Source organism: Haloarcula argentinensis DSM 12282, from assembly GCA_000336895.1.
In the GTDB taxonomy this organism is placed as follows: Archaea; Halobacteriota; Halobacteria; order Halobacteriales; family Haloarculaceae; genus Haloarcula; species Haloarcula argentinensis.
The window spans coordinates 173,015-285,900 of the sequence record AOLX01000005.1; the positions used below are offsets into that span (position 1 = coordinate 173,015).

The following is a 112,886-nucleotide window of genomic DNA, read 5'->3' on the forward strand; positions in this document are numbered from 1 at the left end:
ACCCGGTTCGGACCCGGACAGCAAGCACAGCAATGCTCGCGGCAAACATCGACCACACGAGCCATGTGAGTGCGACGGGCACGAGCGGCGAGTCGGCCGTCGTGTCCGGGAGTGATCCAACCGTCTTTGCTGAGTTGTGTCCTGACATCGTTGTTCGTGACCAATCACGGAATGTGATTGACCGGTTCTGGTTGTCTTCACCTCTAGTGCGAACGGACTGGTTATTAAATCCTTCTATACTACCAATTTGTTCCCGAAATAGTAGATTATAGAACGTTATGTTTCTTCGCTGTCGCTCCGTGGGAACTTACTTTCAGAGTGATTCGCGGGGGCTTCGTGGCCTCTATCGGCAAAATCCATCGACAGCGGGTCCTTGATCACACGCACACACAGTGGGATATCAGAGAGTCGTCGCGTGTTGAGCGGGGGCGATATTACCAGCCCGTTCGATGAAGTCGCTCGAAAATCAGATCGGTATGGAAACCGAGGCAGTCACTTCGACGACTTGGCCGGCCGTGTCGTCCCTGGGAACGCAGGTGTCCGGGACACGATCCTGCGACAGCAGCCCGTCCTCAGCTAACTCTCGTTCCCGGAATCGAACTTACCGAAAGGCGTCGTCTCGTGGCTCCGGACGAGTACTTCGTCGGCCACCGTCAAGCCCATATCGAGAAGTGCCTGCGCGACGGGGGTGATATCGCTATCCGATTCACCGACAGCCGTCACGAGGAGGTTTTCCTCGCCGGTGACCAGTTCCTGAACCGATACCACACCGTCGATATCGAGGATTTCGGGGATCAAATCGCCTCGCTCGGGGATCGATGCAGTGCAGTAGAGCAACATTCGGAGCGGGTAGCCCGCCTGCTGATAGTCGACATCAGCACTGTAGCCTTTGATGACCTCGCTAGACTCGAGATGATTGATGCGCTTGCGGACGGTACTGTCGGACGTATCGGTTCGCTCTGCAATGTCCCCGGACGACATGTTTCGAGCATCCTCCTGTAATGCGTACAGAATTGCCCTGTCCACGTCGTCGATTTCCTCGTCAGCCATACTAGTGTGTCCACAGCAAGGACACTTTACTGTTGTACGTTCCCCCGATACCCCTATTGTGGCTGTTCCAACGGCGAGAATGGGGCGGTCGCTCTTGACACGGCTATCAATCGATGGCTCAGAACTGATGGCTCAGAACCGATTCGAGAGGACGGCACAGGGGTCGTTTTGTCTATGAGCAGGTCTGCAATGAAAGCCGAGCAAGCGACCAGCAATTGAGATATCCGGCCGAAATCTGTACAAGGGTTGGTTTTCAGGCGCGCCTAAATTCCGAAGCAGTTATATATTTTTAGGCTGGCCTAACATTTATGTCGAGAGATGACACGAGCCACGAGGCCCCGACAAGACGTGACTACGTGAAGTATAGCGGCGTGGTGGTGGGTGGCGGCTTACTAGCGGGCTGTGGAGACCAGTCCGGTTCAGAATCAGTTCCGACCCAGACGGGCACAGGAGGGCGATCAGCCTCAAAGGCTGAACCGACGGCTGCTGGCGACGGATACGCGGTTACAATGTCGCCCATGGGAACTGTCGAGTTCGAAGCGGTTCCCCAGGATGTATTCACGATACTGGGTCACCACGTGGACATGCTGGTCGCACTCGGTCGAGGCGACGCGATCAACGCGATGCACGCGCCCGAATACCACCAATCGCTGTATCGGAAGTTCTTCCACCGACTTGAGGGAGTCTCGATCGACTGGGAGGGGCTGTACTCTTCGTGGCCACCGTCAAAGGAGAAACTGTACGAACTCGATAGCGATATCCATATAGCGGACCCAGCGAAGGTTGCCACAGCCGAGGGATGGGACGACAGTAGCCTCCAGGAGATACGCTCGAACATTGGCCCGTGGTTCGGGAACACGCTCAGCGGCACTCACCAGAAACCGCCAGCAGGCTGGGCCGATGCGTACGAATACCAGACGCTCTGGGAAATCTTCGGAAAGATCGCGCAGGTGTTTCGCGAGTGCGACCGATACGAGACACTCACATCAATTCGCGAATCGATGATGCAGACTATCAGGGCGGGCCTTCCGTCGGAACGTGAGCGGCCGAGCGCGGCCTTGGTCCTGTTCTCCACATCCGACGAGAGAATCTGGGGGTATAAAATGAACCACCCGGGATACTACGCTGCCCACACTCGCCCGCTGGGTGCTACCGATGCACTAGCTGATGCTGTCGGTGACGGGTATGGTGACGACGGACGGAACATCACGCTCGACACCGAACTGCTTCTCGAAGCCGATCCGGACGTGCTGCTCGTTCTCGGGCCGATGGCGGGGTCGCACAATCTCGCCGAGATACGGTCGCAATTGGAAAACGACGAGGTGACGAGAGAGATCACCGCTGTGCAAGAGGGACGGATATATGCACAAGGTGCCCGTCGGCAGGGTCCAATCCTGAACCTGTTCCAGACGGAGATGACCGCGAAACAACTGTACCCCGACCAGTTCGGCGAGTGGCCGGGGTATGTCGACGGGGATCCGTACCCCGAAATCCCCGTCGAGGAACAGCTGTTCGATCGCCGGCGGGTCGCTGACATAATCACAGGTGAGGAACAGTGACTGACGCCGATAGATCAACGCTTGAACGGCCGACACGCAGAGATTATATCAAGGGTGGCGGGCTGATTGTGGGCGGCAGTTTGCTCGCCGGGTGTTCGAGCAATTCCGCCACGGACTCTACCGCGACTGAGTCAACAGAGACCACAACGCCGACTGAGATTAACTCATACACCGTCACCATGGAGCCGGTGGGCGACGTTACGTTCCAGACGGTTCCCGAGCGATGGCTTCCCTACGGTGGTGCCTACGCTGATATGGGCGTGGCCCTCGGGCAGGCCGATGGCCTCACAGGTATCGGCGGAGCGGACCGCTACTACACGTACGTCTACGATGAGCTTCCCGGTGTTTCCGTCGACCAAGAGACGATTGACGCGAACCCGGAGGTCCGGACGAAAGAGGAGTTTTACGAACTCGACAGCGACGTGCACCTCTACGACCCACAGATGCTCGTCAACTGGTTCGACTGGTCACAGTCGGACGTCGACGAGATCGCCGAGAACGTCGCTCCGCTCGTCGGGAATCTGATCTTCCGGCGCTCCGATGAATGGCACGACTACCGGTATTACACGCTGTATCAAGCCTTCGAGAAGGTCGCGGAGGTCTTCCAAGAACAGGCCCGGTACGAGGCGTTCAAACAGTTACACGACGAATACATCGCGGACCTGCAGAGTCAGCTCCCGCCAACTGAGGAGCGTCCGAACGTCCTTCTTACGTTCGAGGGCACCGACGAACCGGAGTCGTTCTCGCCCTATCGCCTGAACGACAAGGGTACGAGCAAGAAACAGTGGCGTGACCTCGGCGTTACTGATGCGCTTGCCGGCACCGACATTGAGAACCTCAGTACGACCAACCGGGGCGAGTACGACTATGAAACCCTTCTAGCGGTCGATCCAGACGTTATCCTCGTCCGCGGCCACGAGCGAAAATCTGCGACCGAGTTCCGGGAGACCGTCCTGCAGTTCATGCAGGACCACACCGTCGGCAGTCAACTGACCGCGGTACAGAACGGACGCGTGTATCGCGGTGGCTACCTCCGCCAGGGTCCGATTCACAATTTCTTTTTGACCGAACGGGCGGCTCAGCAGCTGTATCCCGATATCTTCGGCGACGTGACCTCCGACACCGAACTCTTCGACCGACAGCAAATTGCCAATATCGTCACGGGTGATTTCGAGTGACTGATCGAGACGGAGCGTCGTTCGAACGACCGACGCGGAGAGAAATTGTCAAAGGGAGCGGGGCACTCGCTCTCGGTGGATTACTCGCCGGATGTTCGGGCGACAGCAATCAGGGATCTTCGGAGATTGGGACCGGCGACAGTACCACAGATACCGGAGCGGGCCGTACTGAGACCGGTCCAGCGACTTCCGACGGGTCGTATTCAGTGACGATGGAGCCAGTCGGCACCGTCGAATTCGAAACGGTACCCGAGACGATTGCCCCGTTTACCGCGGACTACATCGATATGCTGGTCGCGCTCGGTCACGGCGACGCAGTACAGTCGATTTGGTACCGTGGACGGTACAAAACGCTGCACTACGCGGAACTTGATGGGGTATCCATCGATCTTGACGGGCTCACACAGCTCTGGAACGACGGCGTCTCGAAAGAACCGTTCTACGAGATGGACGCGGACCTGCACCTCATCGATCCCAACGCGCTTATCGACTGGCTTGGGGCGTGGAATCAGTCGGACCTCACAGAGATTCGGGAGAACGTCGCACCGTTTCTCGGGAACCTCATCTTCCGACAGACTGACGAATGGCACGACTACCAGTACTACAGTCTTTACGAGGCCTTCGAGAAGGTGGCTGAAATGGTTCAGGAACGGGCGCGCTTCGAGGCGATCCGCTCGATACATGACGAGCTAGTCGAAACGGTGCAGACTCGGCTCCCAGCACCGGAGCAGCGACCGAACGCCGCGCTCATGTTCGCCGGCGAGGAACCGGAAGCGTTCACGCCGTATCGGATCAGCGGGAATGGAGCCAACAAGGAGCACTTCCAAACGCTCGGAATTTCCGACACGTTCTCGGACACCGGAATCGAGGGGTACTCCGGCTCTGAATCACTCGATTACGAGACGTTGCTGGAGATAGATCCGGACTCACTCCTTCTGCGATACCATCGCGAAGGGAAGACCCGTGAGGAGTTCGAGAACTCAGTACTCGCCTATATGAAAGACCACGAAGTGGGCAGTCGGTTGCGGGCCGTCCAGAATGACAGGGTGTTTCGCGGCGGCCCGATCTACACCGGCCCGCTGCATAACCTATTCATGATCGAACGGTACGCGAAGCGGTACTTCCCCGAGGAGTTCACAGAGGCGCACCTGTTCGACCGGGAGCACCTCGCGACAATTATCAACGACGGTAGAGACGAATAGCGGCACCGTTTTCTGGCACAACCTGCCACAGGTATCTCTCAGTGACTCCGCTGTCGTGCGAAAAGACTTGGAAAGACTTTTACACAGATTCGAGTCAATTTTACATAGATGTCCACAGCCACCATACGAAACGTCCTCCGCGGTGACGGCGACCGGTTCGTCTACGTCGTCTCCGCGTTAGCCGCGCTGAACGGACTGCTGTTCGGGTTCGACACCGGGATCATCTCGGGCGCGTTCCTGTTCATCCAGGACTCGTTCGTCATGTCGCCGCTGGTCGAGGGGATCATCGTCAGTGGCGCGATGGCCGGGGCCGCAGCCGGTGCGGCCGTTGGCGGCCAGTTGGCCGACCGCCTCGGTCGCCGTCGCCTCATCCTCATCGCGGCTATCGTGTTCTTTGTCGGATCGTTCACGATGGCCGTCGCGCCGACCGTCCCCGTCCTCGTCGCTGGTCGGCTTATCGACGGCGTCGCTATCGGCTTCGCGTCGATTGTCGGCCCACTGTACATCTCAGAGATCGCGCCGCCGCACATTCGCGGCGGGCTTACCTCGCTCAATCAGCTCATGGTGACCACCGGAATCCTGCTCTCGTATTTCGTCAACTACGCGTTCGCCGACGCGGGTGCGTGGCGCTGGATGCTCGGTGCCGGGATGGTCCCGGCCGTCGTGCTTGCTATTGGTATTCTGAAAATGCCCGAGAGCCCACGCTGGCTGTTCGAACACGGGCGGAACGACGAGGCCAGAGCCGTCCTCAAGCGGACGCGATCCAGTGGCGTCGAGCAGGAGCTCGACGAGATCGAGGAGACCGTTGAGACACAGTCCGAAACCGGCGTCCGGGATCTGCTGGCTCCGTGGCTCCGCCCAGCGCTCGTGGTCGGGCTCGGACTCGCCGTGTTCCAGCAGATCACCGGTATCAACGCGGTCATCTACTACGCCCCGACAATTCTCGAGTCCACTGGCCTCGGAAGTGTGGCCTCGATCCTTGCAACAGTCGGTATCGGGACAATTAACGTCGTGATGACGGTCGTGGCGATCATGCTCGTCGACCGCGTCGGTCGACGCCGACTCCTGCTTGTCGGTGTCGGTGGAATGGTTGCAACCCTCGCCGTCCTCGGTACTGTTTTCTACCTCCCCGGCCTCGGCGGGGGCCTCGGCATCATCGCCACGATCAGTCTGATGCTGTTCGTGTCCTTCTTCGCGATCGGTCTCGGCCCGGTCTTCTGGCTCCTGATATCAGAGATATACCCGCTTTCCGTTCGTGGCTCGGCGATGGGTGTCGTCACTGTCGCCAACTGGGGTGCGAATCTCCTCGTGTCGCTGACGTTCCCCGTTCTGACTGACGGCGTCGGAACCTCTGCGACGTTCTGGCTGTTCGGCCTCTGTAGCCTCGTAGGGCTGTTGTTTGTCTACCGCTACGTCCCCGAAACCAAGGGTCGGACGCTGGAGGCAATCGAAGACGACCTCCGGCAGAACATCTCGTTGGCTGACTGAGCCGGCCATCGGAACGACTGGCGAATCCACCGCTCTTGCTGTTTACACTCCGAGACGGTCTAACGCACTATCGAGTCTCGGGAGTCCGTCTTCGCCGAAAAACCGGACGTTCTCAAGCGCGTGGAAAGCGACATACACGTCCCGCCGTTCCCCGAAGTACCCCTCAGGGATATCGCGGTGACGACGGTATTCATCGAAAAATGCGTCACCGATCGAGTCCAGTCGGTCGGCGTACGCAAGGTCAACTTCAGCGTGGCCGAAATATATCGCTGGATCGAGGACGGCCCGAACGGTTCCGTCAGCCACAACAGCGTTTCCGGGGTGGATATCGCCGTGCAGCAACGACGGCGTGGTCGGTTCGACGAGACGAGTATCAAGCGTTTCCGCCAGTCGCTGTACTCGATCGAACTCGGTGGCTGGCAAGGTTCCATCGTTCCGTGCAGCCGTTGCGAACGGGAGTAGCCGCCGTTCGCGGAAGAAGTCGATCCACGACTCAGTCCACGGGTTCGACTGACTGAACGGCCCCGAGAGGGTATCGAACGGAAAACCGAACGCGTCGGCCGAGATGTCGTGGAGAGCCGCGACGTGTCGCGCGAGGTTGCGTTCGGCCCGCTCGTCGAATCGGCCGTCTCCTCGGATGAACGACAGCACGAGCAGTTCCGGTTCGATGTGGAGGACGTCCGGAACGGGGAGGGGCGTGTCACGGTCGAGATACTGAAGCATTGCCGCCTCGATTCCGAGCGGTGAGTCGTCGACTTTCACCGCCACGTCAGGGTGGTCGCGAAACGACACACAGTAGACCGACCCGACTTCCCCGCCGTCGAGTGTCACTGCGCTTTGAGCATCGGCGTCCAGTACGCTCGAAACCCGCTGTAGCGCTGTTGCCGGCATCTGTTCCGCGCCCGTCCCCTCGTTCATATTCGGCGTACGAGAGGAGGTCCAATAGATCTGTTTGTCTGCTGCCTCGACAGCGAAAACAAAGCGATTCTGAATGTAAACTCCCGGGAACAGCAGTGCTCGAAGCAACTAGTGACGCTACACGGACCGGTCAGTGCTGTCACCGAACTGCACGACGAGTCGTTCCGTGGCGAGGGCATACACTGTCATCTCCGTTCCCTTCTCCGAGTACCACGTTTCGGCGGGTTCGATAAGGTCAGCGTCACAGAGACGGTCGAGGTGATAGGAGACGCTCTGGAGCGAGCGGTCCACTGCGTCGGCGATATCCGATGCGGTCCGCGGTTCGTTCCTGACCGCCCCCAGTATCTCCTGGGCGGCCTCTGACGAGAGAATCTGAAGGACGTCAGTCGGTTCGGTACCGTTGACTACGACGTTCGTCTGTTCACGGGGTGCATAGTCAACCGGCGGGTGATGGGGGAAGACGCTTGCCATGGGTTGTAGGGAGGTCGCTTCTGTTTGTTCGGCTCAATCCGAACAAACCAATCAAACAATTTAATACTTACGGAAGCAATAGCCGGGAATATGACACAGCAGGACACGCGGCAAACAGGGCAGCCAGTTCGGATGCATGAGTGATGATGACAGCGCGGTTGCACGCGAGCGCGTCATCGAATCGATGGAGCAATCGGCCGAGGTGTACGGCCTCAGCCGAAGTGCTGGGCGCATCTACGGCGTGCTGTACTTCGCATCGGGGACCCTCTCCATCCCAGAGCTCGTCGAAGAAACTGGCTACGCGAAATCAACGGTGAGTAACGTCACGCGGACGCTATCGCGAATCGGACTCATCCACCGCAGGTCGTCTACAGGCGGCGGCAGACGCGTCCAGTTCGAGGCCGAACGCGAGGTCTGGTTCATCCTGCAGGACGTGTTCCAGCAATACATCCAGCGGGAAGTCCAGACGACGCTCCGGACCATCCGCCGAGCGGAAGAGCAAGTGCCGGCAGATGCTCGCGAGCAAGAGCCCATTCAGAACCTCCGCGAGACGTACGAAGACCTAGAAGAGATCGTACAGCTCGCGTCGGAGTACTCGGCTGCCGAACTCCGCGAGGCGCTTGAGACCTACGAACAGTAGTCAATGCGTTACCAGTAGACGGTGTAGGTACACGCATCGTCCCCGTTCCGCCGACACGTGTCGCCTGTCTCCTCGATAAAGACGAACGCGTCAACCGGTGCGTACTGTTGGGCGACCCCACGGATGAGGCCACGGTCGAACGGGCACGGATACGGGTTTTCACACACCACCTCGCCGGTCCGTTCGTCAACAGATTCGAAGCGGTACTGCCCGATGTCCCCGCCACGGTGATTGCGCTGGTAGGCCTTGTCTATCGACTGGAGCCCCTCCGGAACAGTCTCAAAATCGTTCGGCCAGTCCGCGACGCTCGGGATCTGTTCGCCCAGCCGGTCGAGGACGTGCGGTTGCAGGTCATCGGCAATCGTCTCGAACGCGTTCAGCCAGGCCTGCTGTGGGTACCACTCGTCAGCCGCCGGTTCGGTGATCCCCTCCGCAGCGAGCGCTGCTAGCGCCCGTTCCCGGTACTCGTCTGAGAACTTCCCCATCGCCACCTCGACTATCGTGAGTACCGTTTGCCCGTTGATTTCGACGGCCGGGTCAAACGCGTCGTAGGATGCCATTCTGTCCAAGCGTTCGCAGGGAGAGAAATAAAAACCGTCCATACACACGGGAGACGTGACACTTTCAGCCCGTGGAGGGTGAAGCCGACATCAGTGTTCTACTTTACTGCCTGCAGCCTCAGTCTCTATAGCGCTTAGTCTTCATTCTTGTACGGTTCGCCGAGGGCTGACGCCCCCGTACAAATCGTACACAGGAGCCCTTCGCTACGACGAGTCTTGTGACTGTCCGCTACGCTTCAGTACGGTCGTCGGTGACCCACGACGGCCGACTCACTGTCGTCTCGCCCGATTCGAACTCGAAGGAGAGATCGTATGTTTTCGGCGCATCTCCTGTCAGCCTAACCAGAGCGAGTTCTGCATACGTCCCTGCAGACTTCGTCAGGCCCCACGTAACTGTCGCAGAGCGAACGTCAGTCGTGTCACCGACGGTCCGGACCTGCCCCGTAGCCCCGGTGACGTGGTACGTTTCACTCCCCTCGTACCAGCCGTTTTGCGGCTTGTAGACGGTCGCGGCCTGAGCAGTGTCGGCTTCCCGTTCGTATGCGACGAGGTACAGGCTCCTGACGACGACCGACGCCGCTCCCGAGACCTCGTCGGCCAGATCGGTTGCGTCCTGCTTGACAATGAATGTGACAGCGTCGTCAGTCCGACTTTCTCGGAGGAGTTCCCGATCAGTATCACTCTGAATCTGGTCTCGCTGGCGGTCGTTACTACCGTCGTCCGCAACGATGATACGACTGTAGACCGGATCACCCGGCGCCGCCTGATACTGTTCAGTTTGGACAGCACCCTCGTCAATGAACAGGTAGCGGCCGCCATCAGCAGTCACAGCGCCCTCGAATTCGAGCGCTGTCTCACTATCTGCGACAATCGCTCCCGACGCCCGGTATTCGTCGGATTCCGGCACCGTGAATCGCTCGTCGACCGGGTTCTTCGAGTGGGGGTCGACAGTGGTGAACGGATACACAGCGGCGAAGACGAGCGCGAGACAGCATAGCGCCAGCACGCCGTTCAGTACCCTCGCAGTCCGACGGTCCATATCCCAGTCCCAATACTGACAAACAAAAGCCATTCGGAAACCGTGATGCGATCACTGGTGTTCGTTCGGATTATCGCAGCCGGGTGTATGCTACCCAGACGACGACAAGTCCCCCGACGATGATGACGAAGTCGATGGCGAGGTCGAAGAGGACGAACTCGAGCGGCAGCAGGTCGGCGTTCCGGGTAGCGAACAGACCGAGGACCAGAGCCAGTCCGACGAGCAGGACCGTCGGAACCCACACCTGTCGGCGGGAGAAGCTGACTGCGCCGACAACCGCAAGGCACAGTCCGACAAAGCCAGCGAACAACAGAAACTGTATCAGGAACGCGACGCCCAGACCGCCCCTGCTAACGACATCGAGTTGATAGTACTCCCCCTGGTACTGGATGTAGTAGATGCCCTCGTTGAGCGACGGTGCATCGGAGCCGCTCTCGAACTCCGGCGGTGAGTCACCATAGATTGCGACCTCGTGGTCGGAGTCAGCAAGTGTCTGCGATACCACGTCCTGAGCCTGTGGAGACAGCGACTCGAAGTCGTGGACGACGGGACCAGTGCCGAAGAGGAGGTTCTCACAGCCCCTGTCGCCAGTCACAGTCCCCCCGTCGTCCCTGGGGCTGCGGTCTGCATCAATACAGTAATACGTTCCATCGACCGCAACGATGGTCGGGCCGGAATCGGGACGGAACTCCGTGGCTGCGTCCAGTTCCGCCCCGGAAACTGCGGCTTCACCGGAGGTATTGTGTGCTGTCCTGACCAACACCTGACCACCATCTGAGAGTTCCCCGTACCGGTAGATATCGCGGTCAGGTTCGGAGATGGAGTACGTGTGCTGAGTCCGGGAGTAATCATAGATCTGGCCGCTAGCGAACAACACGATGCCGATGCCGGCCAGTATCAACAAGAGAGCCGGGACCTGATCGCGGGTAGGACGGGCAGGGACCATAGAGGTCGATTCTATATCGCTTTGTAAGTGCTTTGTCGCGCCGGTACGCAATGACCACCCTCACTCAATCGGCGTAGCCGGTTTTCCACCTCGGTCGCAGGCTACTTCTTCGGAAGGGTCGCGATGAACTCGTTCGGACCGATGCGGTCGACAGTGTAGCCCTCGGCGTCGAACGATTGTCGCTCCGCAGCCATCTGGTGATAGAGCGGCGTCGGTTCGTGGTCGTTGACTATCGTCAGTGCCTCTCCGCTGTCCAGTTCCTCGAACGCATCGAAGATCTTCGGGTGTCGCTTCGGCGGTGGAATCTCTCGAAGATCGAGTTGCTGTTCTGCCATGCGATCTATCGATCGCTAGCTACCGTGGAGAGCCTTTGTGCGAATATATTCAGGGCAGGACAGCGATAGCGATACTACGGGGCCCGTATTCGGTCACGTCGACCACGTTACTGATACATTTCGGTGGGTTGTGTTCTGTTCGTCGTCACAGACGACTGTCGTTGCAGTTCACGCCTGGTGGTACCGCGTCGACCACTTCGGTAACGACCGACGGTAAAGGCCGACACCGACAGCGCCCAAGACGCCACCAGACACACCGAGCGCAGCAAGCAGGGTCCCGGACAGCGGCGAGATGGCGAACCCGGCGATGAGGATCGGAACCAGTGGGAGGACCATTGCCGCGCCGAAAACAGCGAACAGGGCCGTATCGAAGAGGAACTCGTTCGGAGAGAGGCCGGTGAGATACACGGTGGTGCCGAAGATGTAGCAGGCGACGCCGACGAGTAGGACGGCCCCGACAACAGCATCGGCGAACGACCCGCCACGCCAGACGAGTGCGAGTGCGTAGAACGCGAGTCCGACCAGCGGGCCGAGCAGGAGGAACGCCCGGAACTTCCCCGCGAAAACGGCTTTCACAGAGAGTGGGTGGGCGAAATACAGGCTCACGTCGTCAGATTGGGTGAGCCAGTTGTAGGTCGTAAATCCCGAGAGCCCGAGAATCGCACCGAATGAGATACCAGTCGACGGCTGCACACCCGTGATCTGGCCGGCGAAATCGACCAGCGCGGCGGTGACACCGAACAGCACCGCCGCCGAGAAGAGGACTTTCCCGAACCCGCCTGCGCTCCGGTGGATGTCGAGCAGGCTCTTCGTCGCAACCGGGTCACCGATCCGTCGCCACCAGCGGCGAAAAGCCGGTTCGACCGTTCGGACGGGGCGGGGCGCGGTCGCATCAAAAGTAGTTGCACCCAGCAGAAAGACGCCGACGATACAGGTAACTGTCGTGCCGACCCGGAGGGGCGTCTGGGCGAGAAACAGGCCGTACGGGGTGTAGGAGACGAGATCAATACCGCTTGCCAGTGCTGCACCGACTGCAACAAGCGGGGCCGCAAGTAGCGCCAGTCCGGGAGCGCCACCGCCAGCGAGACCGAGGGCCGCAATCGTCGTTCCCATCCCGAGGACGAACGTCAGTGCCAGGGTCGTCCACAGAAGGGAGACAGTCTCAGCGATGAGGAGGGGCCCGGCGGCTCCTCGGACTGCAAGTACCGTTCCCAGAGAGATAGGCAGCAGAAACAGCACTGCGTAATAGACACTGTCCTTGACGACGAACAGTCCCAGCAGCGTGTTCTGCGATAGCGGGAGTGTGCGAGCAGAGAACACCAGCAGTGTCACATCACCGAGGAGGTTCCGGAGAGCATCCCGTCCCACAAAGCCGATCGACCCCGTGTGGAGCCCGAAGACGAACACCAGTGCGTGGAGACCGGCGAATACGGTTTTCGGCTCGGTCCCGGTAACAGCAAGAAGTTTGGCTGCACCACCAACGAGCAGACAAATGAATACCGGAAACAGGGAGAAGTGACTGCCGCGGAAGAGCCGGCTGTGGAGTCGCCACTCCTCACGGAGCATCTCGACGAACACCCTGCACGCCCGTCCGTCACTCATGTGTCAGCGGTTTAGCTCCCTGATCCACTGTTGCGTCGACGTTGTCCAGAAACACGTCGAGGAGCGTTACATCCGCATCGAGTTCCGCCGGCCGGACGTCGGCGACGAGGTCGCCGCCGTACATGATGCCGACCCGCGAACAGAGTTCGGCAGCGACATCTACGTCGTGCGTCGTGACGACGATCGTGTTGCCGGCGTCCCGGTACGAGCGTAGGAAACGCTTGACCCGCTCCTGCACGATCGGGTCGAGATTCGCCAGCGGTTCGTCGATGAACACGACAGCAGGCTCGTGGAAGAACGCGCCAGCGATCATCACTTTCTGCTGTTGGCCCCGCGAGAGGTCCGAGGACAGTGTGTCGAGCTTCTCGGTAAAGCTGAGTCGGTCGGCCCACGCCTCGGTCTGCGCTGTCACCGCGTCGTCGGGCATATCTCGGATCGCACCGACGAAGTCGAAGTACTCGCGTGGTGTCATGAAACTCGGCGGTGACTCCTTTTCGGGGAGAATCCCCGCTCGTTCGCGGACCGCTGTGGGCTGGGTTGCCGGATTGGCACCGAGTACCGCTGCCTGTCCACTATCCGGGCTGAGTTGCCCGGTGAGTATCTCCATCGTCGTGGTCTTGCCGGCCCCGTTCGGCCCAAGCAGTCCGAAGAACTCACCATCGTCGATGTTGAGCGAGAGGTCCGCTATCGCGGTCACGTCACCATACGACTTCCGGAGCGACTCGATCTCGATTGCTGTCACGGCGTTCTGCCTCCCATCGTGGTTCTGTCGGTATAAGTTGTTATACTAGATACGAACATTCCAGATAGTCCAAGAGTCGTTTCGTGGATTGTCCACTGCAACACGGCAAAAAGTTGAACAAGCACCTGTTTGGCTGGCTTTGCGGTCGCGACGACCTGAGCGACCGGATGGGAATGACATGCCTGCCGCCCGGCGCCCACACCGACGCCCCCGAAACTTGAATACGGCCGGCATAACGGACACGATATGTATTGAGCGGTATACTTGTCAGATATGTATCGGCCGAAGTGTCATCTGCTGTTCGTGTTTGTATAATCGTTGTTTGAGTAATCGATATCTCTTAACACATGACAGGATAGACAGATTATATGGCCCCGCATCGACTCCACCACCTTGCCCTCCTCTGTCTGGTCTGTGCGTCGCTCCTCTGTACCGCCATACCCGCTGGCGCAGCGCCGCCGCCGCGGCCGCTGTGTGACGCCTGCGGTGACACGTTTGAATCGACAGCTGAGTCCCACGGTGTATCGGTCACTGTCACCCACAGCAACGCAACCGTCGCCGTCAACAATAACGGAAGCGCGACGTGGGTCGTCCACAATCGTCTGTCTAATTCAGAGGGGGTTGCACGCCTTCGGGCAAACGAGAGCCTCCGGACTGCCATCGCCGACAGAGCGATGTGGGACACCGAACTCCTGAGCGCGAACGTTTCCGGCGATGGCGTCATAACGCTGCGCTACCGCGAGGTTGACTTCGCCGAGCGGTCCGTCGGCGGAACGGTCCGGACTGGCGAGTTCACTGAAGCCTATGGCTATCGAAACCTCGATGGCCTGGGTGCTGACCGGCTTGTCGTCGTGGCTCCCGACGGAATGCGGGTCGGGAGGTCCATCGACGGTGCAACCGTCTCAGACGACGGACAGCGGATGACGCTGACCGAACTCAACGACGGGCGTATCGTGACGTTCGTCCCCCGTGATACGGCCGCTGGGCCGCTGTTGAGTCTACTCGCAGTCGGAACACTTCTCGGTCCCGTGATGGCGATGAAGGCGCTCGCATACATTACCCTCCCCGCAGCGGTGTTTACACTCTTGATCGGCGCTGCTGCCGGGGGCGTCGCCTGGCTCGATTGGGATATGGAACGAGCCCGGGACTCCGCGGGCATCGTTTTCGCGGTCGTCGGCGCGCTGGCGGCTGCCCTGTCGATTCTCGGAGCGACGGGCGTTATACGGCTGGGTGGCATAGCGGCGCCACTGTTCGGCGGTGGCACTGCACTGTTCGTCTGTGGAATCGCACTTTCACAGCGGCGTGTCCGTGAGCGGACAAGCTATCGGACGGTCGTTGGCGGCGCAGTAGTCGGCGCAGGCATTGCGCTGGGAGCGACGATAGTGGCGGCGCCAATGGTCGTCACTACCGAGACCACACTCCCAGTGTCGGCACTGTTAGTCCTTGGACCCGCGTTTGTGCTTTTCCCGGCCGGGTACGCAGTCGGTCACGGGAACCGTCGGTTAGCGATGAAGACGGCCGCCATCGGGTTCGTGCTGTCGATGCTGCCGGTCCTCCCGGTACTGCCTGCGCCGTTTGGGCTGGGCGTGCTATTCATACCCATGGCCACGGCCAGCGCTGCCGCTGTTGCGATCGCCGGCCTGCCCATCTTCCTTGCCGGCGTCTCACTCGGCGCCCCTTCATCTGGTCGCTGATCAGTATAGACCTGTGCTATCTCATGCCATGTCTCCTGATAATTACCCGAAGATAACATCGATGTCACCTGATTGTACTTATGTTGCCAGTAGTACATAAGTGTGGGAACCGAACGACGATATATAATGTCGCAGGCGAATATCGGCCACAATCTTGACGACGAGGTTGCTGAACACCGTGACCCGGTCCACAACGTCGACCCGCTCTTTGTCAATCGCTGGTCACCGCGTGCGATGACTGGTGACTCGCTCGCTGACGATGACCTCCATTCGTTGTTTGAAGCCGCACGCTGGGCCCCGTCCGCGTTCAACAATCAGCACTGGCGGTTTGTCTACGCCACCCGCGAAGACGACGAATGGGACGCCTTCCTCGGTCTGTTGAACGAAGCCAACCGCTCCTGGGCACGCGACGCCGGCGCACTCATCGCCGTCTTCTCGAAGGTTACCCTCGACCACAACGATGAACCCGCCGTGACGCGCTCTTTCGATACCGGCGCTGCGTGGCAGAATCTCGCTCTCGAAGGTGCTCGGCGTGACCTAGCTGTTCATCCGATGGCAGGCTTCGACTGGGACCGAATTCACGACACTCTGGGCGTCCCCGAAGATGAATTCGACGCCGAGGCGATGGTCGCCGTCGGTGAGCGCGCCGACCCCGAGACGCTACCTGACGACCTCAAAGAGCGAGAAGAGCCGAGTGATCGGAAGCCACTGGACGAGATCGTCTTCAACGGCCGGTTTGAGTGAGCGGCTAGCTTCGTTCTGAACGCCGTCTAGGTCGCAACGAACGTAGGTACCACTTAGGTACCGCCGGTCGGGACGGCATGTTACCACTCCGGAACAGAGCGCCGGAGCGAGTCGTGTCCTCCGTGCTTCGATACTGTATTATTAAGCGGCTGAACTGTGTCCAGGTAGTTCCTGTCTCCAAGTAGCTACGCTTATAAGTGTGGCCACGAGAGGTATCGTATAGGCGGCCACAGCGGTGGGGTTGCCTCCCGTACCCATCCCGAACACGGAAGATAAGCCCACCAGCGTTCCGGGGAGTACTGGAGTGCGCGAGCCTCTGGGAAACGCGGTTCGCCGCCACCATTCATACCTATTCCTACGCGTCGATGAGCGACGCGACCCACTGTAGCTTGCGTCGGTACCACGCACACCCAGACAGCGTCACCGTTCTGTACCGAAGTGTTCGTAGCCACATCGTTGATCTGTCGCTGTCGACGCTGGGAGAACGAACAGGCAGCGTTCGCGGGGAATCATCCGCCGCTCGATTACAATTACACAACGCCCAGTTCGAACACCGCGAGGTAGATCTGGCCACCACCAGCTAAGATCATCGCGACGGCTGCGATCTGGTGTATCCGTTGCAGGTACGTGCCGAAGTTTTGCCAGATGCCGATGCCAACGTCCGCGAGAAGTGTCACACCGACAAGCGGGAGCGCTACCCCGAGCGCGTACACTGTCAGGACGAGAACGCTTGTGTGGACTGGCAGTGCAAGCGCCTGAGTGACGACGCCGAAGAACAGCGGCACGACACAGCCCGCTGCGGCAACCGCATACACAGCACCGAACACGCCGAACCCGGCTACCGACGCCGGTCGCTGTGGCAGCGGGACGCGAAGTTCTGGCTCGCGGTTCAGGAGCATCAGGGCACCGAATACGACCAGAGCGAGCCCGATGACTGGTTCGAGCATCGGGAGGGCGTTCTTTAGTGGCTGCCCGAGTGCGAGGACGAGTAGGGCGACGAGAGTGAGCGCGACAAGCGCTCCGCCAGCAGCGGCAGTGGCCGGTGGCAGCATCCCGACATTCTCGTCGCTTTCACGCAGGTAATATCCGATGTACCCCGGGAGAAGCGGGAACGCACACGGAGCGAAAAACGTCGTGATGCCAGCGCCCGCAGCGAACACGAGTGTCCCGAGGACGGCAACGCCAGCCATCTTACACCAGCGCGTCGAGTTCGTCTCGAAGCGTTTCGTCTTCGGCAAGCCCGCTGTGGCCGAACTGGACAGTCCCGCTCTCGTCGGCAATCGCGATGTACGGAAGTCCGTCGGCTCCGAACGCCGCCAGCAACTCGCTACCGGGGTCAAGGCCGACAGTCCAAGCACCGCCATTGCGGTTCCACCACTCGCTGATGTCAGCCCTCGTCAGTGTCTCGCTGGGCCGCTCGTTCGTCACTGAGACGAACGACACGTTAGTGTACTCAGCCCGAATCGTGTCGAGTATCTCAAGCTGGTCGTCACAGGGCGCACACCACGTGGCGAACAGGTCGACGACCGTGACAGTGCCCGGCGTCGGCACGGCTGTCTCGCCTGCCGACGAGCCGCGTGCATCAAGCGTCTCAACACGAATCGGAAGCTGGTCTGTGTCTCGGGGCTGGATACCCGACAGCCCGTTCTGGGTAACCCAGAGACTCCCACCGGTGAGACCGAGCCCGGCCATCGCCGCAACGACCTGTCGGCGGTTCACGCGTTTCTCACCGTCTTCAGGTCAGCAATGATGGTTTCCTCGTCCGGCGACTTCGAGCGGTAGGCACGCTCGACAAACCCATCAGCGTTGACCAGTAGCGTCAGTGCTGTGTGCGTGAACATGTACATATCCATGTCTTCAGGGTCAGTTCGCTGGAACATTACCCCGAACTGGTCCTGTATGACAGCCTTGGCTCGCTGCTTCGACGCTGGTCGAAGGAACTGCCAGTTCTCGCTATCGGCGTCGACGTTCATCTCGTCGGCATACGCCCCAAGCCGGTCAGCGGTATCACGGCCGGGGTCGAAGGTCATCGGGAAAAACGTGACCGCATCAGCGTAACCGTTGTTCTGTGCGTGGCTCTGAATGTTCCGCTGGGTCGAGATGAGGACAGGACACACAGTCTGGCAGTGGCTGTAGAAGAACGTGAGGAGGGCCGGCGTTTCGATATCGTGCAACCGAACCTCGCGTGATTCGGTCGGCGTGGAGACGCTCACGTCCGGAATCTGCTCGCCCCATGCGGGATACGGAACGTCGCTGCTCTCGAACTCCCGGTCGGGCTCTTCGAGGACAACATCGGGATTCGAATCGCCGAAGCGACCACCACCGAGACACCCGGCAACTCCAACAATTGTTCCAACCGTACCGGTCGATTTGAGAACCGTCCGTCTGCGCATACACGGTGCTTGTGCCCTCGAATATTTGGAGAATCTGGTGTGACTCTCGTAAACCGCCGTTCGGCTGCTTTCGTATTATCTCTGGCTGTGAGTGTGTATCAATGTTGCAGAGCTCCCAGTTTGGGACTGCTTTCACGACCCAGCTGAGTTCCGATGATTCTGCGTGCTCGATCGGCCCGTACACCAGCAATATGATGCATGGTAGACCATAGCAAAATCGGCTATAATCGGCGATTCTCCACATCAATCATAAACAAAACTGATCGGACACCAAATTGAATTATCTTGTCGCTCACGTACACTTATATGCCCCATCTATGCCTATATGTGGTTATCTGACCGAAACACCCATCTGAATACTGTTTGCTATCGTCTGAAACTGTAATTTCTAAACGTCAACCGTCCGAACACTTATGTGTAATCTATCCGATACTGTAGTTGTAATGCCAGAAACGAAGTTCGAGGTAGATGTCGACAGTGCGCCAGACGAACAGCCGGGTGCGAACCCGTTCAATCGGTGGCACCCGGACATCCCGGCGGTTGTCGAAGCAGACCCTGGCGACAGCATGCGACTGGAGGCTCTCGACTGGACCGGGGGACAGATAACCGATAACGACAACGCCAACGAGGTCCGCGACGTGGATCTCTCGCAAGTACATTATCTCGCAGGGCCCGTTCACGTCAACGGTGCCGAGCCGGGTGACCTGCTGAAAGTCGAGTTCCACGACATGGGGCCGCTCAACGACCGCTCCGAGTTCGGGTTCACTGGCACGTTCTCCCAGCAAAACGGCGGCGGCTTTTTGACCGACCACTTCCCCAAGGCAGCGAAATCCATCTGGGATATCGACGGCTACACGGTCTCCTCGCGCCACATTCCCGATGTCGAGTACGAGGGGAAGATCCATCCTGGCCTCGCAGGGTGTGCGCCCAGCGAAGAACTGCTAGAAACATGGAACGAACGCGAACAGGAACTCATCGACAAACACGCCGAGGACCCCGAGTCGATACCGAACCATCCGACCGGGAAGGAAGAGCCAGTCGTGGCGAACCCGCCGACACCGGACGGCGCGCTCATGGGCGAGATGGACCCCGACGAGGCCGAGGAGGCAGCAGAGGTCGCGGCCCGGACCGTTCCACCCCGGGAACACGGCGGGAACCACGATATCAAGGACCTCTCCATCGGATCGACGGTGTACTTCCCGGTGTACGTCGAGGGGGCGAAGTTCGGCATCGGTGACTTCCACGCCTCGCAGGGCGACGGCGAGATATCCTTCTGTGGCGCTATTGAGATGGCCGCCTACGTCGATCTCGAATTCGACCTCGTGAAAGACGGGATGGAGAAATTCGGCGTCGACCACCCGATCTTCGAGCCGGGTCACCGCGGACCGAACTTCGAAGACTACGTCACCTTCTGTGGCTACTCCGTCACTGAGGACGGCGAGCAGAAGTATATCGACTCCCACACCGCGTATCGGCGGGCCTGTCTCCAGGCTATCGATTATCTCAAGCAGTTCGGCTACACCGGCCAGCAGGCGCTGCACATCCTCGGCACCGTCCCGGTCGAAGGGCGACAGAGCGGCGTCGTGGACGTGCCAAACGCCTGTTCGACGCTGGCTCTCCCGACTGGCGCGTTCGACTTCAACGCGTCTCCAGAGGGGATCGAGCACAACAGCACCGACCGCGGTAATGTCTGTCTCACTGACGACCCGCTGTAATGAGGGCTAGAGACAACACGGGCTGTCGACACTAATGTTGGGAGAGACGACTGAAGATGACGGCAGTGCCGAGCCGAACACCACACACACCGCCGCAGGGGAACTCGCCGACGCAATCCGAACGACACTCGGGCCCAACGGGCTGGACAAGATGGTTGTCGGCGAGAACGGAACGGTCATCGTCACCAACGACGGGTCGAGTATCATCGAGTGGATGGATATCACGCATCCAGTCGGTCGGCTAGTCGAGCAAGCCGCGGCTGCACAGGACAGCGCCGTCGGGGACGGGACGACGACGGCCGTCGTGCTGGTCGGGGCACTGCTCGAGGAAGCCGCGGCGCTTCGTTCGGACGGGCTCCATCCGACGACAATCATCGACGGCTACGTCAGGGCTGCCGAAGCTGCCCTTGACCAGCTTGAGCAGTACGAACGTGGCCTGCACAGCCGAAACGACGACCGGCTGACACAGATTGCGAAGACTGCCGTCACGGGCCGATGGGACGACGCTTCGACCGATCGGTTCGCCGAACTGACCCTCAGTGCGCTGCAGGCTGTCGAGTTCGACACATCGAGGCTTACGCTCAAGTCCTACCCCGGCGGCGAACTTCGTGACTCCGTCTGTCTCGACGGGGTGGTAGTCGATCTGGAAACATCTTCGACATCCCTCGAAGCGCTCAGTCACCCAAGCATCCAAACGCACGACAAGCCGGCTATCGCGATGGTCGACGCCGAAATCGGCATCGAGGAACCGAACCATGTCGAATCGGTGGAGCTACAAGACGCGACACAGCGGAACGCGTTTCAGGCCCACGAACAGGACCGGAAAGCGGAGCTGGTAGAGCAAGTGGTGCAGTCAGATGCGACCGTCCTGTTCTGCCAGAAAGCCATCGACGAAGCGGTCAGAACCGCGCTCGCTCAACGAGGTGTACTCCCTGTCGAGCGGACTCGGCGGGACGAGTTCGATGTCATTGCCCGGGCGACAGGGAGCACGCCAGTGATGGCCGTTGACGACCTGACTGTCGATGACACCGGCACTGTCGAATCGGTCACACAGCGTACGGTCGGGACGACACAGACGCTCACGATGCAGGGCTGCCCCGAGGAACAACGAGCAACACTGCTGCTCCGTGGCGGCACGCCACATGTTGCGGAAGAGGTCCGTCGCATCGTAGCGGATTGTATCGACGTTACTCGTGTCATCCTCGACGACGGCACGTTCCTGCCGGGCGGCGGTGCGGTGCCGACCGCACTGGCGATGGACATCGCCGCTCTCTCCTGTGGGATACCGGACCGGACACAGATCGTGTTCGATGGGTTCGGGACCGCGTTGGAAGCCATCCCCCGGACACTGGCCACGAACGCGGGTACGGACCCACTGAACACGCTGACAACTATAAAACAGCGGCACGACGCTGGTTCAGAGACAGTCGGTGTCGGCCCCGATGGCCATCCCCGCGATATGATTGCGGCGGGTGTTCTGGAACCAGCCACAGTATTCAGGAGTGCTCTGCAACGGGCAGTCGCTGTTGTGACACAGATCGTTCGGATTGACGACATCGTGCAGATTAGTGCAGGTGAGCGCAGAACTGACGCTAGACACGACCACGCCCACGCGGCAACGGGCGGCTATCCGTGGGCGGTGGGGCACTGAGGGCATGACAAGAGAGTAAGCACCGGCAGCTATCCAGCCGACCGAATGCAGAATCAGGGAGAGTTACTCGTCCTCTTCAGCGCGTTCACGTTGCACCACGAACACCGGCCCGAGGAACCGGTTCGCGACCTGATCAGCTGGCATCCCGAACACGAACGTCGACAGCGACGGGTCGGTTTCACCCATCACAACCGTGTCAAACGCATCAGCAACGTCGACAATTGCGTCAAGGGGATTCTGGTCGCGGTCGATCCGCGTCTCGATAGTCGACGGGTCCATACCGAACTCCGCCAACCGGTCCGCCATTCCGCCAAGCAGTGTCTGGATATCGTCGTCCGTTGTGTCTTCGTCCGCAACGTGATATAACGTCACGTCGGCGTCCATGTCCCCGAACACATTGGCGACGACACGGGCGAGACGGTCAACGCCGATAGCCCCACGGACTGGGACCAGTACATCCTCGACCGGGCCTGTAGCGTTCGGAACGAGAACAGCCATGCAGTCGTGCTCGGCAATCATGCGATCGATGGTCTTCTGGCCGTCGTGTGTGAACACGAGTCGCCGCTCGACGGTTGCCCCGGCGTCCTCGAACATCTCCTCGTACTCATCGAGCCGTTCCGTGGCCCGGTCCTCAAACTGCATCCGGGCCTGTCCGGGCGCAGTCTGCTCCGGGATGACGTGATACCCCAGCAGGACAACGTGCGCATGGGCGAGCAGTTCTGGGACACCCTCCGGGACCGATTCTCCCTCGAGAACGCGGATCGGAACGAGTATCGATAGACGGTCGGTCATATTCAGATATCCCCCTTGAGTATCACGTCCCCAGCGTAATAACGGTACCAGAGGTACGAGGCGAGCATGACTACGATGCCAATGCCGATTGACGCAGGCTGCATGAAGGCGATCAATCCGAAACTCGCAAGCGCACCCACGGCCGGGACCACCGGATAGCCCGGCACTCGGTAGCTGGGCGAGTACCACTCCGGGTTCCGACGCCGCAACACGAGCAGGGCGATACACATCAGCCCGTACATAATCAGATGGAGAAAGGAGGCGACTTCGGCCAGAAGTTCGACCCGACCAGTCGCGACGAGGACGAGGATCGGGCCGCCAGCAGAGAGCAATGCGATATGTGGCGTGCCGTACCGGAGGTTGACCTCGCTCGCCTTTCTGGGAAGTAAGGCATCGCGGCTCAGCGCATATACCGCCCGCGAGGCACTGAGGATCGACGCGTTCGCGCTGGAAAACGTCGCCAACAGACCGGCACCCAGAATCGCGACTGCCCCGGGCAACCCAAGGAAGTCACGGGCAACTTCGACCATCGCTGTCTCCCCGAATTCCCCCAGACGGTCAGCGCCGAACGCGCTGGTCGCGACGAAAATCGTGACAACGTAGAACACAGTTACGATCAGGACCGACCCTACCATCGCCAGTGGGAGATTCCGCCCCGGCTGTTTGATTTCGCCCGCGACAGTGGCGACCTGGGCGAACCCCAGATACGACGTGAACACGAGCGCAGCGGTCGTCAACACCGGGAAGTACCCTCTGGAGAAGAACTGCTCCGGAACGGTGCCGCCACCGAACACGCCCACGGCGTCGAGGACACCGTAGGAGAGAAATACCGTAAGTACCACGAGGAGGACCCCCACCACCACGTTCTGAATCTTCGCGGTGTTTTCTGTGCCACCGATACTCAATGCAGTCAGTGCAGCCCCGAACAGCAACCCGATGCCGATAACCGGACTGAACGGGAGCGCGACGTTGAGCTCGGCGAACACAGCGCTCGCGTAGTGACCAAGGCCGACCAGATAGAACGCCGAGGCGAACATCAGTCCGAGCCACAGCCCGAGACCCACGATTGCGCCGTATGCCGTCCCCATTCCGCGCGAGATGAAGTAGTACCCGCCACCGCTTCGTGGCATCGCCGTGGCGAGTTCAGAGGTGGGAAGCGCCACGAGTAACGCGATCAGCCCGCCGATTGCGAACGAGAGTGTGGCTGCGAGCCCAGCGTTGGCAGCCGCCAGCCCCGGAAAGACGAAGATTCCGGCCCCGATCATCGTCCCGATCCCGATTGCCAGCCCGCCGACCAGCCCGATAGTCCGTTCTAGTTCAACGTCGTCGTCGTGGACGACTGCGTCGTCGGTGACGGCTGCCGGCTCCTCAGCAGGTGCCTCACCGGCGATGTTCTCGCCCACTGCGTCGACATCGACAGGCTGGTCAACCATATGCTAGAAATTGTATCACCTACCCGATAAAACCGCCGACGAAATGCGTGCCGACTCCGCAGGCCACAGCGCGAGTGAACTGGATGAACAGGCCGGCGACATAAGCGTAGCGCCACATAGGGAACCATCTCTGTGGGCTTACGAAACCCCGCTTGCGGCTCCGGAAGCCAGTGAGGTGGCCACACACTACCGTTTGGCCAGCCGAAACAACTCTATGTCTCGGTCACCTGCTATGGGTACTGTGCCTTTCAGTCATCGGGCCCGAGCGCTCACGGTTCCCGACGACATTCGAGACGCGATAGCGGCGCATATAGCAGCAACTCATCCCCACGAGGCCGGGGGATACCTCGCGTGTACGCTACAGGATGACCAGTTGTATGCGACCGATCACGTGCCGCTTGAAAATGTTTCACCGAGGCCGCGGCGTCGGTTCGCTGCCACGGCAACCGATCAGGTTCCGCCGGAGCCTCGCGTGTTCTATCACTCACACACGTCGGCGTCGACGCCGTCCGGTCTGACGGGCACCGACCGACGGAACATCCGTGACCGGTTCGCGCTCGTCGTGTTTGCCCCACACGGGGAGCCCTACAGTTACCGGCTGTTCCGACTGGGGTTATTTAATTGGCAAGAGGTCCCAGTGATGGGAGAAACATCCCACGAAGAGCCGGCCAGACTGCCACGGCTCATCTGAGATAACTGGTCTGAGTGCGTCAACTCGGGGCTGGTGTGGGGTGGTCGACAGTGAAATCGGAAGCGCTGGCGGTAAAGCGGTATCTACTCAGTCTTCCTCGCCGCCGGCCACGATGTTGGGGTTGCTCTGTTTCTCGACGCTGTATATTGGGTAGTCGTCCTTGGTGACGAAAGCGATGACGAGGAATGCCACGAGTCCCACCGCGGCGGCGATGAACGTCGGCAGGCCGTCGAAAGCGGCAGTGAAGATGTCGTTAGGGATGTACAGGAGCGTGTTCTCGTAGGCGTAGGTCGTCGGTACCATCACAAAGAGCACGAGACGGGTGGCGGAGCCGGCGATCATCGAGCCCAGTGCTGCTGGCGTGGTCGCGATATCGGACCAGTACAGCCCCATCACCAGCGGGACGAACGCGCCCGCCAGCATGATATCGAACGCCAGCACGAGCAACATTCCAGTCGCGGAGACCCGTATCGCGAGGAACACGCCAAGTAGCGTTATCGGGACCGACATCAGACGCGTGACGGTGAGCAGCTTGTCACTCTCCGAACCGAAGAAGCCCTCGTCGACGCCGCCGTCCGCGGCGGCTGCCGGGCTGGCGGTACTCTCCTCGTCGACGCGGATATTACCAATGTTCCGGGCAATGACTGCCGACGTTCCCAGAATCGCCCCGTCGCTCGTCGAGAACGAGGCAGCAACGATACCTGCGAGGACGAGTGCGGCCAGCCACGGTGGGACAGCATTTTGCAGGAGCGTGTACAGCACGGCTTGGTTCCCGGCCTCGACACCGAGGGAGGCGAGAATCGGGTTCGCCGACAGCGCGACAACCGAGAACGGGACACCGATGATCAGCGTACCAGCGGCCCCGATGAAGCAGGCTTTCTGTGCAGTCTCAGGGCTGTCAGCCGCAAACACCCGCTCCATGAAGTCGATGGCGACAATGTCACCGAGGCCGAGGGCGACGATGGTGGCAAGGTTGATGTACGCCCCTTGACTCGGGTCGGTGAGCTGCCCGAGGTTCGTTGGCCCCATCCCGGATGGAATCGTGATGCCGTAGTTCGTCGTGACGTAGACGATGAGCGCGATGGAGCCGATGAACGCGACGCCCGCCTGTAACACGTCCGTGTAGGCGACCGAGAACAGTCCGCCTGCGACGGTGTACGCGAGCACGAGTCCGGCGATGATGAACACACCCAGCTGGAAGCTCGTCCCAACGAAAATCTGGAAGAGGTACCCACCGGCAACGAGGTTCCCCGCAAGCAGGAACGCATAGGCGACGGACATGATGATGCTTGCGACGATCTCGGCGGTCCGACCGTACTTCCGGCGGTAGAAGTCCGGCAGGGTCGTGAGGTTGAGTCGGTTCATCGGCTTCGCAAAGAACAGTCCGGTGAGGAACAGACAGAGCGCCAACCCGACAGGCAGTGCCGCGCCGGCCCAGAAGCCAAAGCCTGCTGCGAGGTCGGTGTTGCCAAGCGTCGCGTTCGAGTCAAGCGACTGTGCCATCAGCGTCGCTGCAGCTAACGGGAGAATGAGTCCCCGGCCGGCGACGATGTAGTTGATGCTGTCGCCGTTAACTTTCTTCGCGACGTAGAACCCGATGGCCATCATCGTCACGATGGTGGCGGCGAGCCCGTAGAGGATGACGCTCACGGCGAACCACCACTGTTGACGATTGAACAACTATCGTCGCCTCTGTAGCCCGATTCCACAGTTTTACGCCCAGATTGGTTCCGGGCCGGACGGTATCCAGTCACATCAGTTTCGTTTTGAGCACTACATAAAGCGATTATGACAGTATTGTTTACACAGTAGAGTTATCCCGCAACGAGCATGGACTGTAGGAGTATGTTAGTGGACACATGTACGGTGTGTAACTCCTAAGACTGTTTTAATACCTTAACTGAGTGAGTACTTATACATTGTTCAGTTTCTTGCGCATGCGAAGAATTTGTTTCAACCGGAAGTAGAAAATGCGTCCTAATTAGATAAAACATAGAGGAATTGATGGACGTTTCGAAAATTCATAGGAGTGGTGCGCGGTGACGCCCGATCCGATTCGAATGAAACGGAAAGTCCAGCAGCTGGGCTCGTCCACGCTGGCGGTGACAGTGCCCGTCGACTGGGCACGGCAACACGACATCTCGAAGGGTGACGAGGTCATTGTCCAGCGCGACGAAAATGGTGGGTCGCTGCTCGTCGTCCCCGAACAGCCCACTATCGAGGACGTGGAGGCGACCATCGACGCCGACGCGCTGACCCCTGACGCGCTGGAGCGGGCCATCATCACGCAGTACGTTCTTGGTCGACAGCTCATCAGAGTCGAGGCGACGGCACCGCTGGGGACTGAACACCGCACCGCCGTCATGAATGCCGAGCGCCGACTAATGGGGCTAGGTATTGTTGAACAGGCCGAAACAACGGTGACAGTGCGATGCTCGGTCGCGCCCGAGGACTTCGACCTCCCGACGCTGCTGGGCCGACTTAGTCGCACCGAGGCGGTGATACGTGGGGACGCGATTTCCGCGCTCATCGAGGGTGACACGGCCCTCATCGAGACGGTGGAGAGCCGCCAGGCCCAGGTCGAGAAGCTGTTTTACCTGTTCCTGCGTCTGGTGTTTACTATCTACCGGAACCCGCGACTGAACCAGACTGTCGGGCTGGAGACAGGCTTTCCACTGATCGGGTACCGCTCGGTCGCACAGGACGTGGTGTTGATGGCCGACACGGCCATCGAGATCGCGGGGCTGGCGAGCGACTCGGCGACGCCCGACCAACGGACCGCCTCGAAGCTCACCGAACTCGGGGACGCGCTCGATGACGCCGCAAGCGCGACCCGGTCGGCAGTGACGACCCCCGACTACGACGCGACCGAAGACGCCCGCGCCGCGTTCGACCTGGTCGATGACAGGATCGCCGAACTGAACGCCCACCTCGAAGCCGAACGTCCCGAACCGTTGCTGGCGCTCCAGCGCGCTGTGGTCCTGCTCGAACGTAGCGCCAGACACGCCCGCGACAGCCTTTCGGTTGCGACACATCTGGCCTTCCGGAACGACCCCTCGCTAGTCACCGGGGAGTAACTCCTGACCGAGAGGGTCGAACCAGCATTAAATTCCTTAAGGAAACTCGAACGGTACATGTCCACTCGTGGTCATAGGAGTGGGTTTTACACATCCGAAGGAACGCTTATCCGTAGTTCGCAATCATCTACTTTTGTCGATAACCACGCCGGGTTCAGCCAGTTCGAGCCCGGGAAACCACCATATCATGACTGATCGAAACGGCGATGACATCTACGGGGAAAAGCACAAAGAAGCGAACGAACCCATTTTCAGCGGCATCCCGACGTTCCTCAAACTCCCAGAGGTCGAACGCGACGCGCTCGATGAAGAGGATGTCGACATCGGTATTCTCGGTGCGCCGCTGGATACGGCGACGACTATCCGTCCGGGCACCCGCTACGGCCCGCGTGCGGTCCGGGCTGCCTCGACGGTCCCCTCGCCCCCTTACGAGCACTTCAACATCGAGACTGGTATCGACCCCTTTGACACGTTTAGCGTGGCCGACACCGGCGATGCAGCCGTCTCGCCTGGGGACACCCGTCAGAGCCAGCTGAACATCGAGGACGCGGTCTACGAGATCAGCGAGCAGGCCACGCCCATTGTCATCGGCGGTGACCACTCTATTTCCTACCCAGACATCAAGGGCTGGGCCGAGGCGAACGACTACGACGACATCGGCCTCATCCACTTCGACTGTCACGCAGACACGGGCGACGAGGGCCTGACCGGCTTCGAGTACGACCACGGAGCGTGGGTCAAGAGGGTCTTCGACGACGGCCTCATGGCCGGGGAGAACTACACGCTCATCGGTCCGCGTGGGTTCTGGCCCGGTCCGGACACCTACGAGGAGATGCGAGAGGCCGACATGAAGTGGTACACCTCCATGGATGTCGGCGGGATGGACCTCGACGATATCGTCGCCGACGCGGTCCAGCGAGCTACTGACGGGACCGACGCAGTGTGGGTCTCTTTCGACGTGGACGTGATGGAGCCGGCCTACGCACCCGGCACCGGCGAACCCGAACCCGGCGGCCTCGTTCCGCGGGAAGCCATCTACATGGTCCGCGAGGTTGTGAAGGCCCTCGATCCCGAGGACTTCGGCTTCGACGTGGTCGAAGTCTCCCCGGCCTACGACACCAGCGACAGTAGTTCCTACAACGGCGGCGTCACCAGCGGGCTGGCCAACCGTCTCATCATCGAGGTCATGGGGAGCATGGCACTCGCAGAAAAGGGACTGGAATCAGGGGACCCGATCAAGCCCAAGGAACCGCTCGGTCCCACGGAGGAAGCCGAGACGCCGGCCGACGACTGACCACCGCCGCGGTATACGGCTCAATCGCTGTTGTTGTACTCCGTTGGTGGAATGTACTTGGGGGGTGGTGTGTCGGCCAGTAGACGCTGGCTCGGATGACGCGAAAAGGGGTCACAGGATAGCCATCAGCAATTGATAGACCCTCTGTACGCTCGGTGTGGAGAGGGTCACCATTTTGGCCGCCGTTCGGGTTTTTTTGATGGAGCTCTAACCAGTAGTATGGCGTCGGTTCTCACCTCGCTGGGGCGGTCTCGGCGTGATGAAGGCGATGACGGAGCGTTCTACGATAGCCCGCGGTTCGTGACACACGCCGACGATGGCTTCATAGAGAAGTTGACAATCATCTACGCGTCGGTACTCTCCCCCGGCGACCGCATCTTCGACTGTATGAGCAGTTGGGTCTCACACCTGCCGGACGAGGACTACGGTCGGACTGTCGGTCACGGCCTCAACGAAGCTGAGCTTACAGCCAACGACGCACTCGACGAATGGTTCGTGCAGGACCTCAACCATGAGCAGTCCCTGCCGCTCGATGACGACGCGTTCGACGCAGTGTTGTGCGCGCTCTCGGTCCAGTACCTCCAGTATCCGGGTGCTGTGTTCAGTGAGTTCGACCGAATTCTGGCACCGCAGGGCCGTGTCGTCATCAGCTTCACCAACCGGATGTTTCCCACGAAAGCGGTCCGGGCGTGGCGCGTTGCTGACATGGACGAGCGCACAACGCTGGTCGAGGCGTACTGTGATGCGGGCGGGCTGACAGTAACGGAGACAATTACAGCGCAACCAGAAAACGACCCACTCGTGGCCGTTATCGCGCAACAAGAGTAAACAGACAGCGACCGACGGGGAAGCGACCACTGGAGTGGCGTTCGCTGTGCGGACGTTGACGTTTGATTCGTCTGGTGTCGGCCGTGCGACACCATTTGTGTCTCCAGAACATACTGTTTAGTATGGCACCAGAACATCACGACGCCACAGAGACGCCAGCCACTGAGCCGAATCCTGCGGCGCTCTCGCTTGTCGGCGGATTCGTCGGAACGGTGAGTGGGCTAAAGCGCGGCGGGATCCCCGGCGCTATGATCGGCGGACTCATCGGTGGGACCACTGGATACGTCGCTGGTGCTGCAGCAAAGGACGCAGCGACCGGCCACGAGACGCACAGCGATGAGCCGATTACGATTGAGACATCAGACGCGGAGCACGAGGATGATGACACCGAGAGTGGGTCAGACGAAGACGTAGCAGAAAACGAGCATGAAGACGCGTCAGCCGACCCTGACAGTGATACTGGGACTGACAGCGAAGACAACGGTGGTAGCGATGGCGGGCACAGCGACACTGATGAATCAGACGCCTGAGACACACTGAATCGTACCCATATCGCGCCTAGAGAGTTCGGCACGCGAAACCCCCGATCAGCAGTCCTGCGAACTCCCTCGACAGTTAGTTGTCAGTCTGTACAGACGATTGCACGTCGCCGAGTGGCACATCGATTCCCAGCAGGTCGGCACTTTGCCGCCAGAGCCGGCGTGCAGCCGCCTGGTCCCGAGCAGCGTTTGAGGGTGTCGCCGGGCGCTGGCCGGCGAAGTACCGTCCGGAGATATTGCCGGTCCGGCGGGACACGGCGAGATGGAGGATTTCGGCTGCGCCGTCTTCGACAGACGTGACTCCCGGTACAGCATCGAAGAGTTTGACGAACTGTGGGATCGGGCCGGGAAGGAACCGGCTGAACCCGCTCCCGGGGATTGCTCCCGGGTGGAGACAGTTCGAAACGACATCCCGGCCTGCGTCCTCGAGTCGGCGCGCCAACTCCGTCGCAAACAGTACGTTCGCGAGCTTCGAATGACCGTATGCCCACGTCTCTCTGTAGTTGTCGACAGTGGTCACCCGATCTAGGTCAAGCGATGTCCCTCTGTGAGCGCTTGAGGCAGTTGTGACGACGCGAGCGCCAGCGTTGAGATGGTCGAGTAGCTCTGCGGTCAGTAGATACGGCGCAAGGTGATTGACGTGGAATGTATATTCAACACCTATCTCCGTAAGCCGACCCTGACGGAACAGTCCGCCGGCGTTGTTCACGAGTATATCAAGCCCGTCTGTTTCGTCACGGACGGTGGCTGCGAGGGACCGAACCTCATCGATAGCGGCGAAGTCGGCTTCGACGAACGCTGCGTCAACGCCCGACTCCGACAGTTCAGAGACAACTGTTGCACCTGCGTCAGCGTCTCGGCCGTGCACGATTACATCCGCCCCGAGGTGGCCCAGAGACAGCGCCGCTTCGCGCCCGATACCGCTGGTCGATCCAGTCACGAGCGCCTGCATGCCCGTGCAGTCAATGTCCGCGACGCCGGCCCGTTCTTCGGGTCGTTTCGCCATGGTCGTGCTACTGTCTGTGCGAGTATAACGGAATGGCTGGTAACGGTTATTTGCGACCGAGCCACGTAGCGAACTCACAGGGCTGTTTCCAGTACGAGAGAGTTCATGACAGGACAGCAGTCGGTCATCAAGCGTTGCGAGTACCCGCGCATTTTTGATTAACACAGCGGTATATTGAGAAGTGGTAGCAATTCAGCCGGAGCTAGACGGGTGTACTGCTCTTGTGACAGGGTCTGCGAAGCGTGTCGGCCGAGAGATGCTCCTCGAGTTGGCGGCTGCCGGTGCCGATGTCGCCGTGCATTACCGGACGAGCGAAGAAGCGGCGGCGGAGACAGCAGCCGACGCACGGGCCCACGGCGTCGAGGCAACGACCGTGGAAGGCGACGTAACGGATCCCGATGCCGTTGATTCGCTGTTCTCGGACTGTGAATCGGAACTTGGCGATGTCGAGATCTTGGTCAACGCAGTCGGTCCGCTCCCACAGGGGCGGTGGGACGAGCTATCCCTCGACGAATGGAAAACCGCTGTTGAAGGGTGTCTGTATTCGACGTATCTGTGCTCGCAGCGAGCGCTCCCGTCAATGCGGTCAGCCGGCTGGGGGCGGATTATCAACTTCGGCGTGGCGGACGCGCGTGATGACAGGGCAGTGCCGATGAACTTCCCGTACTTCGCAGCGAAAAAAGCCGTCCTGCAGTTTACGCGCACACTGGCGTACGATACACAGGACGACGGGATTACGGTCAACGCCGTGTCGCCCTTTGCGGTCGAGAACACGGTGGTGGACGTATCGGAGTACCCGCGCGGGCGGCCAGCCACATTCGAGGACGTTGCGGCACCGATTCTGTTTTTCTGTAGTGACGCGGCTGCCTACATTTCCGGTCAGAACGTGGCCGTCGACGGTGGTCGACTACAGGAAGCGTGACCGGGCAGACACCAGTCGGTACATACTCACAGCAGGTATGTTGGGACGGCGAGCGTCCCACAATCGCTACAGTCCACACTGGTCACCATCCATCGCAGGTCCGCGGCTAGACGGTGTCCGCGGCTTCCGACTCCTCGCTATCCAATCGAGCGAGTACGATGCCGGCGATGAAACACGCAGCCCCCAGCCCGTACAGGCCATAGCTCAGTGGTGCCGAAACGAGGAACCCTGCGACGATCAGTACTCCGAACGCGGCGTGCAGAATCGCAGTCTGGTTCACAGCCAGTGTAGCGGATTCAGAAGCAAAAATGCCGCGGTACGGGGCTCACTGACCGAGTCTAATCGATAGAGATTTGTGGGAGTATGGGACCAGAACGGTCCCATTCACCGTTGATGTATCGCTCCAACACCGATTCAGATCACGGGCACAGGTCGCCGAACCACACGGTTGTCGCCGAATCAGCCGCTTCTGGCAGGGCGGAGTCGGACGATGGGTGCGTCCGGCGAGTCGATGGCAGCAAGGACGTTCCCAGTCTCGGGTTCGACGACGACATCACGGATGCGCCACCCTCGGTCGGCGAGGAGAGGCGTCGCTTCCTCGACCGTTCGCCCGTCGACGGTGAACCGGGCGAGGTATTGCGATGCCAGCCCGCCGACGAGCAAGTCGCCGGTCCACTCCGGGAAAGCGTCACCGGTGTAGAAAGTCGCGCCGCTGGGCGGGAACCCACCTGATCCGCAGTCCCACGAATACACTGGTGCCACGACGTCGTCGCGGTCCGCGTGGCTGACGCCGATTGGGTCGCCGCTGCCGTAGGTACAGCCCTCGTCGGCGACCGGCCAGCCGTAGTTCGCGCCCCGTTCGACGATGTTGATTTCGTCGCCGTCCTGTTCACCGAACTCAGTCTGCCAGATAGCTCCCGTGTCGGGGTGGACGGTCATCCCCTGGGCGTTGCGGTGGCCGTAGCTGAATATCGAATCGACCGCGTCCGGGTCGTCGGTGAACGGGTTCGCATCGGGAATACCACCCGAGGGTGTCAACCGAAGCGTGGTCCCAAGCTCGTTCGTCCTGTCCTGAGCAACGTGGTCGGGTCCAAAGTCCTTGAACTGCCTGTCGCCGACAGTCATGTACACCAACTCGTCCGGGCCGAACACGACGCGGGACCCGAAGTGCCCGTCGGAGTTGACGAACGGCTCCGCAACGTGCAGTTGTTCAAAGCTATCGAACTGCGCGTCAGCCGCGTTCAGGCGACCACGACCCAGATGTGTTGCCGATTCACCGCTATCGCTGGCTTTCGAATATGTCAGATACACCCACGCCGGGTCCGGAAAGTCTGGATGCAACGCCGCATCGAGCATCCCGCCCTGGCCGCTCGCGTACACCGATGGTGCGCCAGTGACAGGCATGACCGTACCGTCGGCCGGATCGACCAGCACCACGCGGCCGACGCGCTCTGTGACCAACAATTGCGAGCTATCAGGCAGCGGGGTGATGTTCCATGGGGATTCGAGTCCATCGACGACGGTCTCGACAGTCACAGCGGTCGCTGAGTCGTCGGTCTGCCCGGAATCCGTGGCTGTATCGCCGTCGCCTTGTTGGTTGTCACTGGGAGCACTACAACCCGCGAGTGTCCCTGCAACCGTGAGCCCGCTCGCAGCAAGGAAGGTCCGTCTGTCCATCGTGGCCACAGCTACGGTCGCAGTGCTGTTAACTGCGGTCCCAGCCGCGGCCAGCCCGCAGAATCAGTCACTCTATGACCGGGCGTGTTCGACGGCGTCCTCGGCGGTGTCGCCAACGTACTCGTAGAACTGTCCGCGCAGGCTATCACTGTGCTGTGACATCTGTGTGATGACTGCGACGTGGTCGCTTTCGACGGCGAACACGATGTCAAGCTGTAGTCCGTAAAACTCACCGCGCAGTGTAAATTCGTTGTCCGGGTACAGGTCGTCGTGGTTCGGTGACGCGCGTCGGCACACGTACCCAGTGTGGTCCCGCAGTACGGTCTTGAGTTGTTTTGGCGTGAGATATCGGTCGGCTTTCTCTGCAGCGGTATGGCTTACTTCGATCCGGTCGATATTCATCAGATATCTGTCCGGTAGGCAGCGACGGCTTATTTTGGCTCCCATCCGAAAGTTCCAGTCATTGGAGCAAGCAACGCGGCAACCGCTGGGTACTGTACGGTATCTGCTACTCGAGTTTTCCACGCCACCGAAGTGAGTTATTGTTCAGTTCGACAACCGCAGGCCGGCCCTCCGCAAGCATCCAGTCGGCGATGTCGATAGCTCGCGTGAGTTCCGCCACAGAGAGGTGTTCGTACGCCGGCCGCCCGTTGACGTGGTCGTACCACTCGTCTTCAAACACGGTATCCAAGACGACGCGGCTGAAACAGTGGTCTCGGTGAATTGGCCAGTCCCCGCTCGCCCGTGCTCGCGCCGGGAGGGTTTCAGTGACCTTCCGTAGATACGTCTCCCGAAGCGACGCAATGTCGACCCCAGTGAGCGTCGTCTGACCCATACAGGACAGATGGTTCTCCGGGAGGATAACACTGTTCGTGCGGGAGAGCAGACAGTACGATTGTCGTCGCTACTATAACTGGAGGCGAGGCCAACGCGACCGGACAAGTGCGTCACAGCTAGTGCATCACTCACTGGAATTGTACGGCTGTACATCACCGTCAACTTCCGAGACGCGGCGGCGGAGGTCACGCGCTGCTGCCTGTGACACCTCCACACGAACATAAATCGCATCGTCGTATTCAGTTGCGTGCACGGTCGCTTCCCCGTGTAAGTCCGACACAAGCGCGTGTGCGGCGTCACTGTAGGGGAGTTTGACCGCAAACTCCGACGTTTCGAGCAGTGCGTCAAGCGTGTCGCGGGCCGCGGACTCGGTGTCGGATGGCAGGGTTCGGCACCGGTCATCGAACTCCTCGACCACTGCGGTGAGCAGGGGCTCACAGTCCTTACCGACGCCCAGCACGCACGTGGCCTGTTCAATTGCCGCTGTTAAGCCGGGGATGGCGCTGCGTAGCCAGTCCGGGACACCGTGGCTGCCGGGGATTCCGGGCGTGTCGGTCACCGCCAGCGTATGCGGCCCGACTGTCGCCGTCGCAGTCGTCGGCTGGGCCGGTCGGCCAACAGTAGCGGTTGCAGTTGTTTCAGTGAGGGCAGCCCAGATGGGGGTCGTCGGAGCGCTAACCCGACCGAGCAGCACTATCCGGCCGTCGACGGACGAGTAGCTGGTCTGGAGCCGCTGGCGGGCCGCTGTTCGTCGCTTTTCGAGTGTGTCCCGTAGCTCCTGTATCCGTTCGTCATGTGCTTCGACGGAGCCACTTGTCCCAGATGGACCCCGGTCCGCTGCGTCGCGCTGCTCGGCGGCGGCCGCGCGGCGGGCAATCCGAGCCTGCTGGAGTTCCAGACACGTCGCTGCAACAGGGTTCGCTTCGCCAAGCCACTTCCAGACTGCGGCACGCTTATCTCGAACCGTGACCGGCGAAAGTCGCGTCTGCAAATCAACGCTCTGTCCCGGATGCATCTCACCGTCAACAACCACAGTCACGGGCCCGTTGTCGGAGTCGGAACAGCGCTGCTCGACGGCTTCGACAGTTGCAGGCGAAAGGTAGTACTGGTTGTCCTCCGAACGGTCGGTGACGAACGTGGTAACCGGTCCGTCGCTGTGTGCCGAAACAATCGCAGACAGCCCCTGCGTGAGCTGTCCGGATTGGCTCACGAGTAGCGTTGGCGCAGTCATCACCCGATAGCTGTAGTATGTGTTCGGCCGTTTTGGGCCTGTCGCGGCGAAGTGTCTTTTACTCGCCCGCAGTTACACTCTACTGATGGACCGTCACGATCAGCCGGCAGGTGACAGAGAGCGTCTGCCAGCGGAGACACTCTCGCCGCTGGCGACACGGGTCGACGAACTGCTGGCCCTGTATCGATACGAACTCACCCCCGCTATCGATGCGATCAATGCTGCCGTCGCTGGCTACGGTGGCCTGTTCGACCCGGAGACCACTGCTGCTGAAATACGGACCGCAATCGACGAGCTTATCGAATCTGGCCCGCCCCTGGCACAGCAGAGCGCGGCTACTTCCGCCGCGTCACAGGTAGTTCTCTATGTGGACGGCAGCGCACACAGTAACGGGCCGGCCGGGGCCGGTGCTGTGATTCAGGCTGATGAGACGGAGATCGCCCGACTCGGGCGTCCGATCGGCTCCCGGACGAACAACAACGTCGCCGAATACGCTGCCCTCCAGCTCGGGCTGCAAGCACTGGTGGCACGATGTGATCCGGAATCGGTCGAGATCCGCATCGATTCGATGACCGTCATCAACCACATCTGGGGTAGCAAAGAGAGCACTGTGAAAGCGACGCCGTACAGCACAGCGATCACTGACCACCTGTCGGCGCTGCCCGCCCACGAGTGGACGCATCTGGCTGACAGTGATCCGAACCCAGCTGATGCACAGGCGACGGTCGGGGCCGACATCGCAGCCCTCGGTCCTGGGTGAGACAGGGGCCAGAGAGCCTGTCGGTCGCGTTGCTCGCGAAATGGCTCACCAGCGAGAGATGGGTGTGTAAGTAGCCGCTGTTCTGCTGTTTTTATTCCTTGAGCACGTGTTTTATGCTAATGTATACTGATGGGCAGTTCGACTATGATGTGGTCGTGGTCGGCGGCGGGCCGGCCGGGCTGACGAGTGCACTATACACCACCCGACTGGGAATGGACACGATTGTCATCAACCGCGGTGGGGGCCGCGCTGCAATGATGACCGACACGCACAACGTCATCGGCGTCACCGAGGACGTTTCGGGGAACGAGTTCCTGGAGACAGCACGCGAACAGGTGCAGGATTACGGCGGCACCTACGAACGAGGTTTCGTGGAGTCTGTTGAGCCTCTCGGCGACGAGGACGGCTTCACGGTGACGACGAGCGACGGCGAACTGGTGGTCAAGCGGGTCGTCTTGGCGACCGGGTTCGCCGACGAGCGTCCGGACCCGCCGCTGCCACGCACCGGGAAAGGGCTCCACTGGTGTCTCCACTGTGACGCGTTCATGTTCGTCGGCGAGCCGGTGTTCGTCATGGGGACCGGCGAAGCCGCGGCCCACGTCGCGATGATTATGCTGAACTACACTGACGACGTGGACGTCCTGACTCGCGGCGAGGAGCCGGAATGGAGCGACGAGACGCAGACGATGCTCGACAATCACCCGGTCGAGGTCGTCGAGACAGAGTTGTCCGGCAAGCAAACCGACGACGACGGCTGGCTATCAGCGTACGAATTCGAGGACGGAAGCGTCCGGGAGTACAAGGGCGGCTTCCCGATGCTCGGTTCGGACTATCACGCGGAACTGGCCGACGAGCTGAGAGTCGATAGAAACGACGACGGGACGGTGGCCGTCGACGACCACGGCGAGACCAGTATCGACGGGATCTACGCAGTCGGAGACCTGACGCCAGGTCACAACCAGATTCCAGTCGCGATGGGCGAGGGCGCGGATGCGGGCATCGCTATCCACAAGGACCTCAGGAAGTACCCGCGTTCAGTCGAAGACATCGAGTCCGAGGGAGCGGTCGAAGATGTGGAGGTGCCCGCTGTCTCGGAAGAACTGTTCGCGACGGCGCTGGCACACGAGGGTCACGCCGCCGGGCCACGCTCGGCTGAGACGCCAGAGGCCCGCGCTGACGACGACTGACGCTCCGGAGTACGGTAACCGAGTATCGGCCCCAGGAAGCGACTATTCGTCTTCGGTGTCGTGCTGTCGATAGGATTCGAGCAAGTCGTCAAGCAGTAAGCAGCGAGGGTCTGTCACGGGGTACGCAGTGTCGATGTACTCCTCTGCGGTCTCGATGTCACCACGAATCGCGAACTGTCGGACGCGAGCAGCGTTCTCGTAGAAGTTCTCGTTGATCTCCGGCGACATCTCGGCCCCACTGGAAGCCGGTTGGTGCTGGAAGACCTCTTTCTGTAGCTCGTCGAAATCAACCATCTCGGGTTCGTAGTCCTCGATTTCCGAAAGGACGTACTCAACGGCGAACCGCTGAAACTCGGACTTGTTCGAGAAGACACCCTCTTCTACCATCTCCTCGACGCAGTCCATCACCGCTTCAGGGAACCGAACCGTTGACTTGACCACGTATTACTCATCAGACTGTCGACCCATATAAAATATACTCACGCGGAGTCTGGCACACTGTGTGTTGATTATTTTGGTATCGCCTATTTGATTGTAAAATCCCGCCGAACAGTACTAACAGCGGTGATGGTTTCTGGCGGCAGTGAGGACTGGAGTGTGCGCTCACTGACACAAAATCGATCCCGTCCAATGACGGGGAGGCAGTTAGTTCTGTACACCGAGGCTATCGACTCCCCGGCGAGTAGGTACTGTCTACCAGCACGACAATGAAAATCCCGATACAGAACATACTTTTGCCGTGGACACCTTCTAAAGTTTGACAATGGGTCGGCCAAACGTGTTACTCGTCGTTCTCGACTGCGTCCGCGCGGCGAACACCTCGTTGTTAGGTCACCGGCGCAAGACCACACCCTTTCTGGAAGAATTCGCTCGGGAGGCGACAGTGTACACGCAGGCACGGACGACCGCGAGCTGGTCGCTGCCGGCCCATACGAGCCTGTTCACCGGTGTTCCATCCGAGGGCCATAAACTCCAGATAACCGAACGGCTGGAACCCGGGCAGACCATCTTTGATTTCCTCGATGGGGAAGGCTACGAAACCGGCGTGTTCACCGAGAACCCGTATCTTACGGTTCACCCGTCCGGCCTCAGTGATAGCTTCGAGTCCGTCGTCACGGAACGGCCCGACTCGACAGACGTTGACGATCCGTCCGAGACCCGCAACGGTGTCGACGGGTTCTGGTACGCTGACAGGCTGACGGAGTGGATCGACGAGCAATCGGAGTCCTGGGTTGCGTGCCTGAATCTGATGGATGCGCATATGCCGTACGCGACGCGGGACGCCTACGATGAGTGGGGCGCGGACTTTTACTGGGCAATGCACGACGAACTCCCGATCAAGTGGGAGTGGAGCGTCTACGGGGAGCAACTCCCAGCGGGCATCGGACAACTACTCGAACCGCTGTACGATGGGGCGATTCGGCAGACTGACGCCATTCTGGAGCAAATCATCGGTGATCTAGAGGCGCGAGGCGTTCTGGACGAGACGCTCGTGGTCATCACGTCGGACCACGGTGATGGGTTCGGAGAGCCGCCACAGGCGGCCACAGAGCCACCGGCCGTCATGCACGGCATGGGCACGCAGGAGGAACTGTTTCACGTCCCGCTGGTCGTCCGCGGACCGGGGCAGACCGAGGGGCGGCGAATCGAGTCCCTAGCGACGCTGTCACGGTTTCCCGACGCTGTGTTGGCTGCCTTTGACGGCGAAGCGGACGACACCGGGTGGTTCGTCGCACCTGATGGGCAAACGACTGCATACCAGTCACCGCCCACCGGACAGACGGCGGAGTACGCCGAGGAGTACACTGACGAACCGGATCGATTCCGACAGGCTGCATCACTCGTGTATCTTGACGGGCCTGGCGACACCGTCTACAAGCGCGCAGCGTGGGGAGAGGATGAGTACGAAGCTGTCGTGCGGGGCCGACGATCCGAACCCAGCGACGACACACCTATTGACCGCGCGCCCTCGGACGTTATCGCTGACTCCGCAGCGCACAGTGAGACACTCGAAATCACCCAACTCGCCGCCGGGGAAGATGAAATGGCAGAATACGACATCGATGGCTTTGACGACATAGATCTCCAGTCACGGCTGGAGCGACTCGGCTATCTCTGAACCGGTGCTAATCAGGCCGAAACCGAGCATTGTCCGCCACACTCGTATTATAACTGTCGTATTTGCGATGCCTGAACAGAATCGAAAGGGATGTTTGTCGCAACTTGATTTGTACGAACGATGTATAGCGATATTCTCGTTCCAACGGATGGGAGTGCGTCAATGCAGCAGGTACTGGAACACACAATCGATATTGCCGACGGGCGGGATGTCACCGTCCACGCGCTGTATGTCATCGACGACCGGGCGTTCTTGTCGATGGATGACGAGATGCAGGACGAAGTGCTTGAGAACCTCCGAGCGGAGGGCGAAGAAGCCACGTCGGCAGTCCGGGACACACTGGAACAGGAAGGAATCGAAGTCTCGACAGCGACCCAGCGGGGCAAACCAGCAGACAACATTGTGTCGTACGTTGAAGACGCCGATATTGATCTGATTACGATGGGAACGCAGGCAGACAAGTATGAACAGAATATGCTCGGGAGCACGGCACAGAAGGTCGTCACGAAGTCGTCCGTTCCGGTCCTCACTGTTGGCGTTTCCGAGTCGGAGTAAGCGCGCGGTTCGTCAGTGGTCGCAGGCTACGGTAGTTGATGCAGGCGGAAACTAGAAATTCGGGTCCCTACTTACTGTGACTGAGCGACATCGGTTCTGACGCTGAACGACCCGACCAGCGTTTCGAGCTGTTGTGCCTGGTCGGACAGCGACTCCATCCGATTGCTCACTTCGTTGATCGAAGCAGTTTGTTCTTCGACTGTCGCGGACACAGATTCAGTTTCGTCTGCCGACTCGACACTAATATCCGCGACCTCGTCGATCATCGACACGACACCTTCACTGGTCGCTGCCTGGCTATCAGTCGTGTCGCTGATTTCTTGGACACCGGTATCGGTTTCCGCGGCGTTCTCAGCAACGCGTTCGAACGCAGTAACGGACCGCTCAACGGCTTCGATCTCTTTTTCCACTAGCTCACTCGCCCGTTCAACCTGACTGACGACAGTGCCGGTCTGGTCCTGAATGTTCTCGATTCGGGTTCGGATGTTCCCCGCAGACTCCTGGGTCTCGTCGGCCAGTGTCTTGACCTCGTCAGCCACAACAGCGAAGCCGTCGCCTGCATCTCCGGTCCCTGAGTTCCCAGCGCGGGCCGCTTCGATGTTCGCGTTCAGCGCCAGCATATTCGTCTGTTCGGCAATATCGGAGATGAAATCGACAATTGTCGCGATCTCTGCCATCTGGTCGTCGAGTTCGGTTACTGTCTCCACCGTTTCGTCGATAGACGCCTTGACATCTTTCGCATCAGTTAGCGTGTCTTCGGCGAGTGACTGCCCATCGGTCGCGATTGTTGCGGTCTCGGCAGAAGTCTGTGCGACTTCATCAGCCGACGCCGCGATCTCTTCGACCGCCGCTGAGAAGTTCGACACCTCGGCGCTCGCCTCTTCGACCATTCCCCGCTGTTCATCAGCGCCGGCAGCGATCTGCTGGATAGAGCCGCTCACGCCGTCGCTCGCCGTCGCGACTTCCTGCAGTGCTGAATCCGACTCCGTGACCTGTCTATCGACAGCAGCAGCGAACGACTGAATCTCGCCGAGCGTCACTTCGAGTTCGTCCGCCATACCGTTGAACGCAACGCCGATTTCAGCCATCGAATCGTTCATACTATCCGCATCAACACGCGTTGTGAAGTCGCCGTCTGCCATGTCCTCCATTGCGTCTTTGTACGTCTGGGCCTTCAGTTCGAGATGGCTGTTGAGCGCAGCGACCTCTTCACGCTCCTGCTCGGCCTCGTCTTTGAGACGTTGGGCTTCCTCGCGCTGCTGTTCAATTTCGGCTCGCTCTTCTTCGAGATTATCGATCTTATTCGCCCGTTCGCGGGCACGTTCAATCTCTGTCTGTGCCTTCTGACGGGACTTTTCGATGGAACTCAGGTGGATCGTCAATGAGATCGCCAGCATTGCAACGAAGCCGCCGTGGATAGCGCCCCAAGCGATGGGGTTCAGTTGCGCTGCCGTGTGGTTGTAGACTGAGGCGGGGTCGATGATGCCGAAGATGATGTGGCTCACGACGACGTACGCGATGCCGATGCCGAACGGAATCCAATCTTCATAGATTGCGGCGATGCCGATTGCGATGAAGAAGTGGAAGTGTGCCTCAATGTACCCGCCGCTGAAGTGCACAAGCGTGCCGGTACAGAACGCGAGTCCCGTGACCGCTAGCACAGTTCGCACTCGACGGCTGAGTTGCGGTAGGGCTGCGGCGAACGCAAACCCAGCAATGAGACCAATCTGAAACAGCACCCGTCCGGTCGGTACGGCGGGGATGGCTGCGCCGATGATCGGACTCTGCGTCGTCTCAACGAGCCCTAGAATCAACAGAAACGGGATATGAACCAGAACTGTGATGATGAAATATTTGTGGCGGCGTTGCCACGTTTCGTCGGGAATTGAACTCCCATCCGGGATGGTCGAGAGGAAGCCACCATCGCCGCCGGTAGTGTCCCGGCTTCCAATGTTTCCAGCACCTGTCATGTTACCATTTGCCATGCCTCTGAAAAACGCTCAGAAATTATATTACTGTTCATGAAATTATCAAATTTGATTAGTGCACGCTGGACGGTGCAAAGACATACTCTATTATTTAATATGGTTTGTTCAGTATTTGCGTTGTTGTCATGCGGTCAGGTATGTGCTAATGGTCAACAGCTACGACAGACGATCGTGTATATTCAGTAATTGATAGCTAGCCACTTCGTTGCCTGAGGTGGATGGCAGCGACTGCAAGCACAGTGCTCCGGGAGCGACCCTTGAAAACGCAGGTCTTGGTTTACTCACAACAACACCAAAGTCGGTACATGGCAGTCTCTCTGTCAATAAGGGAAGACACACTGACCACAACTCGGGTCAACGGATGAGTGGGCTGCAGGGGGTGGGGTGGGAGAAACTGTGTGCAACCCACTGCGTGTCGCCAACCACGACGACAGGTTCTGCACTCCGGTACCTCAGTGGCCGGGGGGAGACACACACTGACTGTGGAGCCAAGTAGCAGAACCCACGTGCAAGGTTACCAAGCAAGTAAAAAGCTCTTGTGACTTTCAGTTACAACACAAACTGTTCCGCCCAGATTACAGCACTTCCGAACGAGGTTTGTGAATGTCTGACAGTTGTTTGCGAGGCTATTTGCTAGGTTTTTGGTAGTTAATTCGTAATCGAAAAGTTCCATGCCTTCCTCGTTTAAAACACTATGTCCACAACCCTGACCGTCGAAGGGATGAGTTGCGGTCACTGTGAGCAGACCGTCGAAGAAGCCACCGAGGCGCTCGCCGGTGTCAAGGACGCAGAGGCCGACAGAGACGCCGATCAGGTGTCTGTCGACGGCGATGTTAGCACGGAACAACTTATCGCCGCTGTGGAGGATGCGGGGTATGACGTGGGGACCTGAGACAGCCAGTCGCAAATACTGTAGTAACTGTTGTCGATACGGGTTCGTTACCACTGGCTGGGTAGCGGATGACTGTCACCCCGTGGAGAGGTGAGACGGAAAGTTCGGCTCAGTCAAACAGTCCTTCTTCCCGAAAGCCGGCCATCAGATCGTCGATAAGGGCCGAAGCCGTCTCGTAGGGATAGTCCTGATACTCGGCGTATTCTGTACCAAAATCCATCACCCCGACGCGGACATCCCCTGCTTCGAAGGTCGTACTTGGGCCGTCCGGCAGCACTGGCACCAGTTCCATCGGTTCCTCGACAGGGTACTCTGCGCTGGTGAAAACTGCCTCTAATTCCGCTCGAAGCTGCCCGGCAGTGTCTTCTGTCATACCGGAGACTTGGTTGAGAGAGACAAAAGGCTTGTTCTGTGCAAACAGTAGTAGTTACGCATCACTCGGTATAGCCGATTTAACGGATGTTTTTCAGTACATCTTCGTCCTCGGCGGCAGTATCGATGGCTTCGGCCGCGATATCCTGTTGCTCTTGAACTACTTGTAGAAGTTGTCGCGCACTTTTGAGTTTGTATCGGGCTTCAGAGCCATCCCCGTCGTCGAAAACGCCTTCCAGTAGTTCGTCAATTGTAGCGAGCGTCGTTTCGGCTATAGAACCGTTACTGGGGACGGTTTTTAATTTTTGTTTGGTTTGTCTGAGAAATAATCCTCGAATAATAGTAGAGAGTCTCTCAGACTGTGCTCAGAATGTGTATGAGTCTTCTGGACAACCGGTGGTTGAATTTCTTGCACGTTGGGATATCGTATTAACATTTTTTATCGAGCTATCAGAACAGGCAGTCGATGCCCTCCACGCTGCGGCGGACATTCCTCGGAATGGTCGCCACCGGATCAGTCGCCGGTATCGCTGGCTGTTCGTCGTCGTGCCCTGACGACGGCGCACCAGACCCATCTCATACAGTCGAACCGGATATCGACAGTTCCGGCTTCGAGACAGTGCCCGACGGCTCGTGGCCGTTGCCGCGGTTCGACGCGACGAACACGGGCTATGCGCCAGTCGGGATGGAAACCACGACACCATCGGTCAGATGGCACGCAGATATTTCAACATCGTCCGGTGACGGTGAAACCACCGGTGCAAGCGCGGTGGTCGTCGCCGACGGAACTGTCGTGCTAACGACAGCGACCGGTGTCGTCGCCCTATCGCTCCGTGACGGCGAAGAACAGTGGCAGCGCGATCTCACACCGGCGACGGTTCCGTCAGTGGTCGACATTGGAGACGAACCAGCGCCACCGGTGATAGCTAACAGTCGCGTCTTTCTCGCGACGACAGACGGTATCACTGCATTCGAGGTTGCGGACGGAGCAGTTGCGTGGCGAAACACCGACACGGCCGGGGCAGGCGTTCCAGCGGTGACTGACGACGCCCTGTTCGTCCCCACGACTGACGGGGTAGCGAAATTTGCGACCGACGACGGACGCCGGCAGTGGACGGCAACCGCCGACGGGACGAGGCTGGCCGTAGCTGACGACACCGTGATTATTGCTGGACAGGAGATAGTGGCGGTAGACGCCGCAACTGGCGAGGTCCAGTGGGAACACTCGGACCGACCTGAGGGCTATCCCGTCGTCTCTGATGGGACCGTCTATGTGAGCAACACGTACGGCGACCTGATAGGCCGGTCACTTACCGACGGGACCGAGCAGTGGCGTCTCGACGACAGACGATCACTCGAGTTCCCGGTCGTGACGCCCGATAGCGTGTATGCGATCGAGCGCCCGGGAGAGTCCGCCAGCGCGACGTTCGCCTTCGACCGCGTCGAAAACGGACCACCAGAGCCCCGGTGGTGCTCGGAAGTCAATCTCGGTGGCGCGGTGACTGCCGCGGCTGACGACACTGTGTTTACTTTCCAGTCTGATGATGGCCTCACCGCGTTCACCACGCGTCTCGGCGAGGCAGTATGGCAGTATCCGACCGAGTATCAGGCAGTCTCACTGGCGGTACTCGATGGCGGAATCGTGGGCGTGTCGCCGGACGGAACCGTCGTGGCCCTCGGAGGTGAGTGACCTGCCATGTGGCGTCGCTCATATCGGTTGGCCGGTCCGCTGCTTGGGTTGAGTGCAATCTGTCTGCTCATCACCGCAGTGCCGCTCGAACTTTGGCCGACACCGCGGCCGGGTGATTCGTATGTGTTCAACCCACCGCCGTTTAGCGCAATTTGGGTACAACGGACGCTCAGACCGGGACTCATCATAAGCGCGAATGCGCTGCTGTTAATCGGGCTGGGCACAGTACTCAGGCGTGACAGCGTGTCGATGTCTCGCTTACAGCGCGTGTCCGCATTCAGTGCTCTCGTTGGGGCCGGAGCCTGTTTGCTCGGAACGCTGTTGTTCACAACAGCCGGGACAAACGATATCGGGAGAGAGCTCACCGCGTTCCTCGTCTGGGCTCTTGCGATCCCACTCATACTCCTGGGACTCATCGGCTGGGGCACTGGCTACCTCCGGGCGGACAGTACTCGACTCGGTGCCGCACTCACTGTCCCACCGGTACTGGCTGTTGCATACATCGGTCTCTCGATGGCCGGCATTGACTTCTCACCCGCTGGCAGGCTGCTATTGATTATCCCGACGAGTGGCATGGCGCTTGTCGTCGGCTATGACCTGTGGATAAACAACACCGTCGCCAACGAAAGATAACAAAGTCCGTCACAGGCCACTCAAACGACTTACCCGAGTACCCCAGTCCGACCGGGGGTTATCTGGTCTGACCGCTCGGGTTGTCGGTCAAACGCCGCGACGACTGAGGCGGTATCAGGCAAATGTGGCAGTATATACTCGCCTTCAGCGTGTTCGATAGTAACCGTCTCCGTTCCGAGCAGTGAATCAAGCGGTGTCTTCTCAACGCGGAGGCTGCGTTCCTCCCACGACTCGACGCGCCAGAGTGCCGTGCCAAACAGACGGTCATATGCGACGAGCACACCAGCGTCAGCGTCGATTCGGTATTCGATCGTTCCGTATCGCAATAGCTGGTCGAGACATAGCAGGAAAACCGGGATGCTAACGCTTGCGACAACGATCACGGCGACGATATCCCAGGCACTGCCGATTGCAAACAGGACCGCAACAAGCAGCCCCATACCACCGATAAACAGGCTGCCTGGGTGAGATGGAAATCTGAGGAGGCCGCCGATGACCCGTCCCCAACGAACCGGACGAACCCGCTCAGGTGCATCGGTGAGCGTCCTGTCGATAGTTCGTGCCTTCGGCGGGGCCGTTTGCCAGCCGTATTCCTGATCGTACAACTTGAAATAGACGGCAAGACGGTCGCTATAGACGCCCAAGAGATCAGACGTGAATTTGAGACAGACGACCATGAGTAACAGTGGGAGTCCGACGACAGTCGGGTCAAGACTGCCGAGTTCCGCTTCAGGCCCCTCCGTAGCTGCTGTTATCAGTGTCAAAGTGAGTATGCCGCCGAAAAAGACGGTGCATATCCGAGGTAACAGGCCACGAAACGCCGTCGTCGAGTTATGTTTCCGATACTCCCCGTTGTAGAAGTACTTCCGTACCGTAGTGACGCCCGTCAGAAGGAAAATCCCGACAGTTGCCAGCAGCACACCAGTTACCGTCTCCGTGCCGGGTTCCGGCAACGGGCCGATCAGCAAGGCCCCAGTAAACAACCAGACGACCACCAGGATGAGAACAGTAACCGGGAGCACGAGCAGGGTCGTGAAATAGACTCGCAGATCGGTTCGCGGGATAGCGAGAGAGAACTGCCGTTGTGCCAGCGGTCCGATAAGCAAGGTTCCAGTTTCGATCTCCGGCGGGCGACCGGCGAACACTGCCCGGACGAGTGCCCAGACCGAGTCGACGCCAAGCTCAAACCAATAGAGAAACAGCAATGCAGCCGCACTCCAGTCGAGAAACGCAACACCGACGATCGGAAGCGAATTCGAGACGATAGTGCCGAGTAGTTCCGTCCGACGGCTATCCTCTGTATGGAGAATCCGTCCGGGGGAGGGCATTATTCTATGGTGATAGCTAGTGACGTATGAACGAACTGATTGCACAGCCGACTGCGCCAAGCAACAGAACACGAATCGGCACACAACTTCGGCTCATGCAGGAGACAGTTGAACACACGATAGGCAGACCAGTCGCTGTCCGAACTGGCCACTGACCATACGTACGCCCCTCCCAATCCAACGATATATGCGGCGAGAACCCCTAGTTGGCGTATGGCCCGTTTTAGCTCCGTGCTCATCTACGACGGCGAGTGCCCGTACTGCTCGGTAGCTGCGAAAGCCCTCGAACAGGTTGACGATATCGGCGCGATTTCGTGGTACGATGAGTCGGCCCAGTCGTTTCTGACGGCGCAGTTCGACGAGCCACCGTTTGCGATGGTGCTGGTCGATAGGCCGACAAAGCAGGTGTACGCGGGGCGGGCAGCTGCCGAAGAACTCGCCGACCGCGCCGGGCTCCCCGATCTCGTCGGTTCGCTCGTCAGAGAGAACTATGAAAAAATCGCTCACGTCGTTGGGCTGGCAAGTGGGCGTGGGAGAGAACCAGACGATGTCCACGAGCGATACCAGCTGACAGACGATGCCCGGGACTGCTTTGACACGCTTGCGACGAACGCCGTTGACCGAGATATTCGTGCCGACGCGTAATCGTCAGTTCTTCGCCCAGCGTTCTGTGAAGCATGCGTGACCAGACGACATACTGTGCCTTACTCACTAGCTGCCCTCGCAGCGTTCGTGAGCCGCCAGCGGCGAACGCCTCTGTGTGTGTTGAACCCGACTAGCCCCTTCAGGGCGAGTTGCTGGAGATGTGTCGTGACATACGGTTTCGGGGCCGCAAGGCGTGCAGAGATGTGTGCTGTCGGAACCGCCGTCGCCTCGCAGTCTTTGAGGACTGCCAGGACGTCATCGTTTGTCAGTGGATCGATCGCCATACCTCCCCTTCGGACTGACAGGTAACAAAGTCTCGTACTCAGGTAGCAGACGACAGGGATTGCTGTCGCTTGTTAGCTGTTGAATTGGTGGTCTGTGCTCCTGCGCTTTCCCGGGTTCGTTAATTAAGAGTCGCATTCCGAGTACCCGAGAATCGTCTCCGGGTTTAATTCAGTATCAAGAACATATTTTGACTATGAGTTCAGATTACCAACCATTATTGGGCGCAGAGTTGGAAGATTCCGTTATTGATGAGGTGCTAACCGAGAGGGGTGTTGGTGTGCTGTCGATGGCCGCTGAGGGAGTGCCGTACGGCGTGCCGCTATCTTTCGGGTACGATGGAGAGGACACGTTGTACTTCATGTTTCTGGGCGCGACCACCGAGCTCCGAAAGGAGACGTATGCGGAGCAGGCCGACGTAGCGAGTTTTACCACCTTCGATATTGGTCAAGATGGTGCATGGCGGAGTGTGATTGTCGCCGGACCGCTCAAACGCATCGAAATAGACGAATGGGACAGCGCACGTGAGTCACTCGCTGATAACGCGTACCAGTCAAACCTTCTCTCTGAGTACGAACTGCAGGAGAATCCTAACGTGTGGGCACTGAAAGTCCAGGAACGGTCAGGCCGCGCTGTCGGACAGCAGTGATCGTGTGTCTTTTTTAGCCCTGTGCTGACCATGCTGTAGTTGACGCTGACGTGGAAATGAACGAGTCGCCATGTGGGCACGAGCGCGGGGGTTTCACAGCAAGCTACTTCCACGAGTTCTGCAAAACGTCATATGATTGTTTTAATCGCTCGGTATACGATGGCTGGTTCCACTGTTCCCAGCTGTACGTGGCTGTGTCCACTGTCGTACCGTTGCGTCCGGGGAGGGCGTCTATGAGATTAGTTGTACCATCGATAGTCTGTGCCTGTTGTCCGTCTGTTGTCGGACGATACGTTGCGGCACTAACTGTTATTGTCTCGAAAGGCGTTTTTTCAAGACCGTCGGACCAGTCCGATGCGATTCGCTGTTTGGTCGACGGATCAGCAACGTTGAGTAGAACCCAAGGCAGTCGCATCTCGACTGTTCGGTCTGCCGGACTGACGTGGACATCCGTGAGCGAATTGTAATTGGGCAATGATGGGTTCCCGTTGCCGTAGGTGAGCTGGCCCGTTTCGACTGCCTCAAATGGAACGGCATCGTCAGTCGCTGGGACGGTGTATCCACGATTGATAGGCTCGCGTACGGGAACGAACCCCGCCGTTCCGTCACGATATTCCTGCACTGGTAAGCCCGCCTGAGAGCCGAGTTCGCGGGCGAACGCGTCGAACGACGACTGGACCAGCAGGCGAGATGTCGCTGGCCCACTCAGGTGAACGACAAAGTCAGCAGCGGCTGTCGCATCCGTATTGAGTGGGAGAGGCGTCTCTTCCCCACGTAGTCCGACTGTCAGAATGATATTCACTCGACTCCAGTCCATCGGGTCGGCTACGTCACCGAGCGTTACTCGCATCTCTAATCCTTCTAAACTGTGTGAGATTCGGAGCTCCTCGAGTTGGTGATCGGCTGGAACGTCGGCTGTTGTTTGCGGTTTGATGACGGTGGCGTCGTCCCAGTCTGAGCTGTTGCCGGACAGGGAAACCGAATTCTCCGGCTCAAACGCCAATAATCCGAATCGTTGTTCGGGAGTTTCGATGTTTGACCAGTACGGACGGCGGCCGGGGACCGAGCGGGCATCAAGATTCCATGTCCGCTTGAACCACTCGTCTTGCCATGCGAACGCAACGCCGCCTGCGGTGCCTGCCCTGACGATGTCCTCATACATCGCCGCGACGATCTCGCCCTGGGACTGCTCAGTATGTTGGCCCTGATGACGCCCATGTACGTCACGGTGTGCGATACCCCGTGAACTCGGCACTCCAAACTCAGCGATGAGGAGGGGATGGGATGTCACACTGACCAGATCATTGAGGTAGCCGGCATAGCTATTGGGCTCACCACGGTGGTCGATAAAGTCGACGTAGTCCGGTGTTTCATTGAGCAGGTCGGGATAATACGGATAGACGTGGTATGCCGCAAACGTGCCCGGATCGAACTCGTCAGTTGTGGTGACAGTATCCGGGTCAATCGTGACCGAATCTTCGTCTACAAATGGCTCATACGGATGCTCTAGCGGATCAGTCGTCACCCAGTTGACGAACCCGACAGGGGTTTGCCAGTCATGGTTGGTGGTCTCGTGTGCGACAGCGCCGTCTAACCGCTCCGCAAGCCACCGCTCGAAGGCACTTCCATCACTCTGTACGTACGACCCGCTGTACGTCCCAGCGTCGATGGCTTGATTCGTTGCCTCGACGGCGGATGGTGGCCACTCGATGCCGAATAAGTACCCCAGAAGCCACTCGTGAACGTCAGCATCGTAGACACCACCAGCGTGCCCGGCTCTGTCTGGAAGAGTCGCGTCACCGTGGACAACGTCCACGGTACGCTGTAGCTCCTGATCGACTGTGTCTGAGATGCTGGTTGCATCGCCCGCTGTGACCAATGGCTCGTGTGGTACCCACGTTCCCTGCAGTAGGTACAGCGGATCGGTTGCATCCGCGTTGTACGCTGCAAGAGCGTGATAGAACTCGGGGGGATGAATCGTATATGTTCGTATCACGTTGGCGATAGCGCCGATATCCGCTATCCAGCGGTCGTATTCATCACGCGTAATGGCTGCCGACCCCGGGAAGTAGCCGGGCTTTGCCATGCCAATATTCAGCCCACTAACGGTCACCGGTTCATACCCGTCGTCGGTGAGTCGCTCAAACCCTTTCCGACGGACCTGAAATATCGGTTGATTACTGTCTCCACTTAAACACCCTGCAACACCAGCGGCCCCAGTCACACCGACAGACGCGAGAAACCGGCGGCGATCCATGGACGCCGTATGATTCTATATCTGATAAGTATATTGCTCTTTAACGGTTAGCGACTGCTAGTCACTGTAGATTATTAGACGGACTTTTCACCCTGCAAACAGTAGTGGCAATAACAAATGGGTGATGAAATACTCATAGTCGATGATGATGAAACCCTTCGTCAGTTACTCACCCATCGATTGGAGAGTGCAGGCTACACTGTCCGCGTTTGTGAGGATGGTCAGGCTGCGGCCGATCTGCTTGATACGGAGTATGAACCAGCGCTGGCTATTTGTGATGTGATGATGCCGCGTCTTGACGGGACTCGACTAGTACGGATGATCCGGGGCGGTGAGTTGGCGGTGCGTTCGGACTTACCAATTGTGATGCTTACATCTCGTGGACAGGAAGAACATGTACTGGAAGGGTTTGACTCCGGCGCGGATGATTATGTCACCAAGCCGTTTCGTGCGCAAGAGCTGCTAGCTCGGGTTCGACGATATGCGACGGCGTGAGCAGGAGTGCCGGTGATGCAGGGTGCCGTGGCAGTAGGTGAGTATTCCGTACCGATCAGTGTCATCCTCTCTGTTCTGGGGCTTCTCGTTGGAATCGGGCTCGTAGTCTCGCTTGCACTCACAATGGGGCTGTCGAGCTACCGGTATCTCAAGGCCACACAGCGGAGTCAGGTCCGATCGGACGTGCAAAACGAGCTACTGAGCAGAGCCTTTGCACCAGAACCGAAGTGGGATGAGTGGGTCCCCACTCTATCGAAGACAGAGCAGAGCGTCGCGACGGAACTTCTAGCAGAGTATCTCCGTGAACTGGACGGGAGCGAAGCCGACTCACTCAAGCAACTCGGTGTCGCGTTGGGCATCCCAGATGAGGCTCGTGCTGATTTAGAACGTGGCCATACATTCGTTCGATTACAGGCGTTAACGTGGCTCATCAGACTAGATGATCCAGATCCGTATTATGCGGCATCTTACGAGCCAACGACACAGGCCGAGCGAGCGGCTGTTGCGCGCCTTCTCTTTCAGACCGGACAGCTGGATACCCCCGCAGCGGGCGTCGAGTTGCTGCTAGATGGGGCGACAACGGAATTCAGTGTCTTCGGGCAAGACACGTTGTATCGGCTTGCCCGGGAGGCCCCCGATGCGATGTTTGCACTTGCAGCAAACCGGTACGAGGCATGGTCAGATGCACTGTTGGCGCAGGTATTACTCGTTCACGGACAACTCGGGACAGGCATTCGCACAGCAGATGTGTCGTGGTTGACATCCAATTTAGAGGGTGATGATGAGGGTGTACGAGCGGCCGCAGCAAGTGCGCTTGGCAGTTTTGGCTGGCGGCCGGAGCTTCGGGATTCACGGTTTCTGTCCCGGGCCACGGCTGATTCCTCACCGCGTGTTCGAGGTGCGGTCTACGAGATGTTGGGTTCATGGGGTGATCAAGAGGCTGTGACAATCCTTCTCTATGCGCTTGTTTCCGAAGAAGACCCACGTGCGTTAGTTCGTGGAACGAACGCACTAGTCCAGCGACAGGATCAAATCGGTCGTAGTGGCCCGGCCATTCTCGGCGCTGCCTGGGAATGGAGCAGTGAACACGCATCATACGATAGTGTCGCCCGGGGCCACACCGGGGCCACCCAGGGATAACGAATGCATTCAACGACTCATCTGGCCGTCACAGTGTTTGGCGCAATTGGGCTGTTCATTCTTGCCTACTATCTCGTAGTAAACAGCTATTATCTCTGTCTGCATATTCTGGCTCTGTTCGAGTTGCGCGACGACGTGCGTGAAGCAAACTGGGATGAGCCGTTCAGGCGGTTTGCAAGCCCGTTCTATCCAGGGATTGCGCTTGTCGTTCCAGCCTACAACGAGGCAGCGACGATTGAAGAGAGTGTCCAGTCGATGCTGTCGCTGAACTACCCAGAACTCGAGGTTGTCGTCGTCAACGATGGGTCAACTGATGCAACACTCAAGAAGTTGATCGAACGGTTTGAACTCGAAGAAATCGAGGCAGAGGTGCCATTCGAAGTGCCCAGCGAAGCGATACACGGGACATACCGGTCAACCCGATATGAAGAGCTATTGGTTGTTGACAAAGTAAACGGTGGTAAGAGTGACGCACTTAATGCTGGGATCTGGCTGACAGAGATGTCGTTGTTCTGTGCAGTCGATTCGGATACGCTTATTGACAGGGATGCATTATTGCAGATCGTCAAACCGTTTCTCAAGCGGCCGGGGACGACGGTTGCGACGGGCGGCGTCATCAGAGTGGCAAACGAATGTAGCGTCAGAGATGGCCTCGTCAAAGACGTGAATCTTCCGAAGACTGGGCTCCCAGGACTACAGGTAATGGAGTATCTCCGTGCGTTCTACTCCGGCCGACTCGGACTCAATCGACTTAACGGATTAATTCTCATCTCAGGTGCGTTCGGTCTCTTTCGAACCGACGTTGTCCGGGAGATCGGTGGCTACCGCCATGACACGATTACAGAAGACTTCGACATCATCGTTCGCCTCCACCGGTATCTGACCGATGAAGATCGGGAATACACTGTTGATTTTGTGCCCGAGCCGGTCGCCTGGACAGAAGTCCCAAGCAGTAGACGCGTGCTCGGCCGCCAACGCCGTCGCTGGTTCCGTGGAATGGTTGAGACGGTTGTCACGAACAGAGGAATGCTATTCAACCCATCGTACGGCCGCGTTGGAACAGTCATTTTTCCGTTCTTTGTCGCAGCGGAGATGTTTGGCCCACTTATCGAAGGGTTAGGATATATTATTCTCCCGCTTGCGTGGTACTTTGGGGTGTTGAGTATCGAATTTTTCATTGTTTTCTTTTTGCTGACGACTGGGTTTGGGATATTCCTGTCATGGTTCGGCGTGTTCAGCGAAGTCTGGAGTTTCAACCGATACGAAGACCCACGACAGATAGGACGACTACTGTGGTACGGCGTGCTGGAAAACTTCGGTTACCGACAGTGGAAGACGATCGTGGCCTGGCAGGGCCTCCTCGAGTATTTCCGCGGGGTAGATAGCTGGGGCGTCATGGAGCGAGGCGGGTTCAGCGTTGAAAACCATGAAGATAACTGAGTGACATATGTAATCAAATGGCTATGGCAACGGGTGCTGACGATTACTTTCGAGACCTGTATGAACTCGGCGCAGATCGCTCATTGTCACTGGATGAAAAAATCGAGCAGGCGATAACAATCGGACGTGATCGGCTGGGGCTAGCTTATGGAGTGCTCTCATACACGGCTGAAGGAGAGTACAATGTTGTTGGATCGACAATTGAGACGGGAGACTACGCGGCCGGGACAGTCCACAATCTTGACGAAACGTGGTGTCGACACGTTGTCAACGACCGCGAGATGCTGATTGTATCCGATGCAGACGCTTCGGAATATGCTGATGATATCGCTGCAGAGGCTACCGGGTTGCAGTGCTATATCGGCTCACCAATACTGGTCGACGGTGAAACATATGGAACGCTTTGTTACTCTGACGACAGCCCTCGAAAGCGCGACTTTGGAGAGCAAGAACAGCAGTTCGTCGAGTTATTAACGCAGTGGATCAGCTACGAAATAGAGCGGCACAAACACTACCAGACTGTCGAAGCGCAAAATGAGCGACTTAACGAGTTCGCTGGAGTGCTTGCACACGATATTCGGAACCCACTGACGGCTGCGATCGGATACACAGAATATGCCTTGGAATCTGTGCCGGACTCAGTTGCGACGCACTTACAGACAGTGCTTGATTCTCTAGACCGGATTGAGACACTCATCACAAATACACTTTCTTTGGCCCGCGACGGTGCAGATGTCGGAGAGCGAGAGCCGGTCGATATCGCGGCGATTGCACGTGACGCATGGGATATCGTTTCGCCGCCGAACGCCACATTGACTGTCTCTGACAGTCGTACGATTATGGCTGATAGATCGCGTCTCCAGCAACTATTCGAGAATCTGTTCCGCAATGTCAAAGAGCACTGTGGCGAGGATGTGACAGTCACGGTCCGGAGCACGGAGACCGGATTTGAGGTCAGTAATGACGGACCTGAACTGCCAGAACCGATAGCAGAGTCGGTGTTTGGTGGCTCTTTTGGCCAGAATCGAGTCGGTCTTGGCCTCTTGATCGTAGAGCGAATCGTTTCTGGGCATGGCTGGGAGGGCGACGTAGAAACGACGCCCGAAGAAACTAAATTCATCGTCTCAGACATTGGGACGGCCACGAAAGTTGGCAAGACGGTCTGACTTCACGTCATCCGTCCATCAGTACGGGTACAAAGTGTATCGTCGCCAGACTAGACAAATTTTGTTTAATAACACATATATAGAGTAATGTAGCAGTACATTCATCCAAGACTATGGCCAGCTATGTGTCTAGTTGCCCCTTCAATCAGATATTCTCCCCAAATATTAAAATATAGGGCCGCATATGGTGTTACATGAAGAAGCGATTGCGAAAAGCACTGGACACGATACCTGTCCCACAGGAGAAGCCAAGCGCGGGCCTCGATGCGTGCACAGAGTGTGGTCAGTCCTCGCTTCCCGGTGCTAGTCGTTGCACTGACTGTGTCGAAGGCTAACAGCGAGGGAATCGTCCGGGGAAAGTCAGTTCCAGTTACTGCCTCCAGCTCGTTCTCTTCAGGTGCGAGGCCATCACAGTCGGTACGCAAAACCGACAACGGCATCGGACTCAATCAACCGGAGAGAAGATACTCAGCATAAAAAGCGAGCTACCAGCGGACCCGCTGCCGACTGATGGGTAATCGTGTTCAGGTTTCAGCAGGTATTTATTACAAAACAGATAATTGACAGCAATGTCTTCTCGCAGGTCAGTGTGTCTTGAGGAACTGGCATGGCCAGAAATTGAATCCGCCATCGAAAACGGAACACAGACCGTGGTCGTAGCGGTCGGTTCGATCGAACAACACGGCCCACATCTGCCACTGAATATGGATACGCTCGACGGGGATGCGCTCGCGCGTCGAATGGCGTCCAGATTGGGAGATGCGCTTGCCGCCCCCACAATTCGCCCGGGATGTTCGGGGCATCACATGGAGTTCCCCGGGACAATAACCGTTTCACCCGAGACATTGATGGATGTCATCCGGTCGTACTGCAAGTCACTCGATGCCCACGGCTTTGAACACATCGTGCTTGTCCCGACTCACGGTGGGAATTTCGGGCCGGTCACAACCGTGGCACCGGATATCGCACGTGAACTCGAAGCCACAGTGATCCCGCTCGCTGACCTCGACGAACATATGCAGTTGCTGAATGAGGGACTCAGCGAAGCCGGTGTCGAATACGAGCAGGATGTTATCCACGCCGGGGCCGCCGAGACAGCGATTGTACTGGCCATCGACGAGGGACTCGTCAGGACAGAGGATATCGAACCCGGGCCAGAAGGCGATATTTCGCCAGCTCGGTTGCTAAGTGAAGGATTCAAATCAATTACCGAAAACGGTGTCCTCGGCGACCCGGAAGCAGCAACCTCCGAGGCCGGAGAAGTGATCATCCAAAACGTCGTCGAAGCGTACGTCGAGCAGGTCAAGGCCGAACGCAATGCGGCCTAACCAAAGGCGTAGGCGGGCGGTCAGCCGTGTTTGACGGTAACTGCGGTAGACGGGCTGCCGCCGGCCGAGGAACTCTCAGTTGCTTTGTTGTGTTGGCAGATGCTGACTCAGTCCGATAGTGTCCACCATCTCCATGCAGCAGCGTTTCAGGGGCTGTAAACTGTGTTGGAGTTACCAAAGCAACGAAGACGCTCAATCGACCCGGTCCCACAAGCTAACACGGCCTCCTCGTGTAACGTGTCTGACGACTAGGCCCGCGGTAGTGAACCAGAGCGCGACTTCGAGGAAGAACGACGGACTCCAGAGGTAGTACACGAAGAACGACCCTGGTGAGAGCGACAGTGGGTCCGCCGGAATGACAACAGGCCAAAACAGAAAGACTGCGTCGCCGGCGCGGCCGTTGAGAACGACGTGGACAGTGTCGAGGAGGAGATGTAATACCCAGCCAGCTGCCACCGACAAGCCGGTCCGGCCTGAGAGAGCCAGCGGGAGCGCCACGATGACGAGTAGCGCAGAGTGACCAATTGAATGATAGAGAGAGGTGACACCGACCGTTGCTAGCGGCTTGTCCACTACGTCCGGCACTGCGGTCCCGACCACAAGCCACAGCGGCGACAACCGCGACACCCGTCCCAGAAGCGCGGCCACGAGCAGGTGTGTCGCGAAGAGCATACAGAAGGGTAGGGACAGAGACGTATCAACGCTGCCGGTCGAACCACTCGCGGGGAAGGCGACCGCTGGCAACGAGGAAGTCCCGGAGGAACACCGCCAGCGACGGGGCGATGACGACCGGTGTGAGCGTGAAGACCAGTTCTGTCGGCGCCGTAGGGACGAGTGCGGCAGTAATGAACACCATCTGGACGCCGGCGAGATACTTCCCGAGGTCGCTGTCAGGCCGCTCAAAGACGGGCCGGTTTTGGTATCGCCGCCAGCGAATACCGCCGACGTAGACGTAGCGAGCAGCCGACAGTGAGAGGTACAAGGCGGGAAGCTGACCCCAAAGGACTGCGACAAGCGGTGCGACCACGAACCCGAAAGTGTCGAAAGCTATGTCCAACCGCGTGCCCAATTGGGTTTGCTCACCGACGGTTCGGGCAACGAAGCCATCAATCTTATCCAGCACGACGCCAGCGCCGTAGCAGGCCGCCGGAACCCAGACGAGATCGGTCGTCGCCGGCACCACAAGAAAGCCAGCGACGACAGCATAAAGCCCACCGCGAAGTAGCGTCACCGTGTTCGCGATCCCGAAGGTGTAGCGCCAGGGGTTACCGGCGGCCGGCGTGACACTGAGCTTTCGGCCGACGTACCAGAGCTGTCCGGCCCAGCAACACCCTGCGACGACCGCCGGGTGGAACATCCAATGTGTCATCGTGTCTGCAGGAAACAGCACGCCGACAATGGCAGCGATAATGAACCCGCCGACAACCGAAAGTTCGACAGGGACCCCGCTGTCACCGTGTTTCTCGGCCATCGACACCTCCCGGCCGGCATTCATCCGCCGCCACAGTAGCACAGCTCATCGCAGCAGCGCAACGAGGACCGCCAGCAGGACAAGCTGTGCGGCCTTGTCGACTGCCCCCAGTGTTCCAACATCAGCCGGGAACGATTTCGGCCCGGTGGCGAAATTGACGTAGTACCACAGCAGTATCTGGACGAGCGTGAACGGGACACCGACGGCGTAGATGAGTCCGCGGCGAATACCTAGGATAACCAGCACAATAGCGCCGAGAAACCCCAGCCCCGCGAGGATAAAGCTGATACCTATACCGGACGGGGCTAGCCTGACACCGAGCAGGAGGTGTATCGCGGCCGTGACCAGTGCCGCGAAGACACCGAGCCAGTGTCGGCTGTCTAGCGAAGCTACGTCAAGTGAAGGTCCCTGTGTCTCCGTCGCGGCCATGGGTTTGATTCGGGTTTCGGTCATATAACAACACTGCCAAATGTGTCGCTCATCGCTCGAAATCCGGCCGTTGAAGCCCGGTGGTTCTGGTACAGGCCTCGGCGTCAAGTCGCTGTCCAGCGGCGTCTATGTTCTCGACGATATGAGACGGTGTCGTACTGGACGGAATTGGAACGACGCCCTGTGTGGCGTTCCACGCCAGCACCGCTCCAGCTGGTGATAAGTCAAACGCCTCCGCGACATCCGCCAGAACTGGTTCGTCAAGCAATCCGGGAGCCGACAGCGGCGAGTGTGCGACGACCCTAATGCCTCGCTCGTGACAGTACTCGACGAGGTCAGTCCGTGGCTGGTACGGGTGGCGCTCGACCTGGACGAGTGCCGGCCTGACGGTCCCCGTCTCGATGACCATCTCCAGTTGCAGCTGCGAGACGTTACAGAGCCCGAGCGTGCGCGCCCAGCCCCGCTCGTGGAGGGTTTCCATATTCTCCCAAGCGCGCTGGAGCGAGACCGAGTCCGTCTGGATGTCGCCCGCGTCGCCCTCGGGGAAGGTCAACGCCTCCTGACGTTCGATTGGTTTCTCGGCCAGTCGATCTAAGGGCCCTTGGTGAGCCCACGCCTCCGGCCAGTGTAACGCGTAGCAGTCGAACGCGTCGATGCCTAACTCGTCGAGGCTGCCCCGACAGGCCGTCAGCATGTGCTCCTGACGGTGGTTCGTGCGCCAGACTTTCCCGAGCAGGAACACCCGACGCCGGTCTGGCGCGCCCGGAGCAGCAAGGATGCGGCCGATACGGTGTTCATTACCGTACAGTTCGGCGCTGTCGAGCAGTCGGTAGCCGGCATCGAGGGCCGCCGCAATGGAGTCCCCGCGGTCGACGTACGTTCCGTTGCGGTAGCGGGAACAGCCAAACCCGACGATCGGGAGCCGAATCGCTTGCTCTTGGCAACTGTTCTGGTCTCTGTTCGGGGCGACATTCGGCGCTGGCTGAGGGGCGGCCGCCACGCCGTAGTCTGACACGGGCTCCGGCCCACCCGTCTCCGCAGTAGTCTCGATCGCGTTACAGACCGCGACGATATGAGCGCCACGGCGGCCCGTCTTCCGCGACGGAGAACCACGATTGACACTGGCCGCAAGCGACTCCACCGGGTCGAGATAGCGATACGGTTGTGTGGGGTGCTGGGCAGGCGCATCGATGTATTCGCGGCCGACGCGACCGTACTGAACGGCTGAGGGGCTGTCGTCCGTTGCGCCAGTCCCGCGGAGATATAGCGAGCCGTCGTCGCCGTGGAGTTCGAGCCCGTAGAACTCGCGACTCCGGTGTGGCGCATAGAAACTCGCGGTTAGCCGCACGGTCAGACCGCCGTCAAACGCGAGCGTCGCCTCGACGTGACTCGGGACGGACGGCCGTTTTGCCTCCCGCTCGGGCCAGCTATCGAGTGCAGTTGCGGACTGGACAGATTCGACGGGGCCGAACCACGAGATCAGCAGCGCGAGCGGATAGACACCGCCGTCGTAGAGCGGCCCGATAGAGAGAAACGAATCGGGCCGGTCGTGCCAATCGGTCACGCGGCCGACGTGAGCGTGGGCGTATCCTAGCTGGACGGGACCCATGCGACCGTCGGCGAGCAGTCGTCCAGCACGACGCTGTGACGGCCCCTGGGGCGTGCCCGGGGCACAACCAAGCGCCAGATTCCGGTCTCGGGCCAGCGCAAGCAAATCGGCGGCGGCCGCCTCTTCCAGTGCCAACGGCTTCTGCGAGTACACGTGTCGCCCTGCTTCGAGTGCCGTTCGGGTCACCGGTGCGTGGGCGGCGTGGTTCGTCAGGTTCACCACCAGCGGGGCGTCGACGGCGGTGAGCGCGGTGTCGAGGTCGGTAAACGCCGGACAATCGTGTTCCGTGGCGAGTGCCTTCGCCCGGTCCGCTTCGAGGTCACAGACGCCCACCAGCGAGAGCGGGCTGTCTGCCAGGTCGGCCGCGTACTCTGCCGCGATACTGCCCGCACCGACGAACAGACAATGCACACTCCGATAGAGGACTCCTCACATATATATCATATCGCCAGTGGGGTTTTAGTCGCCGCCGCCGAATGCCAGACGTGACAGAACCGGGGATGAGCCGGCTGGGGACGGCGTACCTGCGCGCGTTGCAGGCGCTGGGCCGGCGGATTCCGTACGGAACGAACGTCTACGAGCGCGAGTGGGACGTACTCGTCGTCCTCGACGCCTGTCGAGCGGACCTACTACGGACGGTTGCCCCCGATATCGAGTTGTTCGATTCCGTCTCGACGGTCCGCTCGGTCGGGAGTTCGTCCTCGGAGTGGCTCGAAAACACGTTCCTCGATCATCCTGAAACAGCCCACACCGTCATGGTCACCGGCAACACGTGGACAGACCGGTATCTCGATGCCGATGCCTTCGCCGCGCTGGACGAAGTCTGGAAGTACGCGTGGGACGAGGATTTGAACACCGTCCCGGCCGCGGCTATCACAGACCGGGCCATCGCACAAACTCGGCGTCTGGCCCCCAAACGGCTGGTCGTCCATTACATGCAGCCACACCACCCGTTTGTCCCCGACCCGCTCGCCGACGACGGCGGCCTTACCCGCACCGGAAGCCACAGTAACACGGCAAATCCGTGGGTCGCGCTCCGCCGTGGCGAAGTCTCGCCAGAGCGCGTCTGGGACGCCTACAAAGCAAACCTGCGGTACGTCCTTCGGGAAGTCAAAGCACTCGCCGAAAACGTCGATGGCCGAATCGCCGTCACCGCCGACCACGGCAATCTTTTCGGGGAGTGGGGGCTGTACGGCCATCCGATGCACACGCCAGTCCCGGCGCTACTGGCCGTGCCGTGGGCTGAGACGACCGGCGTCAATCACGGACAGCGCGAGCCCGAACTGACGCCACCCGAGCCGCTCCCGGTTTCGCGTGTCTACGGTGCTGCGAGTGACAGAGACCGACTCGACTCACTTGGATACTTATAATTCTTGCTGAGATACCTTTTAGTCCGAGAAAGCCTGGGTTGAAGACGTGCATCCCCGGAGCCGTCGCCGCGTTCGAGTTGGGTCGCACCAAACCATCGGCACCGGTTCACGCTCACGCCGCCAGGAGCCAGTATAATGCCCGCCAAAGCGCTGTACTTTACTGGCTCGGAATCAGTCAGGGTCGACGAAGAGACAGTGCCAGAACCAGGTCCCACAGAGGTCCGTGTCCGGACAGAATTGTCGGGCATCAGTCCCGGAACAGAGCTGTTGGTGTACCGCGGTGAGGTCGATTCGGAACTCACGACTGACGAGACGATCGACGCCCTCGACGGCACATTCTCGTATCCCCTGCAGTACGGCTACGCCGCGGTCGGCTGTGTCACCGCTGTCGGGGAAACGGTTGACGACGGCTGGCTGGACCGGCGCGTGTTCGCGTTCAACCCACACGAAAGCCACTTTCTCGCCGAACCGTCGTCGCTCATCCCCACGACATTACCACCGGAACAGGCAGTATTCATCCCGAATGTCGAGGCGGCGGTCAACTTCGTGATGGACGCCAGGCCGCGTATCGGCGCTCGGGTGGTCGTCTTCGGCCAGGGCCCGGTCGGGCTACTGACGACCGGGCTCCTAGCCGAGTTTCCGCTGGCGTCGCTCGTGACAGTCGACCCCTGTGCAGGCCGCCGCCAGCTCTCGGAAGCGCTTGGGGCAGACCGCTCTGTCTCCCCCGGGAATCTCGGCGACGCCGATGCCGACATCACCTTCGAACTCTCGGGGAACCCACCCGCACTCGACAGGGCAATCGATGCCACTGGCTATGCAGGCCAGGTCATCGTTGGGTCGTGGTACGGCTCGAAGGGCGTGTCACTGGACCTCGGCCACCACTTTCATCGAAGTCACATCCGACTTCGCAGCAGTCAGGTGAGCCGCATCGACCCGGACCACGCGGACCGCTGGGACAAGGACCGCCGACTGGACGTTGTTCGGTCATGGCTGAGTGACACCAACCTCTCAGCGCTGCTAACGCACGAGATCGACATCGAACGTGCGGCCGAAGCGTATCAACTCTTGGAGAACCGGCCAGACGACGCAGTTCAGGTCGTGTTGACGTACGGCTGACACCCGCAATTTAGGTTTGGCCCGACCGTTTGTGCAGGCATGTACGCGACGACAGTGCGGACCGAGTTCGTGGCACAGCACTACCTCACTGTCCCAAACCCGGGCCCAGAAGGTGACCCACACTCACACCGCTACAGCGTTGAGCTGTGTTTCCGGGGCCCCGAACTCAACGAGTTCGATTACATCGTCGACATCGACGATGCCGACACAGCCCTGTCGTCACTCGCTGACCGGTACCGGGATACGATGCTCAACGATCTCCGGGAGTTCGAGGGGCACAACCCCAGCGTCGAACGATTTGCCCGGGTCATCTTCGAGCGTGTCATGGAGCACGTCACCGACGAGACAGTCACCGAACTGTCAGTCACCATTTGGGAGGACGACGAAGCCGCTGCAAGTTACGACGCCGCCGTATGAGGGTCGGCCTGACGCTGTACGGAAGCCTCGACGAGCAGTCGGGCGGATTTCGGTACGATAGAAAACTTGTCGAGGGACTTCGAGACGCCGGAGACACCGTCGAATGTATCCAGCTCCCCTGGCGTGACTACCACAGAGGACTCCTCGATAACGGCTCGCGCAAGCTCCGCCGGCGACTGGACGTGGAAGTCGATGTCATGTTGCAGGACGAACTCGCCCATCCGTCGCTCGTCCGCACGAACCGTGCCCTCCCGTACCCGATCGTCAGCATCGTCCATCACCTGCGGGCGAGTGAGCCGCGGCGACTCGCGCCGCTGTACCGGGCAGTCGAGCAACGCTATCTTGGGACTGTCCAGGGCGTCGTCTGTAACAGTACCACGACCCGAGGCGTCGTGACCGACTTAGGCGTCAACGCCAACAACACCGTCGTTGCGCCGCCGGCCGGGGACCGGTTCGCCCCAGAAGTCGACCGGTCGACGGTTGAGCAACGTGCCACTACCGAGCCGCTACAAGTCGTTTTCATCGGGAACGTCACGCCTCGAAAGGGACTGGATACGCTCGTCGACGGTGTGGCCAAGGCGGATGCCGACATCGAACTCAGCGTCGTTGGTCGCCCTGTCGACGCGGCCCATGTTACTGCGGTCCGGAACCGCGTCCGCGAACGCGGTCTGGATGACCGTGTACAGTTCACGGGGCGACTCCCGGATGCTGAGTTGGCGAGCAGGCTCCGGTCGAGCCACGTCCTCGCAGTGCCGTCCCGATACGAGGGGTTCGGCATCGTCTATTTAGAGGGAATGAGCTTCGGCCTCCCGGCGATAGCCACTCGCGCAGGCGGAGCACCCGACATCGTAACTGACGGCGAAACGGGGAAACTCATCGACCCCGACGATTCGGCAGCCGTCGCCCGCGGACTGGAGCGGTTCGCTACTGACCGGGACCGACTGGCCGAGATGGGGTGGGCCGCGAGACGGAGCTATGAGGCGCATCCAGACTGGGAGATGACAGTGGCGCGTGTCCGCGGCCTGCTGTCCGACATCGCACAGCCCGCGGAGGTGCCGGCGTGACGGGGTCGTTCCAGCGGTATCTGCGGGCCAAGCAAACTGTCGACGACCGCGCGCTGGACCGCCGGCTGATCGAAACGCTCCGCGAGCAGTTGGCGACCCGGGCAGCCGACAGCGACGGGCCGTTACGTCTTCTTGAAATCGGGGCCGGCATCGGCACGATGCTCGCTCGCTTCGTCGAGTGGGACGTGCTGCCTGCGGGAGATATCCGCTACACAGCGGTCGATATCCAGGCGGGGAACCTGTCCCGCCTGCCCGACTATCTCCGTGACTGGGCTGCCGACCGGCAGATGTCGGTGGGAGACAGTCCACTCGTTCTAGAAGGCGAAAACCGACGGATTCGGATTGAGACGGTCCAGGCCGAAGCGGTGGCATACGCCGAAGCCGCTGACAGGGAGTACGACCTCCTCATCGGGGCCGCCCTGCTCGACATTCTCGACCGTAAGGAGCTAAAGACGCTACTCGAACCGCTCGCACCCGGTGGTCTGTACTACTTCCCGATCACGTTCGACGGCGCAACGCGCTTCCAGCCCGGCCATCCCGCCGACCGGGCAATCGAGGCCCACTATCACGACCACATGGACGCAAAACAGGGCGGGGACAGCCGCGCCGGCGGCAACGTGCTTGCCCGGCTCCAGCGACTTGATGGCGCGACGCTCTCGGCGGTGGCCGGGTCAGACTGGATCGTCCGGCCTATCGACGGGAGTTACCCGGCTGACGAAGCCTACTTTCTCCGGTACATTCTCGATACAATCGAAGATGCGGTCGGTGAGATGACCGGTAGCGACTTCGAGAACCTCGATGCCTGGCTGGCACGCCGGCGGGAACAGGTCGCTGCCGCCGAATTACTGTATCACACACATCAACTGGATTTCCTTGGGTGTATTGACTCGTAAACCGGCGCTACTGGCTGATTTCCAAACACAAACATAGGTCAGTTCCTGAATACCTATGTGACAAACACGCAGGTCACTCTAATTCAGATAGACAACTATGGCCCGTGGACGACGACCCCTGAGCCGCGCCGCGAGGTTGACCTCCAGACGCTGCAGTCCCGTCTGTTCGCTGATGTGGCCCAGCTGGTCGGCACCATTGACGGGTACGCCTTCTTCGGCAGGTTCGACAACATGGTCGCCGTCACAAACGGCCTCGATGCGGCCGACCACATCCGGATCCAAGAGTCGTTAGGCAACCGCTATCCGGTGACGGTAAGTATGAGTCTTGAAGCCAATTCCTCGCCCGTCCAAGCCCTAGGTATCGCCTCCCGTCGGCTCCAGGATACCGGAAGCGCTCAGGACAGCACCCGCCGGGAAGTCCTCCAAGGGGATCCCGCTACCAGTCGAAGTGACGATGACGTTCAGATTGCGCATTTCGATGTCAACGACGCCACGGGCAAGTACACTGACCGCCTCAATGAGTTCGATACGTTCATTCACATCGAGCAGGGCTACGCAGAACTGATGCGATATCTCCGGGAAGCGCATGAGTCGCTGGCCTTCTTTGTCGGCGGCGACAACGTCATTGCCGTCTGTTCGGAGATGGACGCATCGGCATATCAGGATACGATCACCCACGTCCGAGATACCGTAGACGTGGACCTGAAGGTCGGCGTCGGTCGGGCACGCACCGCCCAAACCGCAGGCATGACTGCCAAACACGAACTCGAACGCTGTCGAGACAGCGGCTCGGCTGTTGAACTCGGCTGGCAGTAACGAACGCGGACGCCTGCCCGAACATAGACGGACTTCGGCTAAGTGCTAGGAGATGTGGAGAGGTAGTTCCATATAAGTGGTATCCGGATATGATCTGCTTTGATATTTCACGGACGTATATTTATATCTAAGTCTCTGTATATGGCCAGCAGATAGATATGAGAGAGTATATTCATCGACAGACAGCCATATCGAGAGTTGTTTTCGTAGAGATGTTATCGAATCAGGTGCGATTATGTCGATGCCAATGGACGCCGCCCGTTCAACGAGTTACGCAGGGAGTGCAGACGGCTTGCGTGTGTCGTCACTCGTCGGTCTCGCGGCGGATCATGGCTGTTGCCTCATATGAAATAACCAGTTCGTCGTCCTGGTTCAGTCCTTCGTGGCGGGCGGTGAGATACCCCCGGCTCGGGTCACTGTCGGAGGGCCGCTTCTCGATGATTTCGGTTCGTAATCGTAGCGTGTCACCGGGGTGGAGTGGCTGATGCCAGCGGAGATTGTCGACGCCGACGCCGGCCTGTGTTGCCATGTCCTCGCTGTTCTCGACGTTGAGACGCATACAGATCGCGGCGGTCTGCCACCCAGAGGCGACGAGTCCGCCAAAGACTGAGTCCTTCGCTGCCTCCTCATCAGTGTGGAACGGCTGCGGGTCGTACTTCTCACCGAATTCGACGATTTCGGATTTCGACACGGTGTATCCATCGGATTGTCGCACGTCGCCAACCGAAACATTCTCGTAAAGTTTCATACGATCATGAACAGGGTGCACAAAGAAAAAACCCGGCGCGATCACCGACGGGATGCATTTCCGCGGGTATGGCGACAATACCGGATTTAGGAATTATTGCACTGCATACGGGAGTCGCTGTCGAACGATGTGCAGGAAGCCAAAGTGGAAAAGAAAGCCCTCTCGGTGAAGACGTGCTCAGAACATCAGCAGAATCAAGACGGGCGTACTTAGCTCGAACTCAGTCGGTCGCCCCAGCTTCCGCTCGTAACTGCGACAGCAAGGGCAACAGTGCCGACCACAGCAATAAGTGCTCGGCCGCCGAGCCCCAGCGATATTCCAGCGAGCGACGCGAGCGTGTTCGTCAACAGGAACAGCACGACGACGGGGAGAACCCAGCCAACGGTCAGTAGCCACGGTCTGGCTACCCATTCGAAGCGATCGGTTCCAGCACGGAACTCCGCCAGCGCTTCCCCACGGAGCAGCCAGCCCACGATGACAGTGAATGCGAACAGGCCGACGGTCAGCATGAGATCTGCGAGCGTGCCGGAAACAAACTGGAACACCGGGCTCGTGAGTGCCAGCCCGCTCCCAGTGGCCGCAAGCAGGACCGTGACCAGCACCGTTGCACGGCGTCGCGGGACGCCGAAACTGTCGACGAGTGTGGCGACCGGCGTTTCGAGCAGGCTGATACCGCTGGTCACCGCGGCCATCAAAACGGTCGCAAAGAACGCCGTCGCGACGAGTTCCCCGCCCGGAAGCGTCGCGAATGCCGTCGCGAGCGCGACGAACAGCGCACCGGGGCCGCCCTGCCCGGGGTCGACACCCTGCGAAAACAGCAGCGGAATGACGACCAAGCCGGCGAGGACACCGATGAACGTGTTCGAGACAGCGATGACCAGCGTATCTCGCGGAAGGGATGCGTTGTCGTCGAGATACGAGGCGTACGTCAGCATTACCCCAGCGCCAAGCGAGAGAGTGAACAGCGCCTGGCCCGCCGCTGGCCCGATAACGCTCAGGAAGTTGGCAGCGAGATAGTCGGCGTCGAAGCTGAGATAGAACGCGTAGCCGGCGGCCGTACCCGGCTGGGTGGCCGTCCATACCGCGAGGCCGAGCAGGATTAGTACGACGCCAGGCAGCATCACCTTCGAGACGCGTTCGATGCCGTGGCTCACGCCGAAGAAGACAATCGCGGCGACGATACCGAGGAACAGCAGGTGAAAGGCGACCGCTTCGAGCCCGAAGCTCATCGCCCCGAAGTACTGCTGGGGCTGCCCGAAGTACGCCCCGACCGGTGAGACCAGCGTGTAGCGAAGGATCCACCCGCCGACGACGGAGTAGAACGAGAGGATGACGAGGGTCGTCAGGACGTTGAACGCACCCAGCCACGATCCCCAGCGGGAGCCCGTGAGCGAGCGCAACGCTGCAGTTGGTGTCTGTCGACCACGGCGTCCGAGGACGAACTCAGCGAGCAGCCCCGGGACGCCGATGCCGACGACGACCAGCAGGTACACGAGGAGGAACGCGCTGCCACCGTTCCCGGCGGTCAGCCACGGGAACCGCCAGATGTTCCCGAGGCCCGCCGCACCGCCGACGGCGGCAAGCACAAAGCCGAGATTCGATATCCATGAGTCACGATCGGACATTCGTGTACAGGTCTGTTCAGTGGGTACTCAAGTTCCTGTTGATTCGGCTGCTAGCGTGTAATTATGAAGAAGTTAGCTAGCCGACAGTCCAGTATCTGTCCGAACTGCCGTCCGTCGTTTCAACGGCGACCGCCTGTCGCTGGCGACGGCGTCGAAAAACTGCGATGACAGCCCGCCTCAGACCGCGAGGTACTCCGCGATTGCGTCCTCGTCGGCAATCGTCGACGGGCCGAGTTCGTCAACGACTGTGCCACGCTCCATCGCGTAACAGCGGTCGGCCATCTCGCGGATGACACCGAGGTTCTGCTCGACAAACAGAATCGTCGTCCCGAGGTCGTCGTTGATCGTCTGCATGTCCTGACTGATCTGGTCAACAATAGAGGGCTGGATGCCCTCAGACGGTTCATCGAGCAAGAGGAGGTCAGGGTTCGAGACCAGTGCACGACCGATGGCGAGCATCTGCTGTTGCCCGCCCGAGAGCGTCCCGGCTTCCTGGCTGGCCCGTTCTTCCAGAACCGGGAAGTAATCGTATATCTGGTCGTACAGCGTCTCGTCGCTTTCGGACCTGATAGTCTCGCCCATCTTGATGTTCTGCTCGACGGTTAGTTTGGGGAACACGTCGCGGCCCTGCGGGATGTAGCCAATACCGGCCCGGGCGCGCTCGTCGGCACTCGCGTGGGTCACATCAGTGCCGTCGTAGCTGATGCTCCCCTCGCTGGGCTCCAGCAATCCCATCACCGTCTTCAGGAGCGTCGTCTTGCCAACGCCGTTTTTCCCCATCACGCCGACGATTTCTCCGTCTTCGACGGAGAGGTCCACGTCCCGCAGTATCGGTGTCGTGTCGTAGGCAGCGGTGACACCGTCGAGTTCGAGCATCACGACTCACCCCCCAGATATATCCGCTGGACCTCGGGGTCCGACTCTATCTCCTCGATCGGCCCTTCGCGGAACACCTCGCCGTTGTGCAGGACAGTCACTTCTTCGGCGATGCTCGCGACGAAGTCGGTGTCATGCTCGATGACGACGAAGGCGATCCCTTGCTCCTCGTTGAGCCGCGTGATTCGCTCGGCGATGGCTTCCCGTTCGGCCACGTCAAGGCCGGCGACCGGCTCGTCCAGTAGCAGGAGGTCGGGTTCCAGCGCGGCGGCCATCCCGATTTCCAGTTGCTGTTGCTGCCCGTGTGAGAGCTGCCCGGCATCGACGTCCTCGTAGCCGGTGAGCCCCGCAGCCTCGATAGCCTCGGCGACCAGTCGCCGTCGCTCCTCCCCGTCGGCGAACTGCTGGACGGGGAGCCTGACGTTCTCTCTGACGCTCAGGTCGCCGTAGACGGACGGAACCTGGAATTTCATACTGATACCACGAGAGACCCGCTCGTGCGGGTCGAGGTCAGTGATGTCGTGGCCGTTGTAGTAGATACTGCCATCGCTCGCCTCGTAGGACCCGGTAATCAGGTTCAGTAACGTTGACTTGCCAGCGCCGTTGGGGCCGATGAGACAGCGTAGCTCCCCCTCGGCGACCGAGAAGTCCACGTCGTCGGTGGCAGTGAATCCGCCGAACTGCTTGACCAGCCCGTCGGTCTGCAGCAGCGTCTCCGTTCTGTCTCCCGTTGCCAGTTCCGCAGCGGTCTGTCGGACGTTCGGTCCGAGCGAATCGACCTCGGATTCGGTTTCAGTATCACTCATTAGTCACTCACCTCACTCGACGCGTCGGGTGCGTCAGCCCCGCCGGCTTCGCCCGGGCCGAGTCGAGTTTCGACAAGCTGCTCGTGGAGCCACGGAACGAAGCCACTCGGAAGGACCAGAATCGTCACCAGCAATAGGGTGCCAAGCAGGACCAGCGCCAGCTCTCCGGCCATCGAGATGCGGAGGTATTCGACGGCGAGCGTTGCAACGACGGCCCCGAGCAAACTCTTTCTGCCGCCGATACTCACCCAGATGACCGGCAGCGTCGCGAACAGTAGCGAGAACACGGTTGGATCGATGTAGACGTTCCGTGCGGCGTACAGAACGCCGGACAGGCCCGCCAGCGCACCTCCGAGCGTGAACACGACGAACTTGACGCGGGTCACGTTGTAGCCGAACATCTCGGTGCGATCCTCGTCCTCGCGGACGGCGACCATCACGCGGCCGTAGTCCGAGTTAACGAGGATACGCAGTCCGAGATACGTCCCGATCAGCAGGAGGAGGACGAGGTAGTAGAACGGGCTGATCTCGAACGCCCCGATACCAATGACCCGCATCGGGAACGGGTTGTAGATGAACTGGTAGGAGGCACCTTCGATGCCGAGCGTCAGTAGCGGGATGTCCGGCATCCCGTTGAACCCGCCCAGTGCCGCCTCGCCGATGGCCCACTCGGACCCGGCAGTCTGAGCCATGAACGTGTGCATGACGATCGTCGAGACGAGCGTGATGATGGTCACGTAAACGTCCCGCACCCCGCCGTAGAACATGAAGTAGCCCAGTATCGCCGCGCTGAGGCCACCGCCGACGATACCGGCGACGACAGCGGCCGTGATACCGCCCGGAGTCGCATAGTTGATCGAGACGACACCGAACGTGTAGGCCCCGATGCCGAAGAAGACGACCTGCCCGAAGCTCAGCACGCCCGAGTAGCCCCAGACGACTGACAACGAAAGCCCCAGCAGAGCCAGCACCATGAACAGCGACAGCTGTGAGCCGTCACCGAAAACTGGGTAGACGACGAGCACCGCCACGGCGACGGCGAAGCCGACCCAGAATCCGCGCGATTCCCCGATAGTGTTTGGCCCCTCGAACCGGCTTCGGAGCCGACTCGGGAGCGACCTGTTCGCCCCGCCGTTTGCGCTGTTTCTCGACATCTAGTCGCTCTCCTGTCTCCGTTGCCGCAGTTGTTCGATGAACCCGGTGATGCCGTCGGGAAGGAACCGGAGCGCTATGAGTGCGGCGACGAGCAGCGCGATGCGACCGATGAACGTCCCGTAAAGGTTCGAGAACGTGGCCAGAATTGCCCCGAGGACGCCCCCCGACAGCGCGGTTCCGAGGACGACGCTTGGGCCCCCGACGACGACGGCGACGAACGCCTCGACCAGGAACTGGTCGCCCAGCGTCGGCTGCATCGAGATGACTGGCGCAAACAGCGCGCCGGTCAGCCCGGCCAGCGCCGAGCCGATGCCGAACGTCAGCATGTACATCCGGTCGGTGTTGACGCCCATGGCCTGTGCCGTTTCCTTGTCCTGTATCGTCGCCCGGGCGCGCATCCCGAAATCGGTCCGGGTGAACAGGTAGTAGGTAGCCAGAAGCAGCCCGATGCTGACGCCGGCCAGAACGATCCGGTACGTCGAGTATGAGAACGCCCCGTACGAGATTGCGCCGAACGGCGTGGCTATCTGGTCGATGGAGTTGCCAAAGCGGATTCGGGCCCCCTGGGTCAGTATCAGGCTGAGCCCGAACGTGGCGACCATCGAATCGGCCAGACGGTCGTACAGGGGGTCGATGACATCCCGGCCCAGCGTCCGTTGACTGATGTAATTGGGCCAAGCTCCGGAGATAATCACCCGCTCGGTCAGAATCCCGAAGAGGCCGGTGACCAGACCGCCGACGACCATCGCCACCACGAGCGGGAGGCCGAGTTGCGTCACGGCCAGCGTCGCGGTGTAGGCACCGATGAGGATGAATTCCCCGTGTGCCAGATTGATGACGCCCATGATCCCGAAGATGATGGCCAACCCCGCCGCGGCGAGCACGATGAACGCGAAGCTATCAAGGAACTGAAGCGCGAGGTTGATCCCGTTTACCATCCCTACTCGGCCTCCTCGTAGTAGTCCACCGGGGTGTACTGGGTCTGTTCCGGATTCTCGGGGAGGTTACAGCCGGCCGTCTCCGAGAGGAACGTCTCCGGGATCTGGCGATTCTCGACGGCTTCGATATTGTGCTCGTCGTCGGCGCGCATGATCCACATGTGGTGGTCGACGTGGTGGGTCGCGCCGTCGAGGCGGATCGTCTCACCATCCGGTGCTTCGGGTGCCTCCTCGGTGCCGAGTTCGATGCCCGACTCCAAGGCGTCGACGACTTCCGGCTGTTCGGTGGTCCCGGCCTGCTCAACGGCTTTCTTATACATGTACGTCGAGAAGTAGTTGGTCTCGGCCTCCTCGTTGAGGTATGGCGCGTCGGGATACATCTCGAAGTAACGGTCGACGAAGCCGCCGTCGCCCGTGTTGCTGTCGGTCGGTACCTCCTCCATGTAGTTGACACCCGCGTAGATGTTGGCCATCGCCGGGGCGTCGAGCCGCCGGTGTTCGTACCCCTGTGCCATCGCCGTCGAGGTGCCGATTGGCACGTCGAGGCCGGCCGAGGCCTTCTGTTCGTAGAACGACGTGTGGTTCGCCCCGACAAGCATCGACATGACGAAGTCCGGGTCCGCCTCCTGAATCCTGTTGATCGTTGAGCCGAAAGAGGATTCGCTGAGCGGGATGAACTCCTCACCGAGGACGTTCGCGTCGTTTTCGTTTGCCAGCACCTTTACCCAGTCCGCGGAGAGCTGGCCGAAGTTGTAGTCGGCCGCGATAGTGTAGATGTCCGGGCCGAACTCCTCAACCAGATAGGGGAGAACGATGCCGAGTTGCTGTCGGGCGGTGGGGCCGACTGCGAAGGTGAACTCGTCGCAGACGCCGCCCTCGTACTGCGTGGTGTAGAAATAGAGCTGTTCGTTACGGTCAATTATCGGGCGGATAGCCTCTCGGGTCGCCGAGGAGTAGCCGGCCCATAGCGCGTCGACGCTCTCCTCGTTGATCGCCGTGCGGGTAAGCTCCTGATAGCGCTGATTGTCAGATTGTGGGTCACGTTGGAACGTTTCGATCTGCATCCCATCGATGCCGCCGTTGGCGTTGATTTCCTCGATAGCGAGCATCGACGCCTTTGCCTTCGGGTCGCCGACGAGGGCGAAGTTCCCGGACTGGTCCTCCAGCACCCCGATTTTGAGGGTGTCGGTGCTGCTCGCGGTGTCCGTCGAGGTCCCGCCTTCGCCGGCGGAACAGCCGGCGAGGCCGGTGACGAGTGCGGCCCCGCTCGCGCCGAGGAACTGCCGGCGACTGAGAGGGGACCGAGTCATGCTTTCACCTCCGATACGATGTATTTGCTATGGCTGTTGTGTCTATCATGATTGGCCATATTTCGTTCTTTATTCACTATATCCAGACATTCGTCCATGATTTCGTTCACAATGTTGACGTCCGGGAGGTGGTAAATAAGGTTTGCCACTTTTATCTTATATTGTCCACCACACAGTCTTGACAGTATAAGGTCGTCAAAGGATATGACGAATAATCATCTGAGCCGATAGTATTAACCAGAATATTTAGATTTTTCCGTAATTTTGTTTCCTAATTGGTCGATGCGGCAAAAGCAGAGGTTATGATAGTAATCTTGTCACATCGACTTGGCTCGCCGCTGTCGGCGAGTTTTGCGCTCTCAGTCCGCAGATCACCCGTTATATTCTCGCCCGCGTCACAGGAGCAGCCCCCGTCGACACTGCCGACAGACTGGACGTGAGTCGTGTTGACTCCCGGAAGTAGGACAGTTCAATAGTCGAACCCCTTTATGTAGGTCTGAAACTTTAGCATTTAATCCGATTCTCGATATAGAGGCGTCACTTGCGCAGAGAGCAATCATTTTAATATGTGTATTCAAAGAGGTGGGCAGATGATAGACAAACAGTCAGAAATTCTCGGGATGGTGGCGCGATGAGTGACGGACTCGTGCCTGGCGAGGTCATCCCGGGCGAGGGGGCAGTGTCGCTGAACGAAGGTCGGGAAACGACGGAAGTGACTGTCGGGAACACCGGCGATAGGCCCTCGCAAGTCGGATCGCACTTCCACTTCTTCGAGGCCAACGCGGCCCTGGAGTTCGACCGCGAGGCGGCCATGGGGATGCGGCTGAACATCCCAGCCGGCACGGCCGTCCGGTTCGAACCCGGCGACGAGCAGACAGTCGAACTCGTCGAAATCGGCGGGAAGCGCCGCGCTCATGGAATGAACGGATTGGTCAACGGGAGCGTCGACGGCGATACGAGCAACGCTATCGAACGCATGCGTGCAGCAGGGTTCGGGGATACCGGCGAGGAAGCAGCGGACGGCGACGCGGAGTCCGACCAATGACACGCGACATCGACCGCGAGAACTACGCCGAGCTGTACGGGCCGACGACGGGCGACAAGATCCGACTGGGCGACACGGAGCTGTTCGCCGAAGTCGAAGAGGACCTGCGCACTCACGGTGACGAGGCGGTGTTCGGCGGCGGGAAGACGCTCCGGGACGGGCTGGGAATGGCTCCCGGCGTCACACAGGCAGAGGGCGCGCTCGACTGGGTGCTGACGAACGCGACGATCATCGATCCGATACTGGGTATCGTCGCCGCCGACATCGGGATTCGCAACGGGGAAATCGCCGGCATCGGGAAGGCTGGCAACCCCGACACGATGGACGGCGTCGACATGGTCGTTGGCCCATCGACGGACGTGTATCCAGCCGAGGGGAAGATCGCCACCGCTGGCGGCCTCGACATCCACATCCACTTCAACTCCGCACAGCTTCACGAACACGCGCTCTCGGGCGGCATCACGACGATGCTCGGTGGCGGGTACGGCGGTGGCGCGACCACCTGCACGACCGGGCCAGAGAACGTCAAGCGCTTCCTGCAGGCCGCTGAGGCGTGGCCNTGGCATCACGACGATGCTCGGTGGCGGGTACGGCGGTGGCGCGACCACCTGCACGACCGGGCCAGAGAACGTCAAGCGCTTCCTGCAGGCCGCTGAGGCGTGGCCGGTCAACGTCGGCTTCTACGGAAAGGGGAACGCCTCCGACCCCGGCCCGCTCCGCGAGCAGGTCAGGGCCGGTGCCTGCGGGCTGAAACTCCACGAGGACTGGGGGTCGACGCCGGAGACGATCGACACCTGTCTCGAAGTCGCCGAAGACGAGGACGTGCAGGTGTGCATGCACACAGATACGCTGAACGAAGCCGGGTTCCTCGAGAACACCTTCGGTGCCGTCGATGGTCGAACCATGCACCTGTTCCACATCGAGGGGGCAGGCGGGGGCCACGCACCGGACATCATGGAGATGGTCGGCGAGCCGAATATGCTCCCGTCGTCGACGAACCCGTCGATGCCCTACACCGACAACACGTTCGACGAGCATCTGGACATGGTGATGGTGTGTCACCACCTCAACCCCGACGTGCCGGAGGACGTGGCCTTCGCCGAATCCCGCGTTCGCGCGGAGACCATCGCCGCCGAGGACGTGCTCCACGACATGGGCGCGATCTCGATGATGACCTCGGACTCCCAGGCGATGGGCCGGATGGCCGAAGTCATCCCCCGGACGTGGCAGACGGCTTCGAAGATGAAGTCCCAGCGTGGCCCGCTGCCCGAGGACGAAGGGACCGGCGCGGACAACCACCGCATCAAGCGCTACATCGCCAAGTACACCGTCAATCCTGCTATCAGCGCCGGCATCGAAGACCACGTCGGGACGCTCGAACCGGGCAAACTCGCCGACATCTGCCTGTGGGACCCCGCGTTCTTCGGCGTCAAGCCGGCGATGACGTTCAAAGGGGGCTTCCCGATCCACTCGGAGATGGGCGAAGCCAACGGGTCGCTGATGACCTGCGAGCCGATTCTCCAGCGCGAACGCGCTGGTGCGGTCGGCAAGGCCAAGCACGCCCTTTCGATGTCGTTCGTCTCTCCAGCGGCCGCCGAAGCCGATATCGACGAGAAGTACGGACTCGACTCCCGTGTCGTTCCAATCGAGGGTGCTCGGACGCCGGGCAAGGACGACATGGTGCACAATAGCTACTGTCCGGACGACATCGAGGTGGACCCGGAGACATTCGAGGTCCGGGTCGACGGCGACCACGTCACCTGCGAACCGTCTTCTGAACTCCCACTCGCGCAGCGATACCTGCTATGAAACTCACAGCCAAAGAACAGGAGCGACTCACGGTCTTTACCGCCGCAGAGGTCGCGCGACGCCGCAAGGAACGCGGTGTCCCGCTGAACCACCCCGAAGCTGTCGCTTACATCAGTGACTGGTGCATCGAGCGGGGCCGGGACGGTCAGTCGGTCGCCGAAATCCGCTCCGGCGCGTCGAAACTGCTCGGCCACGAGGACGTGATGGACGGCGTCCCGGAGATGATAGACATGATTCAGGTCGAACCAGTGTTCCCCGACGGGACGAAACTGGTCACGGTTCACGACCCGATTCGCTCCGACAGCGTCGGATCGGCCGATGACGAGGCGACGGACTCGGAGGCGGCGACCGACGGCGGGGACTCAGCGGGGACAGACGAATGAGTCTTACACATCGCGACGTGGCGACGGTCGGTATCGGCGGTCCGGTCGGTTCCGGGAAAACCTCACTGTTGACCGCGCTCGTCCCCGAACTACGCGACCAGGGGCTTGATGTGGGTGTCATCGCCAACGACATCCTCACACAGGAGGATGCCGATGTGCTCCGCGAGCGCTTCGCCGGGGTCGTCCCGGAGGACCTCGTCGCCGGCGTCGAGACCGGGGCGTGTCCACACACAGGCATCCGCGAGGACCCGTCGATGAACCTCCAGCAGATCGATTCGTTCCTCGCCGATCATCCGGAACTCGATCTGGTGCTGGTCGAAAGCGGGGGCGACAACCTCGCGGCGACGTTCAATCCCGAACTCGCCGATTACTCGCTGTACGTCATCTCGGTCGCGGAGGGGGAAGATATCCCCCGCAAACGCGGGCCGGGGGTCGTCGACTGTGACCTGCTCGTCGTCAACAAGACCGACCTTGCGCCCCACGTCGGCGTCGACCTCGACGTGATGGAGCGGGACGCGAATGAGGTTCGGGACGGCCCCGTCGTCTTCACCAACTGCAAGGACGAGACGAACATCGACGAGGTGCTGGCACACGTCCGCGACGGGGTGCTGTTCGCCTGATGGCCGCCGACGCGCCCCATCCGGCGTTCGAGGGGTATGCCACCGAGGCCGTGCCACAGGCCGCCGTGGGGTCGCCGGGGAAAGACGGCGTGCTCGAACTGACCTTCGAGCGAACGGCTGAGGGAACGACCCTGGTCCACGACTACGCGACGGTCCCGTTCCACATCTCGGGGACGCTGGGCCACGACCCCCTCCCCGAGGCAGACACCGTCTTCATCCAATCGCCGACCGGCGGCGTCGCGCAGGGGGACCGCCACGACGTGTCGATAACCGTCGGGGACGAGGCCGTCGCGCACGTCTCGACACAGAGTTCGACGAAGGTCCAGACGATGACGTGTAACTACGCGGCCGCCGACACGAGCCTCAGCGTCGGCGCTGACGGCCATCTGGATTACGTGCCCGAACCGACGATTCTCCACGCAGATTCAAGATACCTGCAGGAGCTGACCGTCGATCTGGCTCCCGGCGCGACCGCCGTGGTCAGCGACGTTGTCGTCCCGGGCCGTCTCGCCAGAGGCGAGCGCTTCGAGTTCGAGCGGTACCTCTCCCGCGTGCGAGCGACCGGTCCTGACAGGCTCCTGTTCGAGGACGCGACGCACCTGACGCCCGCGGACGAGGACCCCACAGCACCCGGCGTCCTCGGCGATTTCACGGTCTACGGGACGACGTTCGTCCTCGCACCGGACCACGACGAGACCGAACTGAGCGACGCGCTCCACGCGGTCGTCGCCGACGGTGAGGCCCGGGCCGGTGCGACAGCGTTGCCGAACGGTGCCGGCGTCGCGGTCCGAGCCCTCGGTGACCGCGCCGAGACCGTTCAGGCAACGCTTCACGCGGCCTGGGACCACGCGCGCACTGAGCTACTGGACGTGCCTGCGCCGTCCGGGAGGAAATACTGATGCTGGTCGCAGACACCTATCTCGGCCACCGCGAGGACGAATCCCTTGCCGAGGCCGTCGAAGCGGCTGACAGCGCCACTGTCGTACTCTCGGACACCGAGCGCCAGCGCTCGCGGGTCCGCACTGAGACGACAGCTGGCCGGGACCTCGGTATCGTGGTCGCTCGGGACCTCGCAGACGGTGACGTGCTGGAAGCCGAGGACGGCACTCTCGTCGTCGTCGAACTGGCCGCAATCGAGGCCCTCGTGCTCGATTTCGCCGACAGCGAGGTATCGCCGACCGCGGCGTTGGAACTCGGTCACGCAGTCGGGAACAAGCACTGGAACCTCGCGGTCCGCGGGCAAGAGGCCCTGTTTCCCGTAACCAACTCGAAGGAACGGATGGAAGCCACGGTCGCCGACCTGCTCCCTGCGGACGTACCGACACGATACGAGCACGCACCACCGACGACGTTCGACGATGACGAGGTTGACCACACCCACGGTGACGGCACCGGTACCCATGACGACGGTGGCCACAGTCACGGCGGCGCTGGCCACGCCCACGACCACGGCGTCCGTACTATTGACGGAGGGGACCAGTGAGCGACGCTGCGACGCTCGAATCGTTCCGCCTCGCGGATTCGTTCCTGCCGGTCGGGACCTACACAGTGTCGTACGGACTGGAGCAGTTCATTCAGGACGACCGGGTCGAAGACGCAGCGGACCTCGAAGCGCTCCTGTCGACGTACCTCCGACGGCAAGTCGGCCCTGCCGAACTCGTCGCGCTCCGGGCGGCACACGCCGCCGCGACCGACGGTGATATCGACGCGATATGCCGTGCCGACCGGCGGCTTTCGGCCGTAACGCTGGCCGCCGAGTTTCGTGAGAGTGCCCAGCAGTCCGGCTCTCGACTGCTCTCGCTTCAGACGGAACTGCGTGACGAGACGGTGTTGAACAGGTACGCGGGGCGTGTCGACGCCGACGAAGCACCCGGGAACTACGCCGTCGTGCTCGGCGTTGTGACCGCGCTGGCCGACGTAGCCGTCCGCGAAGCCTGCTTGCTGTGTTGTCACGGCTTCGTCACCGGACTGCTGGGCGCAGCACAACGTCTCCTGTCGCTCGGCCACACGGATGCCCAGCGGATTCTGGACGAACTACAGCCGGTGATGACGGCCGTTGTCGAGGAGAGTTCTGACGGAGCAGTGGATGCGATGACGCCGTTCGCCCCACTGGTAGACGTATTGGCCGCCGAGCACGAACGTGCGGAGCGGCGGCTGTTCGCCAGTTGATCCTCAGTACGTTCGAGCGCAACAGTACGAGCAGTCCCGTTCCCGAACCGACTTTCGTAGGAAGGGAAAAGCCGAGAGGTCCCAGTGCTCAGTGTTGACCGTTATTCAGCACTCCCAACAAGCAAGAACGTCTCCGGTCGCACCGCCTCGAACTCGACCGTGAACCCGTGCTGTCGGAGTGCGTCGGTCGCTTCGTCAGCGGAAAACCGTTCATCGACGGGCGGGCCGTTGCGACCACTGCCGGAAGCCGCCCAATCGGCGATGGCGAGCGTCCCACCAGATTTGAGCACCCGCGCAATTTCGCTCAGCGCCTCGTCGCTGGCGAACTCGTGGTACGTCATCGTCGAGAACGCCGCGTCGAGACTACTGCTATCGAACGGGAGGTCATCGATTCCACTCGTCACGAGATCGACGTTGTCGGGGACACCTTTCTCGCGGTAGTAGTCGTGCATCGCTTCTTGAATATCTACGGCGTACACGTGGTCGACGCCCGGTGCAACATCGTCAGTGTAGAAGCCGGTCCCGCTCCCGAGGTCTGCGACCGTTTCGTCACGACTGGCCGACAGCGCCCAGCGGAGTTCTTCCGCGGAGAGGGAACGATACCGTTGCTGTGCGTCTTCGAGCTTGTCGGCCCGGCCGGCATCGAACGTATGATACCCCATATTAGAGGTTCTGGAACGCCTCGTCGACGATTTCACCAGTGTCGGCGACGATGTCTGCCATCTCCACGTTGTCGGGTGCCATCCCGACGAGGCGGGCGATACGCATAATCGAGACGTGATAGACGCGCTGTTGTCCGGGCTCTTCCTCCCAGATGACGACGTTACAGGCCATGAGCGCACCGAGTTTGTTGTCTGTCGCGTCGAGGGCGCGGTCAGCGACTTCTGGGTTGCAGGCACCCAGCACGTAGTACGGATCACGGTCCGCGTCGACCTTCTCGTTGAGCATCTCGGAGGGCGAGAACTCGACGGGGACACCGAATCCGGCGTCGGTGAACACGTCCCGCACGTGTTCGATCGCGTCTTCGTGACTCATTTCGAGCGTCGCCTGTTGTTCGCCGATGTCTTCAGGGTCGATCTGGCTCGGGTCGATTGGGAGTGCCATTAGTGTGTTATATTGTGCCTACAGAACAAAGTCTCTTCGGATACGCTGTTGGAACATGGAGTGGGTTTTGAACTATTTATCGAGCAGAAAGGTCACTACTCGTCGATGTTACAACTGTAGCTTGTCGGCCGGATGGGGACTACTAGCCGGCCCCTCAGAAGTGACATGGCTATAAAATGGTTAGTAAATTAGGTCGGCAGCGAGTACTAGCACGATTTCTGAGCCGGATACGCTTCTGAAATTCCACCAGACAATTAATGCCTAATCGGTAGCCGATGTCAAACGGCCTTGCTCAATTAGAGGTTGCGCAAAGGGACGACGGGAACGCCGAGCATGGAGATCCACAGTTGGTGAGGTTCCACTCTTGAATCTCGGATAGACTCTCACAGAGATAATAGTATTGTACGAGGTGTGCAAATATATAAGTGAATCCGGTGCGAATATCGTAGTGATGACTGACGAGCTAGAGGAGATCAAACGAGAAAAACTGAACGAGCTTCGTAGCCGAGACGAGTCGGATAGTACCGACGAATCTGAATCAGGAACCCTCTCCGATCCGGTTTCGATCGATGGAAAAGCCGAGTTGTCCGACATAACCACCGATCACGACGTGGTTCTGGTCGACTTCTACGCCGACTGGTGTGGGCCGTGCCAGATGCTTGAACCCGTCGTCGAAACCGTCGCCGCCGAGACCGCTGCGACAGTGGCGAAAATCGACGTCGACGCGAATCAGGAACTCGCCGCTGAGTACGGCGTCCGGGGTGTCCCGACGCTGCTTCTATTTGCTGACGGGGAACCGGTCGATCGACTCGTCGGAATGCAGGACGAAGCACAACTGCGTTCCGTTATCGCAGAATACGCCTGATTCGGGCGCTTAAGCTCACCTAGGGCGAAACGGGAAGCAAACCTCATCTCATAAACCAGGGAACTCGCAACGGTTCGTTTGGACACCTTCCGGACGGTCGTGTACGACGTTTCACTCAGCGCTCGCGTCCTACCAGTCAATAGCCCACAGTATTGTATTCCTCGCGAAATTCTTTTGCGTATACTGATCTAATTACAAGATATGGCCGATATGTCGTTGGTCGTCGACCACTCGAAAATGGTCTTGACGGCAGCAAATATCCTCGACGGCAATGACCACGCATGAGCGACGCTACTCCCCCCGCCTACGTTCGAGACCACCGCGAAAAACTGGTCACACTCGCCCTCGATCTCCTGACGATCGATACGTCGAACCCACCCGGGAAGACGCGTGAGATTGTGACCGAAATAGAGGGGTTCCTCGACCCGCTTCCGGTCGATGTCGAGCGGTTCACAGTCGACCCAGCGAAGCCGAACCTTCTCGTTAGGATTCCTGGTGAGTCGGACCGAACGTTGCTGTACAACGGGCACCTCGATACGGTTCGATTCGAGGCCGACGCGTGGACTCACGAACCGCTCGGCGAGCGCGTCGACGACCGCGTGTACGGCCGCGGCGCGACCGATATGAAAGGGGCCGTGGCGTCGATGCTGCTTGCTATCCAGGCTTTCGCCGCAACAGACGCTACGCCGCCAGTCACGCTCCTGTTTGCCTTCGTGAGCGACGAGGAAGTGGGCGGCGACGCCGGCCTTCCCGCGCTGCTGGAGGCCGGACAGCTCGCCGCGGACGCGTGCGTGATCGGCGAACCCACCTGCGAGGCGGGCCGTCACTCCGTCACGGTTGCTGACCGGGGCAGCATCTGGCTGACGCTCGAAGCCAGCGGCGAGGGGGCTCACGGCTCTCGACCCGTACTCGGTGTCAACGCGGTCGACCGACTCTACGACGCTGTCGAGACGCTTCGGGACCGCTTTGGCTCCAGGCGACTCGATATCGATCCGGCGATGGAGCCGATCGTCAACGAGTCGGTCGAGTACTACGCCCCGTCACTGGGCGAGGATATCGCTCGCGACCTGTTCCGGTATCCTTCGATAAACCTCGGCGTTCTCGAAGGCGGCGACGCGATAAACAGCGTTCCACAGTCCGCTCGCGCCGAAATTGATATCCGACTGACCGCCGGGGTAGAGACGCCAGACGTGCTCTCGGAGATTCGGTCCTGTGTCGCCGACTGCGAGGGAATTACGATTACTGATGTCTCTTGGAGCGTCGGGACTGCCGAGGAGCCCGACAGTCCGCTCGTCGAAGCTGTCACGTCGACGGCAGCAACCGTCACAGGGGAACGCGTCTTCCGACGGAGTGCCACGGGCGGCGGCGACGCCAAGACACTCCGGAACGCGGGCGTCCCGACTGTCGAGTTCGCGCTCGGGACTGACACCGTCCACGCCCCCGACGAGTACGTCCCGGTCGACGTGCTCGTCGACAATGCAGCCATCTACACGAGACTGCCGGTAGTGTGGACCTCACAGCTAGCCCCGTAGCAGTCCGCCGAGATTTGTTTTTCCTGGATTGACCGCTCCGGTGGTCACCATGCATCGAGTAAGACTTAGGTATCTGTAATGTGTGCTTATGGGTATGAAGAACAATATTGGTGCCACTGACAGACTGACCCGCATCGCTGTTGGCCTCGGGCTGGCAGTTGTTGGACTGGCGACGCTCGGCGGTCTGTTAGGTCTCGGGACGACGGTCGGCGCGGTCGCGACACTGCTGGGTGTCGTCCTCGTCGCAACTGGCCTCGTCCGGGTGTGTCTCCTGTACCGACTAGTGGGTATCGACACGTCGGGTTCCCGGTAGGAATGGACCGGTTCCAGAACACCGGCCAGCCCGACTGGGACTGGTGGAGCAAACTCTGGCCGACGCCGGGCGCGACGCTCCGGACACTCGGCGTCGAGTCCGGCGAGTCCGTCGCCGAGGTCGGCTGTGGCAGCGGGTACTTTGCGCTCCCGGCCGCCTGTATCGTCGAGCCCGAGCCGGTGTACGCGCTCGATCTGGATGCGGCCCTCCTCGACGAACTCGAACACCTCGCCGCTCAACAGGGGGTCGAGAACATCGTTCCGATCCGCGGCGACGCCCGGAACCTGCCTTCAGCACTCCCTGCCCGCGTCGATACACTCATGATAGCAAACACGCTGCACGGCGTCGACGATCAGTCCGGCTTTATTCAGCAGGCGTTCCGTGCGATTGAGCCAGGCGGGAGCCTACTCGTCGTGAACTGGCACGACCGTCCGCGCGAAACCACGACCGTCGCGGGCGAACCGCGAGGACCGCCGACAGCGCTTCGGATGACACCTGAGGAAACCGAAGAGACGGTGCTCTCGGCGTCGGATTTCACGCTTGAGCGGCAGGTCGAACTGCCGCCGTACCACTACGCCCTCGTGTTTACCCGATAGATATAGCGTCGCGGTCCCGGCGGTTCCGTACTCGCCGTCCGTTCGATACTCTTGTTTCACTGCGCTGACTCATTTTTTCCACAATCTTGGAATTCACGCACAATACTAATACAGATGAGTCCTAACTACCTCCTGTGAGACTCCCATGACTGACATCGAACCTGACGAAACCGTCGACGCCCGAGGCGCAGCCTGTCCCGGTCCGCTGATGGACCTCATCGGACAGATCCGAGATGCCGAAGCCGGTGACGTGGTTCGGCTCCTGAGCGACACCGACCAGTCGCTCACGGACGTTCCGGAGTGGGCCGAAGAGGCCGGCAACGAACTGCTTGCCGTCGAGGAGTTCGACGATCATAACGCGTTCTACGTGGAAAGATCATGACTGAGCACGTCGTCATCGTCGGTGGCGGGACCGGTGGCACCGTCCTCGCGAACGACCTCGCCGATCGACTCGATGCCGAACTCGACGCCGGCGACGTCCGGATCACGCTGGTCAACGACGGGCCTGACCACGTGTACAAGCCGGTCTGGCTGTACGTGCCGTTCGGACAACGCGAACCGGACGACGGTCGGCGACCGCTCGACGAGCTCGTCGACGACGCCGTCGACCTTCGAATCGATCGCGTGAGCGAAATCGACACCGAAGCCCAGCGACTACGGTTCGACGGCACCGCCCCAGCAGTCGACTACGACTACCTCGTGCTGGCGACCGGGTCGACGCTAGAGCCCGAACGGATTCCCGGCCTCGTGGACGGCGGGTACGATTACTACAGTGAGGTGGGCTCGACCGCCCTCCGTGACGAACTGCTGGAGTTCACCGAGGGGCATCTCGTGTTGAGCGTCATCGGGACGCCCCATATGTGCCCGGCTGCGCCACTCGAGTTCGTCTTCATGGCCGACGACTGGCTCCGCGAGCGCGGGCTCCGCGAGGACGTCGACATCACCTACACGTACCCGATCCAGCGCGTCCACGGCAACCCCCATATCGCCGAGTGGGCCCGGCCGATCATGGACGACCGCGGCATCGAGGTCGAGACGTTCTTCAACGCCGAGTCGATTGATCCCGAGGCGAAGACCATCACGTCGATGGAGGGGACCGAACTCGACTACGATCTCCTCGTGACGATTCCACCCCACGGCGGTATCGACCTCATCGAAGAGGCGGGGCTCGGCGACAATGGCTGGGTCGACGTCGACAAGCACACGCTCGAAGCGCAGGCTGTCGACAACGTTTACGCACTCGGCGATACCGCCGACACCGGTGTCCCGAACGCGGGCAGCGTCGCCCACTACCAGGCCGGCGTCGTCGGGCAGCGCCTCGCCAGTGAGGTTCGGGGTAGGCCGCCGACAGCGACCTACGACGGGAAGACGCTGTGTTTCATCGAGACGGGAATGGACGCGGCGTCGTTCGTCGAGTTCGACTACGAGAACCAGCCGTCGCCGGCACCGCCCTCGGAGAAACTCCACTGGTCGAAGCTGGCGTACAACGACTCCTACTGGCTCACCGCACGGGGGTTGCTCTGACCATGTCCGGAGAACACGTCTCCGAGCGGACCGACCTCGAAGCGGCGATCCAGCAGAACCCCGAAGCTGTCGCCGAGTTTATCGAACACCTCGACGCCGTCAACGAACTGCTGGACGTGCTCTCGCTGGGCGAGAGTGCGCTCTCCGACGAGATGGTGCGTGAGCTCTCGACCACGGGCTCGACGCTCGCCGAGTCCGCAGACGGGCTTGCGACTGACGAGACCGTCGCCCTAGCCGAGACCGTCGGTGAGAACGGCGACGAGTTGCAGGATGCCCTCGAAACCCTGCTCGTGCTCCAGCGAAGCGGCACGCTCGACGAACTGGCCGAACTCGCCGACGTCGGCTCGCTGGCAACCGCCGCACTCGACGACGAGATGGTCACCTCGCTGGCTGGCACGGGTGCCGCGCTCGGCGAAGTCGCACAGACGGCTGCGGACGACGACACCCGTGACGGTATCGAGACGCTACTGGCGAGCCTCGGCGAAGCGGAGCGTGAACCGGCCAAGCCGGTCGGTCCCGTCGGGTTGCTTCGCGGGCTACGCGACCCGGACGTTCAGTACGGGCTGGGCTACTTGCTGGCACTTGCCGGCGCAGTCGGCCGTGAGCGCGCCGAGGAGAAAGCAGAATAGTTGGCCGCCGGAGACCTTTGCGCGTTAATCGTTTCAGACGAGGAGCTGGATATCGGCGTCAGCCATGTCCTGCAGCGCTGTCGCAGCGCCAACGCCGGTGGTGACGCCGTCGTAGAAGTCGGCCTCGTCGTAGTCCATCAGGTCGATGGTCATCTGACAGGCCTGGAACTCTACGCCCATATCGAGGCTTGTCTCGATGAGTTCCTCGATAGTGGCGGTGTCGTTGTCCGCGATTTTCTTCTCCATCATCTTTGTCGTCACGCGGTCCATGCCGGGGAGCGCGGCGACGGCGTTCGGCACGGGCATGTTCGGGTTCCCCACGGAGCTCAGCTTGAGGTTTTTCGAGCGCTCCTCGTGGAGGATGTCCAGCCCCCAGAACGTGTGGAAGACGGTCACCTCGTACCCGAACGCGGCCGCAGTGCTTGCCAGGATGAGCGGCGGGTACGCCATGTCGAGCGTCCCCTTCGTCGCGATGATGCTCATCTTCTTCGTGCCGTCCGCACTGGTGGCCTCGTCGAGCGCGTCTTCCAGTTCGTTGACGCGGGCGGCCAGTTCTGCACGCGATGGCGGATCATCGGAGGGGGCATCGTCGGATGGTGCGTCTGGTGTGTCCGTGCTCATCGTTACTCCGTCTTGCGCACGTAGTGCTTGTACACGTCGTCGCCCTCCTCCTGATCGACGAGCTCGACGCCCTCGGTGCCGGCGGCCCAGCCGTCGATGTCGCTCATGCTTCCCGAGTCAGTCGCCAGTACTTCGAGGACGTCGCCGGCGTCGAGGTCGTCGGTAGCCGACTTCGTCTTCACCACTGGCATGGGACACGATGCGCCTTTCACGTCGAGCGTCTCCGCGATGTCAAATTCAGCGTTCATTGGTTATTTGCTCCGTTAGATTGTCTTGGAGCTATCGCACAATACCGTCCGGTCAAGTAAAAGATTGTTGGTTCTTGGGTTTTGGGCAAACAACTGTCGCCCCACATATCCGGCAATGCTCGTTTCAAATCCCATTATAGGCCGTATTGAGCTCCTACGTAGATTGAACCGACAAATAGTATTGTTTAGTATTTGCATTACTATGCAAATGCTTTTGTGTATCCGCCCGGTAGAAACGAGTGCACAACATGAACGCTGACGACTTTCCGACACCGGACGTTGACGTGGAATCGACTGATCCGGAATCGCTCAAAAACCGCATCGACGCCGGTGAGGACGTAATGCTCCTCGACGCGCGCATGCAATCTGATTACGACGAGTGGCGCATCGACGGCGAGAACGTCACGTCGATCAACGTCCCGTACTTCGAGTTCCTCGAGGACGACATCGACGAGGGGGTCCTGGACCGGGTCCCCGACGACCGCGAAGTGACCGTCCTGTGTGCGAAAGGCGGCGCAAGCGAGTACGTCGCAGGCACACTCGCGGAACACGGCTACGACGTCAACCATCTCGAAGACGGCATGAACGGGTGGGCAAGTATCTACGAGGCCGTCGAGGTCGAACGCTACGACGGCGCCGGCACACTCCTGCAGTACCAGCGGCCGTCCTCGGGTTGTCTCGGCTATCTCCTCTACAACGACGGCGAGGCCGCTATCATCGACCCGCTGCGGGCATTCACCGACCGCTACCTCGAAGACGCCGCCGACCTCGGCGTCGACCTGCAGTACGCGCTCGATACGCACATCCACGCCGATCACATCTCCGGCGTTCGCGACCTCGACGCGGAAGGCGTCGAGGGCGTCATTCCAGAGGCTGCCGTCGACCGCGGCGTCACCTACGCCGCGGAGCAAAGCTCCACGAGCCCTGCCTCGCAAGCTCGGCAGGACGCCGACGGCCTGATGACCGCCGAAGACGGCGACACGTTCGACGTCGGCGACGCGACGATCGAGACAGTCTCCACGCCCGGCCATACGACCGGGATGACCTCCTACCTTGTCGACGGGAGCCTGCTCGCAACCGGCGACGGGCTCTTCATCGAGAGCGTTGCTCGCCCTGACCTCGAAGAGGGCGACGAGGGCGCGCCCGAAGCCGCACGCATGCTCTACGAGTCCCTTCAACAGCGCGTGCTACCTCTGCCCGACGACACGCTCGTCGGCGGTGCGCACTTCAGCGACGCCGCCGAGCCCGCCGAGGACGGCACCTTTACCGCACCAATCGGTGAGCTCGTCAAAGAAATGGACGCGCTCACCATGGACGAGGACGCGTTCGTCGAGCTCGTCCTCTCGGATATGCCGCCGCGACCGGCCAACTACGAGGAGATCATCGCGACGAACCTCGGGCAGAACGCCGTCGACGACGAAGAAGCGTTCACGCTGGAGCTCGGGCCGAACAACTGCGCCGCTAGCCAGGAATCCCTTGCGGGTGACTAACCACGCCAATGGTGATTGAGGCACTCCCACTGCAGGTAACCGCCGAACTGTTTCCGAACGGCATCAGTCGCTACGCCGTCGGTGGCTTGCTAGTCGGGCTCGGGACTGTCGTCGTCTATCTCAGCACCGGCATCAGCGCCGGCGCGAGTACATTTCTTGAGTCGACGCTGTCGTACGTCTCGGATCGGTCCCGGTTCCAGCAGTACGTCAGTTCCCGTGACTGGCGCGTCGTGTTCACGCTCGGTATCATCCTCGGGGCGGCCGTGTACGCGGTCGTCTATCAGGGCGGCGCATGGACCACCGATGTCCAGCCGTGGCGGCTCCTCCTCGGTGGGCTATTCGTCGGTATCGGAACACGCGTCGGGAAGGGCTGTACGTCGGGCCACGGCGTCTGTGGCGTCGGCTCAGCGTCGAAAACGTCGATAATCGGCGTCCTGACGTTCCTCGCAGTCGCCATCATCACTGCACAACTGATTTCGGCACTGGGGGTGAGTCCGTGAACTGCGAGAGTCGAGCGGAGCGAGAGTCTCGAAACGAGCGAACGGGAGCGACCGGAGGGAGCGACACGTGAGCGACGACCGCCACCCCGCGTTCATGCCGCTGATTCTCGTCGGCGGCCTCGTCTTCGGGTTCGGACTCGCGTACAGCCAGATGGCGCGCCCGGAAGTCGTCCTGGATTTCCTCCAGTTCGAGGACTTCGGGCTGGTGTTCGTGATGTTCGGCGGCGCTGCCGTGACAGGGGTGACCTTCTTCCTCGCGCCCCGCCTCCTCGGCCGCGCGCCGCTGACTGGCGATACCTTCGAACGGCGTCTGAAGTCCTTCGACCGGAGCGTGCTGGTCGGCGGTGCCATCTTCGGCGTCGGCTGGGGGCTGTCCGGCATCTGTCCGGGGGCTGCCTACGCGAGCCTTGGTATCGGCAACGTCACTATCCTCTGGGCGCTCGCCGGGATGTTCATCGGCGCGTATCTCCAGGGCTACTGGCGAACCCGGAGCGAGACTCGCGAGACAGCCGCGACGGGCGCAGACTAGCCGTTCGGTGTGGTCTGTAGCAGGTATGTTATGAACGCGCTCATCCGTCCGTCAGAGGGCAGTTTTTGCCGGATCGTGCGTGCATTTGTGTGAACCGTACACAAGTCTTATTACCGCGTAGCGGCTACGAACAGGTGATAACGATGCCAGATTCGATGTCTGAACAGCTCCGCCGGGATATGCAGTGTGAGGGGCTGTTGGAATGTTTCCACGGGCTCAAAGAACTCGACAAAGAGTGCTTTCGAGCGCTCGTCGAGGCTGACGAACCGCTGACCGTCGACGAACTCGCCGACGCGGTCGACCGCGAGCGCTCGACTGCGTATCGCGCCGTCCAGCGACTCCTCCAGACGGGGTTCATCGAGAAGGACCAGATCAACTACGACCAAGGCGGCTACTACCACGTCTACTCGCCAACGGACCCGTCACAGATCGCAGGCGAGATGCAGCGGATGCTCAACGACTGGTACGCGAAGATGGGCCAACTGATTCAGGAGTTCGAGAACAAGTACGAACAGTCCGACACTTCAACTCCTACTGCCGAAAGCTAACGCCGCCGTCTTCTCTCGATCGCCCTCTGTCACTCCCGTGCCGAGCGGATTTCTGTATGTGATCGGCTGGTTGTCACTATTCTTGGCAGATGAGTGTTATTGTACTTATTACACATTTCTATTGTCACTCACGTCGATATAGCTGATACTCGACTATATCCAGTTCGCTCGCGGCGACTGTACGCCTTCGCCCAGTGGTACGACCACAGCACAGAGAGAGCGTAGTGCTCGAGTGATTACTTCACTGCATTCTCTGCTGGCAGACGCTGTGAGGGGTTCCGGTCGACAATTGAGGACAGTGCTACCCACTCGTCGTGGTTAGTATGTGAGGACATTTCCCGGGACCGTTCATATTGCTGGACGGTGACAGGGCTTATATGAACGAGGTTGATTTCCTGGTCATCAGCTTCGGGTCCGGGTTAGACGTGGCAAACGCCGCCGCGAACCAGAGACAATCAGTCGCGGTCGTGGAAAAAGGCCCCCTCGGCGGGACGTGTCTCAACCGTGGCTGTATCTCTTCGAAGCGGTTGTTGTATCACGCCGACGTGCTGGAGACCGTCGAGGTCGTCAACGGTGCGGAGGAGGGCACACAGGTCCGGGTCGACACGGTGCTTTCCGGAACTCGAAGACGAGGACAGCGACTACCACGAACTGTACCAGACCGTCAAGGACGACACGGCGGTCTGTGACTACTGTTCCGGTGCGTTCGGCGTCGAAGACGCCGTCGCCGATTCCGGGCTCGTCACGCTGGACGAGCACGACGGCCACCCGAGTATTCGCTCGCTCGTCGACGACGACTACGAAATCATCACGTTCTAATCCCAGGCGCGGGGTGGTCACGTTCGACCTCACTGTGGCGAATCCTCGACCTCATACGGTCGTGAACGCAGTATGGGAACCGCAGATGATCGATAGCCAGTAGCCCACGCAGTTACCCGGACCTCACTCAACGCTTAGTACCGCAGCGACACGAGGGCCTGTATGACGGACCCGTTCGTAGTCATCGGTGGCGACGCAGCCGGACTGAGCGCCGCAAGCAAATTCGCTCGCGAGGCACCGGACCGTGACGTGATTGTCTTCGAAAAGGGCGAGTGGGTGTCATATGCCCACTGCGGGACACCCTACTACGTCAAAGGGACTGTCGAGCGGCTGACGGACCTCCTCTCGCTGTCGCCCGAGCAGGCGGCCGAGCGGGGGATCGACCTCCGCCGGAACCACGAGGTCGTCGGCGTCGACACCGACTCTGAGGCAGTCACCGTCACCCACGACGGCGAGACGTTCAGCCAGCCATACGGCAACCTCCTCGTCGCGACGGGCGCACACGCGGTGACCGGGCCGATACCGGGGGCGGAACTCGACGGCGCGTTCACGATGCACGGGCTCGATTCGGCCGCCGCGGTCCGCGCCGCGCTGTCCAAACCCGGTGACTCCGCCGTCGACACGAGTATCGAGTACGGCGATACGGCGCTCGTCGAGAAGTACACAGAGTGGAAGCCACCGGAGCGAGTCGCCATCGTCGGCGGCGGCTACGTCGGCGTGGAGATGGCCGAGGCGTTCCGGGCTCACGACGTCGAGACACACCTCTTCCAGCGATCGGGCCACCTTCTGCCACCGTTCGGCGAAGCGGTCGGCGAACGCGTTGCCGACCACCTCCGGGAACAGGGTGTGACACTACATCTGGACACCGCCGTTGACGAAATCATCGGCGACGAACACGGGCGCATAGCGTCGGTTACCCACGACGGCGGGACCACCGACGTGGGCCTCGCGCTGGTCGGTATCGGCATCGAGCCGAACACGGCCCTCGTCGCTGACACCACGGTAGACCTCGGGGCCTCCGGGGCGATAGCGGTCGACAAGTACGGGGCGACGAGCGTCGACGGGGTCTACGCCGCCGGGGACTGCGCCGAAGCCAGCCACGCCGTGACCGGCGAGCCTGACTGGGTACCGCTCGGACTGACCGCGAACCGGGCCGGTCGCGCGATCGGGCAGACCGTCGCCGACGATCCCTCGCCGGTCGGAAACATCGCTGGAACAGCCGTTGTCAAAGCGTTCGACCTCGAATGCGGTCGCGTCGGCCTCCTCGACCACGAGCAGGCCAGCGCGAACGGCTTCGATCCGGTATCAAAAACAGTCACGGCCGGCTCCCGGTCAGGGTACTACCCCGGCGGCGACGACACCGACGTGACGCTGGTCGCCGACCAGAAGAGTGGTCGCCTGCTGGGCGGGGCAATCGTCGGGGCAGACCGGGCGGCGATACGTATCGACACGCTCGCGACGGCCATCGAGGCAGACATGACTATCGACGAACTCGAACGACTGGACCTGGCGTACGCACCGCCGTTTAGCCCCGTCTGGGACCCGGTGCTGGTCGCCGCGAAAGTACTCAACGGACAGCTGGAGTGACGGCGGCCCGACCCGTTACAGCCGCTGCACCCCACTGGCGACAGCGAGGTACAGCGGCAGAGCAAGCAGGAGGCCGCCACCAAGCAACCCCCAATCAGTGAGTCCGAGCGGGACCGTCCCGAAGTAGACGTTGAGAGGGGTGTACAGCACAGCGAGTTGCAGGAGTATCGACCCGCCCACTGCGGACGCTAGCCACCAATTGGATAGCGTCGGTGTCTCCCGGAGCCAGCGGATCACGTACAGTTTCTCGAATTCGAGGAACACGAACCCGGTGAACACCATCGTCATCGCGTAGGGCGTGACTGCGGGTGCGCCGGCAAGCGTGACCAGCAGCAGTCCGAGCATCACAGTTGTCGAGATGACGCCTGTGCCCCCGATGAGCGCGAGCATGTCGTGGTCGACGATGCCGCGATTCGGGTCTCTGGGCGGTCGCTGCATCACGTCATCGCTTTTGGGATCGGCCCCGAGCGCGAGTGCTGGCAGACCGTCGGTCAGGAGATTAATCCACAGCAACTGGACCGCCGGCAGGACGAGGTAGCCAAAGAGCGAAGCGATAAAGACGATGGCGACTTCGGCCACGTTGGCACTCAGCAGGTAGCCGACGAACTTCCAGACGTTGTCGAAGATCGCCCGTCCGCGTTCGATTGCCCGCTCAATCGTCGCGTAGTTATCGTCCAGCAAAATAACGTCGCTGGCCTGTTTGGCCACGTCAGTCCCACGGACGCCCATCGCGACGCCGATATCGGCGTTCTTCAGCGCCGGTGCGTCGTTGACCCCATCGCCCGTCATTGCGACGGTGTGACCGTTCGCCTGCAACGCCTGCAGGATCCGGACCTTGTGCTCCGGAGAGGTGCGTGCGAACACGTCCACAGACTCGACACGGTCACGGAGCACTTCATCGGAGCAGTCCTCGACGTCGCGGCCTTCCATCACGCGCTGGCCTAATCCGAGTTCGCCGGCAATGGCTGCGGCGGTCCTGACGTTGTCACCGGTGACCATCTTCACGCCAACGCCTGCACGCTCGGTCGCCGCGATAGCGTCGGCGACCTCCTCGCGGGCCGGGTCGATCATGCCGACCAGCCCGGCGAAGATCAGGTCGTCACTGACATCGTCGGCCGCGCCGGTCGTATCATCGCGTTCGACCACGTCGACATCTTCTGTGTACGCCACTGCGAGTACCCTGAGCGCGTCGTCAGCGAACGCCCCGACTTGCTCCCTGATCTGCTCGGCTCCGTCGGGCGTCAGGTCCGCCGGGCCGGTATCGGTGAGGACACGGGCGCACTTCGAGAGGATTACGTCGGGTGCGCCTTTCACGTAGACCGTGTCATCGTGAACGGTGCCCATCCACTTGCGCTCCGACGAGAACGGGATTTCGTCCGTCCTCGGGTGCTCTTCACGGAGGCGTTCGACGTCGATTCCGGACTCATCAGCCGCCGTGACGATGGCCCGCTCCGTTGGATCTCCCCCTTCGAGTGTCGCATCGCTACATAGTGTCCCTGCGCGGAGCACCGTGGCAACGCGGTCCGGTAGGGTCTCCCCGTTTATCTCGTCACTGTCGACAACAGCGTCGTTGACCCAGATCTGACTGACCGACATTCGCCCCTCGGTCAGCGTCCCGGTCTTGTCTGTACAGATGACATCGACAGAGCCCAGCGCCTCGACGGCGGGCAAGCGCCGCACGAGCGCGTTCTCGTCGGCCATCTTCCGAACACCGAGGGCCAGCGTTAGCGTCACAACCGCTGGCAATCCCTCGGGAACGGCGGCTACGGCGAGCGATATCGCGGTGAGTGCCGCCTGAACCAGTTCGGTCCCCTGGAAGACGAGGAGTGGAACCACAAGCACAGCGAGGATCATTACGCCGACGCCGAGCGTCCGCCCGAGCGTGTCGAGTTCGGTCTGTAGCGGTGTGTCGGTCTCCCCTGTGTCCGCGAGTTGTCGGGCGATGGACCCGACCTCGGTGTCCATCCCAGTTGTCGTGAGGACGGCAATAGCCGAACCGCGCGTGACGTTCGTCCCCTTGTACACCATCGATTCGCGCTCCGCAAGCGGTGCATCGGGGGCCACCGGGTCGGTTCCCTTCGAGACCGGCGTACTCTCACCGGTGAGTGCTGCTTCGTCTACCTCCAGAGACTGACAGTCGATCACTCGACCGTCGGCTGGAACGACGTCGCCGCTCTCCAGTTCGATAACGTCGCCCGGAACGAGTTCGGTCGCGTCGACCTCAACGGACTGTCCGCCGCGCCTGACTGTCGCGGTGGGAGCGGTCAGTTCCCGCAAGGATTCGAGTGTTCCCTCTGCGCGGTAGTCCTGAACGAAGCCGAACAGGCCGTTCCCGACCACAATCACGGCGATCAGTACTGCGTCGATAGCGTTGCCCGCCCACACGGACAGTATCGCGGCCGCGACGAGAACCCAGATAAGGGCGCTATCGAACTGGGCGACAGCGATGTCGAGTGGTGTCCGTTCGCTCCCCTGCGTTATTTCGTTCTCGCCGTGTCTGTCGCGCCGAGTTCGGGCCTCTGCCGGCGAGAGTCCATCGCGCTCGCTGTCGAGTCCCGAAAGAACGTCGGTAGTTGGTTGCGTGTGGGCGGCGTCGGGCATGGGAGTCTGATCTGCCGCTATGTTGATATATGTTTGTCCCCACAGTACAGCGTTCTTCCTTGAGCCGCTGGTTTCGACGGTAAAGGAGACGTATCGGGCTCGTGATAACCGCGCCCGTAATGATTGGACAAGCGGAGATCCGAGGCGCAGATGTGAGCGTCGTATCCCGGGATCTGGTAATGGCAGACTAGCGATGAGCGAGTACTGTCACGAACCGTCCCGCGTTAGGGTTCGGTCCGTCCCGTCAGGTCATCTGGCACGAGACGGTAGAATTCGAAGGTCACTTCCCGGAGCGGCCGTTCGAAGATGTCGATCAGCGGAATTTCGACGTGTTCGAGTCCTTCTAGCGTTTCCGTCTCGATTCCCTCCCGTTCGACGTCTTCGAGCCGACCGTTGGCGACCACACTCTGCCACCCCGTATCTGTCTCGCGATACGTCACGAAGGTCGCCGCGCGGTCGCTGAGTTCGCCTTTCGACTTCTCCGTCCCAACAGCCAGCCGGAAATAGAAGGTGGTACTCGACGTGTCGTACCCATACGAAACCGGAACCGAGTGTGGCGGCGCGTCGCCGGCGGCGAGCGAGAGGACACCCGTCCCCCCGTTGTCCAGAAACGCGTCCCGTTCCTCGTCGGTCAATGTAACCGGGTTGTCCGCGGACATAGTTAGTGTCACGTCAGGAACAACAATAAGTGCACGGTCGCATCGTATCTGACTGTTGCCCTGCCGAGGAGACGGTAGAGACCGTACTCGGTCGGGCCCAAACAGACCAGATCGCGTGTCCTGTCATTCGTCGACGCGCTGGTCTCGGGCGTTGACTGCGAGTACAGGCATGTCGGCGTGTCTGATGATGCGTTCTGTCGTGCTTCCCATGAGGAACCGATTGAGACCGGTCCGACCGGCTGTCCCCATAGCGATCAGATCGATGTCGTTCTCCTCAGCGTACTCGAGAATATCTGCTGCCGGGAATCCACTGACGACCCGTGTGACAGTTTCCACTCCGGATTCGCGTGCTCGTGCCGCAATCCGCTCAGTCACTGTCTCCCCTTGCGATTCCAGTGACTCGATCAGGTCTTTCGGCAGCGTGTATTCGGAGCCGGTTGCGATATTGCTGAGATTGACGACGTTCAAAGCGTGAATGCGGGCGTCGAACTGCGCCGCAATCTCGCACGCGGGCTCAACTGCGGCCGCTGCGGGTTCGCTTCCGTCCGTCGGAACGAGGATATCGTCGTAGGGAGCAGTATCGCGACTCCGGTCGGTTGCACGGACGGTGAGAACAGGGACATCGGCCTGCCGAACGACGCTCTCTGTCACGCTCCCGGCGAGATATCGCCCGACACCTGTGCGGCCGTGTGTTCCCATAGCAATCAGGTCCACATCGTGATCGGCGCGGTATGCGCAAATCTCGTCAACTGGATCCCCCGTGCGGATAGTCGTCTGTATCGCTCCGGCGGCGTCCACCGCGTCCGTGATAGCCGCGGTTGTGTCTTCGGCGTCGGCCGTCATGCGGTCAAGTGTCTCGTCTTCGAGGTCGTCACCGCTGAATGGCCCGCCTGCTGGTCTCGTATCGATGACAGCTATGACGTGCAGGCTCGCGCTGAACGCACGGGAGAGGGCTGCCCCGTGCTCGGCGGCCCGGGTCGCGTGTTCGCTGCCGTCAGTCGGGATCAGAATTGAATTGAACATTGCTGTGTTTACGACTTGTTGCTGTCAGTAAATAAACTGCAGTCGCGATTCTCACGCTATTAGAAATCCAGCGGCTGAGACCGGCGTCTCAAATATTTTGACTGCGTTACCGGTAGTACTCGTCGGCGGATCTCCCAGAGTATGAGGGGTGGGCGTAACAATTGTACAGTTATTACCAGATTCTATTAGAGATATATTCGTTTGAAAGCGACATGAGGGCTGTTACTGACTGTCCTACTGAGGGGCTTCAGTAGACTACTGTGGACCACCACCGGTCTGCGCCTCTTCCGCCTCGCCCCAGCCACCGGCATCAACTATGCTGAAGAGTTCGCGCCAGTTTTCCTCGTCTTCACTTTCGGGGAGTTGGCTGTGGAGGGCCTGAAAGTCAGCGGCCGGGACTACTGTATACATCAGGTCAACAACGACGCGTTCGTGGGACGCTACGTCCGACGGTCCAACCTCTTCTATTTTCGCCGGTTGATGAACGCCGTCCAGTCAAACCGCTGGCCGTGGTCGTGGACGGCGCCGGTCATATACCGCTTAAGCCTGATTCCGGAGAGATGACAGTATCTGTAGTGTGGTCAGTCACTCCCTCTGAGAGGTCCGCTCTACTTTTTTATCGTGGGGTTGCATTCGTGATACGTAACTGGATGATCAGACGCGACCTATGACAATCGACCAATTAGAAGAGTACGGACTCGAACAGATGGACGACGAAGCGATTCGGGAATTCCTCGCGACACACTCGACCGGAGTCTTGGGGCTGCCGACGACAGACGTCCCGTATCTGCTGCCACTATCGTACGGCTTTGATGACGGAGCATGCCTCTATTTCACCTACCTCCTCGGCGAATCAAGCCGGAAAGCAGAACTGACTGAGCGGGCCGGCCGTGGCCGGTTTCTCGTCTATGACATCGACACCCAGTTTGAGTGGCAGAGCGTGATGCTTGCCGGCGATATCAGCAGTGTGCCGGAGGACGACTGGTCGGATATCACGGCGATGACGCAGAACGCCTGGCGACCCAACACGCTCCAAGCGGCCACCACCTCCAGCGGGGTCGCACTCTACGAGTTCGAGATAACGGATCTCGCCGGTATCCGACAAACCGGACTGGCACCCGACTTCCGGGAGAACATCGAACCGTGACTGTGGCTGGCCTGTGACAGGAAACGGCGTTTATATGATTGAAAATACGGTATTTTCGCAAAATCCGACTGATTGCGCTGTGGCTGCTCGCCATACATAACAATAGATTATCGGTGTTTGAGAATGGTCAGCTGATTGAAATAGTATGACGACCATTTCCTCTAGTATGTACGACACAATTGTGGTTGCAACCGACGGCAGTGCTGACGCGAACCGCGCAGCGACACACGCGCTCGAACAGGCCGAGCAACACGGTGCCGAGCTTCACGCAGTCTTTGTTGTCGATACGGATCAACACGCTGAGCCAGCACTGAGCAGCATGGAGCTGGAAACTATCGAGATCGAGGAATGGGGGAACAAAGAGCTCACGGAAATCGCTGAGAGAGGCGACGGACTCGATGTCGAGGTCACCACTCGGTGCTGCCACGGGAAACCGTACGTGGAGATTATCAGCTATGCTGACGAAGTCGACGCCGACCTGATCGTGCTCGGATACCACGGCCATTCCCACAGCAAAGGCGACCAGATCGGAAGTGTGACCGACCGGGTCGTCCAGAACGCGGGACGTCCGGTACTGGTGGCTACCTGAGTGAGTGACACAGAGACCTTTCAGACGGGCATACACCGGCGAAGCTGTCTCGGAGCACTCACCTCGGCGTTAAGGTTCGGGCACGACAGCGACCGCGACCGAAACCGATTCCAGTGCAACCGCCCGAAACGTGACCTGAGAGATGTTCCAACCGACGGCTGACTGGATTAGTCCCGGTCAATCCGCAATGTTGATTGCCGTGCTGGGACTTGCTACGCTCGGAACGGTGGCGCTGTTTTTCGTCGCGGCGGCCAGTACACACCGACGCCGGTCGCGGCCGTACGTTCTGTTGACTGTCGCTATCGGGTTGCTGGTCCTTCGGTCGGTGGTCGGCATCGGGACTGTCCTCGGGGCTGTCCCGATGGTAGTACATCACCTCACTGAACACGGGTTCGATTTCCTCATCGCGCTGCTGGTGCTGAGTGCGATCTATTCGGTCGCGCCGCCGAGCGTCCCCGACTGACCTACGTTTCGACGGTCACACCATGAACCATTTGGTGTCGTCTAGTGTATTATCTAGTATGTCTGACTATGCACCAGCCCTGACACGCCGGCAGTTCGTCGTCGGGACCGCGACAGTCGTGTCGCTCTCGGGGTGTCTGGGGGCCAGTGAGGAGATGGAACCGGTCAGTATCGAAAGCGGCCAGAACTGTGACCAGTGTGGGATGGTCATCGACCAGCACCCGGGACCAACCGGTCAAACGTACTACCAGGACAACACGCCCGAGGGGCACGACCCGCCGGCACGGTTCTGCAGTACGACCTGTACGTATCGGCACCGGTTCGCCAAAGAACAGTCGGGGTGGACGCCGGCGGAGACGTTCCTGACCGACTACAGTACAACTGACTACGAAACCCAGACCGACGGGGGCAAGGCCATCATCTCCCGACATCTGGGACGAGAAGCCTTCGCTTCGACTGAAACACTTACCGTCGTCGCGAGTTCCGACGTGGAGGGCGCGATGGGAACCGCTATCGTTCCATTTAGCGACAGCGCGGACGCCGAGTCGTTCGCCGAAGAGTACGGCGGCCAGACCCTCCCTGCCGAGGACATAACCCGAGAACTGGTGGGTGGGATGTAAGCGAGTTCCCGCGGAGTGAGAACGTCCGATACCCTGTTGTCCCGGAGGCTGGAAAGCCGTACTGAAGACTATGTCCACGGTTACTGAGCAAGTGCGTTCCCACGTCGAGTCCAAACCGGGAGTCCATTTCAACGCGCTTGCAGCGGATCTCGATATCGCGACTGGACAAGCACAGTATCACCTGCGGAAACTACGCCGTGCCGGCGACGTCGTCGCCGAAGAGATTCAGGGCAAAACGCATTATTACAGCCGGGAGTACGGTCCCTGGGAGCGACGTGTGCTCGCGTTTGCCCGGCGAGAGACTGCGCGGACAATTCTCCTGCATCTGCTGGAAGCGGACTCCCTGTCGGCAGACGAACTGACTGACCGGCTGGGAGTCGCCCGGAGTACGGTCTCCTGGCACGTTTCTGCACTGGCTGACGCAGAGATACTCGAAAAATCGTACGGCGAACGGGGGCGTGTCGTTGTCGCTCTGACCGAGCCGGACGAGACACAGCGGCTCCTCGCGGCGGTCCGTCCGTCGCTCACGGACCGTCTCATCGACCGGTTCACGCGGCTGGTCGACGACGGGCTCGCGGCCGCAACTGACGGCGGCTGAGGTCAGGCCGCATCCGTCGCAAGCATCGCCCCCACGAATGTGAGTCCCCACCAGAACAGGAGCGAGAGGGCGGCGACCCACGTCGGGACGAACGCTGACCGACCCGGAACAGCGACGTACAGAACCTGATCGAACACGAGTCCGCGGTAGGCTCCCGCCGGAGTCATGGCGAGCGCGCCGCCGAGTGTGCTCGTGGTGACACCGCTATCGAGCCCCGCGAACACCGCCAAGTCGCCTCCGACGGTGATGACAAGCAGTCCGGCGAGTGCGAGCACGAGCGCTCGGCCCCGGCTGCCGGCGAGCGCCGACAGCAGGAACGCGATAGTCAGCGACGAGAGCGCGTACAGGACTGTCAGTGCGATAAACCGGATAAACAGGAACGGCGAGTCGACACCGCGATGGCTCGCAAACACCGTCGTCTCCGGGCCTGCGGTCGTCGCCACGTTGATACCCAGGGCCAGCAACGGGACGACGATAATAGTGAGCAACAGCAGGGCACGACCCGCGTACACCCCGCCGACGTACGACCACGTCGAGAGTGGGTAAGTGTCGAGTATATCGAGTTCTCCCCGGACAGCGGGGTCGGCGATCGCGCGATAGCCGACCGCAAAAGCAAGCGTCGGCACGAGTACTTCGACCGCAACGAGCGTGTCGACGACAGTGGGGACGTAGCCGCCGGCGGGGCCGCCACCGGCATGAGCGAGGGCGAACAGGACGATCCCCGTGACCACACCGAGCGCGATGTAGGTGCGTGTCCTGACTGCACTCTGTACCTCTCGCACGAAGACCGTCCAGAAGCGGTTGCTCTCCGTCATGCCTGCTCCCCCTCTGGCGCAGCGATAGTGGCTTTGTCCTGTTCCAGAAGCGCTGTGAACGTCTCGTGGAGCGGCCCGCCGGTCTGCTTCCGAAGCGATTCCACCGACCCGGTCCGCAAGAGGCGGCCGGATTCGAGTACTGCTAGTCGGTCAGCCGTCTCCTCGACGAGCGGCAGTTCGTGCGAGCAGAGAACCACAGCGCGACCGGCGTCGGCAATCGACTCGACGATATCGAATATCAACCGACTCATTGCCGGATCGAGGCCGCTCGCCGGTTCGTCGAGCATCACGATCGGCGGGTCACCGGCCAGTGCCTGTGCGATCCCCAGAAGGCGCGTCATCCCCCCGGACAGCCCTGACACGGGACGGGCAGCCACTTCTTCGAGGCCGACACGTTCGAGCAGTCGGTCCGGATCGTCGTCGACGAGGTCCGCGTAGAATCCGGCCGTCTCCCGGACGCTGAACCCCGGCCGGAAGGTCGGCCGCTGTGGCAGGTAGCCCAGCTGGCGTTCGGCCTCAGGCCCACCGTACGAGACGGTGCCACTGGTGGGTCGCTCGACGCCCAGAAGCATACGCAGGAGCGTCGTTTTCCCGGACCCGTTCGGGCCGATGAACCCGGTTACGGCATCGGACGGAATGTCGAGTGACACCTCCGAGACGGCCGTCACATCGCCGTACGTCTTCGTGACCTCGTCCGCCGTGAGGTACGTCTCGCCAGTCATGCTGGTTCCTCCATGGCTGTCTCGTTTCGCAGTCGCTCGACAGCCCCGGGATTCGCAGGGTCTGTCAGCGGAGCCCTATCGACAATGGTTCCCCGGCGGAAGCCAGGCGTGGTGCCACGGAGTGCACGGAGACCACGAACGCTCGGTGCTGATCTGAGGACGACCGCAGCGTCGGTCTGGTGGAGGCGGCGGTCAACAGAGTCGGTGGGTGAGTAGGACTGGCCCAGTGTTGGCCCAGTTCCGCCAGTAAGGTCGTACGCACCGCTCCAGTAGTTCCCCCGACCTTCGTGCGTGTACACGCGTAGCGGTCCCGGTCCCGAGATGGCGTGGCGGTCGTTCGCGATGAAATCGTTCTTGGTGACGATGTTCGACGGGACGACTGTCGACGCCCGCACACCGATGTCATTCCCGTAGAGAACGTTGTGCTCGTACAGGGACCGGTCGGCGTTTGTCGACATTGCCTGCGTAGTGTCGACTACCACGTTGTGTGCAATATAGCTCCGGGAGCCGGCTAACATGACGCCGCTACCGGAGTGGCGCACGTCGTTCCCGACGATGGCGTTCGCCATAGGGTTCGTCATGACGACGACGCCGGCGTACTCCTGTCCCCGGGCGACGTTGTCCGCGACGAGCGCCCGGGAGGTGTACATCAGGTGGACGCCGAAGCGGTTGTCCCGGAACGTGTTGTTCCGGACGGCGGTCCCGTCGGCCCGGTGGAGGTACACGCCGTCACGCCCGCCGTTGAAGACCGAATCCTGCACGACGATTGACCCGTGCATCCCGATCACGCCCATGAATCCGTCCTGCCAGTCTGCCGTCCCGTTCACCGTGCTGTTCTCGACGACCGCTCCGGGTGTCCGCCGCAGAACGACGCCGCTGGCGGGCGTCTCGACGCTGAGGTTCGCAACGTACAGTCCGGACGCGTTTCGACCGGTCACGGCGGCATCGCTGTTGCCGTAGGCGGTCGTGACGGTGGCGTCCCAGGCGCTATCGTTGCTCTGCGTCGGGTCGCCGACCGTCGTGTTGCCGACGCCGACGATGTCGAACCCGGTGACACCGACCCGGTCGGCGGTCACTGTCACGACTGTGCCGTTGCCACCCCCGTCAAGCGTCGCTCCGGGGCCGCTGAGGGTGAGTGGCTTGTCTATCGTCACCTGCTCCTCGTACGTGCCAGTCGGGACGACGACCGTCGTATTCGGCGGGGCCGCATCGACGGCTGCCTGAACCGTCGGGGCATCGGTTCCGACTTCGACCGAGACGGGCCGATTTCGACGCTGGCGAGCCGCCTGTACGGTGGCGTTCGTATCGTTTCGCCGCGGACCGACCTGCTCTCGGACTGCTGCCGCCTGTTCGAGGTCGAACGAGTGGGATTTGAGCGCCTCCCAATCGATGACTCGGCCGCCACAGCTATCGGCGAATGCGTCTGCGTCGTCCCGATCGGCAAACGGCACAACCGCCGGTCCGGATGGTACCCGCGCCGCACCGTCGACGACGTAGTGGGCCTGATTGGCTTCGACCCAGTCCGGCGGTGTGGCTGTCCGGAGCGAGCCATCGTCGCCGCACCTGACCGGGCGGTCACTGTAGTCGGAAACGTACACCACGAGTGGATACCCGAACTGCTGCTCGTGTCCCGGCTCGGTGAGCGCGGTCACAGCCTGACTGATACCGACGTAGCCGACGACGTAGCGGTACTGTGAGTAGAAGACTTGCGCGCGCGGGACGCTGATACTCCGATTCCGGGCGATCTGTTCGTCGGCCATCGTGATGCCACGTTGTACAGTGTTATCGAACGCCACCGGTTCGGGGCGGGCGCTAGTGGTATCGATGGCAAACGACGCAGCGAAAACCATTGTACCGAGAACTACTGCGAGTATCGCGAAGAGTTGCACAGTCGTCAGGGCTGGTCGCATCTACCGGTACTACGAGCGATGTCCCATTACAGTATGTGGTGTGCCTCTCGAAACTGCCAGCACACCCACACACGGTCTGCCATGCCGGAAGCCAGCCCTGACACTGTTCGAGAGCCATGGTGTTGCCCCACTCGGCTCTGTAGTTTCGATACACTGCGGTGCATGTCACGGATATCGGATGCTCCAGCGGAGGTTGTAGACGGTGACTTTGAGGATTAATTCACGGAATTCAAACCAGATTCACGCACGCGCGGCAACGCCGAGCGTCCGCTTGATCCTTACGAAGGCGGTGTCAGATATGGATCGCTGGTGGTACAGATCACTGTCCATGCGGGCGTTGTGGGCGTACTCGAGTGAGTTGAACATACCGTGTTTGATCGGCGACGGATACCATTTCGACGGAGTTCGTCACGGAAGGCTTTTGTATCGTATCCTCTGTCAGGAGCGAGGCCTCGGCGGTCGCCCGTGTTTCGGCGGGCGACCTACGAGCCGCTCTTGGCGTCGTGTTTCATTGAGATGGTCGAGTAGATGCCGGTGGTGTATAGGGTTTCGACATCCACCAGAGCAGTCACTTTCAACGCTCGGACGCGGTAGCCTGTGTGGTTGGCGTAGTATCGGCTTCAAGCTTTGATCGTGACCAGCCAAGCATCAATCGCAGCATTGCCTTCCCGTGTCTTGACTGACGCGTAGAGAAACGCACGCCAAACTTTGGTCGGAATCCGGGCAAACCAGGTCCAGAGAACCGTATAATGAGGCAGTCGTGTGAGACCGATGACCTCTGCTTCGTTCGCTGAGGAATCCCACAATCTTCTATCCGGAGTTCTACCACGAGATGAGCGGTCCCGAAAATCGCTTGCCGGGTTGCGAACAGGTGTTTAGTTATAACGCAGAGGCAGGGCGACTGATTCGCAAAATCAGTCACAACGACCACCGTCGCCACCGCCACTGCCCGGAGTGTGGCCTCGTCTCGTTCGGCGGCAAGCTCGGCGACCGACCGGCCGATGTGTTTCGAGCAGTGCTTGACAAGATCCTCGCCGCCTGCAAGCATATTTCTCAGTCACGGATTCGCCGGCTTCGTGAGGGGGCTATGAAACGGAAGCGCGAATATGGGCGTTCGGACACGGCTAACGTCGAAGAGATGCTCAACGATATTCGTCTCGGGTCCGAGCGACAAAACTGATGCAATTTCTAAGAACGATAACCACTGAAAGGCTAATTTACATTTGTTTGGGCAAGTGGTATATTTATAACCGACTGTAAGTAAGAGATCAGCAATGAGTTTTGATCAATTCCGCGGTTATATTGAACGTAAATCGGGCTGGTCAATTCAGGATTTATTTGCGACAGTGGTCTTAGGCGCATTACCACTTATTTTCGCTCGTAATGCCTTCCTCAAAGATGGATATGCTTTTGGCAATGAGGTGTTCTCAAATCTTATACCACCAATACACGTTCGCCGCGCGCTTTCCCAAGGCGAACTACCACTAACTGCCCCATGGTTTGGCGGCAGGTCGATCTGGGCGAATCCGATGTTCAAGGGCTTCTATCCACCAGCACTCCCGATGTATATTCCGCAGGTACCACTTGATATCGCCTTGGAGGTGGTAGCAGGTGCCCATCTGACAGCAATTCCAGTTGTGGCGTACTGGTGCGCACGTCGGGATCTCGATATAGCTCATGCAGCACCGTATGCGCTCATTTGGCTCTTCATCGCTTGGCCGCACTACTCCGGCGGGCAGTTAGAAAAACTGTTCGCGTTTCCGTGGGTTGTCCTCACCGTCCACCAGTTGCTGCCCCGCTATCTAAACTCGGCATCCCGGCGAGCTGGAGTAATCGCCGGCATTGGGATTGGGGCGGCATTCTTAGCAGGCGGAATGTACTATACGTTCTATCTCTGCGTGTTCACCGGCGTTTTGATTGTAGCCACGCAGGCGTGGCGATTCGCCACCGGGGTTGCGCTCGGTTCACTCGTCGGCCTCCCTCACGTCATTACTATCATTCCATCGCTACTGAATGCCTCAAAGCGACCGCCAGTGTCGCACTCGCTTGATTTAGTCCAGCAGGCACTCGTTATTTCTGGTCTGCATCCAGTCATTTCAGTCGTGCCCGGCCACCTAATCGGAGCTGGCTATGCAACAGTCGGTATTCCAACACTTGCATTTGCTGGGCTCGGAATTTGGATTGCTAACAACCACGGTGGATTCGACCGGCGATGGGCGTTTGGGGTGTTAGGCGTCGCAGTCATTGGTGCACTGCTTGCGACAGGATTCTGGGCAATCTACAGGATACCTGGCATCTCTATTTTCCGTAGTGCTGGCCGTGCGACCGACTTGATAGCGTTCGCCTGTTTGTTGCTAACGGTGTTCGCATTTCGCGAGACGGAGTTCACAACATATCAGTCAGCACGCCGGATTGGGACTACGTTGCTGGTCGCCTGTGTAATAACGACCATGGTTGCACAACCTGCATTCGCTGGGTTCGCAGCACAACATCCAAATGAGGGTCGGGCAGTTGCTCAAGCACTCGATGCTCAGGGGTGTGATGAGGTATGGCTTGAACACGTCCACACGTGGGGTGGCAAAGTTCGGGTGCGGCCTGCGAAAGCATCGTTTGCAGCTGTTGAACGGGGCATCGTCGTGCAGGGCGGCCACTACGGGGATATCGGACAGTCATGGACAGTGACTGGTCCGGATGGGGAGCCAACATTCGACGCACTCGTTGTTGGAAAAAAACCCCCTGAAACGGCTCATTTGACTCGGCCGTTCGAATACGAAGAGTCAACCATTGTTGGCCAGGTCAACATGAGTTCCTTCGAACTTGTTGATACTGTCCCGCTTGAGGAAGATGGAGCAGAGGCGTTTATTTACGCCTACGAAGGCCGCTGTTAACGCGCTGTAGAAGCGCAGATCGTTGGTCACACTTTTTCGAGGTCACACATGGCAGAGACAAACAACCCCGGTAGAAGGTAGTATCGGCACAATGCGGCGCTCTTTCGTCCAGAAAGTCGCCGGGGTGGCAGTGATGTATTGGTCCCTCGATCAAGATGGTGACGGAGACTATCTGGACGATCTCCTCCGTCTGAGCGATGAGGGCCGTCCAATCAGCTTAGCAGTCGACAATGATGGCTCTCGGGTTGCTGACGGACTGGGTGTGCTTGATGCCAGTCTTGGCATCCCTGCCACCGAACCCTCAACGGAGACCATACAACGTCAGCAACGTACAAGTCTAACGGTATCCCGTCAATCAGTTGGATCGATTCTCAGACCGATCTGATTCTGACTTGAACAATGCGTTGCAGGACCACGCCGATGGGGCACTTATCGACAATGGCGGCTTGATCATCGATGCATCGATCATGCTGCCAGCTGACAAGACACTGTACCTGTATAACGAGGCTAGTGTCTGTGTCAGTATGGACTGCCACGTGGCTCGTTGAACACACTGAACTGCAAGAGCGTACTCAGGCGCTCGAAGATACGATTAAGGAACAACAGGACACTCCATTCATAAACACGCCTACGTTTTACCGATGAACTACTTGTAGCTGCGCTCCCATCATTCAATTTATAAATGGGCGCCAATCAGGACCGAAACCCCCGGGCCGAACAGACAGTCTGCCCGTACTGTGGCGTTGGCTGTACGATACAGTACGCTGGCAACGGGAAGGCGACCGGCACAGCGGGGCCAGTGAACACGAAAGGAGAGATCTGTCCAAAGGGCGGGGCCGCGTACGACGTGGTCGAACACGAAGATCGGTTGACCGAGCCACTCGTCCGTGAGAACGGGCGTTTTGCCACTGCCCCCTGGGAAACCGCCCTATCTCGCGTGACCGACCGACTCACGGAAATCATCGACCAGCACGGGTCGGACGCCGTCGAGTTCTTCGCATCATCGAACTGCACAAACGAGGAGAACTACGTCTTGCAGAAGATTGCCCGGATGCTCGGCACCAACAACGTCGACAACTGCGCTCGCCTCTGTCATTCGTCGACGGTCGCCGCGATGAGCGAGCGGTTCGGTGCCGGGGCGATGACGAACACACTCGATGACCTCGCCGAAACCGACTGTCTGCTCGTGACCGGGGCGAACCCAGCCGAACAGCATCCCGTCATTTTCCGTTCGTACTTCGTGCCGGCGATTCGCAACGGAGCAACACTCATCCATATCGACCAGCGCGAGACGGACACGACCAATGCTGCCGACATCCACCTCGATGTTCGTCCCGGATACGATATCCAGCTCCTCAATTCGATGGCGAAGGTCATCCTCGATGAGGAACTCGTCGACGAGTCCTTTGTTGAGGAACGGACGACCGGCTACGCGGACCTGACAGCACACCTTGACGATGTCGACATCGGGTCGGGTGCCGACGTGGCCGGCGTCGACCCGGAAACCGTTCAGGAGGCGGCCCGAACGTACGCCGAGGCCGATAGAGCGGCAATCATCACCGGGATGGGAATGAGCCAGCACGCGTGCGGGACCGACAACGTCCACGCGCTGTTGAACCTCGCGCTGCTGACCGGTAACGTCGGCCGCCCAGGCACCGGCGTGAACCCGCTTCGGGGCCAGAACAACGTGCAGGGGGCCGGCGACATCGGAGCGCTTCCCAGCGTGCTCCCCGGCTACGAACCCGTCACGGACCCGGATGCCCGACAGCGAGTCGCAGACGAGTGGGGCGTCGAGCCGCCGAGCGAACCCGGCCTGACGGAGACGACTGCGACGCACCAATTCGGTGACGAGATCAAGGCTGCGGTCGTGTTCGGCGAGAACCCGGCTGTCACGGAGCCAAACGCTACCTCTGTCGGGGCCGGCTTCGACGAGCTCGACTTCTGTGTCGTCATCGACCTCTTCGAGACTGCGACCGTCGACCACGCCGATGTCGTGCTCCCCGGAAGCAGTTGGGCAGAGAAAGCGGGGACCGTGACCAACACGGACCGGCGGGTGATGCGGATGCGACCGAACGCTGATCTGCCCGGGAACGCCCGCCGGGACCTCGATATCCTCACAGATCTCGGTCAGCGGCTGGTCGACCAGTCGGACGCGTTCGACTACGACGGACCGGAAGCGGTTTTCGAAGAGCTAACGCGAGTCAATCCGCTGTACGCCGGAATGAGTTACGACGGCATCGGTGATAGCTTCCAGCGGTGGCCGTTCCCGGCGGACGCCGATTCCGGAACCGACGTTCTCCATACGGAGACGTTCGCGTCGGGCGAGCAAACAGCATCGCTGGCCCCAGTCTCGCCGACGCCGCCGGCCGATGCCGTCACCGGGGAGCAACTCGTTCTCACGACGGGGCGCGTGCTCCAGCACTTCAACAGCGGCGCACTCACTCGCCGGTCAGAGACGCTCATGCGAATGCGCGGGGAAGATGTCCTCGAGATCCACCCGGACGATGCCGCCGCTCGCGGTATCGAGGACGGCGATACGGTGGTCGTCGAGAGCGAGCGCGGCAGCGTGACAGTGTCGGCGGCTGTGACGGCGACCATTCGGCCCGGAGTCGTGTTCTGTACGTTCCACTATCTGGACCCGCTCGCAAACGCCCTGACCGGCGATGCGCTCGATCCCGTCGCCGAGATCCCAGAGTACAAGCATTCGGCGGTGGAAGTGCGAACGCCAGCGGCTACCACACAAGAGTAGGAGGGAGCCGGGGAAACTCCAGTGACGGTTGAGAAGGTCGAACTGATACGTTCCAGAGGCAGTATGCAGTTCGGCACTGCAGCGCGACCGACTCTTGCCAGAACCGTATCTCTACCTGCGTCCGTATTTCAACGGACGACGTTCAGCGGACGTCGAGCATCTCTTGGCAGTCAATACGGCGATGAGATGAGTGGCTACTGGTCTACTTACGCTGCATGCAGTCGCAGGCAGATGAGGCTCCCCAGCGTTCAAACGGACCGGTTGACCGCCGTGAGAGGCCATTCGGTGCCTGATGAGGGTTTTAGGCACATCACTTACCCGTGTGGGTACTCAATTCGAACCTACCCTACGTATCATGGTTCCCGGAGAGCCCCTGCCGCATCCGTCGGACGAACACGAGAGATATCCGCCAATTCACTGCGACGCATGTCGGTCTGCACTGCAATCTCCTGATGGTCTGCCGTCGTTCCTGCTTCTCGATCAGCTAACAGTTCCGATTGTAGGCTGTACTGATCACTTGACGCAGTTCAGGTCTGTTTGCGGGTATACGACTACAGCCACCGCTGAACTCCTAGACTACAGACCTGCTGGCGGCGTTAGCTGTCCGAGTTGTCACCTAGCGGTGCACAATCCACAGCAGCCAGTGATTCAGGTTCAGGATGGGGCCGTCGCTGTGCTCGCATGTCCAAAGCACCAGTCAGAGATTATTACCCGATTTCAGACGGGACTGGATACACAGCAACAGTTGACAGCGCAGTTCGACAAGTAGGCTATGAACTGGGGACCGGGTCGAGTATCGCTCACGGGATGAAAATTACTTCCCGAGAGATGCACCGATCACTGCTCGATTGTGCTGCCCCAGTATAGACAGAATCTCCGTCGTTGTTGGTGGTCCAGTTTTTGAACGCCCGACGGAATCTCTACCTCGCTGCGCTTATTGGCGCATCGTTATCGTATCTATCCCGTTCAGTCGTTGATAGCAGTTCAGTCGTCGCTGTCGGCAGCCGCCTCAGTGCCGGCGTCGCGGACCTGGGTTGCCTCACTCTCTACGTTGACGCCTTCCCAGTCGTGGTCCGTGTGGAACCCCTCGCGCTCCTTTGCACTCTGAGCGACACGGATGAACTCCGCCTTGTCGCGGGCCGCAGCGATTGTATGCCCGCCACAGTAGGAGAGCCCGGAACGGATGCCAGCACAGAACTCCTCGGCCACAGCAGTGACCGAGCCTTTGTACGGGGTCAGTGCCTCGACGCCTTCGTCGGCGCTGACGTTGTTCTGCTTGTCATCACGGTCCTCGGCCGCAGCAGTAGTCGCCATCCCGCGTGATCGCTTGTATCGCGTACCATCGACTTCGACGACCGCCCCGGGGGCCTCCTCCGTGCCGGCAAAGAGGCTCCCAAGCATTACGGTATCTGCCCCAGCCATGAGGGCCTTCACCGCGTCACCGGACGTGCGAATCCCGCCATCCGCGCAGATAGTAACGTCCAGATCTTCGGCGGCCGTGGCACAGTCATCAACGGCGGTCAGCTGGGGGACGCCAGCACCCGCGACCTTCCGGGTGGTACAGTGGGACCCGGGTCCGATACCGACTTTGACACAGTCGGCCCCAGCGGCGGCGAGGTCTTCGACGCCCGCGGGCGTCGCGACGTTGCCGGCGATGAGGTCGGTGTCGGGAAATTCTTTGGCGAGAGTTTCGACGGCATCGAGCGACCGGTCGAGGTGACCGTGGGCCACGTCGACGACAAGTGCATCAACACCGGCTGCAATCACGGCCGCGCTCCGTGCGACGTAGTCCTCGTTGATACCGACTGCTGCGCCGATCTGTTCGCCCGCTTCTTTCACCTGCTCGACCTGCTCGGCCTGTTCCTCGGGCGTCAGGAACCGGTGTAGTACCCCGAACCCGCCAGACCGTCCAAGCTCGATTGCCAGTTCCGCCTCCGTAACGGTGTCCATCGCAGCGGAGACGAGCGGCGTGTCCAGTTCGATGGTCGGCGTAAGCGACGTCGAGAGGTCGATGTCGCTCCGACTATCGACCGGTGATCGCTTCGGGACGAGCAGCACGTCCCCGTAACTCAGTCCAGTACGTAACTCGTTCATACCCCGCTAATGGAACTCCTCCTAGCACAAAAGGATCTCGGATTAGAGATGACCCGCTCGTCCCGGCAACCACGACTTGTTTCGCATGGCTGGGCTGCCCTATTTTTAGGGCTGGCTAAAAATCGAAGGGTATTTGTTATTTTAGGCTGGGCTAAAACTCATGGCGGAGACTAATCAGGACAAAACGTGGTCGACGCGGAGAGAGTGCGTAAAGTACGGGACCGCGCTGCTGACCACTGGCTCGCTCGCAGGTTGTACTGGGCTTTCGAGTGGAGGTACCGAGTCCGATGAAACCCGGACACAAACTGACCGGTCCTATTCAGGGACGATGGCACCGGTGGGCAACCTCAGACTTGAGTCGAGTCCGGAGACCATCGTCGGCGGGTGGGGATTCGAGGAAGACATCCTGACTGCACTGGGGGAGGCCGACAAGCTCGTCGCCGCCGAGGGCAACCAGTTCTGGTTCACCGGCTTCTACGACCAGCTTCCCGGCGTAGACGTCCCCGATCCCGAGTCGCTGGAGTTAGTCCGGACAGACGACTGGTCACTCAGAACCGAGGTTCTCTATGAACTCGACCCGGACCTGTTCGCTACTGACCCGAACCGATTCATTTCGTACTACGGTGCTGACGGGGGCGATATCTCCGAAATCAACGATTCGATTGGGCCCTTCTTTGGGAACGCCAGCCGCCGCAAACGCGGCGACGACTGGCCCACCTGGCCCGGTGGTGAGTCCTACGCCTACTACGATATCCCCGAATTCGTCAGCAGATACGGAGCACTGCTCGGAAAGTCCGAGACAGCCGCTGCTATCAACACCCTCTACGAGCAGGCGCTACAGGAGATGCGGTCGCGCGTTCCACCGGCGTCCGATCGTCCGAGCGTCGGATTGCTCAACGCGCAAATAAACCCCGACAACGAGGGGTTCTTCCGTGCCTACAACCCCAGGACTGAGATCGACAAGGCATACGGGAAAAAACAGTACCGAGATCTCGGCATTGTCGACGCGTTCGAGGGCGAGTACGATGGCCAGTCCGGGATCCAGGTCGACTACGAGGCACTGCTGGAGGTCGATCCTGACGTGCTCGTGTTCCACTTCGGCGTCAATTACCGCGACTGGAACGGCGAGGATGCGCTCCGAAAGACAGTCGAAGGGATGCGGGACAGTTCGCTGGGGCAGGAACTCACCGCCGTTCAGGAGGATCGACTATACGTCGGCGGGTCAGCCTATCAGGGTCCGATCATCAATCTCTTC

Annotated in this window: 112 protein-coding genes, 1 rRNA gene and 6 pseudogenes (2 of these 119 running past the window's edge); 67 read left to right on the plus strand and 52 right to left on the minus strand. The window is 60.3% G+C overall.

Going from position 1 to position 112,886, the window contains the following annotated elements; genetic code table 11:
- Positions 1–148: the 5' end (the start) of a proton-conducting transporter transmembrane domain-containing protein gene (locus tag C443_RS01445; RefSeq protein WP_005533094.1), read on the minus strand. Its footprint begins 1,340 nt before the window's first position; 148 of the gene's 1,488 nt are visible here — the first part of the coding sequence; its start codon is at positions 146–148; the stop codon falls past the left edge of the window.
- Between the two features lie 428 nt (positions 149–576).
- Entirely contained in the window at positions 577–1,050 is a 474-nt protein-coding gene (locus C443_RS01450) for an Lrp/AsnC family transcriptional regulator (protein WP_005533096.1), read from the minus strand.
- Between the two features lie 518 nt (positions 1,051–1,568).
- On the opposite strand from C443_RS01450, the gene C443_RS01455 reads away from it, so the two are divergent.
- From C443_RS01455 to C443_RS01470, 4 genes are all read left to right on the plus strand, one after another.
- The gene (locus C443_RS01455) at positions 1,569–2,609 is read left to right on the plus strand and encodes an ABC transporter substrate-binding protein (RefSeq protein ID WP_005533098.1); all 1,041 of its coding nucleotides are present in this window, start codon (positions 1,569–1,571) and stop codon (positions 2,607–2,609) included.
- Positions 2,606–3,787, plus strand: coding sequence for an ABC transporter substrate-binding protein (locus C443_RS01460; protein ID WP_005533100.1), 1,182 nt, complete (start codon positions 2,606–2,608; stop codon positions 3,785–3,787). The genes C443_RS01455 and C443_RS01460 overlap by 4 nt, the downstream gene beginning before the upstream one ends.
- Positions 3,784–4,989 carry an ABC transporter substrate-binding protein gene (locus tag C443_RS01465; protein ID WP_005533102.1) on the plus strand — a complete coding sequence of 402 codons (1,206 nt, stop codon included), beginning with the start codon at positions 3,784–3,786 and terminating at the stop codon, positions 4,987–4,989. Before C443_RS01460 ends, C443_RS01465 begins: the two co-directional genes overlap by 4 nt.
- A 108-nt stretch (positions 4,990–5,097) precedes the next feature.
- A complete protein-coding gene (locus C443_RS01470) occupies positions 5,098–6,477 on the plus strand; it encodes a sugar porter family MFS transporter (RefSeq protein ID WP_005533104.1) in 1,380 nt (459 codons plus the stop codon).
- 42 nt (positions 6,478–6,519) lie between these two features.
- On the opposite strand, the gene C443_RS01475 is transcribed toward C443_RS01470, so the two are convergent.
- Together C443_RS01475 and C443_RS01480 are read right to left on the minus strand one after the other, a co-directional pair.
- Positions 6,520–7,395: a fructosamine kinase family protein gene (locus C443_RS01475; protein WP_005533106.1), complete on the minus strand. Its 876-nt coding sequence runs from the start codon at positions 7,393–7,395 to the stop codon at positions 6,520–6,522.
- A 117-nt stretch (positions 7,396–7,512) separates the two neighbouring features.
- On the minus strand, positions 7,513–7,866 hold the full coding sequence (locus C443_RS01480; protein ID WP_005533108.1) for an ArsR/SmtB family transcription factor: 354 nt from the start codon (positions 7,864–7,866) through the stop codon (positions 7,513–7,515).
- 136 nt (positions 7,867–8,002) lie between these two features.
- Here C443_RS01480 and C443_RS01485 point away from each other — a divergent pair, with 136 nt between their 5' ends.
- Positions 8,003–8,506: a GbsR/MarR family transcriptional regulator gene (locus C443_RS01485; RefSeq protein ID WP_005533109.1), complete on the plus strand. Its 504-nt coding sequence runs from the start codon at positions 8,003–8,005 to the stop codon at positions 8,504–8,506.
- A gap of 8 nt (positions 8,507–8,514) precedes the next feature.
- On the opposite strand, the gene C443_RS01490 is transcribed toward C443_RS01485, so the two are convergent.
- The 6 genes from C443_RS01490 to C443_RS01515 all read right to left on the minus strand — a co-directional run bounded on the left by C443_RS01490 (position 8,515) and on the right by C443_RS01515 (position 13,730).
- Positions 8,515–9,066, minus strand: coding sequence for a hypothetical protein (locus tag C443_RS01490; RefSeq protein ID WP_005533111.1), 552 nt, complete (start codon positions 9,064–9,066; stop codon positions 8,515–8,517).
- 229 nt (positions 9,067–9,295) lie between these two features.
- Entirely contained in the window at positions 9,296–10,105 is an 810-nt protein-coding gene (locus C443_RS01495; RefSeq protein ID WP_005533112.1) for a hypothetical protein, read from the minus strand.
- 70 nt (positions 10,106–10,175) lie between these two features.
- A complete protein-coding gene (locus C443_RS01500; protein WP_049943814.1) occupies positions 10,176–11,051 on the minus strand; it encodes a hypothetical protein in 876 nt (291 codons plus the stop codon).
- A gap of 101 nt (positions 11,052–11,152) precedes the next feature.
- The gene (locus C443_RS01505; RefSeq protein ID WP_005533117.1) at positions 11,153–11,386 is read right to left on the minus strand and encodes a DUF2249 domain-containing protein; all 234 of its coding nucleotides are present in this window, start codon (positions 11,384–11,386) and stop codon (positions 11,153–11,155) included.
- A gap of 168 nt (positions 11,387–11,554) precedes the next feature.
- Positions 11,555–12,988, minus strand: coding sequence for a hypothetical protein (locus C443_RS01510; RefSeq protein WP_049943815.1), 1,434 nt, complete (start codon positions 12,986–12,988; stop codon positions 11,555–11,557).
- Positions 12,981–13,730, minus strand: coding sequence for an ABC transporter ATP-binding protein (locus tag C443_RS01515; RefSeq protein WP_005533121.1), 750 nt, complete (start codon positions 13,728–13,730; stop codon positions 12,981–12,983). The genes C443_RS01510 and C443_RS01515 overlap by 8 nt, the downstream gene beginning before the upstream one ends.
- Positions 13,731–14,098: 368 nt before the next feature.
- Here C443_RS01515 and C443_RS01520 point away from each other — a divergent pair, with 368 nt between their 5' ends.
- From C443_RS01520 to rrf, 3 genes are all read left to right on the plus strand, one after another.
- A complete protein-coding gene (locus C443_RS01520) occupies positions 14,099–15,424 on the plus strand; it encodes a hypothetical protein (RefSeq protein WP_005533123.1) in 1,326 nt (441 codons plus the stop codon).
- A gap of 126 nt (positions 15,425–15,550) precedes the next feature.
- On the plus strand, positions 15,551–16,168 hold the full coding sequence (locus C443_RS01525) for a nitroreductase family protein (protein ID WP_005533125.1): 618 nt from the start codon (positions 15,551–15,553) through the stop codon (positions 16,166–16,168).
- Positions 16,169–16,387: 219 nt separating this feature from the next.
- A 5S ribosomal RNA gene (gene rrf, locus C443_RS01530) occupies positions 16,388–16,510 on the plus strand.
- A 188-nt stretch (positions 16,511–16,698) separates the two neighbouring features.
- On the opposite strand, the gene C443_RS01535 is transcribed toward rrf, so the two are convergent.
- From C443_RS01535 to C443_RS01545, 3 genes are read right to left on the minus strand one after another with little or no spacing between them, the layout of a single operon-like run.
- A complete protein-coding gene (locus C443_RS01535) occupies positions 16,699–17,358 on the minus strand; it encodes a cytochrome c biogenesis protein CcdA (protein WP_005533127.1) in 660 nt (219 codons plus the stop codon).
- A 1-nt stretch (position 17,359) separates the two neighbouring features.
- A complete protein-coding gene (locus C443_RS01540) occupies positions 17,360–17,887 on the minus strand; it encodes a TlpA family protein disulfide reductase (RefSeq protein WP_005533128.1) in 528 nt (175 codons plus the stop codon).
- On the minus strand, positions 17,884–18,561 hold the full coding sequence (locus C443_RS01545) for an SCO family protein (protein WP_005533131.1): 678 nt from the start codon (positions 18,559–18,561) through the stop codon (positions 17,884–17,886). Before C443_RS01545 ends, C443_RS01540 begins: the two co-directional genes overlap by 4 nt.
- A gap of 443 nt (positions 18,562–19,004) precedes the next feature.
- Between C443_RS01545 and fmdA the strand changes: the two genes are divergently transcribed.
- Together fmdA and C443_RS01555 are read left to right on the plus strand one after the other, a co-directional pair.
- On the plus strand, positions 19,005–20,276 hold the full coding sequence (gene fmdA / locus C443_RS01550; protein ID WP_005533133.1) for a formamidase: 1,272 nt from the start codon (positions 19,005–19,007) through the stop codon (positions 20,274–20,276).
- Between the two features lie 34 nt (positions 20,277–20,310).
- Positions 20,311–21,927 carry a TCP-1/cpn60 chaperonin family protein gene (locus C443_RS01555; protein ID WP_005533135.1) on the plus strand — a complete coding sequence of 539 codons (1,617 nt, stop codon included), beginning with the start codon at positions 20,311–20,313 and terminating at the stop codon, positions 21,925–21,927.
- A 63-nt stretch (positions 21,928–21,990) separates the two neighbouring features.
- On the opposite strand, the gene C443_RS01560 is transcribed toward C443_RS01555, so the two are convergent.
- Together C443_RS01560 and C443_RS01565 are read right to left on the minus strand one after the other, a co-directional pair.
- A complete protein-coding gene (locus C443_RS01560; protein WP_005533137.1) occupies positions 21,991–22,719 on the minus strand; it encodes a universal stress protein in 729 nt (242 codons plus the stop codon).
- A gap of 2 nt (positions 22,720–22,721) precedes the next feature.
- Positions 22,722–24,152, minus strand: coding sequence for an APC family permease (locus C443_RS01565; protein WP_005533139.1), 1,431 nt, complete (start codon positions 24,150–24,152; stop codon positions 22,722–22,724).
- 214 nt (positions 24,153–24,366) lie between these two features.
- Between C443_RS01565 and C443_RS20625 the strand changes: the two genes are divergently transcribed.
- On the plus strand, positions 24,367–24,843 hold the full coding sequence (locus C443_RS20625; RefSeq protein WP_005533141.1) for a Mov34/MPN/PAD-1 family protein: 477 nt from the start codon (positions 24,367–24,369) through the stop codon (positions 24,841–24,843).
- Between the two features lie 87 nt (positions 24,844–24,930).
- Here C443_RS20625 and C443_RS01570 read toward each other — a convergent pair whose 3' ends face one another.
- The gene (locus C443_RS01570; RefSeq protein ID WP_005533143.1) at positions 24,931–26,493 is read right to left on the minus strand and encodes a sodium:solute symporter family protein; all 1,563 of its coding nucleotides are present in this window, start codon (positions 26,491–26,493) and stop codon (positions 24,931–24,933) included.
- Positions 26,494–26,903: 410 nt separating this feature from the next.
- On the opposite strand from C443_RS01570, the gene C443_RS01575 reads away from it, so the two are divergent.
- From C443_RS01575 to C443_RS01590, 4 genes are all read left to right on the plus strand, one after another.
- The gene (locus tag C443_RS01575) at positions 26,904–27,920 is read left to right on the plus strand and encodes an AbrB/MazE/SpoVT family DNA-binding domain-containing protein (protein WP_005533145.1); all 1,017 of its coding nucleotides are present in this window, start codon (positions 26,904–26,906) and stop codon (positions 27,918–27,920) included.
- Positions 27,921–28,107: 187 nt separating this feature from the next.
- Positions 28,108–29,214 carry an agmatinase family protein gene (locus C443_RS01580; protein ID WP_005533147.1) on the plus strand — a complete coding sequence of 369 codons (1,107 nt, stop codon included), beginning with the start codon at positions 28,108–28,110 and terminating at the stop codon, positions 29,212–29,214.
- Positions 29,215–29,433: 219 nt separating this feature from the next.
- Entirely contained in the window at positions 29,434–30,042 is a 609-nt protein-coding gene (locus tag C443_RS01585; protein WP_005533149.1) for a class I SAM-dependent methyltransferase, read from the plus strand.
- Positions 30,043–30,164: 122 nt separating this feature from the next.
- Positions 30,165–30,572 (plus strand): hypothetical protein, encoded by a 408-nt coding sequence (locus tag C443_RS01590; protein ID WP_005533150.1) that lies wholly within the window; start codon positions 30,165–30,167, stop codon positions 30,570–30,572.
- Positions 30,573–30,657: 85 nt separating this feature from the next.
- Here C443_RS01590 and C443_RS01595 read toward each other — a convergent pair whose 3' ends face one another.
- Positions 30,658–31,587: an SDR family NAD(P)-dependent oxidoreductase gene (locus tag C443_RS01595; RefSeq protein WP_005533152.1), complete on the minus strand. Its 930-nt coding sequence runs from the start codon at positions 31,585–31,587 to the stop codon at positions 30,658–30,660.
- A gap of 223 nt (positions 31,588–31,810) precedes the next feature.
- Here C443_RS01595 and C443_RS01600 point away from each other — a divergent pair, with 223 nt between their 5' ends.
- The gene (locus C443_RS01600; protein ID WP_311241328.1) at positions 31,811–32,509 is read left to right on the plus strand and encodes an SDR family NAD(P)-dependent oxidoreductase; all 699 of its coding nucleotides are present in this window, start codon (positions 31,811–31,813) and stop codon (positions 32,507–32,509) included.
- Between the two features lie 106 nt (positions 32,510–32,615).
- Here the strand turns inward: C443_RS01600 and C443_RS21565 are convergent, their stop codons facing one another.
- The 5 genes from C443_RS21565 to C443_RS01620 form a co-directional block, all read right to left on the minus strand.
- Entirely contained in the window at positions 32,616–32,789 is a 174-nt protein-coding gene (locus C443_RS21565) for a hypothetical protein (protein WP_005533154.1), read from the minus strand.
- 179 nt (positions 32,790–32,968) lie between these two features.
- Positions 32,969–34,186 (minus strand): PQQ-dependent sugar dehydrogenase, encoded by a 1,218-nt coding sequence (locus tag C443_RS01605; RefSeq protein ID WP_005533155.1) that lies wholly within the window; start codon positions 34,184–34,186, stop codon positions 32,969–32,971.
- A gap of 72 nt (positions 34,187–34,258) precedes the next feature.
- On the minus strand, positions 34,259–34,588 hold the full coding sequence (locus C443_RS01610) for a hypothetical protein (RefSeq protein WP_005533156.1): 330 nt from the start codon (positions 34,586–34,588) through the stop codon (positions 34,259–34,261).
- 106 nt (positions 34,589–34,694) lie between these two features.
- A complete protein-coding gene (locus C443_RS01615) occupies positions 34,695–35,021 on the minus strand; it encodes a hypothetical protein (RefSeq protein ID WP_005533157.1) in 327 nt (108 codons plus the stop codon).
- A 126-nt stretch (positions 35,022–35,147) separates the two neighbouring features.
- Positions 35,148–36,254: a hypothetical protein gene (locus tag C443_RS01620; RefSeq protein WP_005533158.1), complete on the minus strand. Its 1,107-nt coding sequence runs from the start codon at positions 36,252–36,254 to the stop codon at positions 35,148–35,150.
- An 85-nt stretch (positions 36,255–36,339) separates the two neighbouring features.
- Here C443_RS01620 and C443_RS01625 point away from each other — a divergent pair, with 85 nt between their 5' ends.
- Both C443_RS01625 and C443_RS01630 read left to right on the plus strand, forming a co-directional pair.
- Entirely contained in the window at positions 36,340–37,014 is a 675-nt protein-coding gene (locus tag C443_RS01625; protein ID WP_005533159.1) for a ribonuclease HI family protein, read from the plus strand.
- Between the two features lie 119 nt (positions 37,015–37,133).
- The gene (locus C443_RS01630) at positions 37,134–38,201 is read left to right on the plus strand and encodes an NAD(P)/FAD-dependent oxidoreductase (RefSeq protein ID WP_005533160.1); all 1,068 of its coding nucleotides are present in this window, start codon (positions 37,134–37,136) and stop codon (positions 38,199–38,201) included.
- Between the two features lie 42 nt (positions 38,202–38,243).
- Here the strand turns inward: C443_RS01630 and C443_RS01635 are convergent, their stop codons facing one another.
- Positions 38,244–38,642, minus strand: coding sequence for a ribbon-helix-helix domain-containing protein (locus C443_RS01635; RefSeq protein WP_049943816.1), 399 nt, complete (start codon positions 38,640–38,642; stop codon positions 38,244–38,246).
- A gap of 322 nt (positions 38,643–38,964) precedes the next feature.
- Here C443_RS01635 and C443_RS01640 point away from each other — a divergent pair, with 322 nt between their 5' ends.
- On the plus strand, positions 38,965–40,320 hold the full coding sequence (locus C443_RS01640) for a sulfatase (protein WP_005533165.1): 1,356 nt from the start codon (positions 38,965–38,967) through the stop codon (positions 40,318–40,320).
- A 120-nt stretch (positions 40,321–40,440) separates the two neighbouring features.
- Positions 40,441–40,875 carry a universal stress protein gene (locus tag C443_RS01645; RefSeq protein WP_049943817.1) on the plus strand — a complete coding sequence of 145 codons (435 nt, stop codon included), beginning with the start codon at positions 40,441–40,443 and terminating at the stop codon, positions 40,873–40,875.
- 71 nt (positions 40,876–40,946) lie between these two features.
- Here the strand turns inward: C443_RS01645 and C443_RS01650 are convergent, their stop codons facing one another.
- Positions 40,947–42,845: a methyl-accepting chemotaxis protein gene (locus C443_RS01650; RefSeq protein WP_005533170.1), complete on the minus strand. Its 1,899-nt coding sequence runs from the start codon at positions 42,843–42,845 to the stop codon at positions 40,947–40,949.
- 712 nt (positions 42,846–43,557) lie between these two features.
- Here C443_RS01650 and C443_RS01655 point away from each other — a divergent pair.
- Entirely contained in the window at positions 43,558–43,755 is a 198-nt protein-coding gene (locus C443_RS01655; RefSeq protein ID WP_005533171.1) for a heavy-metal-associated domain-containing protein, read from the plus strand.
- Between the two features lie 109 nt (positions 43,756–43,864).
- On the opposite strand, the gene C443_RS01660 is transcribed toward C443_RS01655, so the two are convergent.
- Entirely contained in the window at positions 43,865–44,128 is a 264-nt protein-coding gene (locus tag C443_RS01660; protein WP_005533173.1) for an MTH865 family protein, read from the minus strand.
- Between the two features lie 498 nt (positions 44,129–44,626).
- On the opposite strand from C443_RS01660, the gene C443_RS01665 reads away from it, so the two are divergent.
- Both C443_RS01665 and C443_RS01670 read left to right on the plus strand, forming a co-directional pair.
- Positions 44,627–45,817: an outer membrane protein assembly factor BamB family protein gene (locus C443_RS01665; RefSeq protein WP_005533175.1), complete on the plus strand. Its 1,191-nt coding sequence runs from the start codon at positions 44,627–44,629 to the stop codon at positions 45,815–45,817.
- Positions 45,818–46,123: 306 nt separating this feature from the next.
- Entirely contained in the window at positions 46,124–46,450 is a 327-nt protein-coding gene (locus C443_RS01670) for a hypothetical protein (RefSeq protein ID WP_005533177.1), read from the plus strand.
- A 29-nt stretch (positions 46,451–46,479) separates the two neighbouring features.
- Here C443_RS01670 and C443_RS01675 read toward each other — a convergent pair whose 3' ends face one another.
- Positions 46,480–47,778 carry a DUF6498-containing protein gene (locus C443_RS01675; RefSeq protein WP_005533180.1) on the minus strand — a complete coding sequence of 433 codons (1,299 nt, stop codon included), beginning with the start codon at positions 47,776–47,778 and terminating at the stop codon, positions 46,480–46,482.
- Between the two features lie 213 nt (positions 47,779–47,991).
- On the opposite strand from C443_RS01675, the gene C443_RS01680 reads away from it, so the two are divergent.
- Positions 47,992–48,423 carry a DCC1-like thiol-disulfide oxidoreductase family protein gene (locus C443_RS01680; protein WP_005533181.1) on the plus strand — a complete coding sequence of 144 codons (432 nt, stop codon included), beginning with the start codon at positions 47,992–47,994 and terminating at the stop codon, positions 48,421–48,423.
- 59 nt (positions 48,424–48,482) lie between these two features.
- Here C443_RS01680 and C443_RS01685 read toward each other — a convergent pair whose 3' ends face one another.
- Complete coding sequence (locus tag C443_RS01685) at positions 48,483–48,707, minus strand: hypothetical protein (RefSeq protein WP_005533184.1); 225 nt, start codon at positions 48,705–48,707, stop codon at positions 48,483–48,485.
- A gap of 194 nt (positions 48,708–48,901) precedes the next feature.
- Between C443_RS01685 and C443_RS01690 the strand changes: the two genes are divergently transcribed.
- A complete protein-coding gene (locus tag C443_RS01690; RefSeq protein ID WP_005533185.1) occupies positions 48,902–49,354 on the plus strand; it encodes a pyridoxamine 5'-phosphate oxidase family protein in 453 nt (150 codons plus the stop codon).
- 103 nt (positions 49,355–49,457) lie between these two features.
- On the opposite strand, the gene C443_RS01695 is transcribed toward C443_RS01690, so the two are convergent.
- A complete protein-coding gene (locus C443_RS01695; protein ID WP_049943819.1) occupies positions 49,458–51,611 on the minus strand; it encodes a hypothetical protein in 2,154 nt (717 codons plus the stop codon).
- A gap of 117 nt (positions 51,612–51,728) precedes the next feature.
- On the opposite strand from C443_RS01695, the gene C443_RS01700 reads away from it, so the two are divergent.
- From C443_RS01700 to C443_RS01720, 5 genes are all read left to right on the plus strand, one after another.
- The gene (locus C443_RS01700) at positions 51,729–52,106 is read left to right on the plus strand and encodes a response regulator transcription factor (RefSeq protein WP_005533189.1); all 378 of its coding nucleotides are present in this window, start codon (positions 51,729–51,731) and stop codon (positions 52,104–52,106) included.
- Between the two features lie 15 nt (positions 52,107–52,121).
- The gene (locus C443_RS01705) at positions 52,122–53,246 is read left to right on the plus strand and encodes a HEAT repeat domain-containing protein (RefSeq protein WP_005533191.1); all 1,125 of its coding nucleotides are present in this window, start codon (positions 52,122–52,124) and stop codon (positions 53,244–53,246) included.
- A gap of 123 nt (positions 53,247–53,369) precedes the next feature.
- Positions 53,370–54,686 (plus strand): glycosyltransferase family 2 protein, encoded by a 1,317-nt coding sequence (locus tag C443_RS01710; RefSeq protein ID WP_311241329.1) that lies wholly within the window; start codon positions 53,370–53,372, stop codon positions 54,684–54,686.
- Between the two features lie 23 nt (positions 54,687–54,709).
- A complete protein-coding gene (locus C443_RS01715) occupies positions 54,710–55,852 on the plus strand; it encodes a GAF domain-containing sensor histidine kinase (protein ID WP_005533195.1) in 1,143 nt (380 codons plus the stop codon).
- A gap of 569 nt (positions 55,853–56,421) precedes the next feature.
- Positions 56,422–57,180 (plus strand): creatininase family protein, encoded by a 759-nt coding sequence (locus tag C443_RS01720; protein ID WP_049943820.1) that lies wholly within the window; start codon positions 56,422–56,424, stop codon positions 57,178–57,180.
- Between the two features lie 192 nt (positions 57,181–57,372).
- On the opposite strand, the gene C443_RS01725 is transcribed toward C443_RS01720, so the two are convergent.
- From C443_RS01725 to C443_RS01740, 4 genes are read right to left on the minus strand one after another with little or no spacing between them, the layout of a single operon-like run.
- The gene (locus C443_RS01725) at positions 57,373–57,852 is read right to left on the minus strand and encodes a hypothetical protein (RefSeq protein WP_005533199.1); all 480 of its coding nucleotides are present in this window, start codon (positions 57,850–57,852) and stop codon (positions 57,373–57,375) included.
- A gap of 25 nt (positions 57,853–57,877) precedes the next feature.
- On the minus strand, positions 57,878–58,651 hold the full coding sequence (locus C443_RS01730) for a CDP-alcohol phosphatidyltransferase family protein (protein WP_049943842.1): 774 nt from the start codon (positions 58,649–58,651) through the stop codon (positions 57,878–57,880).
- 45 nt (positions 58,652–58,696) lie between these two features.
- Positions 58,697–59,080: a DUF7475 family protein gene (locus C443_RS01735; RefSeq protein WP_049943821.1), complete on the minus strand. Its 384-nt coding sequence runs from the start codon at positions 59,078–59,080 to the stop codon at positions 58,697–58,699.
- 49 nt (positions 59,081–59,129) lie between these two features.
- A complete protein-coding gene (locus tag C443_RS01740; protein ID WP_005533206.1) occupies positions 59,130–61,100 on the minus strand; it encodes an aldo/keto reductase in 1,971 nt (656 codons plus the stop codon).
- Positions 61,101–61,189: 89 nt separating this feature from the next.
- On the opposite strand from C443_RS01740, the gene C443_RS01745 reads away from it, so the two are divergent.
- The 6 genes from C443_RS01745 to C443_RS01770 all read left to right on the plus strand — a co-directional run bounded on the left by C443_RS01745 (position 61,190) and on the right by C443_RS01770 (position 66,365).
- Positions 61,190–62,059, plus strand: coding sequence for a hypothetical protein (locus tag C443_RS01745; RefSeq protein ID WP_049943843.1), 870 nt, complete (start codon positions 61,190–61,192; stop codon positions 62,057–62,059).
- Positions 62,060–62,194: 135 nt separating this feature from the next.
- Positions 62,195–63,175: a zinc-binding alcohol dehydrogenase gene (locus C443_RS01750; RefSeq protein WP_005533210.1), complete on the plus strand. Its 981-nt coding sequence runs from the start codon at positions 62,195–62,197 to the stop codon at positions 63,173–63,175.
- A 39-nt stretch (positions 63,176–63,214) separates the two neighbouring features.
- On the plus strand, positions 63,215–63,592 hold the full coding sequence (locus C443_RS01755) for a 6-pyruvoyl trahydropterin synthase family protein (RefSeq protein WP_005533212.1): 378 nt from the start codon (positions 63,215–63,217) through the stop codon (positions 63,590–63,592).
- On the plus strand, positions 63,589–64,656 hold the full coding sequence (locus tag C443_RS01760) for a glycosyltransferase family 4 protein (protein ID WP_005533213.1): 1,068 nt from the start codon (positions 63,589–63,591) through the stop codon (positions 64,654–64,656). The genes C443_RS01755 and C443_RS01760 overlap by 4 nt, the downstream gene beginning before the upstream one ends.
- Entirely contained in the window at positions 64,653–65,549 is an 897-nt protein-coding gene (locus tag C443_RS01765; protein WP_005533215.1) for a hypothetical protein, read from the plus strand. Before C443_RS01760 ends, C443_RS01765 begins: the two co-directional genes overlap by 4 nt.
- A gap of 57 nt (positions 65,550–65,606) precedes the next feature.
- Positions 65,607–66,365 carry a GTP cyclohydrolase III gene (locus C443_RS01770; RefSeq protein WP_005533217.1) on the plus strand — a complete coding sequence of 253 codons (759 nt, stop codon included), beginning with the start codon at positions 65,607–65,609 and terminating at the stop codon, positions 66,363–66,365.
- A 304-nt stretch (positions 66,366–66,669) separates the two neighbouring features.
- Here the strand turns inward: C443_RS01770 and C443_RS01775 are convergent, their stop codons facing one another.
- From C443_RS01775 to C443_RS01805, 7 genes are all read right to left on the minus strand, one after another.
- A complete protein-coding gene (locus C443_RS01775; protein ID WP_005533220.1) occupies positions 66,670–67,113 on the minus strand; it encodes a MaoC family dehydratase in 444 nt (147 codons plus the stop codon).
- A 209-nt stretch (positions 67,114–67,322) separates the two neighbouring features.
- Positions 67,323–68,738, minus strand: coding sequence for a sodium-dependent transporter (locus tag C443_RS01780; RefSeq protein ID WP_005533222.1), 1,416 nt, complete (start codon positions 68,736–68,738; stop codon positions 67,323–67,325).
- 177 nt (positions 68,739–68,915) lie between these two features.
- The gene (locus tag C443_RS01785) at positions 68,916–69,614 is read right to left on the minus strand and encodes an ABC transporter ATP-binding protein (RefSeq protein WP_005533224.1); all 699 of its coding nucleotides are present in this window, start codon (positions 69,612–69,614) and stop codon (positions 68,916–68,918) included.
- The gene (locus C443_RS01790; protein WP_005533226.1) at positions 69,614–70,420 is read right to left on the minus strand and encodes an ABC transporter ATP-binding protein; all 807 of its coding nucleotides are present in this window, start codon (positions 70,418–70,420) and stop codon (positions 69,614–69,616) included. The genes C443_RS01785 and C443_RS01790 overlap by 1 nt, the downstream gene beginning before the upstream one ends.
- The gene (gene urtC, locus C443_RS01795) at positions 70,420–71,574 is read right to left on the minus strand and encodes an urea ABC transporter, permease protein UrtC (protein WP_005533228.1); all 1,155 of its coding nucleotides are present in this window, start codon (positions 71,572–71,574) and stop codon (positions 70,420–70,422) included. Before urtC ends, C443_RS01790 begins: the two co-directional genes overlap by 1 nt.
- Positions 71,575–72,513 carry an urea ABC transporter, permease protein UrtB gene (gene urtB, locus C443_RS01800; protein WP_005533229.1) on the minus strand — a complete coding sequence of 313 codons (939 nt, stop codon included), beginning with the start codon at positions 72,511–72,513 and terminating at the stop codon, positions 71,575–71,577.
- Between the two features lie 2 nt (positions 72,514–72,515).
- Positions 72,516–73,823, minus strand: a complete 1,308-nt coding sequence (locus C443_RS01805; RefSeq protein ID WP_005533232.1) for an urea ABC transporter substrate-binding protein — start codon at positions 73,821–73,823, stop codon at positions 72,516–72,518.
- Between the two features lie 631 nt (positions 73,824–74,454).
- Here C443_RS01805 and C443_RS01810 point away from each other — a divergent pair.
- From C443_RS01810 to C443_RS01845, 8 genes and pseudogenes are all read left to right on the plus strand, one after another.
- Positions 74,455–74,868: an urease subunit beta gene (locus tag C443_RS01810; RefSeq protein ID WP_005533235.1), complete on the plus strand. Its 414-nt coding sequence runs from the start codon at positions 74,455–74,457 to the stop codon at positions 74,866–74,868.
- A pseudogene (gene ureC / locus C443_RS01815) lies at positions 74,865–75,413 on the plus strand (urease subunit alpha); the annotation flags it as partial. The gene C443_RS01810 and the pseudogene ureC, both read left to right, overlap by 4 nt.
- A 73-nt stretch (positions 75,414–75,486) precedes the next feature.
- Positions 75,487–76,677: pseudogene (locus tag C443_RS01820) on the plus strand (urease subunit alpha); the annotation flags it as partial.
- Positions 76,674–77,060, plus strand: coding sequence for an urease subunit gamma (locus C443_RS01825; RefSeq protein WP_005533237.1), 387 nt, complete (start codon positions 76,674–76,676; stop codon positions 77,058–77,060). The pseudogene C443_RS01820 and the gene C443_RS01825, both read left to right, overlap by 4 nt.
- A complete protein-coding gene (gene ureG, locus C443_RS01830; protein ID WP_005533238.1) occupies positions 77,057–77,680 on the plus strand; it encodes an urease accessory protein UreG in 624 nt (207 codons plus the stop codon). The genes C443_RS01825 and ureG overlap by 4 nt, the downstream gene beginning before the upstream one ends.
- Positions 77,680–78,579 carry an urease accessory protein UreD gene (gene ureD, locus C443_RS01835; protein ID WP_005533239.1) on the plus strand — a complete coding sequence of 300 codons (900 nt, stop codon included), beginning with the start codon at positions 77,680–77,682 and terminating at the stop codon, positions 78,577–78,579. Before ureG ends, ureD begins: the two co-directional genes overlap by 1 nt.
- Positions 78,579–79,163, plus strand: a complete 585-nt coding sequence (locus tag C443_RS01840; RefSeq protein ID WP_005533240.1) for an urease accessory protein UreE — start codon at positions 78,579–78,581, stop codon at positions 79,161–79,163. Before ureD ends, C443_RS01840 begins: the two co-directional genes overlap by 1 nt.
- Positions 79,160–79,849, plus strand: coding sequence for an urease accessory protein UreF (locus C443_RS01845; protein ID WP_005533241.1), 690 nt, complete (start codon positions 79,160–79,162; stop codon positions 79,847–79,849). Before C443_RS01840 ends, C443_RS01845 begins: the two co-directional genes overlap by 4 nt.
- A gap of 101 nt (positions 79,850–79,950) precedes the next feature.
- On the opposite strand, the gene C443_RS01850 is transcribed toward C443_RS01845, so the two are convergent.
- Positions 79,951–80,511: a class I SAM-dependent methyltransferase gene (locus tag C443_RS01850; protein ID WP_005533242.1), complete on the minus strand. Its 561-nt coding sequence runs from the start codon at positions 80,509–80,511 to the stop codon at positions 79,951–79,953.
- Between the two features lies 1 nt (position 80,512).
- The gene (locus C443_RS01855; protein WP_005533243.1) at positions 80,513–80,953 is read right to left on the minus strand and encodes a DUF302 domain-containing protein; all 441 of its coding nucleotides are present in this window, start codon (positions 80,951–80,953) and stop codon (positions 80,513–80,515) included.
- Positions 80,954–81,404: 451 nt separating this feature from the next.
- Between C443_RS01855 and trxA the strand changes: the two genes are divergently transcribed.
- The 7 genes from trxA to C443_RS01890 all read left to right on the plus strand — a co-directional run bounded on the left by trxA (position 81,405) and on the right by C443_RS01890 (position 86,412).
- The gene (gene trxA, locus C443_RS01860; RefSeq protein WP_005533244.1) at positions 81,405–81,818 is read left to right on the plus strand and encodes a thioredoxin; all 414 of its coding nucleotides are present in this window, start codon (positions 81,405–81,407) and stop codon (positions 81,816–81,818) included.
- Between the two features lie 281 nt (positions 81,819–82,099).
- Positions 82,100–83,350, plus strand: a complete 1,251-nt coding sequence (locus C443_RS01865) for a M20 family metallopeptidase (RefSeq protein ID WP_005533245.1) — start codon at positions 82,100–82,102, stop codon at positions 83,348–83,350.
- Between the two features lie 88 nt (positions 83,351–83,438).
- Positions 83,439–83,663, plus strand: coding sequence for a YgaP family membrane protein (locus C443_RS01870; RefSeq protein WP_005533246.1), 225 nt, complete (start codon positions 83,439–83,441; stop codon positions 83,661–83,663).
- A 2-nt stretch (positions 83,664–83,665) separates the two neighbouring features.
- Entirely contained in the window at positions 83,666–84,259 is a 594-nt protein-coding gene (locus C443_RS01875; protein ID WP_005533247.1) for a class I SAM-dependent methyltransferase, read from the plus strand.
- Positions 84,260–84,404: 145 nt separating this feature from the next.
- Positions 84,405–84,641, plus strand: a complete 237-nt coding sequence (locus C443_RS01880) for a sulfurtransferase TusA family protein (RefSeq protein ID WP_005533249.1) — start codon at positions 84,405–84,407, stop codon at positions 84,639–84,641.
- On the plus strand, positions 84,638–85,783 hold the full coding sequence (locus C443_RS01885) for an NAD(P)/FAD-dependent oxidoreductase (RefSeq protein WP_005533251.1): 1,146 nt from the start codon (positions 84,638–84,640) through the stop codon (positions 85,781–85,783). Before C443_RS01880 ends, C443_RS01885 begins: the two co-directional genes overlap by 4 nt.
- 2 nt (positions 85,784–85,785) lie before the next feature.
- Positions 85,786–86,412, plus strand: coding sequence for a DUF1641 domain-containing protein (locus C443_RS01890; protein WP_005533253.1), 627 nt, complete (start codon positions 85,786–85,788; stop codon positions 86,410–86,412).
- 33 nt (positions 86,413–86,445) lie between these two features.
- Here C443_RS01890 and C443_RS01895 read toward each other — a convergent pair whose 3' ends face one another.
- Both C443_RS01895 and C443_RS01900 read right to left on the minus strand, forming a co-directional pair.
- Positions 86,446–87,033: a DsrE/DsrF/DrsH-like family protein gene (locus C443_RS01895; protein WP_005533255.1), complete on the minus strand. Its 588-nt coding sequence runs from the start codon at positions 87,031–87,033 to the stop codon at positions 86,446–86,448.
- Between the two features lie 2 nt (positions 87,034–87,035).
- Positions 87,036–87,281, minus strand: coding sequence for a sulfurtransferase TusA family protein (locus C443_RS01900; protein ID WP_005533258.1), 246 nt, complete (start codon positions 87,279–87,281; stop codon positions 87,036–87,038).
- Positions 87,282–87,529: 248 nt separating this feature from the next.
- Here C443_RS01900 and C443_RS01905 point away from each other — a divergent pair, with 248 nt between their 5' ends.
- The 7 genes and pseudogenes from C443_RS01905 to C443_RS01930 all read left to right on the plus strand — a co-directional run bounded on the left by C443_RS01905 (position 87,530) and on the right by C443_RS01930 (position 92,754).
- Complete coding sequence (locus C443_RS01905) at positions 87,530–88,771, plus strand: MBL fold metallo-hydrolase (RefSeq protein WP_005533260.1); 1,242 nt, start codon at positions 87,530–87,532, stop codon at positions 88,769–88,771.
- A gap of 8 nt (positions 88,772–88,779) precedes the next feature.
- Positions 88,780–89,271: a YeeE/YedE family protein gene (locus C443_RS01910; RefSeq protein WP_005533262.1), complete on the plus strand. Its 492-nt coding sequence runs from the start codon at positions 88,780–88,782 to the stop codon at positions 89,269–89,271.
- Positions 89,272–89,338: 67 nt separating this feature from the next.
- The gene (locus C443_RS01915) at positions 89,339–89,800 is read left to right on the plus strand and encodes a YeeE/YedE family protein (RefSeq protein ID WP_005533263.1); all 462 of its coding nucleotides are present in this window, start codon (positions 89,339–89,341) and stop codon (positions 89,798–89,800) included.
- A gap of 143 nt (positions 89,801–89,943) precedes the next feature.
- On the plus strand, positions 89,944–90,348 hold the full coding sequence (locus C443_RS01920) for a helix-turn-helix domain-containing protein (RefSeq protein WP_005533265.1): 405 nt from the start codon (positions 89,944–89,946) through the stop codon (positions 90,346–90,348).
- Between the two features lie 377 nt (positions 90,349–90,725).
- A pseudogene (locus tag C443_RS22350) lies at positions 90,726–90,911 on the plus strand (dihydrolipoamide dehydrogenase); the annotation flags it as partial.
- A 40-nt stretch (positions 90,912–90,951) separates the two neighbouring features.
- A pseudogene (locus tag C443_RS01925) lies at positions 90,952–91,167 on the plus strand (hypothetical protein); the annotation flags it as partial.
- 162 nt (positions 91,168–91,329) lie between these two features.
- Positions 91,330–92,754, plus strand: coding sequence for an FAD-dependent oxidoreductase (locus C443_RS01930; protein ID WP_005533272.1), 1,425 nt, complete (start codon positions 91,330–91,332; stop codon positions 92,752–92,754).
- 15 nt (positions 92,755–92,769) lie between these two features.
- Here C443_RS01930 and C443_RS01935 read toward each other — a convergent pair whose 3' ends face one another.
- The 4 genes and pseudogenes from C443_RS01935 to C443_RS22355 form a co-directional block, all read right to left on the minus strand.
- Complete coding sequence (locus C443_RS01935; RefSeq protein ID WP_005533273.1) at positions 92,770–95,355, minus strand: calcium-translocating P-type ATPase, PMCA-type; 2,586 nt, start codon at positions 95,353–95,355, stop codon at positions 92,770–92,772.
- A 224-nt stretch (positions 95,356–95,579) separates the two neighbouring features.
- Positions 95,580–96,014 carry a pyridoxamine 5'-phosphate oxidase family protein gene (locus C443_RS01940; protein WP_005533275.1) on the minus strand — a complete coding sequence of 145 codons (435 nt, stop codon included), beginning with the start codon at positions 96,012–96,014 and terminating at the stop codon, positions 95,580–95,582.
- Between the two features lie 123 nt (positions 96,015–96,137).
- On the minus strand, positions 96,138–97,037 hold the full coding sequence (locus C443_RS01945; protein ID WP_005533277.1) for a universal stress protein: 900 nt from the start codon (positions 97,035–97,037) through the stop codon (positions 96,138–96,140).
- Between the two features lie 255 nt (positions 97,038–97,292).
- Positions 97,293–97,588 (minus strand): annotated as a pseudogene (locus tag C443_RS22355) (DUF2267 domain-containing protein); the annotation flags it as partial.
- Between the two features lie 116 nt (positions 97,589–97,704).
- Between C443_RS22355 and C443_RS01955 the strand changes: the two are divergent.
- The 5 genes from C443_RS01955 to C443_RS01975 all read left to right on the plus strand — a co-directional run bounded on the left by C443_RS01955 (position 97,705) and on the right by C443_RS01975 (position 100,453).
- Positions 97,705–98,184 (plus strand): pyridoxamine 5'-phosphate oxidase family protein, encoded by a 480-nt coding sequence (locus tag C443_RS01955; protein ID WP_005533281.1) that lies wholly within the window; start codon positions 97,705–97,707, stop codon positions 98,182–98,184.
- Between the two features lie 166 nt (positions 98,185–98,350).
- Positions 98,351–98,773 (plus strand): universal stress protein, encoded by a 423-nt coding sequence (locus C443_RS01960; protein WP_005533284.1) that lies wholly within the window; start codon positions 98,351–98,353, stop codon positions 98,771–98,773.
- Positions 98,774–98,960: 187 nt separating this feature from the next.
- Positions 98,961–99,236, plus strand: coding sequence for a DUF7471 family protein (locus C443_RS01965; RefSeq protein ID WP_005533286.1), 276 nt, complete (start codon positions 98,961–98,963; stop codon positions 99,234–99,236).
- A 58-nt stretch (positions 99,237–99,294) separates the two neighbouring features.
- Positions 99,295–99,855, plus strand: a complete 561-nt coding sequence (locus C443_RS01970; RefSeq protein WP_005533288.1) for a nitrous oxide reductase accessory protein NosL — start codon at positions 99,295–99,297, stop codon at positions 99,853–99,855.
- Positions 99,856–99,925: 70 nt separating this feature from the next.
- On the plus strand, positions 99,926–100,453 hold the full coding sequence (locus C443_RS01975; RefSeq protein WP_005533290.1) for a winged helix-turn-helix transcriptional regulator: 528 nt from the start codon (positions 99,926–99,928) through the stop codon (positions 100,451–100,453).
- Between the two features lie 2 nt (positions 100,454–100,455).
- On the opposite strand, the gene C443_RS01980 is transcribed toward C443_RS01975, so the two are convergent.
- From C443_RS01980 to C443_RS22035, 4 genes and pseudogenes are all read right to left on the minus strand, one after another.
- Positions 100,456–101,268, minus strand: coding sequence for an ABC transporter permease (locus C443_RS01980; RefSeq protein ID WP_005533292.1), 813 nt, complete (start codon positions 101,266–101,268; stop codon positions 100,456–100,458).
- Entirely contained in the window at positions 101,265–101,990 is a 726-nt protein-coding gene (locus C443_RS01985) for an ABC transporter ATP-binding protein (RefSeq protein WP_005533294.1), read from the minus strand. The genes C443_RS01980 and C443_RS01985 overlap by 4 nt, the downstream gene beginning before the upstream one ends.
- Positions 101,987–103,900: a NosD domain-containing protein gene (locus C443_RS01990; RefSeq protein WP_005533295.1), complete on the minus strand. Its 1,914-nt coding sequence runs from the start codon at positions 103,898–103,900 to the stop codon at positions 101,987–101,989. Before C443_RS01990 ends, C443_RS01985 begins: the two co-directional genes overlap by 4 nt.
- Before the next feature lie 165 nt (positions 103,901–104,065).
- Positions 104,066–104,679: pseudogene (locus tag C443_RS22035) on the minus strand (IS5/IS1182 family transposase); the annotation flags it as partial.
- 53 nt (positions 104,680–104,732) lie between these two features.
- Here C443_RS22035 and C443_RS02000 point away from each other — a divergent pair.
- From C443_RS02000 to fdhF, 3 genes are all read left to right on the plus strand, one after another.
- Positions 104,733–105,080 carry a hypothetical protein gene (locus tag C443_RS02000; RefSeq protein ID WP_005533297.1) on the plus strand — a complete coding sequence of 116 codons (348 nt, stop codon included), beginning with the start codon at positions 104,733–104,735 and terminating at the stop codon, positions 105,078–105,080.
- Positions 105,081–105,174: 94 nt separating this feature from the next.
- On the plus strand, positions 105,175–106,788 hold the full coding sequence (locus C443_RS02005; protein WP_152422995.1) for a hypothetical protein: 1,614 nt from the start codon (positions 105,175–105,177) through the stop codon (positions 106,786–106,788).
- A 682-nt stretch (positions 106,789–107,470) separates the two neighbouring features.
- Positions 107,471–109,537 carry a formate dehydrogenase subunit alpha gene (gene fdhF, locus C443_RS02010; RefSeq protein ID WP_005533299.1) on the plus strand — a complete coding sequence of 689 codons (2,067 nt, stop codon included), beginning with the start codon at positions 107,471–107,473 and terminating at the stop codon, positions 109,535–109,537.
- Between the two features lie 984 nt (positions 109,538–110,521).
- On the opposite strand, the gene C443_RS02015 is transcribed toward fdhF, so the two are convergent.
- Complete coding sequence (locus tag C443_RS02015; protein WP_005533300.1) at positions 110,522–111,631, minus strand: guanosine monophosphate reductase; 1,110 nt, start codon at positions 111,629–111,631, stop codon at positions 110,522–110,524.
- A gap of 160 nt (positions 111,632–111,791) precedes the next feature.
- Here C443_RS02015 and C443_RS02020 point away from each other — a divergent pair, with 160 nt between their 5' ends.
- Positions 111,792–112,886, plus strand: the 5' portion of a protein-coding gene (locus C443_RS02020; RefSeq protein ID WP_167321074.1) for an ABC transporter substrate-binding protein. Its footprint extends 168 nt past the window's final position; the window shows 1,095 of its 1,263 coding nt (coding positions 1–1,095); it begins with the start codon at positions 111,792–111,794; its stop codon lies off the right edge, out of view.

Excerpts from the sequence above, each read along its gene's own strand:
- C443_RS01450 (WP_005533096.1), bottom strand. The coding sequence starts at position 1,050 with ATGGCTGACGAGGAAATCGACGACGTGGACAGGGCAATTCTGTACGCA.
- C443_RS01455 (WP_005533098.1), top strand. The coding sequence starts at position 1,569 with ATGGGAACTGTCGAGTTCGAAGCGGTTCCCCAGGATGTATTCACGATA.
- C443_RS01470 (WP_005533104.1), top strand. The coding sequence starts at position 5,098 with ATGTCCACAGCCACCATACGAAACGTCCTCCGCGGTGACGGCGACCGG.
- C443_RS01475 (WP_005533106.1), bottom strand. The coding sequence starts at position 7,395 with ATGAACGAGGGGACGGGCGCGGAACAGATGCCGGCAACAGCGCTACAG.
- C443_RS01480 (WP_005533108.1), bottom strand. The coding sequence starts at position 7,866 with ATGGCAAGCGTCTTCCCCCATCACCCGCCGGTTGACTATGCACCCCGT.
- C443_RS01485 (WP_005533109.1), top strand. The coding sequence starts at position 8,003 with ATGAGTGATGATGACAGCGCGGTTGCACGCGAGCGCGTCATCGAATCG.
- C443_RS01490 (WP_005533111.1), bottom strand. The coding sequence starts at position 9,066 with ATGGCATCCTACGACGCGTTTGACCCGGCCGTCGAAATCAACGGGCAA.
- C443_RS01495 (WP_005533112.1), bottom strand. The coding sequence starts at position 10,105 with ATGGACCGTCGGACTGCGAGGGTACTGAACGGCGTGCTGGCGCTATGC.
- C443_RS01500 (WP_049943814.1), bottom strand. The coding sequence starts at position 11,051 with ATGGTCCCTGCCCGTCCTACCCGCGATCAGGTCCCGGCTCTCTTGTTG.
- C443_RS01505 (WP_005533117.1), bottom strand. The coding sequence starts at position 11,386 with ATGGCAGAACAGCAACTCGATCTTCGAGAGATTCCACCGCCGAAGCGA.
- C443_RS01510 (WP_049943815.1), bottom strand. The coding sequence starts at position 12,988 with ATGAGTGACGGACGGGCGTGCAGGGTGTTCGTCGAGATGCTCCGTGAG.
- C443_RS01520 (WP_005533123.1), top strand. The coding sequence starts at position 14,099 with ATGGCCCCGCATCGACTCCACCACCTTGCCCTCCTCTGTCTGGTCTGT.
- C443_RS01525 (WP_005533125.1), top strand. The coding sequence starts at position 15,551 with ATGTCGCAGGCGAATATCGGCCACAATCTTGACGACGAGGTTGCTGAA.
- C443_RS01535 (WP_005533127.1), bottom strand. The coding sequence starts at position 17,358 with ATGGCTGGCGTTGCCGTCCTCGGGACACTCGTGTTCGCTGCGGGCGCT.
- C443_RS01545 (WP_005533131.1), bottom strand. The coding sequence starts at position 18,561 with ATGCGCAGACGGACGGTTCTCAAATCGACCGGTACGGTTGGAACAATT.
- fmdA (WP_005533133.1), top strand. The coding sequence starts at position 19,005 with ATGCCAGAAACGAAGTTCGAGGTAGATGTCGACAGTGCGCCAGACGAA.
- C443_RS01555 (WP_005533135.1), top strand. The coding sequence starts at position 20,311 with ATGTTGGGAGAGACGACTGAAGATGACGGCAGTGCCGAGCCGAACACC.
- C443_RS01560 (WP_005533137.1), bottom strand. The coding sequence starts at position 22,719 with ATGACCGACCGTCTATCGATACTCGTTCCGATCCGCGTTCTCGAGGGA.
- C443_RS01565 (WP_005533139.1), bottom strand. The coding sequence starts at position 24,152 with ATGGTTGACCAGCCTGTCGATGTCGACGCAGTGGGCGAGAACATCGCC.
- C443_RS20625 (WP_005533141.1), top strand. The coding sequence starts at position 24,367 with ATGTCTCGGTCACCTGCTATGGGTACTGTGCCTTTCAGTCATCGGGCC.
- C443_RS01575 (WP_005533145.1), top strand. The coding sequence starts at position 26,904 with ATGAAACGGAAAGTCCAGCAGCTGGGCTCGTCCACGCTGGCGGTGACA.
- C443_RS01580 (WP_005533147.1), top strand. The coding sequence starts at position 28,108 with ATGACTGATCGAAACGGCGATGACATCTACGGGGAAAAGCACAAAGAA.
- C443_RS01585 (WP_005533149.1), top strand. The coding sequence starts at position 29,434 with ATGGCGTCGGTTCTCACCTCGCTGGGGCGGTCTCGGCGTGATGAAGGC.
- C443_RS01590 (WP_005533150.1), top strand. The coding sequence starts at position 30,165 with ATGGCACCAGAACATCACGACGCCACAGAGACGCCAGCCACTGAGCCG.
- C443_RS01595 (WP_005533152.1), bottom strand. The coding sequence starts at position 31,587 with ATGGCGAAACGACCCGAAGAACGGGCCGGCGTCGCGGACATTGACTGC.
- C443_RS01605 (WP_005533155.1), bottom strand. The coding sequence starts at position 34,186 with ATGGACAGACGGACCTTCCTTGCTGCGAGCGGGCTCACGGTTGCAGGG.
- C443_RS01610 (WP_005533156.1), bottom strand. The coding sequence starts at position 34,588 with ATGAATATCGACCGGATCGAAGTAAGCCATACCGCTGCAGAGAAAGCC.
- C443_RS01615 (WP_005533157.1), bottom strand. The coding sequence starts at position 35,021 with ATGGGTCAGACGACGCTCACTGGGGTCGACATTGCGTCGCTTCGGGAG.
- C443_RS01620 (WP_005533158.1), bottom strand. The coding sequence starts at position 36,254 with ATGACTGCGCCAACGCTACTCGTGAGCCAATCCGGACAGCTCACGCAG.
- C443_RS01625 (WP_005533159.1), top strand. The coding sequence starts at position 36,340 with ATGGACCGTCACGATCAGCCGGCAGGTGACAGAGAGCGTCTGCCAGCG.
- C443_RS01630 (WP_005533160.1), top strand. The coding sequence starts at position 37,134 with ATGTATACTGATGGGCAGTTCGACTATGATGTGGTCGTGGTCGGCGGC.
- C443_RS01640 (WP_005533165.1), top strand. The coding sequence starts at position 38,965 with ATGGGTCGGCCAAACGTGTTACTCGTCGTTCTCGACTGCGTCCGCGCG.
- C443_RS01645 (WP_049943817.1), top strand. The coding sequence starts at position 40,441 with ATGTATAGCGATATTCTCGTTCCAACGGATGGGAGTGCGTCAATGCAG.
- C443_RS01650 (WP_005533170.1), bottom strand. The coding sequence starts at position 42,845 with ATGACAGGTGCTGGAAACATTGGAAGCCGGGACACTACCGGCGGCGAT.
- C443_RS01655 (WP_005533171.1), top strand. The coding sequence starts at position 43,558 with ATGTCCACAACCCTGACCGTCGAAGGGATGAGTTGCGGTCACTGTGAG.
- C443_RS01660 (WP_005533173.1), bottom strand. The coding sequence starts at position 44,128 with ATGACAGAAGACACTGCCGGGCAGCTTCGAGCGGAATTAGAGGCAGTT.
- C443_RS01665 (WP_005533175.1), top strand. The coding sequence starts at position 44,627 with ATGGTCGCCACCGGATCAGTCGCCGGTATCGCTGGCTGTTCGTCGTCG.
- C443_RS01675 (WP_005533180.1), bottom strand. The coding sequence starts at position 47,778 with ATGCCCTCCCCCGGACGGATTCTCCATACAGAGGATAGCCGTCGGACG.
- C443_RS01680 (WP_005533181.1), top strand. The coding sequence starts at position 47,992 with ATGGCCCGTTTTAGCTCCGTGCTCATCTACGACGGCGAGTGCCCGTAC.
- C443_RS01685 (WP_005533184.1), bottom strand. The coding sequence starts at position 48,707 with ATGGCGATCGATCCACTGACAAACGATGACGTCCTGGCAGTCCTCAAA.
- C443_RS01690 (WP_005533185.1), top strand. The coding sequence starts at position 48,902 with ATGAGTTCAGATTACCAACCATTATTGGGCGCAGAGTTGGAAGATTCC.
- C443_RS01695 (WP_049943819.1), bottom strand. The coding sequence starts at position 51,611 with ATGGATCGCCGCCGGTTTCTCGCGTCTGTCGGTGTGACTGGGGCCGCT.
- C443_RS01700 (WP_005533189.1), top strand. The coding sequence starts at position 51,729 with ATGGGTGATGAAATACTCATAGTCGATGATGATGAAACCCTTCGTCAG.
- C443_RS01705 (WP_005533191.1), top strand. The coding sequence starts at position 52,122 with ATGCAGGGTGCCGTGGCAGTAGGTGAGTATTCCGTACCGATCAGTGTC.
- C443_RS01715 (WP_005533195.1), top strand. The coding sequence starts at position 54,710 with ATGGCAACGGGTGCTGACGATTACTTTCGAGACCTGTATGAACTCGGC.
- C443_RS01720 (WP_049943820.1), top strand. The coding sequence starts at position 56,422 with ATGTCTTCTCGCAGGTCAGTGTGTCTTGAGGAACTGGCATGGCCAGAA.
- C443_RS01725 (WP_005533199.1), bottom strand. The coding sequence starts at position 57,852 with ATGCTCTTCGCGACACACCTGCTCGTGGCCGCGCTTCTGGGACGGGTG.
- C443_RS01730 (WP_049943842.1), bottom strand. The coding sequence starts at position 58,651 with ATGGCCGAGAAACACGGTGACAGCGGGGTCCCTGTCGAACTTTCGGTT.
- C443_RS01735 (WP_049943821.1), bottom strand. The coding sequence starts at position 59,080 with ATGGCCGCGACGGAGACACAGGGACCTTCACTTGACGTAGCTTCGCTA.
- C443_RS01745 (WP_049943843.1), top strand. The coding sequence starts at position 61,190 with ATGAGCCGGCTGGGGACGGCGTACCTGCGCGCGTTGCAGGCGCTGGGC.
- C443_RS01750 (WP_005533210.1), top strand. The coding sequence starts at position 62,195 with ATGCCCGCCAAAGCGCTGTACTTTACTGGCTCGGAATCAGTCAGGGTC.
- C443_RS01755 (WP_005533212.1), top strand. The coding sequence starts at position 63,215 with ATGTACGCGACGACAGTGCGGACCGAGTTCGTGGCACAGCACTACCTC.
- C443_RS01760 (WP_005533213.1), top strand. The coding sequence starts at position 63,589 with ATGAGGGTCGGCCTGACGCTGTACGGAAGCCTCGACGAGCAGTCGGGC.
- C443_RS01775 (WP_005533220.1), bottom strand. The coding sequence starts at position 67,113 with ATGAAACTTTACGAGAATGTTTCGGTTGGCGACGTGCGACAATCCGAT.
- C443_RS01780 (WP_005533222.1), bottom strand. The coding sequence starts at position 68,738 with ATGTCCGATCGTGACTCATGGATATCGAATCTCGGCTTTGTGCTTGCC.
- C443_RS01785 (WP_005533224.1), bottom strand. The coding sequence starts at position 69,614 with ATGCTCGAACTCGACGGTGTCACCGCTGCCTACGACACGACACCGATA.
- C443_RS01790 (WP_005533226.1), bottom strand. The coding sequence starts at position 70,420 with ATGAGTGATACTGAAACCGAATCCGAGGTCGATTCGCTCGGACCGAAC.
- urtC (WP_005533228.1), bottom strand. The coding sequence starts at position 71,574 with ATGTCGAGAAACAGCGCAAACGGCGGGGCGAACAGGTCGCTCCCGAGT.
- urtB (WP_005533229.1), bottom strand. The coding sequence starts at position 72,513 with ATGGTAAACGGGATCAACCTCGCGCTTCAGTTCCTTGATAGCTTCGCG.
- C443_RS01805 (WP_005533232.1), bottom strand. The coding sequence starts at position 73,823 with ATGACTCGGTCCCCTCTCAGTCGCCGGCAGTTCCTCGGCGCGAGCGGG.
- C443_RS01810 (WP_005533235.1), top strand. The coding sequence starts at position 74,455 with ATGAGTGACGGACTCGTGCCTGGCGAGGTCATCCCGGGCGAGGGGGCA.
- C443_RS01825 (WP_005533237.1), top strand. The coding sequence starts at position 76,674 with ATGAAACTCACAGCCAAAGAACAGGAGCGACTCACGGTCTTTACCGCC.
- ureG (WP_005533238.1), top strand. The coding sequence starts at position 77,057 with ATGAGTCTTACACATCGCGACGTGGCGACGGTCGGTATCGGCGGTCCG.
- ureD (WP_005533239.1), top strand. The coding sequence starts at position 77,680 with ATGGCCGCCGACGCGCCCCATCCGGCGTTCGAGGGGTATGCCACCGAG.
- C443_RS01840 (WP_005533240.1), top strand. The coding sequence starts at position 78,579 with ATGCTGGTCGCAGACACCTATCTCGGCCACCGCGAGGACGAATCCCTT.
- C443_RS01850 (WP_005533242.1), bottom strand. The coding sequence starts at position 80,511 with ATGGGGTATCATACGTTCGATGCCGGCCGGGCCGACAAGCTCGAAGAC.
- C443_RS01855 (WP_005533243.1), bottom strand. The coding sequence starts at position 80,953 with ATGGCACTCCCAATCGACCCGAGCCAGATCGACCCTGAAGACATCGGC.
- trxA (WP_005533244.1), top strand. The coding sequence starts at position 81,405 with ATGACTGACGAGCTAGAGGAGATCAAACGAGAAAAACTGAACGAGCTT.
- C443_RS01865 (WP_005533245.1), top strand. The coding sequence starts at position 82,100 with ATGAGCGACGCTACTCCCCCCGCCTACGTTCGAGACCACCGCGAAAAA.
- C443_RS01870 (WP_005533246.1), top strand. The coding sequence starts at position 83,439 with ATGGGTATGAAGAACAATATTGGTGCCACTGACAGACTGACCCGCATC.
- C443_RS01875 (WP_005533247.1), top strand. The coding sequence starts at position 83,666 with ATGGACCGGTTCCAGAACACCGGCCAGCCCGACTGGGACTGGTGGAGC.
- C443_RS01880 (WP_005533249.1), top strand. The coding sequence starts at position 84,405 with ATGACTGACATCGAACCTGACGAAACCGTCGACGCCCGAGGCGCAGCC.
- C443_RS01885 (WP_005533251.1), top strand. The coding sequence starts at position 84,638 with ATGACTGAGCACGTCGTCATCGTCGGTGGCGGGACCGGTGGCACCGTC.
- C443_RS01890 (WP_005533253.1), top strand. The coding sequence starts at position 85,786 with ATGTCCGGAGAACACGTCTCCGAGCGGACCGACCTCGAAGCGGCGATC.
- C443_RS01895 (WP_005533255.1), bottom strand. The coding sequence starts at position 87,033 with ATGAGCACGGACACACCAGACGCACCATCCGACGATGCCCCCTCCGAT.
- C443_RS01900 (WP_005533258.1), bottom strand. The coding sequence starts at position 87,281 with ATGAACGCTGAATTTGACATCGCGGAGACGCTCGACGTGAAAGGCGCA.
- C443_RS01905 (WP_005533260.1), top strand. The coding sequence starts at position 87,530 with ATGAACGCTGACGACTTTCCGACACCGGACGTTGACGTGGAATCGACT.
- C443_RS01910 (WP_005533262.1), top strand. The coding sequence starts at position 88,780 with ATGGTGATTGAGGCACTCCCACTGCAGGTAACCGCCGAACTGTTTCCG.
- C443_RS01920 (WP_005533265.1), top strand. The coding sequence starts at position 89,944 with ATGCCAGATTCGATGTCTGAACAGCTCCGCCGGGATATGCAGTGTGAG.
- C443_RS01930 (WP_005533272.1), top strand. The coding sequence starts at position 91,330 with ATGACGGACCCGTTCGTAGTCATCGGTGGCGACGCAGCCGGACTGAGC.
- C443_RS01935 (WP_005533273.1), bottom strand. The coding sequence starts at position 95,355 with ATGCCCGACGCCGCCCACACGCAACCAACTACCGACGTTCTTTCGGGA.
- C443_RS01940 (WP_005533275.1), bottom strand. The coding sequence starts at position 96,014 with ATGTCCGCGGACAACCCGGTTACATTGACCGACGAGGAACGGGACGCG.
- C443_RS01945 (WP_005533277.1), bottom strand. The coding sequence starts at position 97,037 with ATGTTCAATTCAATTCTGATCCCGACTGACGGCAGCGAACACGCGACC.
- C443_RS01955 (WP_005533281.1), top strand. The coding sequence starts at position 97,705 with ATGACAATCGACCAATTAGAAGAGTACGGACTCGAACAGATGGACGAC.
- C443_RS01960 (WP_005533284.1), top strand. The coding sequence starts at position 98,351 with ATGTACGACACAATTGTGGTTGCAACCGACGGCAGTGCTGACGCGAAC.
- C443_RS01965 (WP_005533286.1), top strand. The coding sequence starts at position 98,961 with ATGTTGATTGCCGTGCTGGGACTTGCTACGCTCGGAACGGTGGCGCTG.
- C443_RS01970 (WP_005533288.1), top strand. The coding sequence starts at position 99,295 with ATGTCTGACTATGCACCAGCCCTGACACGCCGGCAGTTCGTCGTCGGG.
- C443_RS01975 (WP_005533290.1), top strand. The coding sequence starts at position 99,926 with ATGTCCACGGTTACTGAGCAAGTGCGTTCCCACGTCGAGTCCAAACCG.
- C443_RS01980 (WP_005533292.1), bottom strand. The coding sequence starts at position 101,268 with ATGACGGAGAGCAACCGCTTCTGGACGGTCTTCGTGCGAGAGGTACAG.
- C443_RS01985 (WP_005533294.1), bottom strand. The coding sequence starts at position 101,990 with ATGACTGGCGAGACGTACCTCACGGCGGACGAGGTCACGAAGACGTAC.
- C443_RS01990 (WP_005533295.1), bottom strand. The coding sequence starts at position 103,900 with ATGCGACCAGCCCTGACGACTGTGCAACTCTTCGCGATACTCGCAGTA.
- C443_RS02000 (WP_005533297.1), top strand. The coding sequence starts at position 104,733 with ATGAGCGGTCCCGAAAATCGCTTGCCGGGTTGCGAACAGGTGTTTAGT.
- C443_RS02005 (WP_152422995.1), top strand. The coding sequence starts at position 105,175 with ATGAGTTTTGATCAATTCCGCGGTTATATTGAACGTAAATCGGGCTGG.
- fdhF (WP_005533299.1), top strand. The coding sequence starts at position 107,471 with ATGGGCGCCAATCAGGACCGAAACCCCCGGGCCGAACAGACAGTCTGC.
- C443_RS02015 (WP_005533300.1), bottom strand. The coding sequence starts at position 111,631 with ATGAACGAGTTACGTACTGGACTGAGTTACGGGGACGTGCTGCTCGTC.